The sequence below is a fragment of the Thiothrix litoralis genome, from assembly GCF_017901135.1.
In the GTDB taxonomy this organism is placed as follows: Bacteria; Pseudomonadota; Gammaproteobacteria; order Thiotrichales; family Thiotrichaceae; genus Thiothrix; species Thiothrix litoralis.
Genome location: NZ_CP072801.1, coordinates 2,877,285 through 2,991,485, shown reverse-complemented (window position 1 = coordinate 2,991,485; position 114,201 = coordinate 2,877,285). Strand labels below are relative to the sequence as shown.

Genomic DNA, 114,201 nt, shown 5'->3' with positions numbered 1-114,201 from the left:
TTTCTACGGCTTTTTCCGTTTTGGCAGCCGCCTTGTCTTTGTCGGATAATGGCGTTGGACGTTGTAACAGCCAGTCGTCGTAACCACCGGCGTATTCGCCAACGGTATCATTTTCAAACACGATGCTGCGGGTGACGACTGAGTTGAGGAAACTCCGGTCATGCGAGATCAGCAATAAGGTGCCTTGGTAGTCGATCAGCAGTTCTTCAAGCAGTTCCAGCGTTTCGGCATCGAGGTCGTTGGTCGGTTCGTCCAGTACCAGCAGGTTGGAAGGCTGGGCGAATAAGCGTGCCAGCAACAAGCGGTTGCGTTCGCCGCCGGATAGCACTTTCACTGGCTTCTGGATTTGCAGCGGGGTAAACAAGAAGTCTTGTAAATAGCTGATGATATGGCGTTTTTGGCCGTTAACTTCGACAAAATCCGAGCCGGAGGCGATATTATCGCGCAGGTTCTTTTCACCGTCGAATTGCGCCCGGTGTTGGTCGAAGTAGGCGATTTGCAGGCGGGTACCGAGGTTAACCTTGCCCGCTGTGGGTTGTAATTGCCCCAACAGTAGCTTGATCAGGGTGGTTTTACCGACACCGTTAGGGCCGATAATGCCGATTTTGTCGCCACGTAATACAGTGGTGTTGAAGTCTTGAATCAGCAGTGTGCCATCCCAGCCGTAATCGAGGTGTTCAGCTTCGACGACGACTTTGCCGGAACTGTCCGCTTGACCGATTTGGGCGGTGACTTTGCCTTGCAGGTTGCGGCGTTGCTTGAATTCTTCGCGCATGGCTTCGAGGCGGCGCACGCGGCCTTCGTTGCGGGTGCGGCGGGCTTTGACGCCTTGGCGGATCCAGACTTCTTCTTCTGCCATGCGTTTGTCGAAAAGTGCGGCTTGTTGGGCTTCAGCATCGAGCGCGGCTTGTTTGTTTTCCTGGTATTTCTGGAAATTGCCCGGCCAACTGGTGAGTTTGCCCCGGTCGAGTTCGATAATGCGGGTGGCCAGTTTTTGCACGAAAGAGCGGTCATGGCTGACAAACAGCAGGGTGCTTTTGAAACCCATCAGGAAGTTTTCCAACCATTCGATCGCGGGGATGTCGAGGTGGTTGGTTGGTTCGTCCAGCAGCAGCAGGTCGGGTTCGCCGACGAGGGCGCGGGCTAACAGGGCGCGGCGTTTCCAGCCACCGGAGAGGCTTTCAAACAGGGTGTCGGGGTCAAGCTGGATGCGTGAGAGTACCGTTTCGACTTTCCATTGAATTTGCCATTCGTCTTCGGGTTCTACCACGCCCAAGCCTTCGGCTACGATGTCGAAGATGCGGGCTTCTAGATCGTGGGGCACGTCTTGTTGCAGCCGGGCAATCTTGAGTTCGGGTTGATGGATCATTTCGCCATCGTCGGGTTGGATGTCGCGGCACAGCAGTTTCATCAGGGTGGATTTCCCCGTGCCGTTGCGCCCGACCAGACACAAGCGTTCGCCCGGTTCAATGGTGAGGTCGATGCCGTCAAACAGGCGATTGTCGCCGTTTTCCAGATGGATATTGCGTAAGTGAAGTAGAGCCATAATACCTGTCGAAATAGTAAGCCGCTAAAGCGACAGGTGTTTTCCCCTTGGTCTTAACGGGAGTTTGTACCTGTCTGCGCGAATGGATAGTGCATGGATTGTACTTCTTTATCCAGTTGCTTGACGTGTTTTTGGTATTTTTTGGTGCGGATTTGTAGTATTTGCAGGGAATTTTGGTAGCGTTTCAGGTGCGTCATCAGGTCGATCATGTTGTCGAGGTCGTGACGGGTCAGGGTTGGGGCGCTGGCCTCCGTGATGGTTTCGGCGACTGGTTCAGATTCAGGTATCACGTCGGTTGCCAGGTTGGCAATCATGGTGGTGATCATGGTTTCAGTCAACATGGTTGCGGTGATGGCTGGCTGAGCTTCCACGGATACCGGCTCGGCGACCTTGGCGACTTTGTGGGTGCTACTTAGCGGGGTGATCTTGCTCAGGTCTTCCACTGTTTTGGGCAGGGTGGCGTGGTATTGCATGAGTCGCTGGTTAGTTTCTTTCCAAGCGACTGGCCAGTCATAGCGGAGTTGGCGCTGGTAAGCCTCCCTGACCCATTGTGGCAGCCAGAAGCACCGCCCGGATAATTCCAGCAGCCCCAGCTCGCGTAATTGTAGGATTGTTTGGTAGCGTTTCTGTTGGTTCAGGCGTGCAAAGGAGCCGATCAGGCTGGCATAGGTGTCCTGATGCTTGTTGCTGAACAGTGACCAGTGGCGCTCTTTGCCCAGCAGGGCTTCCAAGGTTTCCCAGTGGGTGGGGCGATAGAGCATACTCAGCAGGTAGAGGATGGCTTCGCCGGGTTTGCCATACAGTTCGGTGGCGTTGGCGACCAGAATGCGCCGGGCTTGGCGACCGTCGGTTTGCTGGTCCATCAATACCGGGATTTTTTCCATTTGCCGCCAGTCGCCCTGATGCCAAACGCTCAGGTAGCTGCCGAGCAAACCCAGTGTCAGGGGATTTTGCCCGTAATCAAGGGCGATTTGGCATAGCCTGTCGGTGTCGGCTTGTACGCCTTTGTAGCTTAAGTATTCGGCACCGGCATCCACCGACAACTTACCTAGCTCGTGGCTTAGTACGTCTGCCTTGTTGAAATGGCCTTCCAGCGGGGTGCGGCTGATGGCAACACACAAACCGGGGTTACGTGTTGCCAGCCGTTCCAGCAGCACATTCAGGCGTGGGTCGCCGAGTTGGTTGGCGAGGCTGCCATTTTTGAATTGCAGGTTTTCCAGCCCGTCCAGAATGAGCAGGGTGCGGTGGGACTGCACCAGTTTTGCCAGATGTTCACCTTGTAACAGGTTGGGGCAGCGCAAGGCTTCTTCGCCGCCAAACCAGTACAGGGCATGATGGAAAAATTCGGCTACCGGGTCTTGGGGGGCATGGGCAAGGTCGGGCGGGTAAAACGTCCACAGGAATACGGCTTCGGCATCATGCCAGTGCTTTTTTTGCAGGCTGTGCAACCATTTGTGTATTAATGTGGTTTTGCCGATACCGGTAGCACCGTGTAGCAGACACAGCCGTGATTGGGGGGCAGTCCACACCTGGTTGAGCAAGCCGATTTCATGGGTGCGCCCGAACAATTGAGTGGCCTCAAATTGGCTGACGTATTCTTCGGCAGAGCTATGGTGCTGCCCGCAATGGTATTCATCCCGGATAAAGATCCTGGTCATCTGTTTTTCCCCAATACCCGTCAAATATTTTTATCAGTTACACGGTAGCAAATCACCTGAGCTTGTCAAGCTGCCAACTTCCCGGCGGTCGACGTTCCTTGGCTGCTTGCTTGTTAACCTTAAGCTGTCAGGCGTCTGGCTGACACGCCCTGATTGCAGGTTTGGCAGGCACGTTGTAACAGCAGCGAGGCTTCACGGGTTCCCCCGGTCACCCGCAATAAACGTGTTAACAGCTTCATGTTTTGTAACAGGCTGGGCTGGTCGTGGCTGAGTTCCGCATAGGCAACACCGCGCCGGGCGCAATACATGGCGGCGGACATATTGCCCAAAATCAAATGGTGTTCGCACAGGTGATTGGCAATGATCGAGGCGCGATACCAGTGCTTTTGCAGGGCTGATTTTTCCAGCTTGACACCCAATGTGCGGGTGGCTTTGACTGCCGACTGCATATCGGCGTGACCGATGCGCAGGTAGCGCTGGTCGTTGCTTGGCATTGCCGGGGTATCCGGTGGGAGGATGGCAGATAAGGTTTGGGTGCATTTTTCTAGCAGATCGTGCAGGCGTTTGGGGATGCCCGGAAACCGTGCCCTGACCCGTTCCCGGAAGTAGCTGCGTAACAGGCTGTGGACATCCAGCGCCCCGCTATCGGGTGCGGAAGTGATCAGGCGCATCTGGTACAGACGGCGTTGCAGCTTGGTAAAGTCGCGGATGCTCAGCTTGCTGAGGGGTTCGAGTGCTTTCAGGGTTTCATCAGGCTTTAACCAGCGTTGGAACCAGGCTTGGCGTTGGCTATGCAGTAGCAAGAACAGTTCTTTTGGCGTAACTGGGCGATCCAGCAGGGCAATCAGGTAGAGTAACAGCAATTCTGGGGTTTTCCACAGCCATTGCTCAACGAGGGTAAGTACCCGGCGGGTTTGCAAGCCTTCGCGTTCCTTATCACGCCAGGTGGGGATGGCATTGACTTCCTCTATCCGTCCGCCGTGGGTCAGGTGTGACGCTAGCAGATCCAGTGTCAGGGGATGACCGCAAAAGTTATGGGATATTTTACGTAGGGTTTCAGGCGGTAACATGACACCCCGCTGGCGCAATAAGTCCACGCCTTCGGCATCACTCAGCTCCGGCAAGGTGTGCTGGGTGATATTTTGCTGGAACAGTTCACTGGCAGGAATAGCTTGTCGGCGGGCAATTACGCATAAGCCAGAATTATAGGCGGCGAGGCAATTGATTAAAATACCTAGCGAAGGGGGCAACGTGGTGCTTGGTTCAGCGTCAACCTCAAACGTGAATGCGGGGAAATTATCCAGTACCAGCAGGGTACGTTGCCGTTGAATGAGTTTGGCCAGCAGGTTGACCCGTTCGAGCGGTTGGCTGGGTAATTTGAGGGGGTTGCCAAACCATTGCAGGGCATGTTCGACGAATTCATCAGCCAGTACCTGTACTTCAGCTTCGTCTGTCACGTCTGGAAATGACCAAGCGTATACATTGTCTGCCCCTAACCAGTTAACAGCTTCCAGCTTGCTTAGCCAGGCTTGTAACAGCGAGGTTTTGCCGGTTCCACCCAGTGCATTTAACAGGAATACGCCTGTGGCATCGTCGTGCCAGGCGTGATCCAATGCCAATAGTTCGCGTTCGCGTGCCACGAATCCTTTAGTGCTAATTTGCAGGCAAGCCAAGTCATTTTTTGCTTGCTGATGCCGCCAAAAGGTAATAAATACCCCAATCATATTGTTTGCCCGCTCGATAAGTTAATCGAATATTGTTATTTATTAGTTAATCACGTTATCAAGTAAAATAAATTTTTTTTATTAATTATTATTTATGGATCATAAGTGTTTTATTTTTCAGCAGTTAATTGTTCGGCGGCTGGGTCAGGGCTTTCAACCAGCTCATTTTGTACCAGCTTTTCAGGGCTACTATTGAGGTGTTCGGAAGCCGGGGTGGCTAGCACTTCGCCGGTTTCTGCGGAGGTGACGGGCAAGTCTTCCTGCATATTTTCGCTCAGGTCGGTCATGTTGCTCATGCACTCTTTCAGGTAGGCGGCTTTTTTGCTTTCGGTCAGACCGTCCTCTTCCGCATAGGTATTGCATAATTCAGTCAGTGCTGAATTATTGTTTTCCTCGGCAATGACCGAGGTAGTATTAGTGGTGGGTGCCGTATCAGCTTCACCCGCCAACAGGGTCGGGCTAATGCTGAGTGTGGCAAGAGTCAGCAGAGTGGGTAGGTATTTCATGATGCTTAACCTTTTTTTGACACAAACATTAAATATGGAGCCTGTTTCGTGGAAACACAAGTATTAGCCGATTTTCAGTCCGACGAAGAACCCGCCAACTGCGCTGACACCTTTGCTGGTGATGTGTGACAGGCGTTCCATCAGAAAGCCGCCGGATTGCTGGGCAATGCCTGTGGCCGCATGGGCAGCGCTTTGCAGCTTTTCGTCAGTCATTTCGGTAATGCCGTAATACTCGGTGACAAACAGCAGCACGATGGCAGCACCCCCTAGAAACAAGGCGAGCCGTAACATTTTCTTGGCGAAATAGCCGACAGCAAGGCCAATAACAAAAGGTGCACCGACATTGCCCATCAGGAAGCCGGATGACAGGAAGTCGATGGAGGAAGTTGTGTTAACAGGATAATCGTTCATTTTTTGCCCTTTAAGATACCGTTCAGTTAATTGGAGTTTTATTTGCGAATAGAGTTCTGATAAGTTTATCGCTAATCATAAAAAATAACATGGATAGCCGTAAAGAATGAAGCATTCCGTCCGCTTGGCGACCGCACTATTGTCTCTGGCAATGCCCGTCCATGCCACACAAATTATTACCCCTGCTAAAACCAGTCTCGCTGTCAGTAGTGGCGATGTTGTGGCGTTTGTGCCGGTGTACCGTGTGACAGCGCCTGAGAATGGTCTGGAAACAGGCTTGGGCTTGCGTGTTCATTTCAATGCCAGTGCTTTGCAGTTTAATGGTGTCAGCAGCCCCTTTGCCTATGGCGTCCAGCCAGTGAGTGAGGTGATGGTGGATACCGGAAATTTCGATGCTGACTCCACCACTGACCGTTATGTGATCCTTGCTTGGGTGGATATTACCGCGCAATGGCCGGGTACGGATGCATTGCCGCTGACGCTGGGCACGCTGTCATTCAGTGTGAAAAGCGGGTTTACAGGCACGACGTATGTGCGTACCAGCGCCACCGATACCGCTGCTGGCACGGCTTTCCAAAGTACCCCGATGCAACTGGCTAGTGCGGTTGCACCACCATCAGAACTCAAACTCCAGCTCAAGGGCTTGCTGCAAGGCGCTTACGTGTCAGCCACTGGGTTGATGCGGGATGACTTGCGGGCAGCCGGGTTGATTCCCACTGCGCAACCGTATGCCGCGTGGGGGTATGCAGGCAAGGAAACCACCACATCTGCTCAGCTTGCGACCACGGGTGCGAATGCACCTGTCGATTGGGTGCTAGTGGAATTGCGTGACACAGCTGATGCCAAAAAGCTTCTGGTCAGCAAGGTGGGGCTGTTGCAACGGGATGGTGATGTGGTGGATGCCGCCACCGACAGCAATACCTTGAGCTTTGCCGGGGTGACTGCGGGTAATTACTACGTGGCTTTGCGCCACCGTAATCATCTGGGCTTGTTGAGTGCTAAGTCATTAAGCCTGAGCGCTACGCCGACCGTGCTGGATTTTTCACAAGCAACGACTCAGATTTACGGGAAGGATGTGCGTATTGCGCAAGGTTCTGCGCGTTTGCTGCCGACCGGGGATGCCAATCACGATAACAAGCTGATTGCGGATGGCCCTGACAATGATAAAAACGCAGTGTTGGGTACGGTGCTGACCGCCCCTGACAATTCGGGGGCGTATACCAATTTCCAGTTGGAGGGCTATGACGCTTCCGACCTGAATCTGGATGGTAAAACCCTCTACGTTGGCCCCGATAACGATGTGAATGCCTTGTTGGGGAATATTCTGTTGGCTCCTGACAATACCACGACCAGCACCAATTACATCCTGCCCGGCAGCCTGCCAGAATCCGGTAACACCCCATGAAAAAAACACTGTTTGCTTGTTTATTGCTGCTGTCCAACGCGGTGCTGGCTAACTCGAATGACGCAGTGCAAGCCGAGCCGGAAACATTTCAGGAAAATGCTGCTGCTCCGGCAACGGCAGCCGTCACCCTACGCTTGCCCTTGGAGACAACCAAGCGCGGCATGGTTGTAAGCGCCACCAATACACTGACTTTGCCTGAGCTGGATGACAGTGAAATCCAGTTCCTGCAACAGACTACGGGGGCAAAGGCTTTCCGTGTCGGGGTGGGGCGTACTTTACCTGCGAATCTCAGCCAGCCGATTGATTTGGCGGCGTGGGAATGGACGGCAGTGAGTGGCGGTAAAGTGGCACATTTTACGCTGCGTTCCACCGGGGCGTTGCGGGTGCGGGCGCAGGTGCAACTGGGTAAGGTTCCGGCGGGTGTGGAGCTGCGCTTTTATTCGCCGACGGATACTGCCCATGTGTTTGGCCCTTACACGGAGGCTAACAGCCTGTTCTGGTCGCCGACGCTGGAAGGTGACACGTTGGGGCTGGAGCTGTTCTTACCTGATGGGGTGACGGCAGCACAAGTGGAGCTGGCAATTCCCCAGTTGTCGCATCTGGTGGTTGACCCAGCCAGCAACACCCTGAAAAGCAGTATTTTCAAGGAAGAATACACCAGTTGCCAACAGGATCTGGCTTGTGCCAGCCCGGCGTGGCAGGAAACGGGCAAGTCGGTGGCGCGTTATGTGTTCACTGATACGGATGGTTTGAGTTACATGTGTTCCGGCACAGTCTTGGCGGACAAGGATGTGTACACGCAAATCCCGTATTTTTTTACCGCTGCGCATTGCGTCAGCAATCAGCAGGCCGCCAGCAGCATGGATATGTTCTGGTTGTATGCCAATGCGACTTGCGGCGGAACGGATAGCAGCTTTACCCAGACCAGCGGCGGGGCGCAATTGCTAGTGTCCAAGCCTGCGCTGGACACGACTTTACTGCGTTTGAACAATAATCCGCCTACGGGTGTCACGATGTCAGGGTGGACGACCACGCCTTTGGTAGCGAATCAGGCGGTTGCGGGTATCCACCATGCCTTGGGGCAACCTAAAAAATACGCCCTCGGTAATTTCGAGAGCTATGCGCGGGTTGATACAGCAAGTGGCGGTTATACGGTGACAGCCGACGCTAACGGTGATTTTTCCCAAGTGGTGTGGCATACCGGAATTACCGCTCCCGGCAGTAGTGGTTCGGGCATATGGATTGAGCAAGGCGGGGTGCATTACCTAAATGGCTCGCTGTTGGGTGGCTCTTCCGAGTGTTCAAACATGGGGGCAGCGGATGAATACAGTCGCTTTGAGCGTATTTGGCCGTTTATCAGCACTTGGCTGGATACGTCTGGCACAGCGCCTTCGCTGCGCTTGCGTGGTGCTAGCAAACCAGCCACGGCTTTGGTGGAAGGTGTGATCATTGCCCGTTACCTGCAAGGGGTACGCGGGGCAGCGTTGCTGGAGGGGGTTACGACGCAGGCGCTGGATACGGCGGCACTGGAAACCCAGCTTGCAGCGGTGCAAACCGTGATGGATGTGGATAATGATGGCAATGAGGATGCAGGCAAGGATGCCTTGTTGCTGATGCGTTACTTGTTGGGATTGCGCAGTGCGCCGTTGGTACAGGGGGTGACGTTAAGCACGTCCAAGCGGAATACGAGCAGCGCCATTAGCACTTACCTTGAATCCATCCTGAACCCCGCCCTCTAAAAAAAAGCCCGGTTGATGTAACCGGGCATCCCGCTCAGGCCATGTACAACCTAGCAATACTGTACATGGCAACTACCCTCACTAGCGGTTCATAAACATTAAAGGGGTAAATGCATTTGATATTTATCAATGTGCAGAAAAACGCAAAGGATGTCAATAAGCAGTTGATTATGCAAATATTCTTAAACACTAACGTTGCAATGCAGCAACGCCCACGGATTTTGTATAGAAATGGATTAATTCCCAGTTTACCGTACAATCATGGGTGTCCTTGTTAAGTGCACCACGATTATTATGTTTGATTATATTGATAACACCGAAAAGCTCACCGCTTTGCTTGCCCGTCTGGATAAGGCTGAGTGGATTACCCTCGATACAGAATTCATTCGCGAAAAAACCTATTACCCGCGTTTGTGCCTGATCCAGATTGCCAGCGAAGACACGCTGGCTTGCATCGACCCGCTGGCAATTTCTGACCTGAAACCGTTTCTGGATTGGCTCAAGCAGCCGCACCGCCTGAAAGTGCTGCATGCTGCTTGGCAGGATATGGAGATCTTCCATCATCTCGGTAACGGCACTGTACCCACCCCGTTGTTTGACACCCAAGTGGCAGCAGCCGTCTTGGGGATGGGCGACCAAATGGGTTACGCACGTTTGGTGGAAGCCTTACTGGGTTTGTCGCTGGATAAATCCCAATCACGCACCGACTGGTCACGCCGCCCGCTGACTCGCGCCCAGCTTGAATACGCCATTGACGATGTGCGCCACTTACGCGATGCCTATAAGCTGTTACGCGAACAACTGGAAACTTTAGGGCGCACCAAATGGCTGGAAAAGCCTTTCCAGAAACTCGCCGATCCGGCAACGTATACGGTTGACCCACAAACCGTGTGGGAGCGGGTGAAAGGCTTGCAAGTCCTCAAGCCGCAGCAACTGGCTATCCTGCGTGAACTGGCGGCGTGGCGCGAACAGCGTGCGTTGCTGAAAGACATTCCGCGCCGCTGGATTTTGTCGGATGAAATCCTGCTGGACATGGCGCGGATGCAGCCAGATAGCCCAGCCGGTTTGCGCCAAATCCGGGGTTTGAGCGACGAGCAAATTGAACGTGGCGCAAGCGAATGGCTGGCCTGTATTGCACGTGGTTTAGCCGTACCGAAAAGCGAATGTCCGCAATTGCCACGCCGACGCAAGCTGGATGCGAATATGAGCGTGATTGCCGATGTGTTGACCGCCTTGTTGAATCAGGTCGCCAACGAACATGGCATTTCCGCGCAGATGATTGCCACCCGCCAGCAGCTTGAAAAGATGCTGGAAGAAGGCCGCACCACGTTGTCAGACGACTGGCGTGGCGCTTTGGTGAATGATGTGTTCACCGCCGTGTTAACGGGTAAAGCCGCTATCCGGGTACGGGATCAACAGGTGGTCGTCGAGGGGTGAAGTTCACCCCGCCGCGCTAATACTATTGCGCAGCACCCCAACGCTTTCCACCTCGCATTCCACCACATCGCCCGGTAACAGGAATTCGGGCGGTTCGCGCACAAAGCCCACCCCGCTGGGCGTGCCGGTGGCGATCACATCGCCTGCTTCCAGCGTCATGCCGCGTGACAGCCATTCAATAATGCTGGCGACGTTGAAAATCATATTGCGGGTGTTGGAAGCCTGTTTGGTGACACCGTTCACCCGGCAGGCAATGGCGAGGTTTTGCGGGTCAGCAATGTCATCAGCCGTCACAATCCAGGGTCCCATTGGGCAGCCACCGTCCAGACTTTTGCCGAGAAAATACTGCTTGTGGCTCAACTGGATGTCACGGGCACTCAAATCGTTGATGACCGTATAGCCGAACACGTGATCCAGCGCGTTGGCGGCGGCAATCTTTTTACCGCCTTTGCCCAGCACTACGCCGAGTTCTGCTTCCCAGTCGAGTTGGGAACAGGTATCCGGGTCAAACGGCACGGTCGCATCTTGCCCAATCACGCTGGTCGGGCATTTGGTGAACACGATGGGGTATTGGGGGGCTTTGCCGGTACGCCCGATTTGGTTGGCGGTTTCTTCGGCGTGTTCCAGATAATTCAGCCCTAAACACATCACGTTTTTGCGCGGGCGCGGGATCGGCGCTAGCAGGGTAATGTCTGCGAACTTTACCCGCATGGCGTCAGTGGCGTTGGCAAGCATGGCTGACAGGTCGGTTCCGCTCTCAATTAGCGAAATCATGTCGCGCCATGCTGCTTGGTCAAAGGCTGGGTCAAGGGCGGGGAGCAGCACGCCTTCTGTTTGGGCAATGCAGACGAACGTTTGGTTGTTATACAGGCAGGTTCCAAGTTTCATTTAAAAGCATCCTTGTGTGCTTGGTCGTCAGCGGTGAGGGACAGGGTTTCAGTGTATGTTGGCATTCGCACCGGGGCGGACAGGGTGTTACGCAAATGTTCTGCCAAGGTGGTTTTAGCCTCCTGTTCCCCATGCACCAGCACCACCGGCGGGCGGTTTTCAAACTGGCTGTACCAGTGGCTTAGCCCGGCCTGATCTGCGTGGGCAGACAGCCCGCCAATGGTGTGGACTTGCGCCGCCACCCGAATGGTTTCACCCCATAAGCGGATGTGCTTTGCCCCATCCACCAGCGTCCGGCCTAAGGTGCCGCGAGCCTGAAAGCCGGAGATGAGAATGTGGCAATCGCGCCGCCAAGCATTGTGTTTGAGGTGATGACGGATGCGCCCGCCGTTACACATGCCGCTGCCTGCAATGATGATCGCGCCGCTGTGTATCTGGTTGATACTCATCGACTCCTCTGGGGTGCGGGTAAAGCGTAAGTTGGGCAACATCGGCGTGACGCGGTTTTCGCGCCACAATTGCGAGGATTCGTCATCAAACAGTTCGCAGTTGCGGGCATACACATCGGTGGCCTCAATCGCCATGGGGCTGTCGAGAAAAATGTGCCAGCGCGACAGACCCCATTCGTCATAGTATTTGGCAAACAGGTAGAGAATTTCCTGCGTGCGCCCCACCGCAAAGGCGGGAATCAGGATATTGCCCTGCCGTCGGGTCATTTCCTGAAACAGATCAGCCAGTTCCTGACGGGTGGCTTCCCAGTCACGGTGCAGGCGGTCGCCGTAGGTGCTTTCCAACAAGACCATATCCGCTTGTTTGATGATGGCGGGGTCTTCCAGCACCGGCATTCCTGAACGCCCCAGATCGCCGCTGAAGACCAGTTTGCGGTCTTGCTTGCCACTGTGCAGCCACAATTCGACGATGGCAGAACCGAGGATATGCCCGGCATCTTGCAGCCTAAGCGCTACCAGCGGCAGGATCTCAATCCGCTCATTGTAGGAGAGTGGTTGGAATAGTTCAAAAACGGCTTCCACATCCTCAAGGGTGTAGAGCGGTTCGACCAGTTTCAAGCCCTTGCGCTCACGCTTGCGGTTTTCCCAACGGGCATCCTTTTCTTGCAGGAAAGCGGAATCCCGCAGCATGATTTTGCACAGGTCGGTGGTTGCTTTGTGGGTATAAATCGGGCCATTGAAACCCTGCTTTACCAATAAGGGCAAGCGCCCGGAATGGTCAATGTGGGCGTGGCTGAGAATAACCGCATCAATCGCCGCCGGGTCGAACGGGAACGGGGCGCTATTACGGGCTTCATCCTTGCGTGAACCTTGTATCAGGCCGCAATCCAGCAAGACCTTGTACTCCCCAACCGTTAGCAGGTGGCAAGAGCCGGTCACTTCGTCAGCCGCGCCAAGAATTTGTAGTTCGATACTCATGCTTCCTCCATCAGGCCGATAATCGGGGTTAACGTGGTGGTGTGTATTCAGTGTAGGGGGGGGCATGGTGGCTGGCAAGCGTTGTGACCGTACAAGTTGACCTCACGTAGTACAATAGCGGCATGTTCTTCAATAACAGGATTTTTCAAACATGGACATTGCCATTTTGTTTGGCCTGATTTTATTGAACGGCTTTTTTGCCATGTCGGAAATAGCCTTGGTGGCTGCCCGTAAAGCACGGCTGCAAAACCTTGCCCAAGAGGGGGATCGTGCCGCTGTCATGGCTTTGAAGCTGGGGGAAGACCCGACCTTTTTCATGTCAGCGGTACAGATTGGCATTACGTCTATCAGCATCCTCAATGGCATCGTGGGGGCGGCGGCATTTAGCACACCCTTCAGTGTCTGCTTACAAGGGTGGGGAGTGGCGGATCAACTGGCTGATTATCTGGCAACTGGTTTGGTGGTGGTGAGCATCACTTATTTTTCCATCGTGCTGGGGGAACTCGTTCCCAAGCGCATGGGGCAAATGTACCCGGAAACCATTGCCCGCCTGACGGCTCGCCCGATGTTGTGGCTGGCGATTGTCGCCAAACCGTTTGTGTTGCTGCTTTCCGGTTCCACTCGCCTATTGCTGCGGCTGGTGGGGATGGACAATGACGGCAATGCTGGTGTGACGGAAGAAGACATTCACCTGCTCTTGAGTGAAGGTTCCAGCACAGGTGTGATTGAAGCGCAGGAACATCAGATGGTGCGCAATGTATTCCGCCTTGATGACCGCCAGATTACATCCCTGATGGTACCGCGTAACGACGTGGTGTATCTGGATGTGGAAAAGTCGCTGCAAGACAACCTCAGCCGGATTGAACACCACCGCCATGCGCGTTTCCCGGTGGTGCGCGGTAACTGGAAGGAAGTTCTCGGCATTGTCAGCACCAGTCACCTGCTCAACCAAGTGTTGCGTGGCGAAGAACCTAGCCTGACCCAGCATCTCAAGCCTGCGGTATTCGTGCCCGAATCACTGACTGGCATGGCGTTGCTGGAAAACTTCAAGGACTCTGGTGGGCAAATGGTCTTCATTATCGACGAATACGGCGAGGTGCAAGGCATCGTTACCCTGCATCAAATGCTGGAGGCGATTACCGGCGAGTTCAAACCCCAACATCAGGACGACGCTTGGGCCGTGCCCCGTGCTGATGGTAGTTGGTTGCTGGATGGTTTTATCCCTGTCCCGGAATTGAAGGATCGGCTGGGCTTACGCACAGTTCCCGAGGAAGATAAAGGCCGTTACCAGACCTTGAGCGGCCTGTTCATGCTGCTGTTGGGGCGTTTGCCCCAAACCGCTGACACCTGTGAATGGGAAGGTTGGCGGCTGGAAGTGATGGATATGGATGGCACGCGCCTTGAAAAAGTCTTGGCTACCCCGCTGGCCTCTGTGAAAAGCGAGCCAGTTTCAGACCCATAAACCTGCCACACCGTCGTACAGCAGCTTACTGCCGGTAATAAACAACAGCACATAAGCCACCTGAAAAAACTGCTTTTCCGGCACGCGGTGATGCAGCTTGTAGCCCAGCCAAATCCCGAATGCAGCCACGGGCAACAACAAGACTGACGTACCCAAATTGGTGCTATTGAATTGCCCCAGTGCCGCATAAGGGATCAGTTTCACGTAATTGACGGTGGTGAAAAACAGCACTGTGGTCGCCTGATACACGGTCTTATCCAGCTTTTGCGGCAACAGGTAAATATTCACCGGTGGCCCCCCGGCATGGGCGACGAAACTGGTAAAGCCCGCGATACTTCCCCAAAACAGCCCCGATTTCACGCCCGGCTTGCGTCCGGCTAAATGCTGGAAGGGCTTGAACCAATAATTCAGCGCAAACCCCACCGCAATCAACCCGACCAGCAAGCGCACATCACTGGCACGAAAATAGTTGAAGGTGAACGCGCCAATCACGATGCCGATAATGGCTGCCGGAATCAGTTGCTTGAGGTGTTGCAGCGACCAACGTTGCCAGAAGGCTTTCAGCGCCATCAAATCCATCACGCACAGGATAGGCAACAAAATAGCAGCCGCTTGCGCAGGTGGCATGGTCAAGGCCATCAAGGGCACGCCCAACACGCCCAAGCCGCCGCCCATGCCACCTTTCGAGATGCCGACGATCAGCAGCGCCAGCACCGTCATTAGCAAGGCCAGCCCGTCAAACGGGAACGCATTCCAAACAGTTAACGGCAAGGGTGGAACGCTCCATTAGGCCAGCACGGTGACGACAACGATTCGCCCAGATTGGCGGCTTGCAAGCGTTCGCGCACTTCCAGCAAACGGCTCACCAACCCTTCTTCGACGGCGGCGTAAGCTTCAGAATCGACCTTGCGTTTGACCACAATCCCCAGCAATTCGGTGATGGCATTGCCGACAGAATTCTGCGAAATCGTTACCACCAGCCGCCCTTTGTCGTCGCGGAACAGGATTTGCTTGTAAGCCGGACGCCAGCGGATGTCATTGGCAAACTGTGGGTCTTGAATGACTTTTTCGCGCAAATCCCGCGCTACCCGCACAAAGCGCTGGTTGCCCAGCAGCACGTCATCAATCTGGTTGGCGAAATTGGTATTGTCCGGCACGCGGACTTCCCCGGTGGCGACCATCGAGAAAAAGGTGCGGTAGAAATCCAGAAAGCCGCGTAATACCTGCTCGTATTCGTACCAGAAATACTGGTCTTTCAGGCGTTCTGCCCCGCCGACCACTTCCCAGCACGGTAAGCCCTGCGGGTAGCCGGTCAGTTTCAGGGAGGCGTCTTCGGTAGGCAGCAGCTTGAGGATTTGCAAATCCAGCACTTCCAGAAACTTGCCGTAAGCATCGCTTAACTGACGTAAAAACAGGGTGTTATGCCCGCTGTCGGTCAGGTTGGGGTTATTGGCATCCGCTTCCCCGGCCTCACGCAATTGCGCCATCGGGAATACCATGAAATGGTTGTGAATCATGCGGATACTGGGCACGCCAGGTTTGTTCAGCGGCCAAGTGGAATCGAGGCTGGCTTCCCCGCAGAGGATCAGGTGTTCCGCCGGATCGGGGTATTTTTCAAACATGTAATCGCAGATGATTTGCGTCATCTTCGACCAGACCTTTTTTTCCTGACGCTTCATCTGGTCACGGCGTACCGGGCGACCCAGCGGGTCAAGGATACGGCGGGAAGAATCCAGAATGATCGAGGTGTCAAATTCGACGCTGTGCCCGACCAGTTTGCGGTACAGCAGCAAATCTTCGGGGGTACGGAACAGGCCATTTTCTTCCGCCAGATTTTTCAGGTTGGCGGGGCTGTTGAAGAATTCGACCTGCGTCATGCCTTCCGGCACTTTCAGGGACATTTGCGGGCAAGGGGTGGCTATTTCACGGGGTGCTGTTTTCATGGGTGCGGCATCACTTTGTTATAGGGAGGGAAAGTTCAGTGCTTTTTTTACCCTGATTGAAACAGGTATACAAGCAGCAAAATAAACAGGCCGATCAGTAGCCAGCCGCCGAACTCCTCCCACAGCATGTTGAGCACACTGTGCTTAGGAGGGTGCGTTTTTTTTTGTTCGGGTTTGGCGGTAATGGCTTTGAGCAATTCATCCTTGACCTGCTGATGCAAGTCTTCATGCATACCGGGGATGGGTTTGGCGTCCACCAGCGTGGTTAGCATGTGTTCTTTGATGCCTGCTTTCAGGCCAACTTTCATCCCTTCTTCCTTGCCCTGCTTGATGCCATCGCCGATGCCAGCGCGATACCCTTCCACCTGTCCACGTTTGCGCCCTCCGGTATAGGCTAGCCCGGCGACCACGACGATCAATACGGCAAACACAATAACACTCATGACAACACGGATTCCTCTGTATGCTACGGATAACGGGGTTTATTCCCCCAGAATTTTAGCAAAATCCTTTGGTATTCCAGACCTTTTTGCTTACCAGCGTAGCATTGCTCAAGATAACGTATCATCAGTCAAAAAAGGTAACTAACAAATGAAAACGTGGATGTGTGTGGTGTGCGGTTGGATTTACGATGAAGCGTCTGGCGTGCCTGATGAAGGTATCCCGCCCGGTACGCGCTGGGAAGACATCTCCGATGATTGGCGTTGCCCCGATTGTGGTGTTGGCAAAGCGGATTTTGAGATGATCGAAGTCTGAAACTTTTGATGACTGTGTTAAACTTCAACGCACTTTTTTGAGACTGAAAACGAGAGTTCGACATGGCCGGTCATAGTAAATGGGCAAACATCAAACATCAGAAAGCTTCCGTTGATAAGAAACGTGGCAAAATCTGGACAAAAATCATCCGTGAAATTACCGTCGCAGCGCGTGAAGGCAAAACGTCCGACCCTAGCGCCAATCCGCGCTTGCGTCTCGCTGTGGATAAGGGCTTGAGTGCTAATATGACACGCGACACCATCGAAAAAGCCTGCAAACGCGGTGCAGGTGAAACCAATACCGACAATTACGTGGAAGTGCGTTACGAAGGTTACGGCCCCGGCGGCATTGCGGTGATCGTCGAAACCATGACCGATAACGTCAACCGCACGGTTGGTGAAGTGCGCCACGCACTTACCAAGCACGGCGGCAATTTGGGCACGAACGGTTCGGTCGCGTTCCAGTTCAAGAAAATTGGTGTGATGAACTTTGCCCCCGGCCTTGACGAGGAAAAGCTGATGGAAGCAGCCCTCGAAGCAGGCGCTGATGATATCCAGATGGACGACGATGGTTCTGCTGAAATCGTGACTACCCCGGAAGATTTCGCTGCGGTGAAAGTTGCGCTGATCGCCGCCGGTTTTACCCCGGATCACGATGAAGTTACCATGCGTGCCGACAATCTCACGTTGGTGGAAGGCGATACTGCCGCCAAATTGTTGAAAATGATCGACATGCTGGAAGATCTGGATGATGTGCAGGAAGTCTTCACCAATGCCGATTTCAACGATGACGACCTTGCGGCGCATGGTTAAGTGACACTACGTCGCATCCTTGGCATTGACCCCGGTTCCCGCCAGACGGGAATCGGCATTATCGACACTGACGGGCGGCATACCCAGCATGTTTTCAGCACTTGCCTGCGTTTGGGCGATGCTGCTTTCCCCGAACGGCTTGGCACGATTTTCACCGAACTCACCCGCATTATCCGCGAATACCAGCCGATTGAAATGGCGATTGAAAACGTTTTCGTCTCCAATAATGCCGCATCTGCACTAAAATTAGGGCAGGCGCGGGGTGCGGCGATTTGTGCGGGTGTCACCTCCGGCCTGCCGGTAGCGGAATACAGCCCCAAGGAAATCAAGCAAGCCACGGTCGGCAAAGGCGGGGCGGACAAGGCGCAAGTGCAGCATATGGTTAAATTGTTGCTGGGTCTGCAAGGGCGTTTGCAGGCGGATACTGCGGATGCACTGGCGGTGGCTTTGTGCCATGCTCATGCCAGCCACTTGAAAAGTCGGATTGAACGGGCAGGATTAGCGAGGTGACAGCATGATTGGCTTATTACGCGGTAAATTACTGATCAAACAACCCCCGGATTTGATGCTGGATGTCAACGGCGTCGGTTACGAAGTGCAGGCGTCGATGACAACGTTTTACGATTTGCCAGAATTGCACGCGGAAGTCACCCTCTATACCCATTTCGTGGTGCGTGAAGATGCGCAATTGTTGTATGGCTTCAGTTCCCAAACCGAGCGCGAACTGTTTCGCCACTTGCTGAAAGTGAATGGCGTTGGCCCCAAAATGGCACTGGCGATTGTGTCGGGGATGAATCCCATCGAGTTCAATCAAGTCATTCACGCGGCGGACATTGCCCGTTTAAGCCGCATTCCCGGTGTCGGCAAAAAAACGGCGGAGCGCTTGATCATCGAATTACGTGACCGTTTGCCGAAGTCGGATGCCAGTGGCAGCAATGTTGATACTTCTATCGCTGTGCAAGCCCCCCGTGTTTCTGCCAGCGATGAGGCCGTGAATGCACTGCTGGCACTGGGTTATAAACCTGCGCAAGCCAGCCAGATGATTGCCGCTTACGAAGATCAGGGCTTGAGTGTGGAAGACATGATCCGCCAAGCGCTCCGCGCCAGCCTGAAATAACCCGCTCCTTACATCATATTGTCACCTGACACCCGGTGTGTCATGCCTAACAGTGTCAATCCTGTCACATTCTGACAGGATTGCAGCTTGCCAAGCCCTGCCGTCACTTCTGATAACTCTATTAAAATATCAATAAAATTAATAATATGGGTGCTTTTTGCCTGCATTGGCACGGGGGTTGCAGTAATTCTTGCACAGACTGAGACGGCGAAGACTAGAAGGTCTAGAAGGGACGACAACAATAATAAGAAAGGGTTAAGGAAAGCATTTACCAGCAAGCCCCAAGAGATAGCGAGTAGGCATAAACATGAATAACAATAAAACGCCTGACCATATCTCGACTCCTCTAACCCCTGCCGATAAGGCGGGGGCTTTTAACCGGGAGACTCGGTGTGTGAGAACAACAATAATAATAAGCTAATAATAATAATATTTGCCCGTGTTGACTGCCCCCGTTCGTCGGGGGCTTCGTTTTTTATCCGGTTTTAACTACCGTTCATCGCTTTCTCTTCTTGCTTGGCAATAGACCAAGCATTTTCCATCTGTTCCAGACTGGCTTGTTCCAGTGAAATACCCTCAGCCGCCAACAAAGCTTCTATTCGCAAGAAGCGCCGTTCAAACTTCTGGTTGGACAAACGCAGGGCATTTTCGGCATTCACCCCCAGCAAGCGTGCCATATTGGTAGCGCCCATCAGCACATCACCCACTTCTTCTTCAATACGCGCGGCAGATTCCTGCTGGGCAACGGCGTCGATGACTTCATTCAGCTCTTCGTGGATTTTGGGGATGACGTGTTGCCAATGATCCCAATCAAACCCGACTCTTGCTGCCCGTTGTTGTATTTTTTGGCTACGCCGTAAGGCTGGCATGGCTGCCGGAATGCCTGCGAAAAAACTTGCCGGGGCAGCGGGCGTGGCTTGGGTGTCGCGTTCAGCCTGTTTGAGGGTTTCCCATGCCTGTTTTTGCGCCTGTTCATCGGCATACACGGTATCGCCGAACACATGCGGATGCCGTCGGATCATCTTAGCAGCAATACCGGCCGCCACATCTTGAAAATCAAACAAGCCTTGTTCACTGGCAATTTGTGCCATAAACACAATCTGGAACAGCAAGTCGCCCAATTCATCGCACAGTGCGGGAGCATCTTGCCGATCGACGGCATCGGCTACCTCGTACACTTCCTCCAGTGTATGCGGCAAAATAGTTTGCCAGGTTTGCTTGATGTCCCATGGGCAACCCTGCTTGGGGTCACGCAAGCGCATCATAATATTGAGTAATTCTTGAATAGGTGGGTGACTTAATCCGTTTTTGCCTTGCATAGCATTTCCCTGTGGCGTATTGTGCGTTTGTCGTGCAATATACACAATTGTGGTATGAATGCTACGCTCAAACATAAAGCAAAATCCAATTTTACGAACTCAAAATCCAGACTTGAAGGAGATCACCATGACTCTGAAACAAATCGCAGGCATTAGCTTTGCCGCACTGATGATCACCGCTGCCGGTGTTCACGCTGAAGACATGAAAGTCGTCAAAAATGGCGATGGTGTCGTTGTTAAAAACAGCTTCGGCGAGTGTGTACAAGCGCAGTACGGTTTCGAGCCAGAAGGCTGTGGAGCAGCGCCCGTGCCAGTAGTTGCACCGGCTCCAGCGCCCGTGCCACGCGCTGCGCCACGCTATGTTGCGCCACGTGTTGTTGTACCGAAAGTAAAAGCCAAAGGCAATTACAAAGGCCCAGTCCAGATGGATCCGGCTGCCCGCTCCAGCATGAAGCGTTACCAGAAATAAACCCGTTCACGAGTCAAAGGGATTGATTCATGAGGGTTTGATAGGCCTCCTTGCCGCAGGGTAAGGGGGCTTTTCTTTTAAATATCCACAAAGATAATTCGCCTTAACTATAGGAACTTAACCTCAAAGTAACCTATAATCCTAGCCGTTGTTGTATATTTAAGACACTATAGTCGTAACTGCGCCTCTTGCCGACAGAATCAGTATTTCAGGAATGCGGTGGCGGGGTTCAACAATCCAAACTCAAAACCAGGCTTAAGGAGATCACAATGACTCTGAAGAAAATGACCAGTATCAGCATCGCTGCCATGATGGCAGCTACGATGGCTACCTCAGCGTATGCAGAAGACGGCAAATACGTCCAGAACGGCTCAGGCGAACCTGTCAAAAACAGCGTTGAAGGCACTTGCGTCCGCGCCCAGTATGGCAGTATGCCAGAAGGCTGTGAAGCGCCACCACCACCACCACCGCCACCACCACCGCCAGCACCGGCTCCAGCGCCTAGACCTGCACCGGCTCCAGCGCCTATTCAGCGAATGACGCTGAGTTCTGATGCCAACTTCGACTTCGACAAGGCAATTCTGAAACCGGCTGGCAAAGCTAATCTGAATCAGTTCTTGTCAAGTCTGGCAGGTGCAAAAGTTTCAGGTATCAGCGTTGTGGGTCACACCGACAGCATCGGTTCTGACGCTTATAACCAAACACTGTCTGAGAAGCGTGCAGTTGCAGTTGCTGACTATCTGGTGGGTAAAGGCGTTCCGGCTGCGGCTATCAAGGCTTCCGGCAAAGGCGAATCCCAGCCAGTTGCAGACAACGGCACCAAAGCAGGCCGTGCAGCTAACCGCCGCACTGAAGTAACCGCTAGCGGTACTCGCTAAGTTGGCCTGATCATCGGGTATCCTTTATGGGTAGTTTGATGGAATTAAGAGGAAAGCCGGGTTCGCCCGGCTTTTCTTTTGGAAGTATCCGCCTTGGAATATTTCATTCATTGTTAATATTCGGCTAGTATGACTCCCCTTGTATGATTCGGATCGCGCTAACCTCCGGCTGATACACCTTCATTTTTTACCATAATCCTTCTGGAGACAGAGAATATGTCAATCAAAGTGGCTGTGCCCAAGGAAATGGCCGAAGGCGAACGCCGGGTTGCCATGGAATCCAGCGTTATTGCCAAACTCGGCAAACTGGGCGCTGAAGTCCTGCTGGAAACCGGGGCAGGCAGTGCCGCACACCTTCCTGATAGTGCGTTTAATGGCGCAAGTATTGTGGCCTCTGCCGCCGAACTTTACCAACAAGCCGACATTGTACTGAAGGTACAAGCCCCTTCACTGGCTGAAATTGAGCAGTTGAAAGAGGGGAGTGTGTTGATCGGCAGCTTGCAGCCTTACCAGCACCCAGAACGCATTGCAGCGCTCAAAGCCAAAAACATCACCAGCTTTGCAATGGAACTGATCCCGCGTATTTCCCGCGCCCAGTCGATGGATGTGCTGTCTTCACAGGCGGCGATTGCCGGTTACAAAGCGGCTATTATGGGCGCTGACCTTGCGCCGCGCTTTTTCCCGATGCTGACCACGGCGGCAGGCACGATTCGCCCCTCCAAAGTCATTATCATTGGCGTTGGGGTCGCAGGCTTGCAGGCCATTGCGACTGCCCGGCGTTTGGGTGCGGTGGTGGAAGCCTATGATGTGCGTTCCGCGACCAAAGAACAGGTGCAATCCCTCGGTGCCAAATTCATTGAACTCGGTATTACGGCAGAAGGTGCAGGTGGTTACGCCCGTGAACTGACGGATGCAGAAAAGCAGCAGCAGCAAGCCGAGCTGGCGAAACACATTGCCACGGCGGATGTGCTGATTACCACCGCTGCGGTTCCCGGTCGGCCTTCACCCAAAATCATTCCTGAAACCACCGTGGATGGGATGAAATCCGGCGCGGTCATTATCGACCTCGCCGCAGAAGGCGGCGGCAACTGCACCCTGACACAACCGGGTAAAACCATTGTGCACAACGGTGTAATCATTCACGCGCCATTGAATGTACCTAGCCAAGTGGCGGTACATGCGTCCGAAATGTACGCCAAGAACCTGCTCAACTTCCTGACCCCCATGCTCAAAGACGGCGCGTATGCCCCGGATTTTAGTGATGAAGTGATTGCAGGTGCGTTACTCACACACGAAGGCAAGATCATGAACGAATCCATTCGCCAACTGGTTGAAGGAGCTGAATAATGGACGGTTTTATTGCAATCTACATCTTCATTCTCGCCGGTTTTGTCGGCTATGAAGTGATTTCCAAAGTGCCGGTTATCCTGCACACCCCACTGATGTCAGGCTCCAACTTCGTTCACGGTATCGTGCTGGTCGGTGCGATGGTCGTGCTGGGTCAGGCGGAAGGTGTCATGGAACAACTGGTCGGTTTCATCGCCGTCGTGTTGGCCGCCGGTAACGCCGTCGGCGGCTATGTCGTGACCGAGCGGATGCTGGAAATGTTCAAAAGCAGCAAGGGGGGCAAGTAAGCCATGAACCTTTTTGTTGAGATTTTCTATCTGGCAGCCGCAGTGCTGTTCATCCTTGGCCTCAAGCAAATGGCCTCGCCGGTCACGGCGCGGCGCGGTATTGTCTGGGCAGGTATCGGTATGGTGCTGGCAACAGCGATTACCTTTGTACACCCGCACGTCAACAGCAATTACTTGTTGATTGTCATCGGGATTGCGCTCGGTGGTGGCATTGCTTGGAAAACGGGCAAAGAAGTGGCGATGACCGACATGCCGCAAATGATTGCGCTCTACAACGGTATGGGCGGCGGCGCGGCAGCAGCGATTGCGGCGGTGGAACTGATTAAGCAACACGAGATGGATCCTACCGTGCAATTGCTGGCGGTGTTTGGTGCGCTGATTGGCACGATAGCCTTCTCTGGCTCACTGATTGCCTTTGGCAAACTGCAAGGCATCAAGCAATTGCGTGGCGCTTTCCGCTTTAAGAATCAGCAGCGTATCAATGCGGGTCTGTTTATCGTGGTTGCGTGGATGGGTTTAGGCATTGCCACTAGTGGTACGGATTACGGCATGGTTGTGCTGTTCCTGTTCTTTGCACTGGCACTGGTATTCGGGGTGATGATGACCCTGCCGATTGGTGGCGCGGATATGCCGGTGGTGATTTCCCTCTACAACGCCTTCACGGGTCTCGCGGTAGGTCTGGAAGGTTATGTGCTGGATAACCCGGCGATGATGATTGCCGGTATCGTGGTCGGCTCGGCGGGTACGCTGTTGACGCAGTTGATGGCCAAGGCAATGAATCGCCCAATCACCAACGTACTGTTCAGTAACTTCGGCGAAACCAGCGGTGAAGCGCAGGAAGTTACCGGTTCAATGAAAGCGATCGAAGCGCCTGACGCTGCCATCATGATGGCGTTTGCAGAAAAGGTCATTATCATCCCCGGTTACGGCATGGCCGTTGCGCAAGCCCAGCACAAGATCTGGGAAATGACCAAGCAGTTGCAGGAACGCGGCGTGACCGTCAAATTCGCGATTCATCCGGTTGCCGGGCGGATGCCGGGGCACATGAACGTGTTGCTGGCGGAAGCAGGCGTGCCGTATGACATTATCTACGACCTTGACGAGATCAATGAAGAGTTCCGCACGGCGGATGTAGCACTGGTGATTGGTGCTAACGACGTGGTGAACCCAGTGGCGCGTATTGACCCCAGCAGCCCCATTTACGGGATGCCCATCTTGAACGCGGATTACGCCAAGAACGTGATTGTGGTCAAGCGTGGTCAGGGTGCAGGTTTCTCCGGGATCGAGAACCACTTGTTCTTCGCTGACAACTGCCGGATGCTGTACGGTGATGGTCAAGCAGTTGCTAACGAATTGATCACAAATATGAAGGAACTCTGATCGTCAAGTCTTGACAATCGTAAAAAAAGCCCGGTTTGTCCGGGCTTTTTTACGAGTTGTCCACATCGTCACCTTACTTTCATATTACGCTTGTGGCTGTCAAGAAAAACTATTAGAAATTATTCAAGTCATTGATTTTAAAAAAATAAAATGATATGATTATTTTTTACGCAATGTGTATAAGTGCTTAAAAGGCAAGGCTTAGGGAGTGTAGTTAACCGTTCATCCACAGAGTTATCCACAGGTTCTGTGTATAACCGCAATTTCTGCTTACATAGCAAGGAGTTGTTAAGGGAAGAGCAAGTTTCAGCCAACTTCCATCCTTAAAACGCACACATCCTGCGACGCTAATTCCGCTAAACTGGCAGGCATGACTCAAGACCACTCCCGTTACATCCTCCACGTTGCTGTGCCGCGCCCGCTGCGCACCTTGCTCAGTTATACCTGTGCTGATGAGTCAGCACCTAAACCGGGAAGCCGCGTGCTTATACCACTGGGAAAGCAACACGCGGTTGGCCTGGTGATCCGCGTCGAAACTGCTCCGCCGGAAGATGCCGACAGTCGCTTCACCCTGAAGCCGGTGGAAGCCATCCTCGACACCACGCCCTTGCCGGATGCGCACCTGTTGGAACTACTGCAATGGGGGGCACGCTATTATCACCACCCGGTCGGTGAAGTGATTTTTTCCGCTCTGCCGGTCGCCTTGCGCAAACCCAAACCATTGTCCAGCCGCCTGCAAAAACTGTTGGGTCGTTATGAAGCACCCAGCCTCGCGCCTGTTGAGCGTAATCACCTGCAACTCACGGATGAACAGCAGCAGTGCCTGCACAGCATCGAACAATGGAACCTGCAAGCGCCACTCCGCCCCATTTTGTTGCATGGTATTACCGGCAGTGGCAAAACCGAAATCTACTTGCGCCTGATTGCCCCGCTGTTCGCTGCTGGTAAGCAAGTGCTGGTGATTGTGCCCGAAATCGGCCTGACCCCGCAGTTGCTGCTACGCTTTGCGCATTTTTTCGGTGATACGCCGATGGCTTGCCTGCATTCTGCCCTGAGTGATGGGGAACGCATGAAAGCATGGTTGCAAGCCCGCAGCGGTGAAGCCCGTATTATTATTGGAACCCGTTCCGCGATTTTCACGCCCGCACCCAACCTTGCGCTGATCGTGATTGATGAGGAGCACGATGCTTCCCTCAAACAGCAGGAAGGCTTCCGCTACCATGCCCGCGATCTCGCCATCAAACGGGCGCAGATGCTCAATATTCCCATTATCATGGGTACGGCTACCCCGTCGCTGGAATCGCTCTACAATGCGGATACGGCACGTTTTCACTACGTGCGTCTCAACCAGCGCCCGGGTACGACCCGTAAACCCGATTTGCAAATTCAGGATACCCGCCCGTTTGAATTACAGGCAGGTTTGACGCCGCATAGCCTGCAAGCCATCCGCACCACCTTGGCGCGTGGTGAACAAGTCATGGTCTTTCTCAACCGGCGCGGCTTTGCCCCGGCCTTGTATTGCCCCTCCTGCGGTTGGCAGGCCAGTTGTCAGCATTGCAGCGTCAAGATGACTTGGCACGCCCGCCGTAACAAACTGGTTTGCCACCATTGCGGGGCAGAACAGGCCACGCCCTTACGTTGCCCGCAGTGCCAGAACCCTCAGCTCACCACGCAAGGGCAAGGTACGGAACGGCTGGAGCTCGCGCTGCAAACCCACTTTCCCGCAGCGGTGGTGGTGCGGATCGACCGCGACAGCACCAGCCGCAAGGGTGAACTCGAAGCCAAGCTCGCCACGGTACGCAGCAACGACCCGCTGATTCTGGTCGGTACGCAAATGCTCGCCAAAGGCCACGACTTCCCCAACCTGACGTTAGTCATTATTCTCGACATCGACCAGTCGCTACTTAGTACCGATTACCGGGCGCTGGAACGGCTGGGGCAATTGCTGATACAAGTGGCGGGGCGTGCCGGGCGTGCTGACAAGGCGGGCAAGGTTATCCTGCAAACCAGCCAGCCCGACCACCCGATGCTGCATCAACTGGTGGGGCATGGTTACACCCCTTTCGCTCGGCAATTGCTGGAAGACCGTAAACGCTGGCATTTTCCACCGTTCGGCTATCAGGCGCTGATCCGTGCCAGCAGCACTGCGAGCATGGAAAAAGCCCTGCAATTTCTGGAACAGATCAGCCAACTACTGATCGTTACTGACGGTGCAGATATTCAGCGGCTAGGGCCTATTCCTGCGTTACTGGAAAAACGCGCCAACCGCTACCGCGCCCAATTATTGCTCGGAAGCCAACACCGCGCCGCGCTCCATGCTGCCTTGCTGCAACTGCTGAATCCCTCAGTAAAGCTGCCGGGGCGCTCGGGAATACGTTGGTCTGTTGATGTAGACCCAATTGACTTCAGCTAGATGTCACGGAACATCAAAAGGGCAGGCCGTACCTACGCCTGCAAATGCTTGCCGAAAAACGCTACCGTCCGCGACCAGGCCAGTTCCGCTGCTTCCTTGTTATAGCGTGCGGTTGAATCATTGTGGAAGCCGTGATTCACGCCGGGGTACACAAACGCCTGATAATCTACCTTGCTGGCTTTCAGCGCCGCTTCGTATTCTGGCCAAGTCGCGTTAACCCGTTCATCCAGCTCACCAAACTGTAGCATCAGTGGAGCCTTGATGTTCTCGATACCGCTTTTGGGCGGCGTGCCGTAAAACGGGACACCCGCATTCACCACTTCCGGCAAACTGGCTGCCAGCATATTGGTGATATAACCACCGAAGCAGAAACCCACTACGCCCAGCTTGCCGTTGCTCGACTCATGCGTTTTCAGGAATCCGGCGGCGGCGATGAAATCCGCTTCGATTTTGGCCGGGTCGAGCGACTTTTGCATCTCGCGTCCGGCATCGTCATTGCCGGGGTAGCCGCCGAGGGAATACAGCGCATCCGGCGCAAAGGCTACGTAACCCAGCTTGGCTAGCCGCCGCGCCACGTCTTCGATATAAGGGTTGAGGCCACGGTTTTCATGCACCACCAAAACTACTGGCGCTTTACCCTCCAGCAGTTTGGGTGTCACCAGATAGCCACGTCCCTTGCCATAGCCTTTGGGGGAGGCGAATTCCACGTAACTGGCCTTGATGGTTTCATCGTTAAAGGAAACCTGTTCCGCCAGCGCATAATTCGGCAACAGGGCACTGCTGATGGTGCCGATAGTCAGCCCGGTAATCGCCAAGCTACCCAAGCGTGCCAAAAAGGTGCGCCGGTCGATGCCACCGTGGGCGTATTCGTCATACCAGTCGAATGCTTCTTGGGGGATCTGTATTTGGGTTTGTTTATCCATAACTCATCTCCTGATGTGTGGGGTTTCTGTTTGATAGCCCAGTTTCGCCCGTTTGTATAGTATCCCCGTGCGATGAATTGTTTTCCAGGGCAAGCTCTACAATTAATCCCATTGACGTTGAACCGATTGACTTCAGTTAGATTTCACTTTAAAACATGACGCATAAGTGATTCATTCCTTGAGTTTTCGCTATAATGATTGTTACACCCTAAATATCGAGGCTACCACTATGACCAAAGATTTCAAAAAACAATCAACCGCCGATAGTGCCTTTGGGCAATACGGTTTGGGTTGGATGGTGGGTGGTGTTGCCATCGGGTTGCTGATTGGCGCGGGTATGTATGCACTTGCCAATAAAGGCAATGCCCCTGATGCGAGCGCGACCACCCAAGCCAGTCTCAGTACGTCCGAAGCTGCCACTGCCGATATGGATACCGTCTTGGTGGGCAACAATGCAGCGATTTCTTTGCAGGATAGTCCCCCAGCTGGCAACGAACCTTTGGAAGAATCGCCCGGTTTCAGTTACCACGCGGTATTGCCACAACTGGAAGTCGATGTGCCGCTGGCTCCGCAGGTTGAACAAGCACCTGCTACCAAAACGAGCAAAGCTACTGATAAAAAGCTGGAAGTCACTGCCGCTCAGGATAAGGTGTCTGACAAAAAAGCCGCTGCATCCGTCATGCCTACCGGCTTTAATGGTTACCAGATTGGCTCTTATAAAACCCCGGATCAGGCTGCCAATATGCAAGGTCGTCTGAAGAAAAAAGGCCTCAGCAGCCGGGTAGAACAGGCCAGCGTGCAAGGCGCAACGTGGTATCGGGTCAGGATCGGACCAGCCACCTCCTTGGAAATGTTGCAAAAGTGGCAACAAACCTTGTCTGGAATGGGAATTAGCCCGATGGCTGTGCGTATGTAATGATTATTACCATTTCGTACATTCCAACCAAACAAGGGAGGCACACACATGGCCTATTTAGATAGTCATTCCGGGGTGCTGGCTGTTAATGCTAGCGAAACTGAACGCGCAGGTTTTATCCGCCGCACTTATTTGCATCTGGGCGGGGCTATCCTCGCTTTCATCGGGGTTGAAACAGCCCTGATTCAGTCCGGCATTGCCGAGTCTTTCGTCCACCTGCTGCAAGGTGGTATGTGGATGTGGCTGGTGGTGATGGGACTGTTCATGGTTACGTCATACGTCGCCAATAACTGGGCGCATTCTGCGATTTCCAAGGAAATGCAATACGCGGGTCTGGGGTTGTTTGTGGTGGCAGAAGCCATTGTGTTCATGCCGCTGATTTATATCGCGCTCAGCAAAGCGCCGGATATCCTGAGCCATGCGGCATTGCTGACCTTGGTATTGGTCGCAGGTATTACCTTTACCGCGTTCACCACTCGTAAGAACTTTTCGTTCTTGGGGCCAGTGCTTAATATCGGTGGCCTGATTGCACTGGGCGTGATTGCTGCCAGCATCCTGTTTGGCTTTACGCTGGGTCTGGTGTTTTCCGGCATCATGATTGTGTTTGCGGCAGCTTCCGTGCTGTATAGCACCTCCAATATTATCCATGAATACAATACTGACCAGCATGTTGCCGCGTCGCTGTCGCTGTTCTCCAGCGTTGGCCTGATGTTCTGGTATATTGTGCAATTTCTGATGAGCCTGACGGGTCAAGACTGATACTCACCCGCCGCTTTCTGTGCTTTGATTAAGGCGTCCTTCGGGACGCCTTATTACGTTGGGAGATTGGTTTGCATGGCTATTTACGCAATTGGCGATGTACAAGGCTGCTATGACCCTTTGATGCGCCTGCTGGATAAAATCCGTTTCGACCCGCGCCAGGACACCCTGTGGTTTGCGGGTGACCTGATTAACCGAGGGAAGCAGTCCCTTGAAACCTTGCGGTTCGTGCGTTCCCTGCGGGATGCAGCAGTCTGTGTGCTCGGTAATCACGACATCAGCTTGCTGGCAGCTTTCCACGGTTTGCGCAAGTCGCATAAAAGCCTGAAAACCCTCACCGAAGCCCACGATTACCCGGAATTAATCGCGTGGCTGACACTGCGCCCATTGCTACACGTCGATACCAGCCTAGGGTATGCCATGAGTCATGCTGGGATTCCCCCGCAGTGGAATTTGGCCACTGCGCAAGCCTGTGCCCATGAAGTTGAACAGCAATTGGGCAGTCCGACCCTGCCGCTGTGGCTGGCACACGTTTATGGCGACCAACCCGATCGCTGGAACCCCACCGCTGGTCTTTACGATCGCCACCGTTACATCCTCAACGCCTTCACACGGATGCGCTATTGCCGCGCTGACGGCAGTCTCGATTTCGACGAAAAAGGCAAGCCCAAGGAAAAAATTGCACAAATTTCTGACATATCCTCGGAACTTATTCCTTGGTTTGAATATCCAACAAAGCAATCTCTGGGGGTGACTGTATTGTTTGGTCATTGGTCTACCTTGGGATACTATAATGAGAATAATGTCATTGCGCTGGACACAGGCTGTGTATGGGGTGGTCAGCTCAGCGCTTTTAGAATAGACAAGAATCAACAATTAATCTGCATTCAATGTGATGACTATGGCTGACGAAAAGAAAGACACCGAACCCAGTAATTACACCGGAACCGTAAAAGTTAATATACGGGGGCGGGATTATTATGTGCATATTTCGGCACCAATGCCGATGATGTCCCTGGAAGATCTGCAAAAAGGGCTGGAGCGTAACCGCGCCATTATCAAGGCGAGTCAGGAAAAAATGCGCGACACGTTCATCATGGAAGCCTTTGAATACGCCGCCCCATGGCTGCTGAATTACGATAGCCCGACCCAAGACGCGCTTCAGGCACACCTCAATATTAACATGCTGATTCCCTTGATCAATCTCAAGGGCGGTAGTGCCAGCTTTGAAAAGCCTGAAACCTTTCCGGTCAAACAACGCCTCGAAATGATGCGTAACGTTGCCGAAAAAAGTGTGTTCATGGACCGTCTCATGACCCACAACACCATGAATGCGGCTGTCACCATGACCTTCGTGCTGGTGGTATTGCTGTCATTGGTACTAATCTGAGACTTCTGGCTCTTGTTGTTCTGCTGTTAATTGCAGCACTTCCGCCACCGCCGCTTCAATCGCAGGCAAGTCTGGAATAAAGCACAGCAAGTGGGAAGCACGCACCTGCCGGGCCACATAAGGGCAACGTTGTATATTGCCGCTGTGATCATCCCGCAAGGTATCCGGCAAAATTTCCAGCGTATTCAAGCCACCCTGTACCCGCAGGGCAATGAAGGGCAGACCGGGTAAAGCCGATACTGTATGCAAAATCAGGCATTTACCCTCGTCAGATTCCCCGGCATCTTCTTCCATGCACAGCGATTCCAGTGATACCACGGGGATTTGGCGGTTACGCCAATGCAACCAGCCTTCCACCCCCGGATGTTCAGAAGGCAATAATTCACCCCCTGTCACCAGCTCCGCCATCAGGTTTACGGGTAAAATCAGGCTGCCTTTATTGAGCCGCACAATCAGGCTTTTAATCGGTGGTTGTTGGCCTAGGTTCATGCTGGAAGATCCTCCCACTCGTGGGTATTGTTGGTTTCATGACCGCTGGCGAGTACTTCCTGCAAGGCATCCAGCAGCACTTCATTCTGGTAAGGCTTGCCAAGGAAGCCGGTGGCTCCCAATGCGCCTGCGTGTTCGCGGTGCTTCTGGGCAGTGCGTGAACTGATCATGATGATCGGCAGCTTGGCCCATTGCGGGTCACGGCGCAGGTGTCCCAGTAATTCAAAGCCATCCATGCGCGGCATTTCAATATCCAGCAGCACCACATCGGGCTGGAATTCGCTCATACGTTCCAGCGCTTCCATGCCATCTTTGGCGGTGAACACGGTGTAGTCGCGGGTACTAAGGAATTTTTCCGTCACCCGTCGTACCGTGATGGAATCATCCACCACCAATACCCGAGGCGGGCCAGCAGGCTCTTCTGGCTGTGCCGTGCTGGCTTCCGGGGCGGGCGGCAGCTTGTGGCGGGCAGCGGCCTGCCGTGCCAGCTCGGCCATATCCGGTACCAGGAACACGCTGCCATCGGGGGATACCGTCGCCGCCGAATACAGCCGACAGTTTTTGAACAGCGTGCCCAAGGGTTGCAAGACCACTTCGCGCCGCCCGCGAATGCTGTCGATGATCCACGCCACCGTTTGCCCCTGTAACTCGATGAAGACTACCGGGAAACGTTCTTCCGCCTCGAAGAGCATTTCGCCACGCGGCATCCCCAGCACTTCCGCCAGATGGTGCAGCGCGTAAGGCTGCCCGGCAAATTCCAGCAGGGCAGCATCCTCAGCCAGGGCTTCCTGAAGTTGCCGCCCAGCAATCCGTGCCAGACCTTGTACCCCGGTAATCGGCAAGGCGTAGGTTTGCCCTTGCACATCCACCAGCAACACCGGATTCACCACCAGCGTAAACGGCAAGTGCATGGCAAATTCCATCCCCTCATTTGGTTGGGAAGTGATTTGCAAACTGCCCCCCAAGGCTTTGAGTTCGGAATACACCACATCCATGCCGATACCGCGCCCGGCAATCTGGCTGATGCTGCTGGCGGTGGAAAAGCCGGGGCGTAGGATCAGGCGATCCAGCTCCGCTTCCGGCAATGCCTGTCCCTTGGTGATGATCCCCATTTCAAGGGCGCGTTCGTGCAAGCGGTCACGGTTCAAGCCGCGCCCGTCATCGCTGAAACGGATGACAATTTCCGCATCATCACGGCTGATGCTCAGGGTGATTTTGCCGGTCGGGGGCTTGTCTTGCTGGGCGCGTTCTTCCGGGGTTTCCAAACCATGCGAAATGGCATTGCGGATCAGGTGTTCCAACGGGGCAGTCATGTTCTGGAGCAGGTTGCGGTCAATCTCACATTCCTCGCCCTGAATGTCCAGCACCACTTGTTTGCCGAGTTCACTCGCGACCTGACGGGTCAAACGCCGCAGGCGCGGCACTAGCATGGTGACGGCCACCAGTCGGGTATCCAGCAAGTCTCGCTGAAGTTTGCGGGTGGAACGCATATCGGCCTGCAATAATTGTTCGCCTTTGCGCACCTGTGCCGCCAGATCAACTTCCAGGTTTACCAGGTCATTGAGGCTTTCCGCCAGTGAACGGGAAATGCGCTGGATTTCAGCGTACTGATCCATTTCCAGCGGGTCGAAACCATCGTTGCTGCTGACGGTTTGGAGTTTTTTGCTGCGTCCGTCATGGATGCGGGCTTCGCTCTCCACTTCCAGCGTGCGGATTTGTTGGCGTAAACGTGCCACGGTGCGCACCAGTTCATCCACATCCATGCCCATGCTGCTGAGGTGTTCGGACATGTGTACTTGTTGTACATTGAGTTCGACTACCCGGTCAATCAGGCCATCCATAAATTGGGCAGGCAGGCGGATGGTTTCGTGCGGGTTCGTATTGTTAGCTGCGACGGCTTCGCTGGCGTCAGCAACAGGGTTGGCGGTACGGGCCGCGCTGTCGAGCAGGGCAATGTCGGGCAAGCTGTCGGCCTGTTCCAGCAACATCCGTTCCAGCAAACTGCCGGATTCGCGGGGTAAGCTACGTGGCTGTCGTGCCCAGGTATCGGTTGGTGCTGGCGGTACGGCAACAGCTTCTGCCGCAGGTGCTGGTTCTGCCAGTGCTGCTGTTTGGGTTACCGGGTCTGGAGACTGGCTGAGTGCATCGGCCAGATCGTGCAAACGGTCAACCGCCCGTTGCAGGCGCTCAATGTCGGTATCGCTGACCCGCGCAACACCGTGCAAACCACATAGCAGGCTTTCGGCCTCGTGGCTGACATCGGCGAGTGCGGTCAGTTGCGCCATGCGTGCGCCGCCTTTCAGGGTGTGGAATTCGCGTTCTAGTTCGTGAATGGTTTCCTGTTCTTCCGGGGCATCCCGCAGATTTTGCAGGTTGCGGTCGAGTGCCTGAAGTTGTTCGGGTGCTTCTTCCCAGAACAATTGCCAGATTAGGCGTGAATCCGCTGCTTCTTCGGCGGCCTCTGCGGCGGGATCAACGGGTTCTGGCTCTGGTGCTGGTTCCGGTTCTGGCGTAGAGAAGTCCAGCATTTCCATCGGAGTCGGTTCTGGTTCCGGGGTTGGCTCTGGTTCTGGTTCCGGTTCTGGCGCAGAGAAGTCCAGCATTTCCAGCGGAGTCGATTCTGGTTCCGGGATTGGCTCTGGTTTCTGTTCCGGTTCTGGCGTAGAGACGTTCGGCCTTTCCTGTGGAGTAGGTGCTGGTGAAGAAAAGTCGAACATTTCCAGCGGAGCAGCTTCCGGCGGCAACAACACGGCTTCTGCCTCGGCAATCATGGCGGTAACACGGGTGTCTTTCTGCTGTGCATTTAGGAAAAAGGGTAAACGTTCCTGCAATTCCCCGATGGCTTTGCCTAATTGTGAGACTACCCGGTCATCGGCTTTGATCTGCCCACTGAGTAAATGGTTGGCGATGTCTTCGTGAATCCAGCCAAAATCCCCCAGTGCAAATGCACCCGCCATACGCCCGCTACCCTTCAGGGTATGGAATGCCCGGCGGATTTCCGCCAGCAGCGCACGGTCGGAACGCGCTTGTTGCCATTGTGGGTAAAGCGTTAGCAGATTTTGGGAAATTTCGGTAACTTCTTCGCTGAAAATCTCGAAGATTTCTTCCCCCAGCGCATCGCGCAAGCCAGAGGGTTGGGTAACGGCAGGGGCGGCAACCTCGGGTTCAGGTTCGGCTGCCGCGCTGGTTTCTAGACTGGGGTCAATGTTGGCTGGATCGGCATCCGCAAGCGTTGTAGTAACGTCGCTGGCGTGCTCTGGCGTGCTTTTTTTTTTGCTTCGACATTGGCTTCCAGCGCGTTCAGATCCATGTTTTCCAACAGGTTCAGGTCGCTGGAATGGTCGAGTTCGCGTAGCTTGGCAAAGCCGGTAGGCAACAACGTCAGGTAGTCTTCGTTATGCAACTGTGCAGATACAGACGCCTCAAACAAGGTCAGGACATCTGCAAATGTGGATAATTCTTCCGGTGAAGGTTCGCGCTTGTGTACCAGTAAATCATCGCGTACATAACGCAAAGCGGTATCCACCAACGGCAGCAGGTCGGTGGAATCAGCGACCGTCAAGGCTCCACTGATATTTTCTAGCGAGCTGACAACCTCTTCCAGACACACGAATGCCCAGCCTTCCTTGTAAAACGCCACCATGCGTGATTGCGCTTTGCTCAATTCGGTCAGGGTGGTGCGCAACAGGCTGCGTTCGCTGGAGGGGTCCTGATTGTCGCCATCAGCATCCTGGCTGAACAGGCTGTCGGTCAGGTCTTGCCCGGTTTCGGCATATTCTGCCAGCACTCTTTCCAGACGCACGTAGTGGGTGCTGATGTGTAACATCGCTTCCCGATCCTGCACCTCCCCCGTTGCCAGAAGGGCTTTGAGTTCTTCACCCAAGTTTGTCGTCAGTCCGGCAGCACGCCCGAGACCCAGCATCGCCAGTGTGCTGGCGAGACCGTTGGTGCGGTCAACCAGTTTGCCCAGTAATTCCGGTTGGCGTTCCTGATCTTGCATCGCATCGAGAATACCTTGCAGGCTGCGTAATTCTTCTGTGACTGAAGTCGCGACTGCCCGCCACATATCACGTCCCGGTGTGGTGTAGTAGTGGCGTAAGTCGTCAAGGGTCTCGCCTTGTGGCAAGTACAAATCAAGGTGATACGCAGCCTTGACCTGATCAGTAATCGGTGCACCGTTTTCGGCCAGACCCACGTAGTACAGCAGGTTTTTGATCAATTCATCCGGCAAGCCCTGATCGTAAGCGGTTTCACCCAGCTCTCCAAAGTGGCGGATTTCACGTTCCAGCCGCCCCATCAGCATCTTGACGGCGACACCGTGTTCCAGCCGCGCGTGTGCCAACGCATCTGCCAGCGCGGAGGCAATCCACCACAGGGAACGCAGCCGTCGCGACTGGTTGAGCTTGATCATATTATCGGTGACTTTGCCCGCCGCCTGTAACATGCGCTGCGGTTGCTCGTTGCGAAACCAGCCCAGCAAGGCTTTTTGCAGGAAAAAGCGCAGTTTGGTGCTCACCTGTTGCAAGCGCTCCAGCGGCAGTGCCACGTATTCATCTGTGCCGATCAGCTCATTACTGGCATGGGCGTCTTCGGGTAAAAAGACCAGATGTTCGGAGAGCAATTCCGCGTCACGGGCAGCCCGCAGGTTGTTCAGGGTCGGCAGCACGATCATGGGTAAATCGGCGTAACCATCCTGCAAATGTTTGAGGTATTCGGATAATTGCAGCAAACCTTCTGCCACCGCCTCTTGGGCGGCACGCAAGTTTTCCACCTTCCCTTGAATCAGGGCATCCAGCAAGCTGACAATTTCCCGGCTGAGCATACTGACACCACTGGCATCCAGCATCTCCAGTGTCCCGTTCAGTTGACGGCACGTCTCGCGGCTGACACTCAATTCACCCTTGTCAGCGGTTTCAATGTGGCGTCCAAAGGCTTGCCGTGCCTGCTCAATGGCCTGCTCGGTATCCTTGGCGATCCACCCGATCCGGCTAGCCAGACTTGATTTATCCGAAATCATATTGCACCTGTCGTTATTGTTTTTCTTCGGCTACATTGAAGTCCGCGATAGCACCGCGCAAATCAGCAGCCGTAGCATTCAGATCTGTTACCAGTTCTCTGGTTTCTTCACTGTAGCGGGCTGTTTGCTGGGTAATCTCCTGAATCGCGCTCATGGTGTTCACCACTTGCCCGGCCATATTGGCCTGCTTACCCGCCGCCTCGGAGATATTACCAATCAAACGTGCCAGACCTACGGTCACGTCTTCCACTTCATCCAGCGCGGCACCTGCCGATTCGGCATTCCGCGCCCCGTCTACCACCTTGGCGGTGGTTTCTTCCATCGAGGCCATCACTTCGCTGGTGTCCGCCTGCATGGTGCGGATCAGCACGTCAATCTTGCGTGAGGCTTCCGCTGCCTGTTGAGCCAATTGTTGCATTTCATCCGCCAAGCGCCGGAAGCCCTTGTTGGTATTGCCGTTGCCACTGCTGGCTTGGGTAGCACTGGTCTGAATCGAGGCATTCAGCGCCAGGATATTGGTTTGCTCGGCAATGTCATTCATCAAGCGCACAATGTCACCGACTTCCTGTGAACTTTCACCCAAACGCTTGAGACGCTTGGAGGTGGCTTGAATCTTTTCGCGGATAGCACCCATGTCGGCAATCGTCGCCCGCACGGTTTGTGCGCCCGCTTGGGAAATATCCAGTGATTTGCGGGCAACTTCCGCCGAACTGGAGGCATTGCGCGACACTTTCTGGATGGATTTGGTCATGGTGGCAATCGCAGAAGTCACCACCGCAATTTCCTTTGCCTGCTTCGAGGTGGAACCTGCTAGGCTGTTCACCCGCGTTTCGGCATCCTGCGCAAAACCTGTCAGGCGCTGTGATGTCATCCCCATGCGTACTACCAGGGCTTGCAAGGCATCCACTGCGTAGTTGACGGCATCAGCAATCGCGCCAGTCACGTCTTCCGTGACGGTGGCTCGCATGGTCAGGTCGCCATCTGCTAGCGAACTCATTTCATCCAGCAAGCGCAACACGGCCTGCTGTTGCTGGCGGGCATCCCCGGCGGTCTGGGTGTTGGTCTGACGTTTCATGTACAGTAGCAGCACGCCCATTCCCACCACGATCAGCAGCAATACACCGATGATAATTTGGTAAACCAGCACGCTCATCACCGTATCTCCCCGCTTTCCAGCGCAGTGATCAAGCGTGTGGCATCCAGTACCGCCACAGGTTGGTCATCCAGTAACAACCACTGGCGGGTATAGCGTAACCAGTCGCCCGTCAGTCGGGGTGGAGCCTCGCAGCTTGGCGTATCTGACCAGATATGCCGTACACCTTCAAAATTGCCCGCCTGTAAGCCAAACCATTCCCGCGTGCCGCGCACCACAAAAGCCCGCCCGGAGGTGGCTATCCGCCCATGACCCAATAACAATGCGGTCAGATCCACCAGCGTCACCAGTTGCGCCCGGCAATAAACCACACCATTGACCCAAGCAGGTACGCCGCGTGCGCTAGCGATACTGGTTGGTGTGACCACTTCTTCCACCTGATCACAGGGAATCAGGCAAGCTATGTCACCCACGTTTATCTGGAAGCCTGACCATTCTTGTAAGTCTTGGGCATGGTGTTGCTGGGAACGGCGCTTTTTTTCACGCAGTAAAGCCAACCCTGCCAATAGCTCATAAGGGCTAGCCATTATCCACCGCCTTAGGCAAGAACTGGGCAAGGGTTGTCAGCAATACCTTGGGGTCTACCGGCTTCACCAGATAGGCTTTTGCCCCTTGGCGAGTAGCCCAAAGCTGATCGGTTTCAGCCGATTTGGAACTACACACAATAATGGGGATGTGGGCGGTTTCCGGGGTGCGGGTGAGTTCGCGGGTTGCCTGAAAACCATTCAGTAACGGCATGACCACATCCATTAGGATAACGTCAGGCTGACGTGCCTTGGCGACCTGAATACCTTCCTGACCATTGCAGGCGACACTCACCTGATAGCCCTTTTTTTCCAGCAGCGCGGTAAAAATACGGGTTTCAGCCAAGGAGTCGTCAATGATCAGTACATGTGGCGCAGCCATGCTACATCCCCTTTAATCGTCAATCAGGTCAATGAAGGGGGTAGATTCAGCAGGAGTAGGCGCATCGAGCACATTGGCATCCACTGTTCCAGCTCTCTTTGGCAATTTCACGTGGGTGTAGATCGCAGTCAGCAGGTCTTCTTTGGTGAACGGCTTGGTGAGGTATTTGTCGGAACCTGCTAGCCGTCCGCGTGCCATGTCGAAAATGCTATCCTTGCTCGACAACAGGATGACGGGGGTGTCGCGGTATTGACGGTTGGCCTTGATCAGCGCACAGGTTTGATAACCATCCAAGCGCGGCATCATAATGTCCACGAAAATGACATCCGGCTTAAAGGAGGAAATTTTAGCGAGCGACTCAAAACCATCACCTGCCGTCACCACCCAGCAGCCTTGCTCACTCAGCAAAACCTCAGCGGTTCGCAGGATGGTCTTGCTGTCGTCCACTACCACGACTTTCAGGCCGGTCAGATCGCGTTCAAGCGTATTGTTCAGGTTATCAGGCATATTCACACTTTGACCTAGTTCGTTGTTTTTTTAATTATTACAGACTAACTGACTCACCTGACAAGCCTGGGCTTACAGAAGGTCTTTATGTTGTGACGGGCAACCCCGACACCTTTTATATACAACACAGTTTACCCAACAGGCCGTGCGATTACCCAAGGCTTTCAGATAAAGCGTTATGCCGCTTGTGCATAGTAATCCCCTGATACCAAGGTAACATGGGTAATTTCTGGCGAGCAATTGCGGCGGATCGGTAGCCCCGTCGAGCCAATGCCCCGGCTGGTATACACCCAGGATTCATTCACCCGGTACAGCCCTTGCACGTATTTGCGCCCTAAATACGGTCGGATAAACGGCTTGCCCGGTTTTAGCTGCACTTGCCCACCGTGAGTATGCCCGGACAATTGCAGGGAAATCCGTTCATCATTCGCATACCAGTCGATCATGTCCGGTTCGTGTGCTAGCAAGACCACCGGCTTGTCACCGCGTAATTTGTCCAGTGTTGCCTTGATGTCCGGTTTGCCGAGCCAGCCATCGTCAATGCCTGCCAGATGGAAAACACCACCGTTATGCTGGAGGTCGAGTCCATCGTTACGCAAGACTGGAATGCCGTGCTTGGCGAAGGTTTCCTCAATCAACACCGGATCGGTCTTAATGTCATGGTTGCCCATCACCGCGAAAACCCCGTAGCGGGCATTCAAGCCGGCCAGCACTGGCACGAGGTCGAGGATGTCTTCGCCATCGTGCCACACGTAATCACCGGTCAGCACCACCAGATCGGGCTTGAGGGCATTGGTTTTTTCCACTGCCCGCTGGATGTGTTCCACCTGAGTGTAAGGCCGCAAATGCATGTCAGTAAGCTGCACAATGGTGAAACCTTCCAGTGCCAATGGCAGGTTTTTCACCGGGATTTCGACGAACTCTTCCACCAGCCAACGGATTTCGTTGGTACGCTCCGCGTGGCGATCGTCGTGGAAATAGTTCATGCGCCCGATGCGGTTCAGTACCCGCTGGGGTGTCATCGCCGCTGATTTCAACATGGTTGCTGCCTCGTCAATAAAGTATTACATACCATTACGGAAAGTATCCGTCGCGGTAATGCCAGACTCGCGCACACCTTTGAGAGCCGTTGCGTAAGCACTGAGGATTTCCCCGGCATACACGATACGCTCACGGAAATAACGGTCTGCGTCCGAGTTGTTTTTACTATTATCCGCATTGAGGACAGATTCCACATTGCGAACAATTAATTGTTCAGGGATGTAACAGATACGGTTATTTTTGTAACTGCTCATACGCAATTCGGCTACCGGGTAAGCACCACCATCCGAGGATGACACACCCACGATTAATGCAGGCTTATGTGCCAGTTCCCCCGCTCCCCACAGCAGGAAGAAATTTTTCAAACCCGACGGTACTTGCCCATGCCATTCCGGTGCAATGATGACAAAACCATCACTGGATGCCAATTTTTCCGATAAAGGGTTAAGTATGGTCTGCCATTTGGCCTCACCATTCCAGATACCTTCATCCCATAGGGGCAAAGGATTGCCTGCCAAGGAAAAGACTTCGGTTTCGGTTGCTTGTTGGTTATCCAACAGTGACTGGGCGATACATCGCGTGACTTTCTCGCTTTGGGAGTGTTCGCGGTGGCTGCCACTGATAAGCATGATTTTCATGGTGCAGTTCCTTAAAGTAAAAAGCCGGGGTATACCCGGCTTCTTGGTGACTGTCTAATAACCTTTGCGGATTAGATGAACAGGCAGATGTCAGATTCGCCCGCGAATTCGAAGAACATCGCAGCACCTGCGTATTCCACACCGTCGATAAACTCTTTGGGATCCATCTCGAACAGGTCAACAGTCATTTGGCAAGCGATGAATTTAACATCAGCTTCCTGACACAGTTCACGCAGTTCGCCCAGATCAGCAACGCCCTTGTCCGCCATTTTCTTTTTCATCATGGAGGTCATCATGCCTTGCATACCCGGCAGTGTCTGCAACAGGACTGGCATAGGCATAGGCATGGGCATACCGGGGTTGCCCAATGAGGTAACTTGCAGGTCAAGTTTCTTCTTCAACAACTGTAAGCCGTAGAAGGTAAAGAAAACCTGCACGTCATAACCAAGCGCAGCCGCTGTGGATGCCAGAATGAACGGAGGGTAGCCCCAATCCAACGTACCTTTAGTTGCGATGATCGCTAGCTTTTTGCTCATGTTCGATGTCTCATGATAAATTGTAACTCACAGGTCAGTAATGACCCACCTCTCTCGCCTACCAGTATAACAGAGTTCTCTTATTTAGGCAGCGTTCGGTAATACGACCTTCATACCTGCTTGATACCACGAGATAATCCCGCCACGTAGGTTGACCGCTTCGATGCCGGTGTTTTGTGACAGAAACATACATGCCTGAGCGGAACGCGCCCCGCTGCGGCAATAAAAAACGATGGTTTCATCTTTCGGTAGGTCATTCATGCGTAATGGCAGGGTATGCAAGGGCATGAACTCGGAATTTTCAATAATTCCCTGAGCCACTTCCGAAGCGGAACGCACATCAATCAGGCGGACTTTTTCGCCAGAATCCAACATTTTTTGCAAACCAGCGGCGTCAACTTCACGAATTCCAAACATAAACGACCTTGCATCCCAATAAATATTAAAGCTTACTTATATTCTAATGGAGAGGGGGGCAGTGTCAAGTTTTGCACAAAAATTAATACTACCAATCCTCACTCATCAGCTTTTCACCCAGTGTTTCAATAACACAGTTGCTTCACCCGCAAGAGGGCTGGAAACAGGTTTTAAGGCATCCTCTCCGGGAGGGCGGATGTCAATTGGGCAACTTTTCTAGTATTCTGCACAGCTTGAAACCATGCCATTCACGCCAGCAGGAATACCATGTACACCGATAAGACCTGGAATCTTGAAACCGCCCGCCATCTGTACAGCATCCAGCATTGGGGTGATGGCTATTTTGACGTGAATGCGGCGGGGAGTGTTGCCATGTGCGTCCCCGGCAATCCGGCGCAACAGGTCGATTTGCACGCGCTGGCAATGCGCGTCCATCAGGAAGACGGAATGCGTTTTCCGTTACTGGTGCGTTTCGTCAATGTGTTGCATGACCGGGTACAGCGTTTGCAAGGTGCATTCAACCAGGCGATTGCCGATTGCGGGCAAAGTAGCCATTACACCGCGATTTACCCCATCAAGGTTAACCAGCAGCGCAGTGTGGTGCAGGAAATCCTCAAAGGCGGCGGCGAACAGGTCGGCCTCGAAGCAGGCAGCAAGCCCGAACTCATGGCGGTGCTGGGTTCTGCCCCGGCGGGCAGTACCATCATTTGCAACGGCTACAAAGACCGCGAATACCTGCGCCTCGCCTTGATCGGGCGGCAAATGGGGCATCGCATTTTCATCGTCATTGAAAAGCCTTCTGAATTGCCGGAAACGCTGGAAGAGGCCGCTAAACTCGGCATCGAACCGCTGCTCGGCATCCGCGTGCGCTTGTATTCCCTTGGCAAAGGCAAGTGGCAAAATACCGGCGGTGAAAAGTCCAAATTCGGCCTGTCTGCCGCGCAATCCCTGCACATGATTGAGCAATTGCAAGCGTCGGGGAAACTCGATTGCCTGCAATTGCTGCATTTCCACATGGGGTCGCAGATCGCCAATATTCAGGACATCCAGCGCGGAATGCGTGAAGCCAGCCGCTATTTCGCCGAACTGCACCGCTTGGGCGCAAATATCCGCGTGGTCGACGTGGGTGGTGGTTTAGGGGTCGATTATGACGGTTCGCGTTCGCGCAATGATTGTTCCATCAATTACAGCTTGCAGGAATACGCCAATACCATCGTGCGTAGCGTGCAGGATGTGTGTGAGGAATATGCGTTGCCGTTCCCCGATTTCATTTCAGAATCCGGGCGTGGCCTGACGGCGCATCACGCGGTGCTAATCACCAATGTCATCGACACCGACCCGGAACAGCCGGAAACCTTGCCGGAACTGCGCGAACCGGAGGATGCTGATCCGATGATCCTGCACAACCTGTTCCGCCTGTACCATAACCGCAAGCAGTTGCCGCCCTCGGAAATCTACCACGATGCCGCGTATTGGTTGGACGATGCCCACGGCATGTACGCCCACGGCTCCATCGACCTGAATCAGCGGGCGCGGGCGGAAGAGTTTCACCGTGCGATTTGCCGCAAACTCCTCAGCCAGCCGGAGCTGTTTGAGGCGCTGGAAGCTGAAATCCAGAGCGGCTTGCAGGAAAAACTGGCGGACAAGTATTTCTGCAATTTCTCGCTGTTCCAGTCGATGCCGGATGCGTGGGCGATTGAGCAGATTTTCCCGATCATGCCCTTGCACCGCTTACAGGAATGCCCAGATCGGCGCGTGACCTTGCAGGATTTGACTTGTGATTCGGATGGCACCGTCTCGCATTATGTGGAAAGCGGGCGGCTGGAAAGCACTTTGCCGCTGCATTCGCTGCAAAAAGGTCAGCCGTATTTGCTGGGTATTTTCATGGTGGGGGCATATCAGGAAATCCTCGGCGACTTGCACAACCTGTTCGGTGACACCGATTCGATCAACGTGGAATTGTTGCCGGATGGCAATTACCGCTTGTCAGAACCGGAACGTGGCGACACTATTGATGAGTTGTTACGCTATGTGCATTTTGAGCCGAAAGACTTGCTGGCGCAGTGCCGCCGTAAATTGGCTGCGGCTGTTACTAATCCCGAACGTCAAAAAATGTTATTGCGTGAAATAGAAGCGGGCTTGATCGGTTATACTTACTTAGAAGATTAATTCGAATTAAAATGGGGACTACATGGAATACTTATTATTGGGCGTTTTGTTATTAGGCGTGGTGCTGTTTGTGCTGGGCTGGTTGGTTATGGCAGGCATTTGTTTTCAGCGCCACCCAGTGACGGGCTTTATTGCGTTAATACCGGGGGTTAATATGCTGACATTGCCTGCGATGTGGCATCGGGTTTCCGCTTGGGTGATCACCAGTGTGATGGGTTTGTTACTGGCGAGTGTGGCGTGGTTTGCGGGTGCGAATACGCAAGTGTATAGCCGGGCGCACGCGATAGGCTTAAATGTTGCCGCACCCCCCGCCTCTTTGGCAGATGCCGCCACCCAACAGCCACCCGTGGCGACGCATACCATTGATATTCCCTCAGAGGCACGTACTGCTGCACCGCCACCGACTCCGGTCGATGTGTTGGCAGGTGCTAAAACACTGCCTACTGCTGCCCTGTATCATGTGGTGTTCAAACCCATTGAAGTGAGTGAGCTGACTGACAAGACAGGCCAATACGTGCGCATTACCCAGAAAGACGGGCGCGAACATGAGGGTAAACTCATGAGTGTATCGGGCAGTGACATAGGCTTGGAGGAACGTCAGGGTGGCGGTTCCACCATCCGTACCATCAGGCTGTCTGAGATTCACGCTGCTGCGCTCATGACTCACGAGCAAGCTAAGGAGTAGCCTATGCAATGCTATGTTTACCGCAGTCGGCGCAAGCCCGGTTCGTTTCTGTTCCTGCCGGAAAAGGACCATTTCGAGCGTGTGCCTGAGGTGTTGATGACGATTTTTGGCGTACCAGAGTTCTCGTTCGATTTCGAGCTGACAGAGCAACGCAAACTGGTGTTGAAGCTGGAAGCACACGAAATCCGCCGGGTGATACAGGAAAATGGCTTTTTCTTGCAACTTCCCCCCAACGAAGAGCAACACTGCTGATTGAGGGTCACGGGAGGTCACGGGAGGTGACGGATGGGTCAGGAGATAACAAGCGACCATTTCAGTCCTGAAGACTGGCACGAATACGCCCAGCGGCTGGAGGCAGAAACCCGCTTGCTGCGCGAGAGCCTGGAGGCCGGGAAATTTTCCAGCCAAGCTGCCGTCGGCGGTTTTGAGCTGGAAGGTTGGCTGGTTGACCCGACGTTTCGCCCCATGCCCTGCAATGCTGCCTTCCTGCACGCCTTGAATAATCCGCTGGCCACTACCGAGCTGGCGCAATTTAATATTGAGCTGAATACCCCGCCGCGCCCACTGAACACCACTGCCCTTGGCGATTTTGACAGCGCCTTGCAGCGTTTGCTGGAACAGGCTTACGCCGCCGCTGGCAGGGTCGGGGCGCAACTGGTGCTGATCGGCACATTGCCGAGCACGCTGCAAAGCGATTTCTGTCTGGAAACCATGACCGCTTCCAACCGCTACCGTGTGTTGAATGCTGAAGTTCTCAAGGCGCGTCAGGGGCGTCCGCTGCGTCTGGAAATTGACGGCGAAGAGTCGCTGCATATCCAGCATGACAGCGTCATGCTGGAAGCGGCGGCGACTTCGTTTCAGGTGCACCTGCAAGTGCCAGCCAGTACTGCGCACCATTTCTACAATGCCGCCATCATTGCCTCTGCACCCATTATGGCAGTGACGGGCAATTCACCGTTTCTGTTCGGGAAAACCTTGTGGCAGGAAACCCGCATCCCGGTGTTTGAGCAGGCGGTGAATACAGGGCGTGATTCTCCGGCGCGAGTCAGCTTTGGTTCCGGGTTTGTCGATAAGAGCATCGCCGAATGTTTCGAGGAAAACCGCGACATTTACCCGCTGCTGTTGCCCGCCTTGCAAACCTCGCCGCCGGAACGCTTTGCCCACTTGCGGCTGCATAATGGCGTGACTTGGCGCTGGAATCGCCCGCTGGTTGGGTTTGATGCCGATGGTACGCCGCATATCCGCATCGAACACCGCATCTTACCCGCAGGCCCTAGCGTGCCCGATATGCTGGCGAATGCTGCGCTGTTTTACGGCCTGACCCAGTATCTGGGGGCGCTGTTGTGTGCGGGCGAACCCCTGCCGATGGCGTTTGCCACTGCCCGCGAAAACTTCTACACCGCCGCCCGGCTGGGTTTGGCAGCACCCTTGCGTTGGCAACGCCAGGAATGGGAGGTGCCAGCGCTGCTGCTGGATGGATTATTACCGCAAGCCGCCGCCGGGTTGGAACAACTGGGGATAGCCGAGGCTGACATCCGCCATTACCTCGGCATTATTGCGGCGCGTATTGAAGGCGGTCAAACCGGCGCAGTGTGGCAGCAACGTTATCAGCAACGTTGCCAAGGCGGCTTTTACGAATTGTTGCAGGCTTACACTGGCTGGCAACGCACCCATACCCCTGTGCATACCTGGACACTGGACTGTTGAGAACCCTAAACCATGTTGAAACTGACTGAACTGACGACCCTTCCGGCAGGATTTTTCGCGCTGCAAAGCCCGCGTGAACTGCACACCCTGATGCCGAACCCGACCCTGTTACATCTGGAAGGCAGGCGGGAACCGCGCCTGTTCGTGTCCGTGCTGTTGCATGGCAATGAGGACACCGGCTTTTTCGCCATCCAGCAATTACTGCGCAAGTATCAGGAGCAGCCCTTGCCGCGTGGGCTGTCGGTGTTTTTCGGCAATATTGACGCCGCCAAGGCAGGGATGCGACGGCTGGACGGTCAGCCCGATTACAACCGGGTATGGCCGGGTGAAGAGGTGGCAGATTGCGCGGAAAGCCGTCTGATGGCGCAAGTCACCGACATTATGGCTAGCCGGAGCCTGTTTGCCAGCATCGACGTACACAATAATACCGGCAAAAACCCGCATTACGGCTGCATCAATGTGCTGGATAACCGTGCCCTGCAACTGGCGCGGCTGTTTTCCAATATTGTGGTATTTTTTGAAACCCCGCGTGGGGTGCAGTCGATGGCAATGGCAAAGTATTGCCCGGCAGTGACGGTGGAATGCGGCAAGCCGGGCGTGGCGCACGGGGTCGAGCATGTGCTGGAGTTTCTGGATGCCGCGCTGCATTTACAGGAAATTCCCGACCATCCCTTACCCGCGCACGATGTGAATATTTACCAGACCGTGGCGCAAGTGACAGTGCCTGCGGAATACCGTTTCAGTTTCAGCGATATTAGCGCAGATATTCTGCTGCTGCCTGCGCTTGACCGTTACAACTTCTCGGAATTGCCCGCCGGAACGGCATTCGCCACCAGTGACCACCCTGATGCCAACCTGCAAGCGTGGGATGATGAGGGCATGGCGGTGAGTGAACATTTCTTCTTCCGCTATGAGGATGAAATCCGCCTGAAACAGCCGCTCATGCCCGCCATGCTGACGCTGGATGAAACTGTGATCCGTCAGGATTGCTTGTGTTATTTGATGAAACGTCTGCTTCTGGAGGGACAACAACCATAACGGTTAAGCCGCATCTCCCCTCAGCCGTTGATCAGGTTGCGCGGCAAACCCCGTCCTTCAGGTCGGGGAGGATAGCGCGGGTGGCGAAGCCGCCCTATGTTCGGTAGTTTTGTCGGATAATCCGCGCAGTTTAACGCAGAATACCCACTCAAGCCGCTCTTGTTTAGCTACACTCCGAAGATGCAACGACTACAAGCCTTCAAATACGAACTTATGCCCAATGGTGAGACGCAGCGTCATCTGCGCCGTTACGCGGGATCGTGTCGCTTCGTGTACAACAGGGCGTTAGCGTTGCAGCAAGCCAATCATGAAGCGGGTGAACAATTCATCGGTTACGTCGCAATGGCCAAGCACCTGACCGCATGGCGCAACGGTGTGGAAACCCCGTGGCTGAAAGATTCCCCTGTCCATCCCCTGCAACACGCGCTCAAAGATCTCGACAAGGCTTACCAAAACTTTTTCGCCAAACGTGCCGACTTCCCCCGTTTCAAGCGCAAAGGCAGCGGTGACAGTTTCCGTTACCCCGACCCCAAACAAATCAAGCTCGACCCAGGCAATAGCCGAATTTTTCTGCCAAAACTCGGCTGGATACGCTACCGCAATAGCCGCGATGTGTTGGGAGAACTACGCAATGTCACGGTTTCCAGCAAAGGCGGCAAATGGTTTGTCAGCATCCAAACTCAGCGGGAAGTGGAATTGCCAGCCACACCCGCGACCACTGCTATCGGTATCGACCTTGGCATAGCCCGTTTTGCGACGCTCTCCGATGGCACATGGATGGAATCGCGTAACAGCTTCAAGAGCAAACAAGCCACACTCGCCAAATACCAACGGCGCATGGCGCACAAACAAAAGTTCAGCAACAACTGGAAAAAAGCCCAAGTTAAAGTTCAAAAAATTCACACGCAAATCGCCAACGCCCGCCGCGATTTCCTGCACAAGGCGACGACCACGCTCAGCCAAAACCACGCGCTCGTGTTCATCGAAGATTTGCAGGTACGGAATATGTCCAAGTCAGCGGCAGGCACAGCGGAAAACCCCGGTAACAACGTTGCCCAGAAATCTGGCTTAAACAAAGCCATTCTCGACCAAGGCTGGGGTGAATTTCGACGGCAACTCGACTACAAGATGGCATGGAAAGGCGGCATGTTGTTCACTGTGCCACCGCATTACACCAGTCAGGAATGCCCCGAATGTCACCATGTAGCGGCGGACAATCGTCAGACGCAAGCGCGGTTTGTGTGCGTGAAATGCCACTATGAAAATCATGCCGATCATCAGTCGTGCGCGAGATACCCCTGCCTTTAGGCATGGGGAGGGATAGCGCGTCGGCGACAGCCGACCCTCTTCTCGCTCCTCCGTTTGGTTTGCTATCTTCGGTTGTTGACTCTTCACGAAATATACGATATTTTGTGAATAATGAAAACTAAACGCGCCTACCAATTCCGATTCTACCCAGACCCACAACAAGAAACGTTGCTGGCTCAGACGTTCGGTTGTGTGCGCTACGTTTACAACAGCATCTTGCGTTACCGCACGGATGCCTACTATCAGGCTCAGGAAAAAGTTGGGTACACGAAAGCGAGTTCCCAACTGACTGCCATCAAAAAACTGCCTGAAGCTACTTTCCTGAACGACGTTTCCAGTGTTCCGCTGCAACAATGCTTGAGGAATCAGCAAACGGCGTTCAAAAACTTCTTTGAAGGTCGGGCAAAATACCCTGTCTTCAAATCTAAAAAGCACCGCCAATCGGCTGAATTCACGTACCGCGCGTTCAGCTACCGTGACGGTGAATTGAAACTGGCGAAGTGCGATAAACCGCTGAATATCAAGTGGAGTCAGGCACTTCCGGCTGACCCCACCACGGTTACTGTTTCCAAAGATCAGGCCGGACGCTATTTTGTGTCTTGCTTGTGTGAATTTGAACCCACGCTGTTGCCCGTCACCGATAAAAAGGCAGGCATTGACGTGGGCATCAAGGATTTGTTCGTTACCTCTGACGGTTTTAAATCCGGTAATCCCCGCCACACCGCACAACACGCGGCTAAACTCGCGAAGTACCAACGCCGTCTTGCCAAGAAGACACTCGGCAGCAAGAACCGGTTGAAAGCTAAACGCAAGGTCGCCCGTGTTCACGCGAAAATTTCCGATGACCGTTCGGACAACTTGCACAAGTTGTCCCGCAAACTGATTAACGAGAACCAAGTGGTTTGTGCTGAAAACCTCGCCGTGAAGAACATGATTAAGAACCCAACGTTAGCCAAGCACATTGCGGATGCAAGTTGGGGTGAGTTCACTCGCCAGCTTGCGTACAAAGCTGGCTGGTACGGGAGGACATACGTTGAGATAGGGAGATTCTTCCCGTCCACTAAACGCTGTTCCTGCTGTGGGTTCGTGAAAGAAAACATGCCGCTGGACGTGCGATCGTGGGAGTGCCCCGAATGCGGCACAACCCACGACCGTGACGTGAATGCAGCACGTAACATTTTAGCCGCCGGGCTGGCGGTGTTAGCCTTTGGAGAGAATGTTAGTGGCGATGGCATTTCGGTGTCGTCGTCCTGTTCTCGGTGAATTAGGAATCCCCCGGCTTTAGCCGTGGGGAGTAGTCAACCAGTATGTTCTCAGTCAGTCCGCTTTGCTCTGCTTCGCTGCGTAGAGCCTCTAGTGAAGCCAATAATTGATGGCGTTCTTGCTGCATAGCCTCTGCCCGTTTGCGTAGAAGAAATGCCTCCCCCCCCAGCATCTCAAAATCTCGAATGGATAACAGCACGGCTGTTTCACGGTTGTTACGGGTGATTTTAACTGCTTCACCCTGCCAAACTCGGTCAAGTACAGAACCCAACTGATTGCTGGCTTGGCGTGCGCCAATGGATTGCATGGCAAATCTCCTGTTACATAGTCGCTGACCGAAAAAGCCTTCCTGCCGCCACGAGTGCCCAATTTTAGAAAAAATTTTCCGTATTTCTACAAGGGTTTGTTGTAGTTGAGAATGTTCTGCACTAAATTAAGCTCAATCCCTAGTAAAATACTAGGGTATTATAAAGTCAAGCGTTCTCAAAGGAGGTTTATCATGACACAGATCGCCAGTAAATCGGCTAGCGTTTCTACCGCTCCTCATGCCGAACAATTATTCACAAGTTACCCCGTCCAACACGTTGAACCTGCTGCGATTATGCGTTGGTTGCGGCAAGGCTGGGCAGATATTAAAGCGAACCCCTCCGCCAGTTTAACTTACGGGATTATCTTTGCCTTAGTCGGCATCCTCATGAGCATGGTTTCAGCCGCTAATCCAGCGTTTTTTGTGGCGGCCAGCACCGGCTTTTTGCTGGTAGGCCCTTTCCTTGCCTTAGGCTTGTATGGCTTGAGTCGTCAACTGGAGCAAGGGCAAACCCCGCGTTTCTGGTCATCCCTCAGCAGTATCCAGGAAAACGCTATCAGCCTTGGGCTATATGCCGTGATACTGGGGATGATAATGGTCTTTTGGGTACGCTTATCCGCCGTCATCACGGGTATTTTCTTTAATCAAATGTCCGTCGATATAGAAGGTTACGCCGGTTTATGGAATGCCTTAGTCACCATGGAACAGGGCTGGATGTTTATTCTGGCTTTCTTCAGCATCGGGCTATTGTTTGCGTTATTTGCGTTCATGACAGGTGTGGTGACAGCCCCCATGTTACTGGAACGTAAAGTTGATATTGTGACAGCGGCGGCTACCAGTATCCGTGCCGTACAGAAAAACCCCTTAACCATGCTGTTGTGGGCGCTCACCATTACGGTTGTGATTGGCTTGGGGATTGCGACCTTTGATCTCGGCTTGATCATTGCGATGCCTTTGATTGCCCATGCGAGTTGGCACGCTTACCGCGATATGGTGAAGGATGCATAAACGACCGCACTGACTCCCCCCTTGTATCACACACGCCCCCTACCATGAAATACGACTTAATGCGGTATTTTCGGTAGGGGGTTCTTCTCTGGATTGGCAGGAAACATAACATGCTAAACGTCTTGGATAGCCATATATTGACTATTTTCAACGGTTTGCGCACCCCCTACCTTGATCATTTTTTCGCATCGGTTACTTGGCTGGGGTCGCTGTGGTTGTTAGTGCCGCTGAGTGTGTTGAGTGTTATCGTGATCTGGCGTTTAGGATACGCCCCGGCGCTCATGTATTTGCCTGCGGCCTTACTGCTGGCAAGTGCGTTGGCTTTTGCGCTCAAAGCGTGGTTTCAGCGTCCACGCCCGGCGTTGTTTGATCCCTTGACCGCTCTACCAATGGATTCGGCATTTCCCAGTGCACATTCAGCGCAGGCCGCTGCCTTTTTTGTGGCACTGTGGCTGTTGTTACCGCCGACGCTGCGAATCGGTGGCGGCATTATCTTAGCGGGTGTTGTGATCACAGTGATGATGTCCAGGCTGTATTTACAAGTGCATTGGCCGAGTGATGTGCTGGTCGGCGCACTGCTGGGGATTGCTTCTGCGTTGTTATTACGTGTTATGTTTTTGCCAAAGGTTTAGCCATGAAAAATAAGTTCCTCGGTACTGGAGATGCGGGTTATCACCCCTTGCGAAAATTCCGCACCGTGCTATCCGGTTTGAGTTACGCGGTCAAATACGATTTCAGTGTCACCTACAAACTCGTGCTGTCGATCATTGTACTCATCGTGGCATTTGCCTTCAGGGGTTGGGTGGATTTCCTCATGGTATTGGTAGCCACCACCTTGGTGCTCATGGCGGAACTGTTCAACAGTGCAATTGAAGCAATCTGCGACTTTGTCGAAGATAAGCACAATGAAAAAATCAAAGTCATTAAAGACATCGCTGCGGCGGCGGTCGGCGTATCTATATTGTTATGGGTAATCGTGATCGGGATGGAACTCTGGAGCATGATTAATTGATGAATGCACCTGAGTTCGAGATACCTGACACGCTCACCCAGAATATCCGCCACTTTCTATTCGGACGCTCCAGATTAGTATAAGGCTTATCAGGAAAAGCCATCAGCAGCTCCAGTCTTCGACAGTAAGACCGGGGACACGCTCGAATTCCCGTAGGTTATTTGTTAGTCGCACCGAAACGCATTTCTGCATAGGTAATCGCGGAAATGACCACCTGATCATGCTGATCACGGGCTTGTTGTAAACGCTGTAATACCTGCAAAGGCTGTTCGCGCTGGATAAAACTGCAAATACAGGTATCCAGCATGTAAGTTTTCAGAGCCATTCAAAGCGCCCTTCATCGCTCATCACATCGGGGCGTTCCACGAGAAAATCATCATCCGCCTTATCCAGTTCGGCGAATGAAAGCCAATCCGGGCGGGTCGGGCGCAAAATCAGCGAATCCCCTTCACGAAAAATTTCCAGCTCTTTGAGGTTGGAAAATTCCATATCTTTAGGGATACGCACGGCTTGATTGTTGCCGTTGGCAAAGATGGATACAGTTCGCATGGGCAGTACTCCTAAACGAATAACATATGCTTAGCATAGGTTCACTCCGCAAGGATTTCAAGGGGATTCTTTAAGAGGTGTCCTGCTCCCAAACGCTGCTTTCAAATCACCCCTTGCGCCAACATGGCATCGGCTACTTTCAGAAAACCCGCAATATTCGCGCCCGCCTCGTAATTGCCTTGCTGACCATACGCGGCGGCGGTGTTGTAACAATCCTGATGGATCTTGATCATAATACCATGCAATCTAGCATCCACTTCTTCCCGCGACCAGTTCATGCGCAGCGCATTCTGGCTCATTTCTAGACCAGAGGTTGCCACGCCCCCGGCATTGGCGGCCTTGCCCGGCGCGAACAGGATATTGGCCGCCTGAAACTGTTGAATCGCCGTCGGGGTACTCGGCATATTGGCACCTTCAGCGACTAAGATGCAGCCGTTTGCCAACAAGGTGGCAGCATCCTCTGCATTGATTTCGTTCTGGGTGGCACAGGGAAACGCACAATCACACGGAATCATCCACGGGCGTTGCCCCGCGTAATACTCAACCTTGAACGCAGCCGCGTATTCACTGATGCGCCCACGTCGTACATTCTTAAGCGTCATCACCCATGCCAGTTTTTCGGCATCAATCCCCGCAGGGTCATGAATCACCCCAGATGAATCGGACAAGGTGACCACTCTGCCGCCGAGTTCGTTGATTTTTTCCACCGTATGTTGGGCGACATTGCCTGAGCCGGAGACAGCGCAGATTTTACCTTCCAAACTGACATGACGGGTATTGAGCATTTCCTGTGCGAAATAAGCCAAGCCATACCCAGTCGCTTGCGGACGAATCAGTGAGCCACCCCAGCCCACGCCCTTGCCCGTCAATACACCGCCAAATTCGTTGCGAATGCGGCGGTATTGCCCAAACAAAAAGCCAATTTCACGCAAACCCACCCCAATATCACCCGCAGGCACATCCGTATCCGCACCGATATGGCGTTGTAACTCGGTCATGAAGGACTGGCAAAAACGCATCACTTCCGCATCCGATTTGCCCTTGGGGTCGAAATCCGCGCCGCCTTTCCCTCCGCCCAATGGCAAGGTTGTCAGCGCATTCTTGAACACTTGTTCAAAACCCAGGAATTTCAAAATACCGGCATTGACGCTAGGGTGAAAACGCAAGCCGCCTTTGTAAGGGCCAATCGCGCTATTGAACTGGATGCGGAAACCGCGATTCACCTGCACCAGCCCGGCATCATCCACCCACGGCACCCGAAACAGAATTTGCCGCTCCGGCTCCACCAAGCGATGCAAAATACGTGCATCCCGCAAATCTTTACGCTGTTCCAGCACTGACTCCAATGATGCCAGCACTTCGCTAACCGCTTGATGAAACTCCGGTTCGCCAGCATTACGGCGCACCACCCCCTCGATCACATCCTGAATACTACTCATACTTCCCCCTAAGCCTATGACAATTTTTCCATCACGCTGACAGCAAAATCCACCGTCAACTCCAGCGTTTGCAAGCGTTGACAATGTGCCTGTTTTTCTGCACTCGCCGACCAATAATACGGCGTCATTTTGAGTAATGCCGCCACACTCGCCTGATCCGGCAAGCTCACAGCGTAACGCACAGGGATGAGCGTACCTTCGCGCATTCCGACAATCGGCGGCAAATCTTCCACCGTGTGCGGCTTGGGGTCATCGTAAATCAGGCGGCGTAATTCAAACAAATGCTGTGCCGCCGGGTAAGCCCATAAATACAGCCCGCCCGGTTTCAACACCCGCACAATCTCAGCCTCTGACGCTGGCGCAAACACGCGCACCAACACATCCACCGAGGCATCCGCCAAGGGCAAGTCAAAGCTGGACGCCACCGCAAACTGCATCGTCGGGTATTGTTTCGCTGCCAAGCGCATGGCCGCGCGTGAAATATCCGTGCCGAGAAACTGCGTCGTGTCACCGAGGTGCTGCGCCAGTTGGCTGAGGTAATAACCCTCCCCACAGCCCGCATCCAGCAGCGTCAGCGGCTGGGTGGTGTCAGGGAAATACCCGCGTATTGCTTGTGCCAAGCCTTGCGCCAACGGTGCATAAAAACCCTGTTGCAAGAAATGGCGGCGGCTTTCCAGCATTGCCTTGTTATCACCGGGATCGGCGGAGTGCTTGCGGTTGACCGGCAGCAGATTGACATAACCTTCCTTGGCCTGATCGAAACTGTGGCGATTGCTACAGGCAAAGCTGCGCCGCACCAAACTGAGGGGTGCGTGACACAGCGGGCAACGCCAAAAACCAGGATTCATGAGCTAGATCACCTCGTAATAGAACGGTCGGCCTATAATATGGTCATAGACAAGGTAAAAAGCAAACGAGGGAGTCATCATGAAAATAACAGCACTCACTACATTTTTGCCCATGCTACTGATGCCATGGCTGGTTTCTTGCGCTTCGCTGGAAGCACCTCCTGTGGATGTGGGAGAGGGTGGCCTGAAAAAAACCAACGCTACTGAGCTGCGCGAATACTTGCTGAAAGCCGCCAACCATCAGCCGATTTATCCGGTAGCAGCCGCTGCTGCCCCGACGGCAGCGCCAGCCCCTGTCAGAGCGCCCACCTTTTCCAGCACCAACCTGCAAGAGCGCGGCGTGGATGAAGCTGACCTGATCAAAACCGACGGCAACTATGTCTACGCCATCGGCGCACCCAACAACCAGAACTATCAGGACAACACCTTGCGCATCATGCAAGTCAAGGAAAGCGGCAAGCGTTTGCAGGAAGTCAAACGCCTTACCCTGCCCCAAGACAGCAGCCTGCAAAACCTTTACCTCGCAGGCAAGCGGCTGGTGACGCTGGGCAGCAATTACCAAACCATGCCAGTGCCCATGCCTGCACCGGGTGTTGCCGGAGGCGTGCCGATGATGATGCCGCCGATGCCACGTTCACTGCCCACCGAATTGCGTTACATCGACGTGCGCCAGCCGGAGCAAGCCGCTTCCACCCTGCAAGTGCGGTTGGACGGTAATATCAATGCCAGCCGCCGCGTGGGGGATACCCTGTATCTAGTGCTGCAAAGTTACCCGCAAATAAATCTGGGCAGTGGCACAGACAAACTCAGCGCACAGGACTTCTTGCCCACCTACCGCACGGCGGATGGAAAAACCGCGCCGCTGGTCATGGCTGACAATTGCTACATCAATCGCCCGGTCAAAACCGACGAGACCGATGGCAACTATGTCAGCAACAACATTATCAGCATCGTCGCGGTTGACCTGAAGGCTGCCCAGTTCAGCTTCAAAAGCCGCTGTTACGTGGGCAACCCGGAAACGCTGTATGCATCGCCCTCGGCCTTGTACCTCGCCACCACCGAATACCATTACAATCCGGCGCAAGGTTCACGCAGCAGTACCGGCATCCACAAATTTGCATTCACGGGGACAGATATTGCTTACCGGGGCAGCAGCCATGTGCCGGGGCATCTGAGCGGGCAGGAATCCTCCTTCCGTTTCAGCGAACAAGATGGTTACTTGCGCGTCATCACCGAAAACGACCAGTTCAGTGACCCGTCGATGGCGATTACCGCGCCTTACGGTAAGTCACCCGGCATCCTCAGTATCCTCAAGGAAGGCGGCAAGGATGGCTTGCAACTGGTCTCGCAATTGCCCAACCGCAAACGCCCACAACACTTGGGCAAGCCGGAAGAGCGGCTTTACGCCTCGCGCTTCGTCGGTGATCAGGCGTATCTGGTGACGTTCCAAAGCACTGACCCGCTGTACGTGCTGGATCTGAGCAACCCGCGTGACCCGTACATCGCGGGCGAATTGAAACTGCCGGGCTTTTCTGACTACCTGCACCCGGTTGGCAAACATTTGTTGCTCGGCATTGGCAAAGACGCGATCCCCGACCCCAACGGCGATTTCCGGGGCGCATGGTATCAAGGCATGAAACTCTCCCTGATCGACACCAGCCAAGCGGGGCAACTGAAGGAAGTGGACAAGCTGATCCTCGGCAAACGCGGCACCGATTCAGCCGCATTGCACGACCACCATGCTGTCACCGCCCTGCCTGTGGGCAACACCTTGCGTGTGGCTTTGCCAATCAAGCTGAATGACACGCCACAACCGGGAATGCAGGGAAGGCCGTCGGATTATTACGCCCACACCCAAACCGGGCTGTACCGTTTCGAGGTCGATACAACGGCGAAGAAAATCCGCCAGCTAGCGCCGCTGATTACCGAGCGCGGGCGCGAAGAATACTGGTCATACCCGCAAAATGACCGCAGTGTGCTGATCGGCAATTATGTGCATTATTTCCACAACGGGAATTTCTGGTCACAGGGGTGGTAAAGCAGGCTAGGTATTGCCGCATGAAACGGATTAGCCCCTATATTTCCCTTGGTGAAAACCACTCATTGTAGCTGCAATAGCGACTATCTAGTGTCTGACCGGAAACCCTAAAACCCTTTTCCCATCAAGATGCTACGCCCGTTTTCCTTGCCCTAAGATTTCCCGGAAGCAGGCCAGAAAGCTGCAAAAGCGCCCAAAATAGGGCAAAATAGGGCAAAATAGGGCAAAATAGGGCATCCATCCGCCAAACTTCGCAGGAGACACACGATGCGTGAAGTGATCGCCCGCCAACTTCGCCTGGGTCACGCTGACATCGGCAGGCTGACCTTCAACCCACGTTCGCGGGACGCCCACCACACCTACCTGGGCCTGTGCGCCGCGCTGTTGTCGAAAGTGGAGGAAACGGTGGCTGACCTGCCCCTCAGCCTGCTGGACAGCCGGTCGGGCAACGACCTCCAGCGCTGGCTGGGGTACGGGTGGCATCAGGTTGACCTGGTGCGGCGGCGGGTGCTGGACGGGGAAACCATCCCCCACGGCGACAAGATCTTCTCCCTCTTCGAGGATTACAGCGAATGGCTCAGCAAGGGCAAAGCCGGTGTGCCGGTGGAGCTGGGCCTGAACGTGTGCGTGATGGAATCGGCTGACGGCTTCATCCTCCACCACCAAGTGATGCAACACTGCCCCGACAGTGAGATTGCCGTGACCATGGTTAAGCAAGCCAAAGCGCTGTTCCCCTCCCTGAGCGCGTGCAGCTTTGACAAGGGGTTCCACTCACCGGCCAACCAGCGCGAACTGGCCGAACTGCTCGACCGGGTGGTGTTGCCGAAAAAGGGCCGCTGGAGCCAGGCGGACACTGCCCGTGAAACCGACCCGGCGTTTGTCCAGGCCAGACGCCAGCACTCAGCGGTGGAATCCGGCATCAACGCACTGGAAGTCCATGGGCTGGACTATTGCCCCGACCGGGGGCTGGAACGCTTCAAGCGCTATGTGGCACTGGCGGTGGTGGGCAGGAACCTGCAAAAGGTCGGGGCCATTTTACAGGCCAGGGCGTTGGAGGCCTTGCAGAAGGATGAACGCCGACGACAGCGCCAAGCCGCCTGAACCACCCCACAACGCCGACCGATGAGGGAAAATGCCGGGAAGGCAGGGCAGCCCCTGCACCGAAGGCAAGCCTGCGCTGCCAGCCATGCCTTGAAACCCAGCGTTTTACCCTCGTGCTTGCCAGAAGGTGGCGGGGAAAACGGCTGCATGGACTAAAATTGGGCACTCGTGGCGGCAGGAAGGCTTTTTCGGTCAGACACTAGCTAGCTATAGGTAGATTTGGTAGGTTTGATATAACGGTTAGCCATGAATACTAATGGATACCTATCCACTCAGCAATTCCCTGTTTCCAGACTACCTGCCTTGCTCTTAACAGTATATGCATGACATATAGTGCATAGTTTAAATATTGTAAACTCTATCGTCTGATGAACCTTTCTGCTAAATTGATGCTAGTCAGTTGAATTGAGGAAAAATAACTATGTCTGCATTAGATTTGGCAGAATACTTGCGTTTGCGCCTCCGCGCATTGCGCATGACGACGACCGAAGCCGCTAAGCGTTCTGGTATTTCACGCCAGACGTGGCACAAAATGTTGCGTGCTGAAATTGGTGAAGCCCGCCTGTCTACCGTGATTCAGATCGCGGACACGCTGGAAACCCATCCGCTCAGTATGTTACGTATTTTTTTCAATGGGCGGGAAGTGTCGCAAGCGGCACATCGCGACGGGGATACCCGGTTCGTCTCAGGTTTTGTGGGTGATGTAACCTTCCCGGATAACAGTCCGGTGGTGGTGGGTAAAACCTTCGAGAAAACCTGGGAGATAGCGAATCTGGGTACAGAAGCATGGGTAGGTTGGCATTTGCAGTGCCAAAGTGAGCCGCCTTCCACCTTGCAGCCAGTGAGTGACGGCATTCCTATTCCTGCTACTCAGCCGGGGGAGCAGGTGCGCTTGAGTGTGCAGTTGCGGGCGCCAAATGTGCAGGGCGTCGCGATTTCGCACTGGAAATGCGTCAATGCAGCCGGTGAGATCATGTTCCCTCGCCAAGCTGGACTGTACTGCATGGTGAACGTGGTTAAAGCGTGAAAGCGCTGCCCCCAAGTGAGGGATTGGGGAGGCATCATTTGGTCTGATCAGTATTCTATTCATGTGCCTCCTTCAATGTAGTGTTGAGGGAGGCACAACAAGCAAACGTCTAGGGCTTTTCGTCGTGTTTGAGGAAGTGATCCAGTTGTGCGTAGGTATTGTCTAACCATACGCGCATACGTTGCCGCTCAGGTGTGTTCATGAGGTCACGGTTGTTGGCGGCTGCCCAGAAGCTCAAGTCATTGAAGTCGACCTTCTGCACCAATTTAGGGTGTAACTTGCCCAATGTCATGCAGTAAGCATTACGCCGTTGCGCTTTTTGGAAAACAGGCGATTGCTCGAACATCTCGAAGTGTTCCCCGCGCCCCATGTTTTGTACCACAATGAAATGCAGGTCTTGTTGTGGGTAGCTTTCCAGCGTTTTATCCAACAGGCTCATCGCATCTGCACCATCATCCATCACATGCCAGATGAAAATCTGATGCCCCATTTCGGTGAACATGCCAAACACATCACTTTCGTTGATCCACTGTCCTAAACGTGCGGCCGTTTGCGCGGCAAGGTCGATAATCAGGTCGTGATCGGGATACGTTTCCGCTGTGGTGATAATGTTATCCAGACTATCGTAGTCACCGACCTGTAGCGGCGCGGAGAAGTCCTTGTAAAAGCGCGAAAACGTTCCGTGTGACTCATCGGCATCGAAGCCCATGAAGGGCGTGGCATTGTCGATGAAATACTGTGCCAGTAGTCTGGCGGTCAGTGATTTGCCGACGCCGCCTTTTTCGCCGCCGATGAAATGTACTCTACCCATTATTGTCTCCATGATCGCTGGTGGTTGAATGATTTAGTATGCAAGACTTGAGCCACAATGTGTATGTTGAATGGTATCGAAAGTGCTGAGAAAGTGAATAGCTCAAAAACAAAAAAGGCCGCACTCTGATGAATGCGGCCTTTCACTTTGTATGGTGGGACATGAGCGACTCGAACGCTCGACCATCCAATTAAAAGTCGGGTGCTCTACCAACTGAGCTAATGTCCCTTGAGAGAGCGCCATTATACGGAAAGACTTGCGCTGTTCAAGTCTTTTTTCAGCTTAGGTTAAACTTTTTCAAGTTTGCGCAAAGATTCCGGCAACAGCTTCAAATCTACCAAGCCAGTGATTAACGATTTCCCAAAACTAGCCTCTTCCTCGTACATCATTTGGTAGAACTGCACCTTCATGGTCAGGGCGCTACCCAGTACGATGCCTGCAAACGCGATGAAGGAGCCGATGGCAAGCGTGGATACGCCCGTGATGGCTTGCCCAACGGTGCAGCCCATGGCCAATACCCCGCCTATACCCATCAGGGTTGCACCCAATACGTGATTGATCACATCCCCTTTGGAGGAGAACCATTCAATGCGGAAGCTGCGGCTCAGCAGTGCCCATGCCAGTGAACCTGCCATAACGCCAAAGAAGGCCATGATGCCAAACGTTAGCAAACTGCTGTTGAAACCGCCGCCTGCATACCCAACCGCTTGTGCCATTGGGTTGATGAAGGTGAAAGATTGCGCCCCCAAAGCGGCCCCGATGGCGGGTTTGCCTGAGTCGGACTCTGCCAGCATGTCCCATTCGCCGTAGTATTGGGTTAACGGATAGGGCTGCTCATCGGCTATCACGGTAATATTACTGGTGACGTACCAAGCAGCCAGCACGCACAGGCCAACGACAATGCCGCCAATGGCAAAGTCCGGGCTGCTGCGGAAGTCTTTGGATTTGAAGGCCAGCCATACCAGCCACAAGCCGAGGATCAGGCCAATCACCAGCCGTGCCAGCAGTGCATGGCTTTCGCCTGCCAGTACGCTGCCCAGATCCTGCGAACTGCCCATATTCACCGCCAGTGGGTTGAGCCACGGGTAGAACAGGACGGAGTACAAGGTTTTATCCGAGCCGGGGAAAGGGTTGAGCATGAAATAGGCCACCACACCGATAATCAGGAACACGAAAATGGATTTCAGGTTGCCCGCGCCAATCCGCACCAGGCACTTGTTACCGCAGCCGCCCGCGATGGTCATGCCAATACCGAACAGGATGCCACCCAGCAGGTTTTCTGCCCATATCAGTTGTCCGTTACGGTAAGGGGGATAGGAGCTGTTCAGGTTGACCAACCCCAGCATTTCCAGAATCACCACGCCCAACAGGGCGACGCCTATCGCCAAACCCCAGGCGCGGAACCGCCCGGTGTGACCCATATTGATCCAGTCGGACACGGCTCCCATGGTGCAGAAATGTGTTTTGTTGACGACTGCCCCCATAATGAAGGCAATCACAAAACCCGCGATCAGCAGAAACGACTGCGCGGATACAAAATTATCAAACGTCATAACCTCTCCTCTAAAGTAGTGCAGAGGGGATTATAGTTTGAGAAATTGCAAGGAACCAAGTCCCTATACTTTCAGGGTGTTGCTTCTTTGCTGGCAGTTAATCACTTGTACCAATTTGATACCTTCCGGCTTGGTTTGTGCCGTCAGCCAGATTTGGCTGATCACCCCTTTGCTGGTTTCTGCCAGACTGTGCAGAGTGTTGTTGGTGCGCTCCGGGTCAAAAAAGGCGAAAGGCTCATCCAGAAACAGCATTTGCTTATCGGTTTTGGTGGCATCTGCCAAGGCATTCGCCAGCGCAATGCGCATCGCCAAGGCCACTTGCCGTTGAGTGCCGGTGGAGATTTCGTTGAAATCGAGGAAATCGCCTTTTTCTTCCGACAGCAGTTTTAGGTTGAAATCGGGGGAGATTTCCAGCGATTTGTAATGCTCTTGGGTGAAACGTTGCAGCAATTCCGGGCAGCGGGTTTTGACCAACTGGTTGAAACGCCCGATGGAATGGCTGGCATCCCGTTTTAACAGATCGACGGCGGTGGTCGTGACGACTTGCTGACGGCGTTCCTGCTCTAGTGCGTTTTCTTGTTGCGCAACCAATACTTGCAAGTGGGCTTGGTGATCCAGTTGCTGTTGGATGGCGTGGATGTCAGCCTTGAGCACTTCAAGGTACTCCGTCATTTCCTCGTTGCGGTTGCTCAGACCGACGTTCAGGGTGTCGGTGGCGCTGTGTACGTACAGGGCTTTGGCTTTGTATTGGCTGGCTGCTTTAGTCCATTCAGGAACGGCTATCATGTCGGGGTGCGTGGTGCTGGCTTCCGGCAGGTCAAGGTGCTTTTCCAGCAAATAATCCGTGCTGTCCGTGGCTAATTGGCGGCTGACCGGCTGGGTGCAGGCTTGATAGCTTTCTTCTAGGGCGCGGGTGAGGTTTTTGGCCTGAGTTTGCAAGGGGCGCAGGCGGCGCACTTCCACATACCAGCCGTACATCAGCAACACCGCGCCGATCAGCGCAGCGATGGAGGCAAGGCGGATAGTCGTTTTGCTCAGCCCGTCGAGGGTGGCGACGGATATGTCACTCAGTAATTGGTTACCCCAATCCGGCATCAACATCAGGAACAAGCCAACCAGCAGAGCCAGCAAAAAAACGCTCAGGGTGATGAGTGTCCAGCGCCCGATTTTACGGCTGTGGGCGTCGACCCCGTGGAATTTTTCCAGATTATTCGGGTAAGCCACCGATGCCTTGCCGAGCCGTTGCCCCAGCAAGGCTAGGTGTTGCTGGCGGTCTTCCACATCGCTCACAATACGGTTCAGGCGCGGAAGCTGTTCTTCATCAATGTGCAAGGTGTCGATGGATTGGGCGGTATGTCGGCGTCTGGCTTCCAGCTCTTTCAGGGTGTCAAGGCGTTCTTGTTGCTCGCGTTCCAATTGCCCACTGATCGTGGCATGTTCCTTCAACCCCGCCATGGCACGCAGGTTGTCGCTGTCGCTATCCTTGCTGTGTCCCCAGTAAAAGGCTTTGGAAAACGCCGTGTAATAGTAGCCAAACAAGGCTTCGAGCTGGCGCTCCACGGTTTCTGGGGTATCGGCAAGGGTGATTTCCTCTTCGGTGGAAAATAGCGTGGTAGCCACATTGCCGTCGCTGTCGACCGAGCGTACCAGTCGGTATTCGTGCCCCCGGTGTTGCAGGCGCAGCGCTACGCTGGCCTGACTTACACCCCAGTGGATCAGTTTGGCGGCTTCTTCAGGCTTTACTTGATCGGTGCGCCCGAACAGGCCGAACTGGATGGCGTCACCGATGCTGCTTTTGCCCGATTCATTGCCACCTACCAGAGCGATCAAGCCACGCTCAGGCAAGTTATCGAGTTGCAGGTGGGCGTACTTGCGGAAATTATCAGCGATAATGGAGGTAATAATCATGTTGCTTACTCCATGTGTCGGGTGGCTTCAAGACGGCTGATGACCAGTTTGACTGCATCCATATAAACTTTCGGGTCGAAACCGTCTGCCTTGTGATGGGTGGGGAGGTCTTGCTGGCAAAATTCCATGAAGCGGCGGGCTGCTGCTGTTTTCAGCGGTGCCGGTGCGATTTCCTGCATCAAATCAAGGTTTTGGGCTGGCTTGGGGCTTCTTTTGCCGAACATGCGCATCTCCGTTGTTATTTAATCGTCATCCATACCAAATAACTATATGCAAAGAAGCACAATTTTGCTGGAGAAGCTGTAATCCTTGGTAAAAAAGAGGAGCTAGTGCCCCTCAGTGTTCATTCTGTCGAGTCGTTCCCTCGCCAACCTGCTGGTTTCGGCATTATTCGGGAAGAAGCTGATCACATCCTCCAGGGTTTTGCGGGCTTTTTCCCACTCTTTCAGCTCATAGAAACTGTAGCCGAGTTTGAGCGCGGCATCCGGTGCTTTGTCGCTGCCTTTGTGCTCCTTGAGCACGACCAGAAACTCTTCAATCGCGGCCTTGAAATCCTTTTCGGCATACAGCGCTTCGCCTACCCAATATTGCGCACTGGGAGCCAGCGGGCTTCTGGGGTAGTCCTTGAGGAAGGTGCGAAACGCGGGGATGGAGGCTTTCGGGTCTTTCAACAGGGTCTGGAAAGCCTCGTCATAAACCGCCCGCTCTTCTTTTTCCAGCAGGGCTTTGGTGTCGCCTGTGCCAGTGGTAGCAGCAGAGGTGGTTTCTGTGGGCTTGTCTTCAGGTTTATCTTCCGGCTTGCTGACAGGAGTCGCCGTATTTTTGTCGTCTGATTTGCCCGTGCCGTAGCTGTAAAAACCGTCAGGGTCGGCCTTGGCTGGTTTTTCAGCGGTAGTGTCTGTGCTGCTATCCGCTTTGTGCTCAATCACCGGGTTGGCTGGCTCGGCTGATGTGTTGGCTTCAGCCGTTTTATCAGTACTGTTATCCCGCAACTTTTCTAGACGTTCGTCGACTTGCTGGAAGTTGTCGGTTTGGTTTTTACGGACTGTATCCAGTTCGTGTTGCAGCCTTTCATTATTGCCCCTGATATTGCGTAGTTCTTGCTCCAGTTCGTTGACCCGTTGCAGTAACTGGAGCGCAGCTTCATCAGGCATTGGCTCTGCCCAAGCGGGCACAGCCAGAATAGCAGCGACCAAAACGCTCAAAGCGCTACGGTTTAGCTTGTTTTGCATTGCATTATTCTCCGGCGTATTTGATTTCAACGCGTCGGTTCTTTCCCCACGCCGCTTCATTATGCCCGAAAACAGCGGGGACTTCTTCCCCATAACCGATGACTTCCATCTGGTTGCTGCTGGCACCTTTGACTTGCATGTAGTCCAGCACCGAGTAACCACGGCGTTCTGACAGAGCAACGTTGTATTCCCGTGAACCACGTTCATCGGCGTGGCCTTCCAGACGGATCCGCAAGTTGGGGTAAGCACGCAGCAAGGCAGCATGGGCATTGAGGACATTCATGTATTCCGGCTTGATGTCCGCGCGGTCAAGGTCGAAGTAAATGACCCGTTGCGCCAGAATGCTGGTGGGGTTTTGTAATTCAGCCGGGGTGTATTGCCCGCCGCCGCCATTGGCGTAACCACCGTTGTTGTAACCGATGCTGCCGCTGCCAGCGCCACCCGTTCCGTTCGTGCCATAGCCGTTACCACCCACGCCGCCGACGCCGCCGACACCGACACCGCCCACTCCACCTGCGCTAGGTGCGGGAACTTGTTGACAGCCGGTAACGCCAAGGGCAATAACCAGTACGGATAATGCTAATACTTTCATGTTCATGACACTCTTCTCGCTATTCATTAATCAAGGTAGGGGGACCAAGCCGGGTCGCGTACATCGCCCGCCTGTGAGTACAGGCTCTGGTGGGCTTTGCCATTGTCACTGGCAACGGCCAATGAGTTGCGCCCACCCGCATCGGTGGCGTACAGCACCATCATGCCATTCGGGGAAATGGCGGGTGAATCATCCTGCGTGCCGCGTGAAATGGTGTGTTCCTGTTTGCTGGCCGCATCCATAATGGTGATGCTGGAATTGCTGCCATTTTGGCGTACCATCGCCACGGTATTGCCCGCAATACTGGCTCCGGCGTTATAACCACCGCTGAAGGACATACGGCTTTCCGTGCCGCCATTCGGGGTGGTTTTGTAAAGCTGCGGCTGCCCGCTGCGATCAGAAGTAAACACCAACGTGCCGCTGTCTGCCCATTGTGGTTCGGCATTGATACCGCGTGTATTGGTGATCTGGCGTGCGCCACCGCCCGTTGCACCCGCGACGACGATATTATAATTGCCACGGTCGGCGACGCTGTAGGCAATCGAGCGCCCATCCGGCGACCAGGAGGGGGAAATGCTGGAGCGGTTCGGGTCGGAGATGGTGCGTTTGCTACCAGAGGCCAAGTCTTGCGCGTACACCACCGGACGACCCGTTTCATACGAAACGTAAGCGACTTGCCGGGCATCCGGTGACCAGCTTGGTGACATCACTGGCTTGCGGGAAGAAACGATGGTGCGCGGGTTATAGCCATCCGCATCCGACACGATCAATTGGTAGGTCTGGTTTTTTGCAGGGCCACTGGCGGAAACGTAGGCGATACGGGTATCGAATGCGCCTTTTACCCCGGTTAGCTTTTCAAATATCAAGTCGGCTGCTTTATGTGCCATGCGCCGCTGGTTGGGGTGGGACGGAATGCGGAACGAGCCGACGACCTGCCCGCTGTTGACGTTGATCAGTTGGAAGTCCAACCCGCCGGTTTGGCTGCCAATGACGGCGTATTCTGCCCCGGCTGCGCGGAGTGCATCAGGTGTTAGGCCGCCCCCGGCGCGTGTCGGATCAATCAGGGCAAAGCGCCCACTGCGTTGCAAGTCGGCTTCGATCACTTTTGCCAGCGGCCCAAACGGTGCAACCAGCAGGCGTGTGCCGTCAGTGGAGGCGTCGCTGTCAATGTGGATGTGTAATTCTTCGGCCTGTGTCATGACCGGAAACAACACGCTGGCTGATAACAGGAGGGAGGTGAGAATTTTCGTGTTCATGGCTGTTACTCAGTTACTCAATCAGTTATGTAATGACTTGTTCAGAAGGTAATGACAAGGGTATCACCGTACAGTTCACTGTATTCCGGTTTAGGAAATGGGTCGGAACCGTGAATGGCGGCTTTCAGGGAGTCGCAATACGCTGGGCTACCATCACAGTTCAGCGAGAAACGCCCAATACTGCCACCGTTGCGGACGCTGACGCGCGCGGTCGCAGACATGCCGAAGCTTTGGGAGGGTTTGTTCCAGTTGCCTTTGACTTTGCGTTTGATGGCACTCGTCCAGGCGGCACGGGCATTGCCTAGGTCGCGGCTGCTAGGGCCAGCGGCGGCGGCCGCAGCCGCTGCGGCGGCAGCACGGCGGGCGTCATCTTCAGCCGCTTTGCGTTTGGCTTCGGCAGCTTTCCAGCGTTCGCGATCAGCGGCGAGTTGTGCTTCTTCTTCGGCAGCTTTTTTGCGGGCTAGTGCTTCCGATTTGGCTTTGGCGTCGGCTTCGGCCTTGGCGTTAGCAGCAGCCCTAGCTTTGGCTTCTGCTTTTGCGGCGGCGGCGGCTTCTGCTTTGGCCTGTGCCTTTGCTGCTGCGGCAGCTTCTGCCTTGGCTTCTGCTTTTGCGGCGGCAGCGGCTTCTGCTTTAGCATCTGCCGCCGCTTTAGCTTTGGCCTGTGCTTTTGCGGCGGCAGCGGCTTCCGCTGCTCGGTCTGCTTTTTCGCGGGCTTTTTTATCGGCGAGTGCTTTGGCGGCTGCCTCTGCTTTAGCTTTGCTGGCGGCTGCTTGCTTGCGTTCGGTGGCTTTTTCAGCTTCCAGCGCTTGGCGGCGCTCTTCGGCTCTGGCTTCGGCTCGACGGCGGGCTTCGGCTTTGGCGCGTTCTTCAGCCGCTGTTTCTTTGTACTCGGCGGCTTTTTCACGGGCAGCTTGCTGTGCTTTTGCTGCTGCGGCGGCTTCCGCTGCTCGGTCTGCTTTTTCGCGGGCTTTTTTATCAGCGAGTGCTTTGGCTTCCGTATCTGCTTTGCGTTGTGCATCTGCCTTGGCTTGTGCGGCGGCAGCTTCTGCTTTGGTGGCTGCCTCTGCTTTGGCGGCTGCCTCTGCTTTGGCGGTTTCGTTGGCTACGGAGGGGGATGCATCCTCACTGGCTTTGATAGCTGTCCGTGCGGGTTTTTTGTCCGTTGGTTCCTCCGTTGGGGTGGCATCGGGGGGAACCATGACTTCGATGGCGGTGTTTTCAGCGACATCCGGGCGGTCAGTCCATTTGAAACTGAGTAAGAGCACTACCACAATGAGAATGTGCAGTACGACTGCCCAAAACAGTGCTTGTGGTTTGTTGAGTATTTCCTTGAACATGATCTTGTTTAGCCCTTCATCAGATCATTACTGTTGGTCAGGTGGCGCTGGGTCAGCCATCAGGCCGATTTTTTTAGCACCTGCTTTTTGTACGGCAACCATCGCGTTCATGAGGTAGCGGTATTCCACGGTGCTGTCGGCTCTGACATAAACGGGGCGCTCGGCTTTGGCATCCATTTGACTGGTCACATAGGCGGTTACGCCGTCGGCTGGCATTTCAGTGCCGTCGTCCAAAAATAGTTTGCCGCTGGCATCCACCGAAAGGGTAAGCGGTTCCAGTTGGTTGTTGGCGTCCAGCGGTTCGGCTTGTACATCGGGTGCGTCGACCTTTACCCCGGTTTGCATGATGGGCGCTGTGACCATGAAAATGACCAGCAACACCAGCATCACGTCTATATAAGGAACCACGTTCATTTCTGCCATGATTTTACGGCGGCGGCGTGGTGCGCTCATGCGGGTTTCCTTTGGGTGCTGGCATGGCGTTCCAGCAGTGCGGTGAATTCTTCGCGGAAGTTGTCGTAACTCACTACCAAACGGTCAATTTTGTCACTGAAACGGTTGTAGGCAATGACTGCCGGAATCGCGGCAAACAAGCCGATGGCGGTGGCAATCAGGGCTTCGGCAATGCCGGGCGCGACGACGCCGAGGGTGGCTTGTTGCATTTGTCCGAGTGAAATGAATGAGTTCATGATTCCCCACACGGTTCCAAACAGGCCAACATAGGGGCTGGTGGAGCCGACAGTTGCCAAAAACGCCAGATTTTGTTCCAGATCGTCCACCTCTTTGGAGGAGGCAACCCGCATCGAGCGTTGCACAGAGTCGGTGACGGAAAGCCGTGAGTTAGGGTCTACGTTGAGCGCCCGCTTGTATTCGTGGAAGCCGTCGTAAAAAATGCGTTCCAGCCCGTGCCGATTCACTTTCTGAGACAGGTCTTCGTACAGGGAGTTCAATGAAACTCCGCTCCAGAAGCGTTCTTCAAATTTGGTGACGCTGCTTTGGGTGCTGCTGATGGTGCTGGATTTGACGATGATCAGCGTCCAAGAGAGCAAGGATGCGATGATCAGTAAAGCCATGACGATTTTCACGACGAGGCTAGCATCCATAATCAATTTTAGGATGGAAAGATCTGTTGTCACTGAAGGAGTTCCCTTATCTGTTTTGGAATAGTTATTGCCCGAAATGTGCCCATAGAAACACAGACTACTTTGACGCTAGCCGTTGTCAATAGTTCAGGTGAATTATTCGAGCTGTCACGCCAGATACTTTGCTTGAAAACCATGCTCGCTCGCCCTAGGTCGCTAATACTAGCGGTGATGTTCAGGGTATCATTGAAGCGGGCAGGCTTGCGGTACTGAATGTCGAGGCTGCCGACGACAAACACGATGTTCAGCTCTTGTGCTAGCGTGTCTTGCTCAAAACCGAGGGTGCGTAACCATTCGGTGCGGGCTCGCTCCATAAATTTCAGGTAGTTGGCGTGGTACACCACGCCGCCCGCGTCGGTGTCTTCGTAGTACACCCGCACAGGCAGTACAAAGGCATTGCTATCATTCAAACAGGTCAAGGCTTGTGCCCTCCTGATCAGTGTTGTTACCTGCAAGGTTAAGGTGTGCCGGAATATTCAGCCCGAAGTGTTGCCAAGCGCGGCGGGTGGCCACCCTGCCGCGTGGGGTGCGCATCAGGAAACCTTGCTGAATCAGGAAGGGTTCCAGCACATCTTCAATGGTGCCGCGTTCTTCACCGATGGCAGCGGCGAGACTGTCTACCCCCACTGGGCCGCCGTCAAATTTTTCCATGACAGCTAATAGCAGGCGTCTGTCCATGTGGTCGAAGCCTTGGTGGTCGACGTTGAGCATATTGAGGGCTTTGTCAGCCATGTCGCGGTCAATCAGGCCGTTACCTTTTACTTGCACGTAATCACGCACTCGCCGCAGCAAGCGGTTGGCAATGCGTGGTGTGCCGCGTGAGCGCCGGGCGATTTCCTGTGCGCCCTCTGTGTCAATGCTTGCCCCGATAATGGTTGAGGCGCGTTGTACGATGTAGGCAAGGTCGTCGACGTTGTAAAATTCCAGACGCTGCACAATGCCGAAGCGGTCGCGCAGTGGTGAGGTCAGCAAGCCAGCACGAGTAGTTGCCCCGACGAGGGTGAAGGGAGGGAGGTCGAGCTTGATGGAGCGTGCTGCCGGGCCATCACCGATCATGATGTCGAGCTGGAAATCTTCCAGGGCGGGGTAGAGGATTTCTTCTACTACAGGGCTGAGACGGTGGATTTCGTCTATAAAGAGTACATCATGTGGTTCAAGGTTGGTCAGCAGGGCGGCGAGATCCCCAGCTTTTTCCAGTACTGGCCCTGAGGTTTGACGCAGGTTAGCGCCCATTTCATGCGCTATTATATGTGATAGCGTTGTTTTACCTAGGCCGGGTGGTCCAAAGATCAGGACGTGATCGAGTGCATCCCCCCGGTGGCGGGCAGCATGAATAAAAATTTCCATCTGCTCACGCACGACCGGTTGACCGATGTAATCTTGCAGGCGGCGTGGGCGTATGTGCTCATCCGCATAAGCTTCTTCGCGACGCAGGTGCGGTGACAGGAGGTGAGATGCTTGTTTTTCCATAAGATCAGTATTTTATATATCCATTCAGTGAGTGCATTTTAACGGCTTTAACTTAAGCCGCGCCAGCACCTGCTGGAGATTTCCTTTCAGGTTCTTGAGCGTATGGAATCCGCTTCACGAATTTGATGATTTTATACACTAATGAAGGCATTAAGAAATCTCAATAAGCATTCGCAATAGCAACGACTAGTTCTGCTTCTTGTCGGTATCGCTTGGGCATTAGGTCAGCGCTATTTTTGGGGTCATCAATCAGTTGACTGAATTTCTTGGCGGTGGTCTGTAATTGTGGTGAATATGCAACTTGGGCGATTGTTTTCTGGTAGGGGGGTATGTACGGAGTAGCTTGTCAAGGTGGTGTTGATGCCTGTGACCTGATCGTGTTTTGAACTATCTGCATGTTTTATGAGCAAAGCATACCCAAGCAATGAGTGAAGAGATCATTTCTTTAGTTACGATCAAAAAAATGCATTAAAAACAACAAAAATAAGTAAAAATCGCTGGGAAACGAACTATAGTTTGAACCTGATGCATTAAGATTGTTTATTTTTATATTTTTTGCTTATGTGCTGATAAGGTATTTAAATCAATAAATTTGGCAATGATTGGGTTCCTGACTTTTTAATAAGTAAACGTGAATACGATTTTTTGATGAAATAGTGTTCTTTCAGGGATTAGTAGCGTTGCTATATTTCTATAAAGCACTATACTATATTTATATGCCAATTAAATGGTATATTTTATGAAAGGTCAGAAGTGTTATAAATTAACTCTATATGGCGGGATCAGTTCTTGGCGCAAGCAGAGTGAATAATGATAAAATTTAATAATGGCAATTGTTGTATTGCATGAAATAATTATATCATTGATTTACTTTGTGATTCTTGTAAATCGTCAAACACAGCGCATTGGTATTTATTGATGGGTTGTATAGGGTGATTTTCAGTGTCTTTTCGCCGGTTCAGCGAGTCTTTGGGCATTGGCAAGTTGGTAGTAAGCAAGGTTTCTCGCCCGATATTACTCCGCTGAAAGTGACCCAGATGGGCGGTAGCGTGCTGGCGATCAGACTTTTCAAGTGCCATTAGGAATAGTAATGTGGTCGCTTTTGTGAACAGGAGGTTCCGGTGAGTTTTGCGGGCATTTTTTTATTAGTTTCTTTTATATCTGCGTTATCCATTCTGCTCCTGACGCCCTTAGCGGTTAGGCTTAGACTGGTTGATGTGCCTAATGAGGCACGTAAGTGTCACGAGGGAAGTATCCCCTTGATAGGCGGCGTTTCTATTTATGCAGGGTTGGTGATGGGGATTTCGTTATTCATTACCCCTAATATCAACTCACTGACTTACTTGTTGTGCAGCAGCATCATTGTGGCGCTGGGAGTGGCGGACGACATCAGAAATTTGTCGCCGAAGCTGCGTTTGGTTGTTCAGAGCATGGTCGCGGTGCTGATGATGTTTACAGTCAGTGGGATGTATATCCACAGTCTGGGCACAATGTTTGGGTTTGCTAGCATTGATCTCGGGGTGGCGGGCTACTTTGTGACGGTGCTTGCTGTCATCGCTGCCATCAATGCATTTAACATGATAGATGGAATTGATGGGCTTCTGGGTATTTCTTCGCTGGTCACCTTTTCGGGCATGGGAATCCTATTCTCCTTGAATCATGACACGACCAACATGAAGCTGACCTTAATCCTGTCTGTGGCTCTCATCCCTTATCTGATTGCTAATCTTGCCGGTGGTGTCCATGAGAAAGAGAAGAGAATCTCGAAGATTTTCATGGGTGACACAGGTTCCATGCTGATTGGCTTTACTGTGGTCTGGCTGTTGATTCAGGGTACGCAACAACCGTCAGAGGGTAGTGGTGGCAATAGCTTTTCTGCGGCAACGGCGCTGTGGTTGATTGCTTTTCCATTGATGGACATGGTGCGGGTTATCGTTGACAGGGTGCTACGTGGTCAGTCACCACTGAATGCTGACCGTACACATCTTCACCATATTTTGTTGAATTGTGGGGACAGCAAGCAACTGGCACTTTTGAAAATCAGCACTTTGTCGGCATTTTTTGCAGTCGTGGGCATTGCAATGCATGTTAGCGAGGTAAGGGAAGCAATCATCTTCCTGGCTTTCTTGATGGGCTTCGTTTTGTACACTTACAGAGTGAGTCGCTTGAAGAAAAAGTTTGTTCAGTAGTAGCTTATTCAGCATAGGGAAATAATATAAATGACTCAATTACAACAGAATAATGGTTTTTTGCCTGTTTCTAGGCCGACCATTACTAAAAAAGAAATCGAGTATGTGACGGCCGCCATTGCATCGGGATGGGTTTCCTCCCTTGGCGAGTACATCACCGCATTTGAAGAAAAGTTTGCCGAGTTTTGTGGCACAAAGTACGCGCTGACGTGTAGTAATGGCACGACATCCCTGCATTTGGCGCTGGTGACGATGGGGGTTGAGGCGGGTGATGAGATTATCATGCCTGATTTGACCTTCATTGCTACCGCTAACGCGGCTAAATATGTGGGGGCAGTGCCAGTGTTGGTGGATATTGATCCTGAAACACTGTGTATTGACCCGACTGCTATCGAGGCTGCGATCACCGCCAAAACCAAAGCAATCATTCCTGTCCATCTTTATGGGCATCCGGCGAACATGCCTGCGATTATGGCGATTGCGGAGAAGCACAATTTACTGGTCATTGAGGATGCAGCAGAGGCGCATGGTGCTGAGGTCAATGGCAAGAAAGTTGGCGCTTGGGGGCATTGCGGTTCGTTCAGTTTTTACGGGAACAAAGTCATTACCTCGGGCGAGGGCGGTATGATCACCACGGATGACGAGGCACTGTATACCCGTGCCAAGTATTTGCGTGACCATGCGATGAGTCCAACCAAGCGTTATTGGCATACCGAGGTAGGCTATAATTACCGCATGACCAATTTGCAAGCAGCCTTGGGTTTGGCTCAGCTTGAACGTATTCAGGAAATTCTCGATAAAAAGCAAGAAGCCTTCGCTTGGTATCAAGCAGCTTTGGAGGGCGTGCCAGGTATCTCCCTGAACCGTACCGCACCTTGGGCGAAAAATGTGTACTGGATGGTCACGATGGAAATCGCGGGCATTAATGAGACACAGCGTGATGAATTCATGAAAAGATTGCGTGAACTCGACATTGATAGTCGGCCTTATTTTTATCCATTGTCTGAGATGGCTGATTACCCGGGAACCCATACACCCGTGACTTATCAGGTCTATCCGACGGGCATTAATCTGCCATCTTATTTCGACATGGAGAGGCGTGATGTCGAACGGGTATGCGCGGCTGTCAGGAAATGCATGGAAATGTTTCAATAAGCAGTTAGAATGCTGGCATCAGGCTTGTTGCCGAGCCTGATTCGCCAAACCCCAGAGCTATTCAATAATGAAAAACATACATAGAAACATTGCGTTCAGCGGCCTTGGCTATATTTTACCGCTGTTGGCATCATTGGCGACTATCCCGCTGATGATCAAGTACATGGGCGAGGATGTCTATGGCTTGTACATCATCTGCATTTCACTCATTGGTTTTATGACATTTGTTGACCTCGGTGTAGGGCAGGCGATCGTTAAGTATGTTTCTCAATATGAGGTGACGGGGGAGAATACCAAAATCAAGCCGATTTTGGATATTGCCTTGATGATGTATGTCGTCTTGGGTATTTCCATTGCTGCGTTGGTAGCGTTGTTTTCATTGCCACTGGGCAAGTTGATCTATAACGCTGATACTGTAAAAGCGGTGATGGCGGGCAAGGCTTTGTCCATCACGGCTTTGGCATTTCTGCTGAGTTATATCAATCAGTTTTTTCTGAATGTATTCAAGGCGTATCACCGTTTCGATATTCCTGCGGTGATTCAAAATTCAGCGAATATTGCCGGAATTGTATCGGCTACCGTGCTGGTGTTGCTGGGCTATGATTTGCTCGTCATTCTGTGGGGGTACGTCATTATTCAGGTGGTGGCGCTGACAGCAGGGTATATTCTGGGCAAGCGAGTGTTGCCGGTAGGCGTGGTGTTGGGCTTGTCATTTGATCGGCATATTTTTGCTGAAATGCTGAGCTTTAGCATTTACACGTTTGTCAGTAATTTTCTGGGTGGGATTGTCTCCCGGTTGGACAAATTCATTATTGGTGCAATTCTGGGTACAGAGGCCGTGACCTATTACCAGATTCCCCATACGATTGCGCAAATGGCTAATGGTATTATCCAGGTGCTGAGCCAGATTACCTTCCCACGCTTCAGTGAGTTGTCCAGCTTGAACGATACGGTCGGGCGTTTGGCTTTGTATAAACGCTCGATGTTGCTGGTTTTTCTTGCTAGCATGGGCATTGCTGTCGCGTTGATTTCGGCGGGTGGAGCATTCCTTGAATTGTGGATTTCCGCAGAGTTTGCGCTCAAAAGTACGTTGACCTTGCAGATCATCGCGTTGTATTTCTTCTTCCAGTCCAACACGGTGGTGGCTTATTGGGCACTGCAAGGTTCTGGTAATGCCAAGGTGACGGCATTGAGTTCTTTCTTGGGCACGGTTGCTTATTTGGTGGGCATTTATTTCCTGACGCAATACTATGGTTACAATGGTGCGGCAATGTCACTATTCTTGTTGTTGACGCCCATGCCCTATTTCTATTCGTGGGTAGAGCGTAATGTTGGACATAAGTTTAGTGAGTACTTGTTGCTAACTGGTCTGTTTGTGGTGTTCGGCTTGCTGATTGTCCTAGGGTTGTCGCAATTGCATCGTTTTATGCCGAGCAATGCGTTATTCATTCTCGTCGACGGCATTGTTTTGACTGGTGTGATTGGTGCAGCGCTGTCATACCTGTTCAGGGAAGAGCTGCGCCTTAGATTTAGATCATCTGTTAACTATAAATAAAGATCTGGTTGCTTAGTATGAAGAAAAAAATAGGTATACTGACATTCTACCCTATGCATGGCGGCGGAATTTTTCAATATATCCAGTCAATGGTTGATGCGTTGGCTGCTGATAAAAGCAGTACGTACATCATTTTCGCTGACGAAAATGACCGCCGTTTTGATGGTTATGGTTTGGAGGTCAGAAAGCTGACCCCCTCAAACCGTTCTGGCCTCAATCAAGTGATCATCTTTTCCCAGCTTTTCCTGGGGATGCGTCAGCCCTTCTTCCTCAGGGATGATGAGCGGCGGGCGTATGCTGACATTGATCTGTTTATGTCGCCTGCCACATCGGTTTATCCACATTTATTTCTCAAGAAGCCGTTCATTTTTACCTTGCATGACATGCAGGAAAAATATTATCCCCATGCCTTTACGCGGACAGAGCGTTTCAAGCGGGCGTTGCGTAATCAGGCACTCACCAAGGCCGCGAAGGCAGTCATTTGTGAGTCTAATTACGTCAAGGAGGATATTATGAATTTTCTGGGGGGGAATGCTAACAAGATTGCTGTTATTCAGTCGCCTCCGCCAGATTTCTTGCTCAGGTATGAGGCCAAGCCGGAAAATTTTGCGGCAGTAAAACGCAAATATGGTTTGCCAGAACGCTACATTTTTTATCCGGCACAGTGCTGGTTTCACAAGAACCATATCAAACTGGTTGAGGCGTTCAATATCATTGCCAAGGAGACGGATGAGGATGTTTCCCTGATCCTTTCTGGCTCGCAGAAGGATAATTACCCCAAGCTGGTGGCAAAAATACAGGAGCTTGGGCTTGAGGGCCGCATCAAGCACTTGGGCTATATTGATTATGAGGATATTCCTTATCTTTACAAAATGGCGCGGATGTTGGTGATGCCAACGTTATTTGAAAGCGTGAGCATACCCATTTATGAGGCGTTCGCCTTGGGCGTTCCAGTGTGTTGCTCCAATGTGGTGGCATTGCCGGAACAGGTAGGTGATGCTGCGCTGATTTTCAACCCGAATGATCCTGCGGATATGGCGGACAAGATGGTGCAACTGTTACGTGACAAGCCATTGGCGACAGAGCTTGCCGCCAGAGGCAGGCAGCGTGTCAGGAGCTTTGATCATAAAGAGTACGCCACCAAAATTCTGAGTGTCATTGATAGGTAAATGGATTGTTTATGCAATACAACGCTACATTGCTGAAAGCGCCACCGACGATGGGGATAGTCGCTTCGACTTATGACCGGCTGTTGATGGTGGCAGTGCTGGCTTTGGTATCAGGTCTGTTTTTCCTGAGTGATGACCATCGCTTTGGTTTGGCTTTTTTACGTGAAGTAACCATCGGCCTGTCGTTAATGGCGGTTGCTTACGTGCTGATCCTGAAAAAGGATGAAATGGATTCCGTCGACTGGTATCTGTTGGTGATGGTCGGGCTGCTGTTTGTGATGCCCCCGATTTTTGCTTACCTGAATTTTCACCAGCCGTTGCAGTATGGTTTCCTTGAAGAGCGGCGTACCCTGCTTTATCTCTTGTATTTTCTGGTGATGGCGACTATTGGTGGCCGCAAGGGGTATGGGGATGGCGATCTGGAAGTGATCCTGAAATACCTGTTCTTTCTCACGCTGGCATGGTCGGTGGCTAATGCTTTTGAGTGGATACCACGCAATTCCGGTTTCTCATTTTCAGTCCGTGCAGAGCAGTTTGCTGAGGGCTTTGTGGCCACGGATGAGCGCTTCGCTACCCGTTTTATGGAAGCTGGTTTCCTGGTTACGTTGTACCCTTATTTTCTCGTCGCCCGGGGGCAATTCCTCAAAGCAGTATTGCCGATCTTGTTGCTGATCGCTTATATGCTTTACATTAATCAGACGCGTGGTTTTGGCTTGCTCATTGTCCTGATATTTTTCTGGATAACGGTTCTGCGGCGTCGGGTTGATACCTTCAATGTCAGTGCTATGGCGGTTGTTCCGGCCATTTTTGTTTTGGGTTACATGGCTTACTTACTTTATGCCCATGCTTTTGGCAAGCCAGTTATTTTTTATGACTATCATCGCAATCGTGAGCTACATATCTTGTTAGGAGAGACGTTGAGCGATTTCTTTATGCCGCATGGCGCTTTATCACTTCAGTTTAATGAAGGGTTTCTGTCAGTATACGGTATTAATATCTACGTCTCGGATATTGGTTTGGCAGGCTTGCTGTTCAAATTTGGCATCTTGTTTTTTCCTTTGGCGTTCTTGATGATTATGATCGTTTATCTTTTGTTCGCCAAGTACCGGAATGACTTCTCAATAATTTTGATGGCATTGTTGCTTGCCAGTTTTATGGTAGCCCCGTTTGGGGACTTTTTGGGACGCGGCACTGAAGGGTTTGCGTTGTTGATGGTATTGGTCAGATTGCAAGGAGTGGACCATGAACATAAGTATATTGCTTGTGTACGGCGAGGGCGGGCATCATGATCAGGCAATGCGCCTGATGAAACAGATGCAGTCACTTGACCCCAAGATTGAGTTCATTCATGTGACCGACACGGTGACGATGAAGGCTGAATCTATTGAAAAAATCTATACAGTTCCGCCCATTCGCCACAAAAATGAGTCCTTCAATCCCCTCAACTTTGTGAATGCATATTTGAAGGCGGTAACCTTGACGGTAAAGCTGGTACGGCAATATCAACCCCGTGCGGTGATTGGTTTTGGTCCTGGTATTTGTATTCCGGTTTTCATGGTTTGTAAGGTGCTTAACGTTAAAAAGCGGATCTTTTTTGAAGACTGGTGCCGATTTACCAGTAAGAGTCTTTCAGGAAAAGCCTGTTCTCCATTCAGCACCAAGTTTTTTGTGCAGAATGAATCATTGAAGGAGTTGTATCGTGACGCTGAATTTGCAGGACGCCTCTAAAAAAACGCGTGTTCTGGTGATAACCGGGACAACAGGTTTTGATTCCTTGGTGCGGAAAATTGACGAGAGTCGGGAGCTGGAAAAGAGGTATGACATTACCTTGCAAACCGGTGAGGGGGCTTATAAACCCCAGTACAAAGCCTCGTTTGATTTTGACAAAGGTCTGAAAGATCGCCTGGCTGAGTATGACTTTTTTATTACCCATGCAGGTGCAGGCACCATTTTTATGTTGCTGGAGCAAAAAAAGCGTGTCTTGGTTGTGCCTAATACCGAGCGGGCTGACAAGCATCAAACTGAACTGGCTCAGTACGTAAAGTCGCAAAATTTGTGTGCGGTCTGCCCGGATGTACAAGGTGTTGCGGAGGCGATCAGTGTTATCGACAACAGTACGCAAAACTTGCAGCCTTACGAAAAAGTGGAATTTAATGCAGTACGGGAAGTTCTGAGATATATTTATGAGTAATAAATTTTTCTTTATAACGATTTGTTATAATAACCTGTCTGGTTTGATGCGTACTGTGAACTCCATGCTGGAGCAGTCGTACCCGCACTGGGAATGCATCATTATTGATGGCAACTCACAAGATGGCACGAAGGCATACCTTGAGCAACTGTCTCATGAACAAGCCAATATTCGTGTGGTATCAGAGCCAGACCGGGGCATTTACGATGCAATGAACAAGGGCATTACCCAGATTCCGGCGTGCGACTATTTCTGCTTCCTGAACTCCGGGGACTCCCTATTTGCACCGGAAACCTTGGTGCAATTGGATGCTAAAATCAAGGCATTAGCTGAGAATCAGCCAGCGATTGTTTACGGTCATGCCTGTGAAGAGTTTGCTAACGACCAGCAGGTTATCAAACCGGCGAGCAGCACGATAAGCTTGGAAAAAGGGATGTTTTGTAACCATCAGTCCATGTTTTTCCATCATCGTTATGCCCAATTACGCTATGATCTTGAGTACAAACTCTCGGCAGATTATGACTATATCGTCAGGGCAGTTAAAGTACTCCAGCATCCGTCTGATATTCAGATGGTCGATATGGTCATTTCGCGCTTTGACATGACGGGTGTTTCCAATAGTCAGCGTATGTCTGGCATTAAGGAAGACTTTAAGTTAAGGGTGAAAAACGAGCTTTGCTCATCTGTACCTTCGGCATTGTATGCCGTGCGTTCCATTGGTCTGATGAGTTTGAAGCGTGTTTCATACCCGTTGTATTTGCTGATGCGCAGCAAACCGACCTCTAACAATCAAGTTATCTAAATAAGGAATAATCATGAGCAAAACGGCTTTAATTACGGGTATCACGGGTCAAGACGGTGCTTACCTGGCTGAGTTTTTGTTGAAAAAGGGCTATACCGTACACGGGATCAAACGTCGGTCTTCATCGCTGAATACTGACCGTATCGACCATCTGTACCAAGATCCGCATACCTCCGATGGTAAATTTGTGCTGCATTACGGCGACATGACCGACAGTATGAACCTGACCCGGATTATCGGTCAGGTACAACCGGATGAAATTTACAACCTCGCGGCGATGAGCCACGTTCACGTCTCGTTTGATATGCCTGAATACACCGCCAATGCGGATGGTATCGGCACACTGCGTATCCTTGAAGCGGTACGTTTCCTGAACCTGACCAAAAAAACCCGTATTTATCAGGCATCCACGTCCGAGCTGTACGGCTTGGTACAAGAAGTGCCGCAAAAGGAAACCACGCCCTTCTACCCGCGCTCACCTTACGCCGTTGCCAAGTTATACGCTTACTGGATCACCGTTAACTACCGCGAAGCCTATGGCATGTTTGCGTGTAACGGCATCCTGTTCAACCATGAATCACCCTTGCGTGGTGAAACCTTCGTAACCCGTAAAATTACCCGTGCGGCGTCCCGTATTGCGTTGGGTTTACAGCAAGATTTGCATTTGGGCAACCTGTCCGCGAAACGTGACTGGGGTCATGCGCAAGATTACGTGGAAATGATGTGGTTGATTCTGCAAGCTGATGAGCCAGAAGACTTTGCCATTGCAACCGGCGTTACCACTGAAGTACGTGAGTTTGTGCGCATGGCGTTTGCCCGCACCGGTATTTTGGTGGAATTTAACGGTGAAGGTGTCGATGAAAAAGGCGTGATCGCCGGTTTTGACCGTGCTGTTTACGAGACTGCCACCGGTGCGCAACCCGAGCAGCATGGCTTGGCAGTAGGCCGTGAAATTGTATCGGTTGACCCCCGTTATTTCCGTCCAACCGAAGTGGAGTTGCTGATTGGCGACCCAACCAAGGCCAAGGAAAAACTGGGCTGGGTTCCTAAACATGATCTGAATTCACTGGTGAATGACATGATGGAATCTGACCTGAAGCTGATGTTGAAAGAAAAGCATCTGAAAGACCACGGTCACCGCATTATGTCTTATCACGAGTAATTCACATGAAAAAGACCCGTATTTATGTCGCTGGCCATCGTGGCATGGTTGGCTCCGCCCTGATTCGCCAACTGGCGCAACGGCCTAACGTTGAGTTAGTGCTGCGTTCGCGGCAGGAGGTGAACCTGAGCCGTCAACAGGAAGTTGAGCAGTTTTTCCAGGCGGAATCTATTGATCAGGTCTATCTGGCGGCGGCAAAAGTCGGGGGGATTCATGCCAATAACACGTATCCGGCGGATTTCATTTATGAAAACCTGATGATTGAAAGCAATATCATTCATTCAGCTTGGCAAGCAGGTGTTCAGCACCTGCTGTTCCTTGGGTCATCCTGCATTTACCCCAAGTTTGCCCAGCAGCCAATGGCGGAGTCTGAATTGTTGCAAGGTGAGTTAGAAGCCACTAACGAGCCTTATGCTATTGCCAAAATCGCCGGTATCAAATTATGTGAATCCTACAACCGTCAACATGGCACGCAATACCGCAGTGTCATGCCGACCAATTTGTACGGTTTCAACGATAATTTTCACCCGGAAAACTCCCATGTGATTCCTGCGTTGATGCGGCGTTTCCATGAGGCGAAACGGGCAAAAGACCCACAAGTGACGGTGTGGGGTTCGGGGACGCCCCTGCGTGAGTTCCTGCATGTGGATGATATGGCGGCTGCCAGCATTCATGTCATGGAAATGGATGATGCAGCGTACCAAGCACTGGTTCCGCAAACTTTGTCGCATATCAATGTCGGTACCGGGGCAGATTGCAGTATCGCCCAACTGGCGCAATTGATGGCGGAAGTGGTCGGTTTCCAAGGCAAGATTGTCTTTGATGCCAGCAAGCCAGACGGTACGCCCCGCAAGTTGCTGGATGTTTCCCGCCTCAAGGGCTTGGGGTGGCAACCGCAGATTGCCTTACCCGCAGGGCTTAAATCAACGTATGAATGGTTCGTCGATCACCAGCGTGATTTTCGGCAATCCTAATAGAAAGGAAGGTGTAGCGATGGCAACTCCGATAACCCCCGTCATCCTGTCGGGTGGCTCTGGCTCACGTTTGTGGCCTGTTTCCCGTAAATTGCGTCCCAAGCAGTTTTTGCCGCTGATTTCTGAAGACCGTACCTTGTTCCAGTCGACACTGGAGCGTCTTGACGGGCTTGTGGACAAACAGCCAGCCATTGTGGTGTGTAACGAAGAACACCGTTTCATGGTGGCTGAACAATTGCAAGGCATTGATCAGGCCAATCAGGGCATCCTGCTGGAACCTGTCGGGCGCAATACCGCTCCGGCAGTTGCCGTGGCGGCCTTGTGTCTGTTGGACAAAACCGGGCAAGATCCGGTGATGTTGGTGCTGCCTGCTGACCACGTGATTTCTGATGTGACCGCTTTTCAGCAAGCCATTGTTCAAGCGTGCTCGCTGGCAGAAGACGGCTATCTGGTGACGTTTGGCATTACGCCGCTGTCGCCAGAAACCGGGTATGGTTACATTGAACAAGGTGCGCCGATTACCGGTTTTGACAATGCTTGGCAGGTGGCTACCTTTGCCGAAAAGCCCACTGTTGAAACGGCGAGCGCGTATCTGGCGGGTGGCAAGCATTTATGGAACTCCGGCATTTTCATGTTCAAGGCCAGCACCTTCCTGCATGAACTCGAAACCCACAGACCTGAGATTCTGGAAGCCTGCAAAAAGTCCTTCAAGCAAGCCCAGCATGATATGGATTTTATCCGGCTGGATGCAGCGTCTTTCCATGCCTGTCCTTCTGATTCGATTGACTATGCGGTGATGGAACATACCCGCCATGCCGCTACCGTACCGCTCAATGCCGGTTGGAATGACGTGGGCGCATGGTCTGCGGTGTGGGAAGTCAGCGAGCGGGATGCTGCCAACAATGTGTTGCGTGGCAATGTCATGACCCATGATGCGGGCAATAACCTAGTCTTTACCGAAGACCGTCTGGTGACGTTGGTAGGGGTGGATGATTTGATTGTCATCGAAACCAAAGATGCTACCTTGGTCGCGCATAAAAGCAAGGCTCAGGATGTGAAACGTATCGTGACAGCGTTGGAAGCAGAAGGCCGTAGCGAGGCGATTATTCACCGTTTGGTCAATCGCCCATGGGGTTGCTACGACTCGGTGGATGCGGGTGAGCGTTTCCAAGTGAAGCGGATTACAGTTAAGCCCGGTGCAAAATTGTCCCTGCAAAAACACCATCATCGTGCTGAGCACTGGATTGTGGTGAAGGGTACGGCTGAAGTGACCTGTGATGACAAAATCTTTCTGTTGACCGAGAACCAGTCAACTTACATACCGCTGGGTAGCGTCCACCGTCTCGCTAATCCGGGAAAAGTGCCGCTTGAGTTGGTTGAAGTTCAGTCAGGTAGTTATCTTGGGGAAGATGACATCGTTCGTCTGGAAGATCAGTATGGGCGCAATGAAGCCTAGTAGAATCGTAGGGCTGTTTTCGGGTGCATGTTTTTTGCATCATGTACTATTCTTGATTGGATTTTATAAATTTATATCAGCAACAAAAGATAGCCAGTAGCGGCAATGCTCAAGGAGCAGTGATGGAAAATTACTATACAAATCAGTCGAAAAATCTCGAAGTAAGAGCCCAAGGTAATGCTCAGGTCGTCGAGTATATTCCCGTGGAGGAGATTGCCTCAAAAACACAGGTTGAGGAATTCGGCTTTGGTGAGCTGTGGCGGCGGCTCATGCAGCGTAAGTGGTTGTTGTTGGGTATTGCCTTGACTACTTTCCTGGCTGCTATCGTGTTAACCATGACTTCTCCCAATGTTTATCGTGCGACAACGACTTTGCAGGTGACACCGGAAGATGGCCCAGCTCTAAATTTAGGGGAGGGTACAGGGGCTGCCCGTGCTCCTATGAGCGAGCGGGAGTTCTACCAGACTCAGACCGAACTGCTACGCAGTGAGCGTTTGACCAAAAATACTTTGGACAAGCTGGGGATCTCCTCCCGTTTTGAGGCTGATGATTCCTTGAAATCACGGGCTTATGATTGGTTGGCTTCCGTCAAGCGTGACCTGACGGGTGATGTTGTGGTAGACGATAAGACTCATGTGATGGAAGAAAACTTCAAGCGTTCATTGTCGATTTATCCAGTAGAAAACTCGCAAATTTTCAAGATTAGCTATGACCACCGTGACCCCAAATTGGCAGCGGACGTTGTGAATACGCTGGCGGACAGTTACAAGCAGATGAATTTTGATTTGCGTAACGAGAGGGTTGCCCATACCAAAGAAATTCTGAGTGATAAGCTGGCAGCAGCAAAAAGTGAGTTGGAGGCTTCGGAGAACAAGCTGGTTGCCTATGCCAAGAAACAAGGCATTATTACGTTGGACGGGGATCGTTCTTCTGCCTCGGGAGTAATGGATGGGTTCAATGCGGCGTTAACGGAAGCAACCGGGGCAAGAATTGCTGCGGAGGCCGCTTTTAACCGCTCCAAGAATGTTGCAGGTGCTGATCGTACTTTGGAAAATCCAGCGATTCAGGCATTGAAAGAAGAGTTGGCACGCTCACAGGCGGAATACCGTGACAAGTCCCGTTTGTTCAAGCCGGGCTTCCCGGAAATGCAGCAACTTCAAGGCCGCATTAGCGAATTGCGCAGTGAAATTTCTAAAGAGTCGGCAAGCATCGACAGCACGGCTCGCGGCAAGCTGCAAGCTGAGTTTGAAGCTGCCAAGCAGCGCGAAGCCAAGCTGAAAGCTGAAGTCAAAAAGCAGGAAGGCGTATTGATTGGGCAGCGTGATAAGTCTCCTGAATATAATACACTGGAACGCAAAGTAGAAGCTGACCGCCGTAACTACGATAGCCTATTGACTAGCTTGGGCGAAGTGCGTCGTGCGGAAGACAGTGGTGCTAGCAACGTTGCAGTAGTTGACGTAGCCAGTGTGCCCTCCAAGCCTTATTCGCCCAATATCCCGTTGAATCTGGCAATGGGTGCCGCCATCGGTTTGTTGTTGGGGCTGTTGGCTGCGGTGCTGGCAGAAATCATGGATGACCGCATCAGAAGTGTTGAGGATATGAGGCGTGCATTGGGTTCCATTCCTTTGTTGGGCGTGGTTCCCTACATTTCCGGGCGTAAGAACAAGAATGTGCTGGCACTGCGTGGTCAGGTTGGCAGCTCTTTCATGCTGGAAGCTTTCCGCTCCTTACGTGAAAACATTCTCATGATGAAAGCGCCGTCGCATCAGGGGTTGGCTTTACTCATGAATGTCACCAGCCCTGCGCCAAGTGAAGGTAAAACCACTACTGCCGTGAACCTAGCAACGGTATTTGCTTACACGGGTAAACGAGTCCTGTTGATTGATTGCGATATGCGTCACCCGGAAGCCCATAACAAACTGGGTCTGGAAAATCGCGTGGGTGTGAGTGATTTCCTGTTGGGCGAAAAGGACGTGAGCGACCTGATTCAGGAAACCACCGTGCAAAACCTTTCCGCGATTTCAGCAGGTTCCGCTGTGCCTAACCCGACTGAATTGTTGGCAAGTGATCGCTTTACTGAATTGTTGAGCGAAGTGGAAGGTATGTTTGACCACATTATCCTTGATGGGCCACCAGTGATGGGCTTGGCGGATGCCTTGATTATTTCTAACCGTACCGGCAATACTGTGTTTGTGAGTGCTTACGGCCAAACCGGTAAGCGCAATTTGAAAGATGCAATGGGACGTTTGCATCAAGCACAGTGCAATATCATCGGTTCTGTGCTGACCAAGATGAAGTCGCCGGAAGTGTCCAACAAGTATTATGGCTATCCAAACCGCTATCCACGTAGCAGTCAGACGGCGATGGTGGCTACTCAGTAAGCGCTTTCTTCCATAGTTCATCCAGCCGCTTGGCCGATACCGGCCTTGCGGTTCCCAGCTCCTGCGCAAATAGCGATACCCGGAATTCTTCCAGCATCCAGCGATACTCGCTGGCATGTTCGCTACTCTCCCTGTGTTTTTTTGCTTTCCATTGATCCCAGTACGGTTGCACTTGTACCCGTAATGCCCTGTCTTTGGTCGGATTCTCCGCCAATTTTTGCAATCGCCTTTGAATGCCTTTGAGGTAACGCGGAAAGTGCCGTAATTCCTCGGGCGATACTGTGTCCAGAAAACCCACATACACCAGATGATTCAATTGATCACTGATGTCATTCAGGGCTTCCAGCCAGCTTGGTTGCATTTTACCTTTCAGTTGCTTGCGCAGTTCGTGGTACAGGGCAAGGATGGGAGCGAGTAGCCGGGCTGTTTCCTGCGTTTGTGGGAAAATTTGGCGACGGCCTTCACCCAAGGCATGTTCAAAACTAGCTTGTTTACGGATATTCAGGTAATCCGCAAAGACCTGACGGAAGACGTAACGGGTAATGCTTTCCTTCAATTCATCGCATTTGCCAGTGGCGGCGTAGTGCAGGCACAAGGTCTGCATGGACGGAACGTATTTGGGTACATCTTTCACTTCACCCGGCAAAGTGAGCAGGAATAGGCGCAAGACGCCTTGCCAGTGTGCTTGAGTAGCGTCGGCTTCATTGTCAAATAGGCGGATGGTGACGCTGTTGTTGGCATCGACCAAGGCAGGCCAAGTGCGTAATTTTGTTCCGCCTGCTTCTAACCAATAAAGTTCGGGCAAATCGCCGAAATCCCACGCGGTGATGCCAACCCGTTCGATGGACTGCACGGGTTTGGAGGCCAGTTCCTGACGGGTTTGCTGGCGAACCTTACCGCGCAGGGTTTCCAGATCCCGCCCGCTGCGGATGACTTTGCCGGTTTCATCCGCCACTTCAAAGCGCATTTGTAAATGGTTGGGCAATGCCACGTCTACCCAAGCTTCGGGGGGAATCTGGCTGCCGGTCATACGCAACAGGTGTTTCTCAACAGCAGCTTGCAAGGGAACGGTGTCGCTGGGCTGGATAGATTCGAGGCAGGCTCGTGCGTAATCGGGTGCGGGCACAAACTGTTTGCGTATGGGCTTGGGGAGGGCGCGAATTAATGCAGTGATTTTTTCTTCCAGCATTCCCGGCACTAAATAATCGAAGCGTATCACGGCAAGTTGGTTCAAACCGAGCAAGGGTACGCGCACAGTGACGCCATCATCTTCGGCCTTGGGGTCAAAGTGATAACGGAGCGGCAGAATCATGCCTTGTACGGACAGGGTATCGGGGTATTGCCCGCTCTTTTCATGCCCGGCTTCGCGCTGCATCAGGTAATCGCGGCTGAGGTGCAGTAACTGACTGTCTTTTTGCTCGGCTTTTTTGCGCCAGCGCTCGAAGGTAGGCCCGTTGACGACATGGGCGGGAATGCGTTGCTCATAAAATTCGTACAGCCGGTGCTCATCGGCGAGGATGTCGCGGCGGCGGCCTTTGGCTTCCAGCGTTTCGATGTCGGCGATCAGTTCGGCGTTGTACTGGAAGAAGGGGGCAGGGGTGCGGTATTCACCGTAGACCAGTGCGTGGCGGATGAAAATTTCACGGCAAACTTCCGGGTCAATGCGCCCATAGTTGACCTTGCGGCGCGGGGTAATGGTAATGCCGTACAGCGAGGTGCGTTCAAACGCGGCTACTTGTGCCTGTTTTTGTTCCCAGTGTGGCTCGGTGTAATGGTGGCGTAATAGGTGAGCGGCGAGTTTTTCGATCCATTCTGGCTGGATTCTGGCGATGGTGCGCCCGAACAGGCGTGAGGTTTCCACCAACTCGGCAGCCATGACCCATTGCGGGGGCTTTTTACGCAAGCTGGAGGCGGGGAATAAGTGGAATTTACGTCCGCCCGCGCCCATGTACTCGCGGTCTTCATCCTTCATGCCGATATTGCCGAGTAAGCCGGTCAGCAGGCTGAGGTGGATGGCGTCGTAGCTGGCTTCGCTCGCGTTTTCCTTGCAACCCATTTCGGCGAGCATTTGATGGAGTTGTTGGTGAATGTCATGCCATTCACGCAGGCGCATAAACGACAGGAATTCTTTCTTGCACAATTCGCGGAACTTGCGTTGGGTCAAGTGTTTGCGTTGTTCGTGGTAGTAATCCCAGAGTTTTAGGAAACCGAGGAAATCGGAGTGCTCGTCCTTGAAGCGGCTGTGTTTTTCGTCGGAGGCTTGTTGTTTGTCTAAAGGGCGTTCACGCGGGTCTTGCAATGTCAGGGCGCTGACGATGATTAGTGCTTCGCGTAATGCGCCGTTTTCCTGCGCTGCCAGTAACATGCGCCCGTAGCGTGGATCGAGCGGCAGTTTGGCGAGTTGGTGTCCGCTGGGGGTGACGTTGTAATCGGCATCCACTGCGCCGATTTCAAACAGCAGTTTATAACCGTCGCGGATTAGCCGGGTATCGGGTGGTTCGACGAACGGGAAATTTTCCACATCCGCTGTCCACATGGTGGCAAGTTGCAGGATGACGGCAGCGAGGTTGGTGCGCAGGATTTCCGGCTCGGTAAACACCGGACGTTTGTTGAAATCGTCTTCGCTGTAGAGGCGGATGGTGATGCCGTTGCTGACCCGTCCGCAGCGCCCGGAACGCTGGTTGGCAGAGGCTTGCGAGACTTTTTCAATCGGCAAGCGTTGCACACCCGCGCGCCACGAATAGCGTGAGATGCGAGCGTAACCACTGTCCACCACGTATTTGATGCCGGGCACGGTGAGGGAGGTTTCCGCGACGTTGGTGGAAAGCACGATGCGGCGGCGTCCGTGTGGCTCAAAAATACGGTGCTGTTCCTCATTGGAGAGGCGGGCATACAGCGGCAGAATTTCGGTGGCGGGTGGGTGATGCTTACGCAAGGCTTCGGCGGTTTCGCGGATTTCGCGTTCGCCCGGCAGGAATATCAGGATGTCGCCGGGGGCTTCGCGCCCCAGTTCATCCACCGCATCCAGAATGGCTTGGGTTTGGTCACGCTCGAATTCTTCTTCGGCATCCACATCCACCAAGGGGCGGTAGCGGATGTCTACCGGGTAGGTACGCCCGGATACATTAATAATAGGTGCATTATCAAAGTGTTGTGAAAAGCGTTCCGGGTCGATGGTGGCCGAGGTGATGATTACCTTCAGGTCGCGACGTTTGGGAAGCAGCCATTTCAGGTAGCCGAGCAGGAAGTCGATATTGAGGCTGCGTTCGTGCGCTTCATCAATGATCAGGGTGTCGTATTGTTTGAGGTAACGGTCTTGCTGGATTTCTGCCAGCAGGATGCCATCCGTCATCAGTTTCACGTAACTGTCGGGTGAACAGCGGTCGTGGAAACGGACTTTGTAGCCGACCTGTTGCCCTAGTTGCACCTTGAGTTCTTCGGCAATGCGGGCGGCGACGCTACGTGCGGCAATGCGGCGTGGTTGGGTGTGGCCGATGAAGCCGTTGACCCCGCGTTCCAGTTCCAGACACATTTTGGGGATTTGGGTGGTTTTGCCGGAGCCGGTTTCGCCGCAAATGATGACGACTTGATGTGCTGCAATGGCCTTGATGATTTCGGCACGCCGCGCCGCTACCGGAAGTTCTTCCGGGTATTCGGGCTTGGGGAGGTTTTGCAGGCGCAGGGCGCGTTTTTGAATAAGGTTGCTCACGATCAGGTAGGAATCCAGCGTTATACATTAAAAAGCAAGGCGGGCATTGTAACGCGCCGCCTTGCTGGATTCACCTACCGATGTGGGGGCGTGCTTACGGTAATTCCTTGACGGCTGTGATCAGGTCAAAAACATCTTGGGAAATACGGGTTCCGGCATTGGTGTTGGGTAACAATATACTTTCCCCATTGGTATGAATACCGAAAGACCAGGCCGTTCCATTGGCGTTTTGAACCCAGATGGGCGAGCCACTCATGCCGCCCGTGGTGTCATTGTCGTAGTACAGTTTGGCTGCTGTGGCGTGTGAAATTGTGCCTGTGCTGGCCCATTGCTGGTGTCCCTCGGCTTTGTCACCCGGGTAGCCGTTGATAGTGATGGCAACGTTTTCTACGGGATCGGCAACGAAATAACTGAAGTAGCCAGTTGAGTTGCCTACTTCACAGTCCAGCTTGATGATGCCAATGTCTGAGTCAGTGTCTGCTACTGTGATCCAGCCCGAAGAGGAATAGATTTCTTTAGGGGTGCAAGAGCCGTAAGGTGCGTAGTCGTCGGAGAATCCTGGATAGATTTTGAAGGCACTGAGCGTCCCCCAGCGACCGGTACTTCCGCCGCCGTGGACACAGTGACCAGCGGTGACCAAGGTATCTTTGCTGACCAGCCAGCCGGTGCAGTGGGTAGCACCGTTATAGGTAATCAGGGCAACAGCACGTTGTGGGTAAGTGTAAGGGTTTACCTGAAAACGGCTGTCGAAGCCCAGCACTGATTCCTGAATAATACGTGCTGCCGGGGTGGTAGTGGTTTTCATGGCTTCCAGTTCGGCAGTGCTCAGTGGTGTCATGTCTGCACCATCGGCTTCTGGACGACCTGCTGCGCCCGTTGAGCCGAAAGACAGTGAGCTGTTCTGGTTGATGTCACTGGCATCAACCACTTGACCACTGCTGGATACCAGACTGTAGCGTCTGCTGGTGGTGACCGACGTCGTACTGTTGGTACTGGCGGGGGCAGCGGAAGGTGGGGCGTTGTCTGTGGTGCTGCTGATGGCGGCTGCGGTGCTGGGGGTTGCTGCTGCGGTGCTGATGGCGGCTGCGGTGCTGATGGCGGCTGCGGTGCTGATGGCGGCTGCGGTGCTGGTAGTTGCCGCAGCTACGGTGGTCGCCGGACTGTCCTGTAGTGCGCTAGCATCGCTACTATTACAGCCGGTAAGATAAGGCGTTAGCGCTACGATTACTGCCATTGCCCGTACCCACCGCAGATGGGTTTGTGAAATCATGTTCATAAGAAAAAGTCCCTGCCATTCAGCGTTTAGATAAGCTACGTTGATTTATAGGCTGGTTGAGACAATTAATTAAATCAATTTTTTTAAATTAATATAGAAATAACTAATGTGTTTTGCTTCAATAATTATTGATTGTATTTTAAGCTGGCCATTAAATTTTAATATTACTATCGAACGATAAGTTTCTTGATTTCTTGCAAGCTGGATAACACTTTTTTTAATGCCTCATGGGAAAAAATAGACCGATTATCAGGATTTTGGGTGTTTAAGAGCTTTGAATTATAGTGTAATAATTCTTTAAGCTCTTGCAAGCTGCGTTCTTGTTGGCCTAGATGAAAATAACTGACGCAACGTGCCATTTCTCCCCAGAAGCCAAAACGCTGGATGCGTTCCGCCCGTGCGAGGGCTACCTGATAGTCACCTTGGTTGAAGGCGTGCAGGAAAGGTAGCACGTGATACCAGTCCGGTTGTGGGAAAGGAATGGCCATGAGGGAGTAGATGGCTTGTATCCCGGTTTCCTGATCGCCAAGCATGTATAGCCCGAAGCCGTAGAGGTACTCAATGGAGGTATCGAAAGGGTTAGTTTGCCGTGCGATTTCCAGTTCTGCCCGGCACAGTTTGTCATCACCCAGAAAATAGCGGTTATGGGCAAAAATGGAATGCGCTTCTGCATTGCCAGGATCAAGTCTCATGGCGGTGCGGGCTGCGTGTGTCCAGGTTGCTTCCAGGTTTTCAATAAGATGGTATTGCAATACATGATCATAACCACATAAACGCGCCAAGATGACCAAGGCTTTGCTGTCATTCGGGAAGTGTTTCAGGCGTTGCCGACAAGCATTCAGCGCAATGCTGAAACTGTCAGGGGTAATGTTGCGCAGGAAGGCGAGGTAATGTACCAACGCTTCGTGCTGGGGGGGGAGGGGCATCGTCAGGCTTAGCTGGTATTGCGCCCAGTGGTACATGATTTTGCCGGAATGTAGGGCAACGGTATTGGCGGCGACTTGTAAACACAGCGCATCCAGATCGGCTTGACTGGGGTTGGTTGGCAGGCGCAGGGTATTGGCACACACTAACGCATCGCTGAGCGTATGGGTCAGCACGAAAAATAGTTCAATCTCAGCCGCTGTTGATTGGATGTCACAGGTGATAGTGTAATCGCTGCTGTGCTGTTGCGTTACCAGACGGATATTGCGGAAACGGCTCAGTATCAGTAATAGCTCACCCCGTAGCCGGTTACACATCGGGACGGTTGTGGGGCTATGCGGATCAAGTAACTGGCATGATAAAAATAATTTGGGACCTTCGGTGAGAGAGAGCACCAGATCGTCGGCCACTGGTGGTGTTATGGTCAATGGGGGGGTGCCCGGCCGGAAACTGACTTGATACCTACCTTTGGGCATGGTGATTATCACCGCGCTGGTGTTACTGGCATCTGCATAATGTTCTTGCAACAATTTGCGTAATCGCCCAGCCTCGATACGTACCAAGGGGTTGTAAGTGGGGGAAAAATCAGAGGGTTTGCCCAGTGCTTCGATGGCAATGCTCTGCTGGTTCAGACTGCTGCCTCGACCAGCGAGCGTTTCTTGCACAGCATATCGTAAAAAGGTTTTAATGACCTTCCGGGCGCGGAAGCGCGGACTGGCAAGGATGGCATCCAGTTCAGCAATAACCAATTTTTTATCTATATCCATACGAGCTTGTGCTTCCCCCCATTTTTATGTTTCTTTTAAAAAGCAGACTAACACCTTATAGCATGTTATTCGTGGATAGAAATGCTATTTGGATAAACACGGCGTAAATTTTTTGTCACAAACTGTAACAGCAACGGTCACATTCAGCAGACTTGGCCTACTGCTTAGGCTGCATGGGTGCTAATGGCGGGTGGCATTGCCAGTTGGATCATGCCCTCGCCACAGTTTTCCTTGGCGATCTGGTTACGTCCGTTACGCTTGGCGCGGTACAAAGCGCGATCGGCTGCATTGAGTAACATGGCAGGATAAATCACTTCCGCTTCGTGCAATGCCTGCGGGTCGTGCGGTGGATTCGGTGTGCAACTCGATACCCCAATGCTGACGGTGACAATGCGTGGGATAGCCCCGTCGGAGTGCGGCACGCGTTGATCTTCCACACTTTTACGCACCCGTTCTGCCAGTAATGCGGCATCTTCCGGGTGAGTGTCGGGTAGCAGGATAACGAACTCTTCACCGCCGTGGCGAGCGACTACGTCAGAAGCCCGTCGTGCTACCGCTTTGATGCACTGGGCAATAATTTGTAGGCATTGGTCGCCTGCCTGATGCCCATGACGGTCGTTGTAACGTTTGAAATGATCCACATCAATCATCAGTAGTGACAAGGGCTTGCCTTCACGGGCGGCGCGTCGCCATTCGGTTTTGAAGGTGCTGTCGAAATAGCGCCGATTGGAGATTTGTGTTACCGGGTCGGTATGTGCCTGTTCCTGCACCTGTATTTGTACGGCGTGTAAGTCATTCAGCAGACTGGTAATGGAACGTGAAGCCATCGCTAGCAACACACCCAGCAACACAGTTGCCAACGCTAATGATTGTTGCGCCGTTTCCCCCAGCAATAGCAGGTTCAGGGTAATGGGCAACAGGATGGCACCGATTTGCACATATAAAGCGAAACTGGACAGCGCCAATACCGGCATGGCGGCAACAATTGCCCCCGCCAGCAGCAGTACGTGTACGGCTTGGATAGTCGTGTCCTGCGAAAATAAAATAAAGCCGGAGACGCCCCATAATGCGCTGATTAGGGTGGAATAAATCAGGTAACGATGCCCGAATGCCTGCAACTCTTCGGGTGAATAATGCTGTGATGGCAAGAAGCCTTGCCCGAATAACCAGCGGGTGACGTTCATGGTGAGGATCGCACCAAACCAAACCAGCAGTAACGGCATGTTATGATCCTGTTCAGTCCAGCGCAGCAGGATAAACAGGCTGGCAGCAAACAAATTCCCCCAGAACCAAGTAGAGCCGTGGCGAGATAAAAAAGTAATCTGCCCATGCAGGACCATTGGTGAAGTGTATAAGGATGAGTTGGTCTTTTTCTTATTCATTGCGTCTTTATCTTGGTTGCAACCATCAAATTACTGTGCCTTGGCGTGACGCCCCTGTCGAGGCCAAGTCTAAATATAGTGCATCCTGTTGAGGATTGCGCTAGCTAGGTTGATTTTATATCGGGCAATAATAGATTTTATTTATAATAAATAGCAAGCTCAAAAAACAGCCTTATGATTCCAGTACCCGCAAAACCTTGTCCAGATGCGTAAATGGTGTGTAAAAATGCGGTGACAGCCGCACGCCACCGCCACGTGATGCGCAGAATACCCCGTGATCTTGTAAGTGTTTGAATAGTGCTTCATTCGTCAGGGTACGTGAACGGAAGGTCAGCATCCCTGAGCGCCTTTCCGGGCGGGTATCACTGAGGATTTCAATGTCGGGTAGCGTCGCCAGCCCATCCAGCAGGTACTGTATGCGTGCGGAAAGTTGCGCCCACACTTCATCCATTCCTGCTTCCAACAAGACCCCAAGGCTGGCGTGCAGGGCGTGAATCCCTAGCATGTTCGGGCTGCCGCACTCAAAGCGCCGCGCATCAACCGCTGGTTGGAAGGTTTCCATGCTGTAATCACTGAGCCCTTCGGCCATGTGCCAGCCATATTGGGTCAGGTTGAGTTGCGCTTGCACCTCGCGGCGCACGTAGAACAGCGCCAAGCCTTCCGCCCCCAGCATCCATTTATGCCCGTCTGCGACGACGAAATCGGCTTGCACGTGTTGCGCATCAAACGGGATGGCACCGAGTTGCTGGATCGCATCCACGCAAAACAGGATGCCATTGGCGCGGCAAAATTCACCGACTTTCTGCAAATCCATGCGCAAGCCGTTGGTGTATTGCACCGCGCTAATGCTGAGCAAACGGGTGCGTGAGTCGCACAGTGCTAGCAAGGCTTGTTCAGGGTCAGCGGCGTGTTCGGTCAAATCCAGTTGGCGAAATTCCACGCCTTTACTGGCCAGCGATTGCCACACAAAACGGTTGGAGGGGAATTCCTGACGAATGCCGACCACATTATCCCCGGCTTGCCAGTCCAGCCCGTAGGCGACGAACGACAAGCCTTCCGAGGTGTTTTTTACCAAGGCAATGTCGCCTGCTGCGGGGGCGTTGAGCAATTGGCGGGCTTGTTCGCGCAGGGCTTGTTCCACCGTCAGCCAGTGTGGGTAATTGAGCGTACCCTGGCGGGCATTTTCTGCGGCAAAGGCTTGCACTGCATCCGCCGTTACTTGCGGCCAAGGGGCGACTGCCGCGTGGTTGAAGTACAGGCAATCATGTAGGGCTGGGAATTGGCTGAAGAGGCTGTCAGGGCTTGGCATAGGTTCAGGCTCGCACGGTGCAGTAGTAAAGTCCGAACAGATTAGCAGGATCTGTCCAATGTTGCTCGCACGTAAACCCGGCGGCGCTTGCTAGCGCGATGAATTCTGCTGGATGGTATTTGTAGGAGTTTTCGGTGTGGATGCGCTCGCCTTCACGAAAAGAGAAGGTTTTGCCAGCGATTTGCACCCGTTGCGCGGTCAGGCTGGTGAGGTGCATTTCAATCCGACCCATGGCTTCGTTATAGCAGGCGTAATGTGCAAACTGGGCTAGGTCAAAGTTGCCGCCCAGCTCGTTATTGATGCGTACCAACAGGTTGAGGTTGAAGTCAGCGGTGACGCCAGCCGCATCGTTGTAAGCCGTTTCCAGCACGGCCTTGTCCTTTTTGCGGTCAACACCGATCAGCAAGCCGCCGCCTTTGCCAACCAGTTGCGCAATGTGGAACAGGAAATGTTGCGCTTCCGGCAGATCAAAATTGCCCAGACTGGAACCAGGAATGAACACCACCCGGCGGCCTTGCGGCACGTGCTGCGGCAACTTGAGTTCACGGGTAAAGTCGAGGCAAGCGGCATGGATATGTAACCACGGAAACGTTTCACCCAGCGCTGCGCTTGACTGGCGCAAGAAATCGCCGGAAATATCCATCGGTACATAGGCTGCCGGGCGCAGTGCATCCAGCAGCAATTGCACTTTTTCACAACTGCCGCTGCCCGGCTCGATCAACACGGACTCTGCGCCGATCAGGGTGGCAATTTCGGGCGCATAGTCGCGGTATAACTGCTTTTCTACGTGTGGCACGTAATATTCGGGTTGTTCCAGAATGGCTTCAAACAACTGCGAACCGCGTTCGTCGTAGAAGAATTTAGGCGGAATCTGCTTGTGTTCATGAGCCAGCCCGTGCAACACGGCGTGGCGGAAACTTTCCAGTTCCGGCTGATAATCGTGAAAACTCACGTTGGTGGTGTTGGGGCAAGTAGCGTTCATGCGTCCTCCGCAAGACGAATGCCGCTGAACTGCCAGCGGTCATGGGGGTAAAAAAAGTTTCGGTAGGTGGGGCGAATATGGTCGGGCGGGGTAATGCACGCGCCGCCGCGCAGCACCCATTGGTTGCACATGAATTTGCCGTTGTATTCGCCCATGCTGCCTTCCAGCGGCTGGAAACGTGGGTAGGCGGTGTAGGGCGAGGCTGTCCATTCCCACAGTGAGCCGTAGTGTTGCCCGCTGCCTGCTTGGGGGTGGAAGGTGTTGCTGTCGGTGAAATGCCCCTGAGGGGGCAATTCACGCAGTTTGTGTTCGAGTTCCGCTTCCAGTGGCAAACGTTTGCCCGCCCAGCGTGCGAAGGCATCGGCTTCGTAATAGCTGGTGTGCGCGACGGGTGCGTTGGGGTTGAGTGGCGCGAAACCGTGTAGGGTAAATTCGTGCCACACGCCATCGCGTTTTTCCCAATACAGCGGTGCTTGCCAGCCGTGCTGCTTGATGTAATACCAGCCATCTGCGAGCCATAAATCAGCACGTTGGTAGCCACCGTCTTCGATGAAGGCGCGGTATTCGGCATTGGTGCTTAGGCGTGAGGCAAGGCGGTGCGCTTCCAGCCAGACTTTGTGCTGGGGGCGTTCGTTGTCGTAGGCGAAACTGGCGGCGTCGAAGCCGCTGTCGATTAAGCCGCCTTCGCGTGTTTCCCATGTCAGCGGGATAGCGTCTTGTTCGGGTAAGGGTTTGGGCAGGTAAATCGGGCGTAGTGGGTTACGCCAGAAATTGTGCTTAATGTCCATGTACAGCAATTCTTGATGTTGCTGTTCGTGGTGCAAGCCTAGCGTGATCCGTGCGGCAATCTCAGGCCACTGGCTGGCATCGGCGTGGGTGATTAGATCGGCGATGCGTTCATCAATGGCGGTGCGGTAGGCGTAGACTTCTTCCACGGTGGGGCGTGACATCAAGCCACGTTCGCCACGAGGCTGCATCGAGCCAACCGTTTGATAATACGAGTTGAACAGGTAGTTGTAATCCGGGTGGAAGGTTTGGTAATCCTTCACAAAGGCTTGCAACAGGAAGGTTTCAAAAAACCATGTCACATGCCCCAGATGCCATTTCGGTGGGCTGGTTTCGACAATGCTTTGCAGTTGGTAATCGTCACGCGCCAGCGGTGCACAAATGGCGGCACTGGTGTGGCGGATGCGTTGGTATTCTTGCAGTAATGCAGCAGTCATTCGATATTCCTTGATCGTTTGGTGCTTTGTAATACGTTTCGGGCTTGAAGGCAGTTGTACGCCATGATTGTGGGGTATTTATGTGATGGTCTGGTTACGGGTGGCGCAGGATTGCGGCGACGTGTTGCGCGGCTGCGAGGGTATCGGCGTAGAGGATGGCGCGGCGGTCAAAGGTTGCCGTATCCGGCACAACCGTCACGCCTTGCGTTGCTGCCCGTTCGGCGTAGTTGGCTGGCAAGGGGGCCGTGCCAAACAAGGAGTAAACGTAGCCTGTGCGTATCCGTTCCAGCGCTTGCCAGAGGCGTTTATCCGCCAGTGCTACCCATGCGGGGACGAAGTGCTTGCCGTAAAAATCGAAAAAGCCGTTCGAGCCGCGTAAGTGCATTTCGATGACTTTACCGCCGATCATTTCTACATTGCATAGGCCAGTGTAGCCGGGGAGTTGGGTGTGGATAATGTCGCTAATCGTGGGTTCTAGATGCGGCAAGTCTACGCCGATATGCCAATATATCGGGCGTTGCTGGTCTTTTTCGGCAGCACCTTGGGTATGCGCAAACCATAGCGCCTTGCCTGCCAAGACCAAGCAATCGGTGCTGGTGTGGTCGCCTACTAAATATTCACCCCAGAAACAGCCGGGGGCGCACTGAGTCTGTCCCGTTGATAAATCACCTGCGGTGGTGGCTTGCGCCTCCAGCGACATACCCAGCAAGTTGGTCATGGGTTTGACGAGTAGTGGCGTGGCGGCGTTTATTCCCATGCTGAGTGGATCAATGCCACACGGTGCAGCCAGCAAGCCTTGGGTGAGTGCCAGTTGCAATTTGTCGTAAACGTGGCGATGTTGGGGGTTAAGCCGCCACGCATGGGTATCATTAACGCCAATATCATGCAGCGGTTCCGGCTGAAACAGGTGGTGGCGGTGGGGTAAAACGCCGTGGAAGGGCATCGGGTATCCTTGTCATAGTCTGTGTCCCTGCTTTGTAATACGTTTTGCAGCGGATAGCAGATGGTCGTCATGATTGTGGGGTTTTTGTTTTCTGGCTATGCTGGGGCAGTAATGAGGTGTTTTGGACTATCTGGAGTTGAACTCCAGATGGTCGTCGAATATTCTCTAATAATATGATTATACGTGATATTATCAGAAATTTTTTAACCTTCCGCCACCTTGCGCACCTCACACAACAACGATTTAAACGGCGGAAATCCACTAATCGGGTCAAGGTGTTGATCGTCGGTCAGCTCATTCACATTCGCCTCATTCCAGCCGTGGAAGCAATGCGCCACGCCCGGTTTCATAATGTCGGTCACATCGGCGCGAAATTGCACCATCCCCCGCGCGGAACGTACTTCCACTGCATCGCCCGTACTTATGCCGCGTGCAGCCGCATCATCCGGGTGAAGCTGTACCCGTGGATGCGGGTCATACGCCAGCATCGCCGCGACATTGTGCTGCTGCGAATGGGTGAAAAACTTTTGCCGCCCACCAGACGTCAGCACTAACGGATAATCCGCCAGCAATTCTGGGGTCGACAGCGGGCTTTCCATCGGTTCGCGATACGTCGGCAAGCCATCGTAGCCGTGCGCTTTCAACTCTACCGAATCGAATTCGATTTTGCCGGTCGCGGTGCGGAAGCCGTTGATGCGCCATTGGCGGTCAGCATCCAGAAAGCCCATGTCCACCAACTCCTCGATGACCGGGCTGTAAACGGTCACACCCGCCGGGTTTTCCCACGCTTCTTTACGGATGTCGTCGGGTAAACCTTCGCCCATTTCTTCCCACGACGCGGCGAGATTGCCGTGCCAGAACTGTTCCGCCATGCCGAGTTTGACGCCGAGTTCGAGGAAGATTTGTCCATCCGGTTTGGCTTCACCGCGTGGCGGCAGGGCTTGGTGGCGGTATTTGACCTCCCCTTGATACGCACAGCCGGGGTAAGCAATCAGCGCGGTGCGTTCCAGACTGGTGGCGGCAGGCAGCACAATATCGGCTTGCAAGGTGGCCGGGTTGTGGAAAAAATCAGAGACGGCGAAAAAGTCGAGTGCGCCGAGTGCCTGTTCCATGCGTTTGGAGTTTGCCCACATCGCAGTATTAATGCCCATTGCCAGCAAGGTTTTGAGCGGCTGCGGCTTGCCTTCGAGGATGCAATCCGGCATCAACATGCTTTGCGCGGCAGGCCAGTATTTTGTCCAGATCGGGAACACTTCGTCGCCAATGCGTGGTGGCAGTTCGTTTTTGCACACGTCGAACAGCTCAATTGGCTTGGGCAATACTTTGTCGTTGAAGAAGCGGTTGCCGCCTTCCCGGTCGATATTGCCCGTGACTGCCGACAGCAAAATCATCGCGCGGTGGTTCTGGAAACCGTTGCTGTGCTGCACGGTGGAGGTCGGCGACATGGCAATTTGCGCCGGGTGGGTGGTGGCAAACAGTTCAACCGCTGCACATAAATCCGCCTCACTAATCCCACAAATCGCCGCAACCCGTTCCGGCGGGAATGCTTGAATATAATCACGGAAAGCATCCAGCCCATTCGCCCATTCATCCAGAAACGCCTGATCTTGCCAGCCGTTTTTGAATATCAGGTGGTGGAAACCGAGCGCGAGTGCGCCATCCGTGCCGGGGCGGATTTGCAGGTGAATGTCGGCCAGTTCAGCGGTTTCGGTGCGGCGCGGGTCGACCACGATCATCTTGCGGCCTTTTTTGCGGCTGGCAAGGTGGTGGTTTTCAAACGGTGGAATCGAGCCGGAAGCGTTGGTTGACCACACCAACACACAACGGGTTTTGGGCGATTCAACCGTGGAGGTGGTTTTGAGCTTGTAACCGTAAGTGAGTTTTTCCGCCACCATCGTTGCCGAAAAACAGCAGCCGGATTCGGTGAGGTAATTGGGGCTGCCGAAAGCGTGCGCGAGGCGCTGCAATTGCGGGCGGGCTTCCTTGGTGTATCCGGCGAAGAAACCGACAGCGGGTGCGCCGTGTGCGGCTTTGGTTTGCTGCAAGTGGGCGGCGATGGTGTCGAGCGCTTCCTCCCAACTGATGCGCTCGAATTCGCCAGAGCCTTTCGCGCCGACCCGTTTCAACGGGTAGAGCAGGCGATCGGGGTGGTATTGGCGTTCCAGTTGTAGCTGTCCGCGTGGACAGTTGGGTAAGCCTTCCACCTTGATGGCGCGTCCGCTCGCGTCGATGGTGACATCGAACAGGCAATTGGCATCGCATTCGTAGCAAGTGGTGCTTTTAACAAGCGTATCAGTGTGGGCAACAGCAGTCATGGATACTCTCAGGGTAGTCGAATCGCGCGAGTGTAGCTCAGCTTGTGCAATGCCATAATCTCCTGCAAGACTACTGGGGGAAATAGGCGTAATATTCCCCGCATGAAAGAACGCATCCAAAAACTCCTCTCCCGCGCTGGTTATGGCTCACGCCGTGAAATCGAGCGCATGGTCAACGCTGGCGAAATTCTGGTGAACGGTAATCGTGCCGAATCCGGGCAGGCGATTGACGAAAACGATCAAGTCACCTTGCGCGGTCAGCGCCTGCACTTGAGTTCGCGCATCCATGCCACCCATAAAGTGCTGATGTACCACAAGCCTGCGGGCGAAATGTGTACCCTCAGTGACCCGGAAGGCCGCCCCACGGTGTTTGATAACTTGCCGAAAATCCGCGCCGGGCGCTGGATTATGATCGGGCGTCTCGACATCAATACCGACGGTTTGCTGCTGTTCACTACCGACGGCGAACTGGCCAACAAACTGATGCATCCTTCCTCGGAAATTGAGCGCGAATACGCTTGCCGGGTCATGGGTCAGGTTGACAATGAAATGCTGATCCGCTTGCAGGAAGGCGTGGAGTTGGAAGACGGCAAAGCCAACTTCATCCGCATCAAGGATGCTGGCGGCGAAGGCTTGAACCATTGGTATCACGTGGTGCTGGCAGAAGGCCGCAACCGCGAAGTGCGCCGTTTGTGGGAATCCCAAGGCGTGAAAATCAGTCGCCTGATTCGGGTGCGTTACGGCAACCTGATGCTGCCGCGTTACTTACGCAGCGGGCATTACAAAGAGCTGGAAGTGCGCGAATTACGCAAGCTCTACGGTTTGGTCGATATGCAGTTTGAAGATGGTTCTGATTTCAATGCAGAGCGTCCAGAACGTTCCTCGCGTCCATCACGCTCATCCGGCGGGCCAAGACCGGGAGCTGCGGCGAAACCGGCTGAATCTGGTCGTCGTGGCGTGATTGGCGGAAGCCATCCTTCCTCACGGCGAGCGAGTTTGGCGCGTCCAGCCAGCCCTGCGGGTGCGGGTGGTGGTAAACGTCCACCCTCACCCCGTGGTCGCTCACGCTAGTCCTGCACCATTACGCGGCTGAGCCGATTTGCGCCAGATACCCTGCTGGGCGGATGGCGACTACACACACAACCTTGGTGCATAGCCGCCCTTGGTTGTCGTATAAGCCATATTCAAAGCTCGGTGTGCTACGCCCACGCCTTTCCAGTTCTGCCCGAATAGCCACTTCGGTGTCGGGCGGAAAATCAAAGCGCAATTCCATATCGGTAATGCCGGGGCGCACGAAATCCACACTCAAATGCCGTGTCCACACATGGTATTCCGGGAAGACTTTCGAGCACGCCAGCGGTGCAATCGGGTCAGCCAACGATGCCTGAAAGCCACCAAACATGCTGCCGCCCATATTGCGCGAAATCCACGTCAGCGGTAGGCGAATGCGGATGTGTCGCCAGTCATTGTCCAGCTTCAACACCTTGATACGCATCATCCACCAAGGTGGGTAGAGTTCCAGCCGCCGACTATCCGGCAGAAAAGCCAGCCAGCGCCGCGAGAATTTAACAACGTTGAAAGCCATCAGCCGACCAAATCAGTCAGCAATGCCTGATGCTGTTGGATTTGCGAGGTGAGTTTCAGGCGTTCGCTCTGGAAGATGCAGGCCAGTTGCGCCAGTGCCGTTTCAAAATCGTCGTTGATGATCAGGTAATCGTATTCGGGGTAGTGCGACATTTCAGCTTGTGCATCACGCATCCGCCGTTGGATGGTTTCGGCACTGTCTTGCCCGCGCCCGTGCAGGCGTTCGCTCAAGGCCGCAATGCTAGGGGGCAGGATGAAAATGCTGGTGACATCCGCGCGTTCGCGGACTTGCTGTGCTCCTTGCCAGTCAATTTCGAGGATCACATCCTTGCCGGTTTCGCGTAAGGCATCCACCGACAGGCGTGAAGTGCCGTAGTAGTTATCAAACACTTGCGCGTATTCGAGGAAATTGCCGTCTGCCACTTGTTGGCGGAATACGTCTACTGGGGTGAAATGGTAGTGTATGCCATCTTGTTCGCCGGGGCGCGGCTGGCGGGTGGTGTGTGAAACCGATACCGCCAGATGGTCGACGCGCTCGCGCAAAGCGTTGAGCAGACTGGATTTGCCTGCGCCGGAAGGTGCTGAAACAATGTAAAGCTGGCCTGTGCGTGTATTCATCTGAAAATCCGCCCGATGTGCTGGTAAATATGCGATTATAAGGCAGTGAGCATTATAGTCTAACTGCTGAAACCCTGAATAAGGTGTCTTTTTATGATGCAAGTAACCCCAATACCCGCTTTTACTGATAATTACATCTGGCTGATCAGCAATGAGGCCGCCCAGCAAGCCGCGATTGTCGACCCCGGTGATGCTGCTCCGGTGCTTGAGGCACTTCAGCGCTTGAACATGCAGCCGGTCGCTATCCTGATCACACATCATCATCGCGATCATGTGGGTGGCATTGAAAAATTGCTGCAAGCCTACCCCGGCTTACCCGTGTATGGCCCGGTGAATGAACGTATTCCGCTCGTCAGTCATCCATTGGCGGAAGGCGAGCAGCTTAACCTTGAGTCGTTGGGGCTGAGTTTCAGCGTGATGGAATTGCCGGGGCATACCGCCGGACACATTGTGTATTACGGGGAAGGTAGCCTGTTCTGTGGCGATACCCTGTTTGCCAACGGTTGCGGGCGGGTGTTCGATGGCACGCTGGATGACTTGTTCCATTCGCTGCAACGCATTGCCACGCTGCCAGCCGATACGCAGGTGTATTGCACCCACGAATACACCGTGGACAATATCGGTTTCGCCAAATGGGTCGAGCCTGATAATGCCGCGCTGGATGTCCGTATGGAAGAATGTTGGGCGCTATTGGATGCAGGCTACCCAACCGTGCCGTTTGAGCTGGGGCGCGAGTTTGAAACCAACCCGTTTTTGCGTACCCACATTCCCGAAGTCATTGCCCAAGCCGAAGAAATCGCGGGGCGTGAAACCCATACCCCGGAAGACGTATTCGCGGTGTTACGTATTTGGAAAGATACCGAGTACGATTAAAATCTGCTTAGCGTAACGATTCGTGGTCGGTGATTTCCCGGAGCAGCTTGAATAATTCACGGCTGCTTTTCGGTGGCTTTTTCAGCTCGCTTTCCTTCTGTGCGTTGCGGATCAGGCTGCGCATCCGTTGCACGTCGGTGTCTGGATACTCTTGTAGCCAAGTATTCAGCATCTTGTCATCGCTAATCAAGCGATCACGCCAGCGTTCCAAGCGGTGCAAGCGGGCAATTTCGGCTTTGCTACCGCGATCCCATTCCGCCAGTTTGGCTTCGATGGGTTCGAGAATTTCAGTACGCATCAACTTGCCGATGAACTGGCGCTGGCGGCGGATGGCTCCGTTAGCGGTCAGGCGTTGTGCCAGCAAAATCGAATCATAGAGCTTTTCGGATAAATCCAGTTGGTCAAGCTGCTCTTTGCGCAGGGTAATCAGGCGCTCGCCCAAGGCTTGCATCGCTTCGGCTTCGCGCTTGAAGTGGCTGCGGCTGATGTAATCGTCTTCTTCGTCGTCGTTTGCGTAATCAATCATGGTTCTATCCTTTCAACATGCCCAGACCAGCGGTCAGGGACGGGTACTTTAACGGGATACCTAATTCAGTCAACAGTTTATCGTTACGAATACGCCGTGATTCCTGCAAATACGAGAGCATTCCGGCGCTCATGGCAGCTTGCGCTTCTGCCATGCGGATTTGCGGGGGGCGCGACAACCCGGCGTAATCCGCCACTTGGTTGAAATAATCGGTCATGGTGGAAGGGTGGCCGTCGGTGGCGTTGTAAATCGCTCCGGCGGGGGCAGTTTCCATTGCCCATTTACACACCATTGCCAAGTCATCGGCGTGGATGCGGTTGGTCCACGGCGCTTCGGCCTCATGCAGCACGGGTTCGCCGCGTTTAAGGCGCTCCAGCGGTAAGCGGTCGGGGGCGTAAATACCGGGGACGCGCAAAATCACGATGTCACCGCCAAAACGTGCTGCCCATTCCTGCACGGTGTTTTCAGCATCGACACGGCGTTTGGCGCGGTCAGCCACGGGTTTCAGCGGTTCGGTTTCGTCGATCCAGCGGCCTGCGCAATCACCGTAGACGCCGGTAGTGCTGATTAATACCACCCGTTTGGGGGCTGCATCGACCGCTTTGAGGAAACGCCGTATCCGGTCATCGGTTTCCCCACGGGGTTGTGGCGGCATGAACCAGTAGACTGGCGCTTCATCCAACGCGAAAATTGGGAAGAAGCTGCCGCGATCCACATCGCCCTGACGCATGGCTAAACCTTGTTCCAGACCCAGCCGCAAGGATTCCTCACCGCGCACCCAGCCTATAGCCTTGGTTCCCTCGTTTTGGTATAACCGTCCGACACGGCGACCAATGTCACCACACCCCATAATCCACACATTTTGGTTAGATGCACTCATGAACAACTCCCGACTCGATGCTGGCAGTATAAACGAAATCAAACCCGGAAAGATGAAACGGGTCGACGTAGGCAATGGCAAACGCATCCTCGTCTGCCATGTGGATGGTGAATTTTACGCGGTAGACGATATGTGTACCCACGAAGATGCTTCGCTGTACCTCGGTTGCTTGCACGGTGATCGGGTGCAATGTTCCCTGCATGGCGCAGAATTCAGCGTTAAAACCGGCGCACCCATGGCCGAACCTGCCGAAATTCCCCTGAAAACTTACCCGGTCAGTGTCGAAGACGGTCACATTTTCGTGACGGTATAAACAGGTGCGGCGTTTTATGCGGTATTTCGTCTGGTTGTTTTTGCTGCTGTTGATCCTGTATCTGGGCTGGGATGCGTATCGGCGCTTTATGTTGCCGCCCGTCGTGCCGCCGCAGATTATTATACCGCCACCCGTTATCAAGCCGCCGGAACCGCCGCCTGTGCTGGAGCCGAAGCCGCCTGAGCCGGTGAGAAAATTGCTGGAGTCGGTGTACCAACAAGTAGAGGTAACTCGTGGGTATGACCCCGCTTACGTTAATCTCAAATACCCCGGTGGCGATGTGCCGGAATCAACCGGGGTATGCGCGGATGTGATTGTGCGGGCATTCCGTGCTCAAGGCGTTGACTTGCAGCAGGCATTGCACGAAGACATGCGCCGGAATTTTGGTGCGTATCCGAGCAAGTGGGGTTTGAAAAACCCCGATACGAATATCGACCATCGCCGGGTATACAACCTGATGCGGTTTTTCGAGCGCCAAGGCAAGTCGTTGCCGATTACCCAAAATCCGGCAGATTACCAGCCGGGCGATGTGGTGGCGTGGGATTTGGGTAAAGGGCAGGCGCATATTGGTCTGGTCACGCATTACGTCACCTCAGATGGACGTCCGCTAATGGGGCACAATATCGCTTACGGCACGAATGTCGAGGATGCTTTGTTTTTTTGGCCGATCATCGGACACTATCGCTACTTTAGCCAGTAATCCCCGCCGCTAAACGGGCAGCCGTACTACTGTGTGATGTCAGGTAACTCACACAGTTTCAGGATGGCTTGCTTCATGAAAATTCGTATTTTAGTACTTTCCTTATTGGCGGCTCTGGGTGTTTCCGCTTGTGGTGGCGGCGGAAGTGGCTCAACGCTGAGCGGTTCCACTGCCAGCAATAGCTTGACACCCTATGTTGTTAGCACGACCAGTACTACCAACAGCGCTAACACGTCTGGCATCACCAATGCTGGTAGTACCGCTACGGTGCTGACAGGTGCTGGCGCTGGTAGCAGTACGGCCACGGCTAATAGCGTACTGAATGCCGAGGGTTTGTGGCAGGGGAGCACGGATAACGGCAGGTCGGTGACTGTTCTGCTTCTGAGTAGTGGTTTTTACTGGATGTTGTATTCACCCGCAGGTAGTAATGCCAGCGTGGCGGGTGTAGTGGTGGGGAATAGCCTGTCAAGCAACGGGAAAATCACCTCCAGCAATGGCAAGGATTTCAACTTTGAAACAAGCGCATTAATGCCCCTCACCTGGACTGGCAGTTATACCGCCCAGTCCAGCTTGCAGGCTTCGTTGACGTATACCGATATTCCCAGTGGCATCATTGCCCTGAATACGACGCATGACGGCCGTTATAATTTGACGCCCAGCCTTGCCGCCATCCGTGGAACATACAGCGGGACAAGCACCAGTCTGGCAAATGGTAGTCGGGATACAACATTGGTTATTTACGAAGCTGGGCAACTGAGCGGCAGCCGCACTGATGGGTGTACTTTTACCGGCAATGTTTCGCCGACAGTACGGGGCAATGCTTATAACGTTTCCATTGATTATGGCGTTAATTGCAGTGAAAGAAATAGTGGCAGAAGTACCAATAGTAAAGGCTCGGCTTATTTAAACCCAGCTAATAATCGACTGTTCAGTGTTACCTTGAATAGTTCAGTTAATGATGTGTTGTTTTTTATTGGCAACAAGCAATAAGCCATCATGGAAACGACTGTCCGTTATTTAATCGAACAGTCGTTTTCTTTTATAACGTTTTAATGCACAGGTAGGCGGGCACGTAATGCATCCCGGTCGTACCACCATTGACCTTCCGTAATGGCATCAATCACTTGCCCCAGACGCGGCAGGAATACTTTGGGGTTGAGCAGATCCAGCTTGTTCAGCCACAAATTCATGGCTTCCTGTGAATTGACGTTGCTGTGGCGTTCTGCCACTTTGGCCAGCATGGCGCTGGTGAGGAACATGACACTGTCGCGTTGTTCACCTTCCAGCCGTAAATCGGCGATGTAGTGCGCGACGGTAGCGGCTACGGCTGCGCCATCGGCTTGCGGTGGAGTCGCGTCAATCAGGTTATTGAGCATCATAATGGTTACTTGAGGGTCAATCGGGTAAGTGACCGCCAACCACAAACCGTTACCCAAAGCGGGGATAGACGCTGGCAGGTCGCAGCGGAACAGCACATCACAGCAACGCACTGCATCTTCCCATTGTTCATGGTCACGGAATATTTCAAACGATTCGCGGGTCATGCCCCACGCGGCTTCGCGCATTCCCGGCTCTTCCAGTTCCAGCATGACTTCGGCAATGGCGTATTGCACACTGGCGCGTTCCAGCGGGTTGCTGGCGGGGGTCAGTTGCATTAACTGTGCCTGGCGTTGTGCCAATTCATTTTTGAGGAGTTGACGCGAATCGTCGCTCGCGGTGAATTCAACCGGGGTGTTCTCGCTCATGGGTCATGCCTGTCTAGCTAAAATGCCTTAAGCATAATCACCTAATGGGGGGTATACAATAATTCATTGAAACATTAAGGTAAGGTTAAAGCATCGTTGGGTAGTCTGGTTATAGTTTATACTATCATGGATATTTTATTAGCACGGAGATGCTAGAGGGAGTTCAACAATGATTAACGATTTTTATAAAATAATACAGTCAACACGCGAAAACTGGATTGATGCATTAGCGTTTGTAATGGTCGCTTTTTTTTATGGCTTAAGTGTTTTGCAGTTACCTGTGCCTGAAATTGTTCAAATGTTCGGCATTTTGGCGATATTTTCGCTGGGTATGAATACTATTTTGTCTTCCAGCCAGCATTCGCCAGTCCAACCTCAAGCTTTGGTGCAGAAGTTTTAGGGTTGTACCATCAATAGAATGTTTCCATTGGCTGCATCATTGCTGGTTTGCAGCTTTAACTCAAACTTATAAGGCTCTTGTACCGTCACGGTGGTCTTGATTGGGGCAAACAGTTCTGTTTTGCCTGAGCCTTGTTGCAGGATACCGCCTGATACTGGCTCCTGATTTTCCCCCAGTGCATCATATAACCACAACTGATAAAACGTGCCTGCCTTGGGCTTGGGCAAGTCCAGCAGCCGCATGACGCCTTGCTGTTGTGTACTATTCCAGACCAAATCACCTTGCACATTTTTGACAGTGGGGTTGAGCGTGCGCAGCCAGCTACCCCCCACACTGCCAGGGTCGGTCAATAAGCTGGCACGTAATTCCCGCAGACCGTCGGGGGGGGTATCGGCCTGTGCCCCGCGTAACTGATGGGCAAATAGTGCCAAACCTGCGATGAGTAACATTACCAGTAGTATAATAATTAACCAATTTTTGATGGAATAGTCATTCCGTGACATACAAACTCCCTTTCCGCCTATTTTTATATCGGGGCTGCAACAAGTTGCCATAACAATATCCTCTGATTATAACGAATAACAAGACGCCTGTTTGTGCAGTGCGCTAAAATAGTTCACCTAAAGTTTCATGACCCACTACCAACCGAGTTCCCCCATGCAAGCACAAACCTTTATTCCGGGAAAAGACGCCGCTCTGGAAACTTCGACAGCACTGATGCAGGAAAAGTTACAAAAGCTGGGCTTTACTATCGAAGAAGCCTCGTGGCTGAACCCCGTTGCCAATGTCTGGTCGGTGCATATCCGTGACCGTGACTGCCCGATGTTGTTCACCAATGGCAAAGGCTCGTCAGCCAAGGCTGCCTTGGCGAGTGCTTTGGGCGAATACTTCGAGCGCCTCAGCACCAACTATTTCTGGGCTGATTTTTATCTGGGCAAAACCATCGCCGCCAGCAATTTTGTGCACCACCCCCAGGAAAAATGGTTTGCATTGGATGACAGCGGTAACCTGCCGGAAGGCTTGCTGGACGACGATACCTTGAGTTTTTACGACCCCGAAACCGCGCTGGATGCCAGTAAGTTGGTGGATCTAAATTCTGGTAACGAAGAGCGTGGCATTTGCACATTACCTTTCGTGCGTCAACAGGATGGCAAAACCGTGTGGTTCCCGGTCAATGTCATCGGCAACCTGTACGTCAGCAACGGTATGTCGGCGGGCAATACCAAAACGGAAGCGCGTACTCAAGCATTGTCAGAAATTTTCGAGCGCCACATCAAGTTCCGTATTATTGCTGAGGGAATCTGTCTGCCGGATGTACCGGAGGACGTTATTGCCCGTTATTCCTCGATTCAGGCAGGTATTCAGGCATTGCGCGAGGCTGGTTTTGGCATTCTGGTGAAAGATGCATCACTGGGTGGGGCATACCCGGTCATGTGTGTGACTTTGCTGAACCCGGATGATCAAGGTTGTTACGCCAGTTTCGGGGCGCATCCGCGTTTTGAAGTGGCGCTGGAGCGTGCCTTGACCGAGTTATTGCAGGGCAGGGCGCTGGATCGTTTGGCAGGTTTTTCCGAACCCAGTTTCGAGCTGGAAGATGTGGCCAGCCCGCAAAATCTGGAAACCCATTTCATTGATTCCAGCGGGCCGATCCATTGGGATTTTCTGTGGAGTGAGCCTGACCATGAATTCGTCGACTGGGATTTCAGCGGCACGACCGAAGCGGAATGCCAGTACTTGCTGGAGCGTCTCCATGCTGAAGATTTCGACGTTTACATCATGGATTACGAACATCTGGGGGTGTACGCCTGCCGGATTATTGTGCCGGAAATGTCCGAGATTTATCAGATTGAAGATCTGGAGTGGGATAACAACAGCACGGGCAATGCGGTGCGTGAAGCGATTCTGCACTTGCCAGATCTGGACGATGAGGAATGCACCGAGCTGTACGATACCATCGAGGAACTGGGGCTGGATGACCATCAGCCGGTGGCGGCATTGATCGGGCTGGCACCGGATGCGGGTTCCTTGTGGGCTGATTTGCGGGTAGGCGAGTTGAAAACCCTGTTGGCGCTGGCGATGCATGATGAAGATGCTATCCGTGAAGGTTGCCAATGGATTCGCCATTTCGAGCAGATCAGCGACGAGCGCCGCCGGGCTTACCGTTGCATCGAAGCCTTGCTGGATATGGATGATGTGGAAGGATATTCGCCCAATATCGGCTTGCTGTATGGTGCAACCGCGCTGCAACAGGCACAGGGTTTGCTGGATGGCAGCTTGCGCTTCTGGGGTATTGCTGCGCCAACGCTGGAGTTGCAGGGTTGTGAGACGCACCAAAGCCTGCTGGCGGCATACCGCAAGGTACACCCCGGTTTGACCTTGGCAAACGACTGAATTCAGGCGGCTTTCACCCCTGAATGTAGTTTTCCAGTTGGGCGATAATAAACTGTTGCTCGGAAATTACTTCCTTGACCAGATCGCCAATGGAAATCAGCCCGACCAGTTCGCCATCCTGCATCACCGGCAGGTGGCGGATGCGGCGGTCGGTCATGATGGCCATGACTTCCTGAATCGGCTGGTCAGGCTTGGTGACGATGATTTGCGTGGTCATAATGTCCCCGACGCACATTTGATCGGCATCAAGACAGGTCAGGATCACTTTGCGGGTGTAATCCTGCTCTGAAATAATGCCTTTGAGCTTGCCACCTTCCAATACCAGTAACGCGCCGACTTTTTTCTCAGCCATTACCTTGACCGCATCAATGACTGACACACTGGGGTCGGTGCTGTAAATGTCATGGCCTTTCTTGACCAGTACCTGTTTTATGGTTTTCATGGTGTTCCTCCTCAGTTTGCTTGTTCTTATTAATGTTAGTCCCTAGGTGTGTTTTTAACCTGAAATACCTTGCTAATTAGCGTAGTATGGCTCCTCATTTTATGTGCTCTGGGGAGGGACCATGCCAAATACAACCAAATCGTCGAGAACCAAAACGCTTGCAGCCTTACTGTTTCCGCTGGCGGCGGTGTTGCTTGCTTATATTGCACCGTCAGCCGGGGTTGCCTGGGTGGTTACCATCCTGATGCTGACGGTTTACCTGTTTGCGTTTGAAGTCGTCAGTGTGGATGTGGCTGCGATCGTCATCATGGTGCTGCTAGGGTTGACCACACTGCTGGCACCGATTATGGGGTTGAGTAAAGCGTTGGTTCCCTATGATCACCTGTTTGCGGGCTTTTCCAGTAATGCGGTCATGTCGATCATTGCGGTCATGATCATTGGCGCAGGGCTGGATAAAACTGGCCTGATGACCAAGGTTGCTGCTTTCATCCTGCGGATTGGCGGAACCAGAGAAAAAAGCATTATCCCGATTATTTCCGGGACGGTGGCGTTCATTTCATCCTTCATGCAGAACGTGGGGGCGGCAGCGCTGTTTTTGCCGGTGGTGAACCGTATTTCTAACCGTTCCGGCATCCCGATGTCGCGTTTGCTGATGCCGATGGGCTTCTGTGCGATTTTGGGCGGTACTGTTACCATGATTGGCTCCAGCCCGTTGATTTTGCTGAATGATTTGATTCTGACTTCCAACAAGCATTTGCCGGAAGCCTCACAATTACATACTTGGCAAATTTTTGATGTGACACCTATCGGCCTGACGCTGGTGGTGGTGGGTATCCTGTATTTCGTGGTGGCGGGGCGCTTTGTATTGCCCAATGTCGCGGCACGCACCACTGAGAAAGAAAGCACGCTGGACTACCTCAAGCGCAATTACGGTATTTCCCTCACGCTCTCGGAAATGGAATTGAAAAACAACAGCCCACTGCTGGGGCGCAAACTACTGGATGTCGAAAAAGAATTCCATGTCCGGGTTATTGCCCTGAAAGACGGCACGCAAATCCGTACTGGCGTGGATGCGCTGGATCGTGACATTGAGTTTCGTAAAGGCCAGACCCTTGGCTTGCTGACCTTGCCACAACGGGAAGAGACTTTTGTCGAAAAGGCCGGGTTGCAAAAACACTCCCGTACCCGGACTTTTGGTGATCTGCTTTCCGATAAAAGTGGCGGTATTGCCGAAGTCGTGATTCCTGCCAGCTCCAACCTGATTGGCAAATCCGCGATTGATGTGTGGCTGCGTAAGCGCTATGGCATTTCCCTGATGGGTATTTTGCGTAATGGCGAAGTGCTGAATGCAGAAGATGAAAAGGTCGAGGAAATTCGCGCAATTCCTTTTCAGGCGGGCGACATGCTGCTGGTGTATACCACTTGGCCTGCGCTGGAACGTTTGGAAAAAGACCGTGATTTTATCGTTGTGACCAATGATTTTCCGCGTGCCGAAGAAATGCGTCCTTCCAAAGTGGGTTGGGCACTGACCTTTTTTACGATTGCCCTGACGTTGGTGCTGTTTACTGATCTGAAACTGTCGGTTGCCCTGATGACGGGCGCGATTGGCATGGTGCTCGCAGGGGTGTTGAACATTGATGAAGCCTATAAAGCGGTATCGTGGAAAACGGTTTTCCTGTTGGCTAGCCTGATCCCGCTGGGTTATGCGGTGGAATCGACCGGCACAGCCAAATGGATTGCGGAAAGCGTCCTGATGGTGGTCGGGCACATGCCCATCTGGGTGATACAGGCGGCAGTCGCTGTCCTCGCTACCCTGTTTTCGCTGGTAATGTCGAATGTGGGCGCAACCGTATTGCTGGTGCCGCTGGCGGTGAACATTGCGCTTGGGGTAGGGGCGAACCCTTCGGTATTTGCGCTGATTGTGGCGCTGGCGACTTCCAACTCCTTCATTATCCCTACCCATCAGGTGAATGCCTTGATCATGGGGCCTGCGGGGTATCGCGTGCCGGACTTCATCCGGGCGGGCGGGATTATGACCTTGTTGTTCCTAGTGGTGCTGATTGTTGCCATTAACTTGTTTGGTTATGCCTAAGGTTTCAGGTGGTGTGGCAATATGGATATTTTAGAAATCCTCTACCGTGACGAATACCTTGTTGCCATTAACAAACCGTCCGGGCTGCTGGTTCACCGCAGCCTGATTGACCGCCACGAAACCCGGTTTGCCATTCAGCTTACCCGTGACCAGATCGGGCAGAAAGTTTACCCGGTACATCGTCTCGATAAGCCCACCTCCGGGGTGTTGCTGTTTGCACTCGACAGCAACACCGCCCGTTTGTTGAATGCACAATTCATTGCCGGGTTGGTGCAAAAAACTTACCTTGCGGTGGTGCGCGGGCATACTGATGCCAGTGGCATCATTGATTACCCGCTGAAAGAAGAGTTGGATAAGCTTTCTGATGCCCATGCGAATCAGGACAAGCTCGCGCAGGAAGCTATTACCCATTACCGACGGCTAGCAACGACGGAACTGCCTTATCCTGTAGGGCGTTATGCTAGCGCCCGCTATTCATTGCTGGAATTACAACCCAAAACCGGGCGTAAGCACCAGTTGCGCCGCCACATGAAGCATATTTTTCACCCGATTGTTGGTGATACTACCCACGGTGATGGCAAGCACAATAGCTTGTTCCGTGAGCAATTTGCCTGCCAGCGCCTGTTGTTGCACGCGTCCAGCCTGCACTTGACTCACCCTCATACCCATGAAGCTTTGATGCTTGAAGCAATTCCGCCAGAAGATTTTGGTGATGTGGTACGGTTATTGCTACCTCTCCAGTAACCACCAATAATTAGCGGATTACTACGAGAGAGTTCTATGGAAAGGCATTCACCACTCACCTTGGATCAGATCCTGACCCAGTTGGCTAGCGTGCTTGGGCACAAACAAACCGGCACGTTTTATATCGCCACGGATAATAATACGTCCTGCCGCTTTGCGGTTAATGCTGGCAAACTTACCCATTGCACCCATCATCGAGATCAGGGGGAAGCTGCCCTGCGTAGCTTGCTGGAGACGCAGGGCGGTTCTTGTTCGTTTTCAGAAAATCAGTTGATTCGGTTTCGTGCCGAAGCAGCGATTGAGCATCAGGCGAGTCTGGGACGTTTGGGTATTCAGCCAATCATGCCTGTTAGACCAAAAGTGTTACGTTTGCCTGTGAATACGCCCCGCCCCCAAGCGGTCGCCGCCGCACCCGTTGTGACAGGAGTTAATAACCACTTTTACCGGGGGGGGAGCTAGCACCTAGCCAAGCTGCACCACGCACGCCGCTCGAATCCCCAAACTGGGGCGCAACCAGCCGGGTGCTCACCTGATCAGAAAACACGTATTTCCCCCAGCGTTGCGGTACATTGGTATATAGCCGCTGGATATTCGACATGCCCCCGCCCAGCAC

General features: G+C 53.1%; 110 protein-coding genes and 1 tRNA gene (2 of these 111 running past the window's edge). 53 read left to right on the top strand and 58 right to left on the bottom strand.

Annotated elements, in window-relative coordinates; genetic code table 11:
• The 5 genes from J9253_RS14445 to J9253_RS14425 form a co-directional block, all read right to left on the bottom strand.
• On the bottom strand, nt 1–1,546 hold the 5' portion of the coding sequence (locus tag J9253_RS14445) for an ATP-binding cassette domain-containing protein (protein WP_210221619.1). The gene continues 257 nt to the left of window position 1, outside the view; the window shows 1,546 of its 1,803 coding nt (coding positions 1–1,546); its start codon is at nt 1,544–1,546; its stop codon lies off the left edge, out of view.
• Nucleotides 1,547–1,599: 53 nt separating this feature from the next.
• Nucleotides 1,600–3,204 (bottom strand): ATP-binding protein, encoded by a 1,605-nt coding sequence (locus J9253_RS14440; protein ID WP_210221618.1) that lies wholly within the window; start codon nt 3,202–3,204, stop codon nt 1,600–1,602.
• Between the two features lie 119 nt (nt 3,205–3,323).
• Nucleotides 3,324–4,928, bottom strand: coding sequence for an ATP-binding protein (locus J9253_RS14435; protein WP_210221617.1), 1,605 nt, complete (start codon nt 4,926–4,928; stop codon nt 3,324–3,326).
• 110 nt (nt 4,929–5,038) lie between these two features.
• Nucleotides 5,039–5,434, bottom strand: a complete 396-nt coding sequence (locus J9253_RS14430; protein ID WP_210221616.1) for a hypothetical protein — start codon at nt 5,432–5,434, stop codon at nt 5,039–5,041.
• 63 nt (nt 5,435–5,497) lie between these two features.
• On the bottom strand, nt 5,498–5,845 hold the full coding sequence (locus J9253_RS14425; RefSeq protein WP_210221615.1) for an FUN14 domain-containing protein: 348 nt from the start codon (nt 5,843–5,845) through the stop codon (nt 5,498–5,500).
• 106 nt (nt 5,846–5,951) lie between these two features.
• Between J9253_RS14425 and J9253_RS14420 the strand changes: the two genes are divergently transcribed.
• The 3 genes from J9253_RS14420 (at nt 5,952) to rnd (ending at nt 10,426) form a co-directional block, all read left to right on the top strand.
• Nucleotides 5,952–7,250, top strand: coding sequence for a hypothetical protein (locus tag J9253_RS14420; protein ID WP_210221614.1), 1,299 nt, complete (start codon nt 5,952–5,954; stop codon nt 7,248–7,250).
• Nucleotides 7,247–8,989, top strand: coding sequence for a trypsin-like serine peptidase (locus J9253_RS14415; RefSeq protein WP_210221613.1), 1,743 nt, complete (start codon nt 7,247–7,249; stop codon nt 8,987–8,989). Before J9253_RS14420 ends, J9253_RS14415 begins: the two co-directional genes overlap by 4 nt.
• A 294-nt stretch (nt 8,990–9,283) precedes the next feature.
• Nucleotides 9,284–10,426: a ribonuclease D gene (gene rnd, locus J9253_RS14410; RefSeq protein WP_038140754.1), complete on the top strand. Its 1,143-nt coding sequence runs from the start codon at nt 9,284–9,286 to the stop codon at nt 10,424–10,426.
• 3 nt (nt 10,427–10,429) lie between these two features.
• Here rnd and J9253_RS14405 read toward each other — a convergent pair whose 3' ends face one another.
• The gene (locus tag J9253_RS14405) at nt 10,430–11,314 is read right to left on the bottom strand and encodes a fumarylacetoacetate hydrolase family protein (protein WP_210221612.1); all 885 of its coding nucleotides are present in this window, start codon (nt 11,312–11,314) and stop codon (nt 10,430–10,432) included.
• Nucleotides 11,311–12,741 carry an MBL fold metallo-hydrolase RNA specificity domain-containing protein gene (locus J9253_RS14400; RefSeq protein ID WP_210221611.1) on the bottom strand — a complete coding sequence of 477 codons (1,431 nt, stop codon included), beginning with the start codon at nt 12,739–12,741 and terminating at the stop codon, nt 11,311–11,313. The genes J9253_RS14405 and J9253_RS14400 overlap by 4 nt, the downstream gene beginning before the upstream one ends.
• Nucleotides 12,742–12,892: 151 nt before the next feature.
• On the opposite strand from J9253_RS14400, the gene J9253_RS14395 reads away from it, so the two are divergent.
• A complete protein-coding gene (locus tag J9253_RS14395; RefSeq protein ID WP_210221610.1) occupies nt 12,893–14,203 on the top strand; it encodes a hemolysin family protein in 1,311 nt (436 codons plus the stop codon).
• On the opposite strand, the gene J9253_RS14390 is transcribed toward J9253_RS14395, so the two are convergent.
• The 3 genes from J9253_RS14390 to J9253_RS14380 are packed head-to-tail and all read right to left on the bottom strand — an operon-like array spanning nt 14,192 to nt 16,589.
• The gene (locus tag J9253_RS14390) at nt 14,192–14,974 is read right to left on the bottom strand and encodes a sulfite exporter TauE/SafE family protein (protein WP_228291393.1); all 783 of its coding nucleotides are present in this window, start codon (nt 14,972–14,974) and stop codon (nt 14,192–14,194) included. The genes J9253_RS14395 and J9253_RS14390 overlap by 12 nt on opposite strands.
• On the bottom strand, nt 14,965–16,146 hold the full coding sequence (locus J9253_RS14385) for a hypothetical protein (RefSeq protein ID WP_210221609.1): 1,182 nt from the start codon (nt 16,144–16,146) through the stop codon (nt 14,965–14,967). The genes J9253_RS14390 and J9253_RS14385 overlap by 10 nt, the downstream gene beginning before the upstream one ends.
• Nucleotides 16,147–16,193: 47 nt before the next feature.
• Nucleotides 16,194–16,589, bottom strand: a complete 396-nt coding sequence (locus tag J9253_RS14380) for a FliH/SctL family protein (RefSeq protein WP_210221608.1) — start codon at nt 16,587–16,589, stop codon at nt 16,194–16,196.
• 148 nt (nt 16,590–16,737) lie between these two features.
• Here J9253_RS14380 and J9253_RS14375 point away from each other — a divergent pair, with 148 nt between their 5' ends.
• The 4 genes from J9253_RS14375 (at nt 16,738) to ruvA (ending at nt 18,831) form a co-directional block, all read left to right on the top strand.
• The gene (locus tag J9253_RS14375) at nt 16,738–16,902 is read left to right on the top strand and encodes a rubredoxin (RefSeq protein ID WP_210221607.1); all 165 of its coding nucleotides are present in this window, start codon (nt 16,738–16,740) and stop codon (nt 16,900–16,902) included.
• Nucleotides 16,903–16,964: 62 nt separating this feature from the next.
• Nucleotides 16,965–17,714, top strand: a complete 750-nt coding sequence (locus J9253_RS14370; RefSeq protein WP_028488929.1) for a YebC/PmpR family DNA-binding transcriptional regulator — start codon at nt 16,965–16,967, stop codon at nt 17,712–17,714.
• Nucleotides 17,715–18,224, top strand: coding sequence for a crossover junction endodeoxyribonuclease RuvC (ruvC, locus tag J9253_RS14365; RefSeq protein WP_210221606.1), 510 nt, complete (start codon nt 17,715–17,717; stop codon nt 18,222–18,224). It begins immediately after the preceding gene.
• Between the two features lie 4 nt (nt 18,225–18,228).
• The gene (gene ruvA / locus J9253_RS14360) at nt 18,229–18,831 is read left to right on the top strand and encodes a Holliday junction branch migration protein RuvA (protein ID WP_210221605.1); all 603 of its coding nucleotides are present in this window, start codon (nt 18,229–18,231) and stop codon (nt 18,829–18,831) included.
• A 485-nt stretch (nt 18,832–19,316) separates the two neighbouring features.
• On the opposite strand, the gene mazG is transcribed toward ruvA, so the two are convergent.
• Complete coding sequence (gene mazG, locus J9253_RS14355; protein WP_210221604.1) at nt 19,317–20,150, bottom strand: nucleoside triphosphate pyrophosphohydrolase; 834 nt, start codon at nt 20,148–20,150, stop codon at nt 19,317–19,319.
• Between the two features lie 127 nt (nt 20,151–20,277).
• Between mazG and J9253_RS14350 the strand changes: the two genes are divergently transcribed.
• The 6 genes from J9253_RS14350 to J9253_RS14325 all read left to right on the top strand — a co-directional run bounded on the left by J9253_RS14350 (nt 20,278) and on the right by J9253_RS14325 (nt 26,924).
• Nucleotides 20,278–20,619, top strand: a complete 342-nt coding sequence (locus J9253_RS14350) for a hypothetical protein (RefSeq protein WP_210221603.1) — start codon at nt 20,278–20,280, stop codon at nt 20,617–20,619.
• A 269-nt stretch (nt 20,620–20,888) separates the two neighbouring features.
• Nucleotides 20,889–21,497, top strand: coding sequence for an OmpA family protein (locus J9253_RS14345; RefSeq protein WP_210221602.1), 609 nt, complete (start codon nt 20,889–20,891; stop codon nt 21,495–21,497).
• 216 nt (nt 21,498–21,713) lie between these two features.
• Entirely contained in the window at nt 21,714–22,844 is a 1,131-nt protein-coding gene (locus J9253_RS14340) for an NAD(P) transhydrogenase subunit alpha (RefSeq protein ID WP_210221601.1), read from the top strand.
• Nucleotides 22,844–23,131: an NAD(P) transhydrogenase subunit alpha gene (locus tag J9253_RS14335; protein ID WP_228291392.1), complete on the top strand. Its 288-nt coding sequence runs from the start codon at nt 22,844–22,846 to the stop codon at nt 23,129–23,131. The genes J9253_RS14340 and J9253_RS14335 overlap by 1 nt, the downstream gene beginning before the upstream one ends.
• A 3-nt stretch (nt 23,132–23,134) precedes the next feature.
• Nucleotides 23,135–24,511, top strand: coding sequence for an NAD(P)(+) transhydrogenase (Re/Si-specific) subunit beta (locus J9253_RS14330; protein WP_210221600.1), 1,377 nt, complete (start codon nt 23,135–23,137; stop codon nt 24,509–24,511).
• Nucleotides 24,512–24,881: 370 nt separating this feature from the next.
• The gene (locus J9253_RS14325; RefSeq protein WP_210221599.1) at nt 24,882–26,924 is read left to right on the top strand and encodes a primosomal protein N'; all 2,043 of its coding nucleotides are present in this window, start codon (nt 24,882–24,884) and stop codon (nt 26,922–26,924) included.
• A 32-nt stretch (nt 26,925–26,956) separates the two neighbouring features.
• Here J9253_RS14325 and J9253_RS14320 read toward each other — a convergent pair whose 3' ends face one another.
• A complete protein-coding gene (locus tag J9253_RS14320; RefSeq protein WP_210221598.1) occupies nt 26,957–27,847 on the bottom strand; it encodes a dienelactone hydrolase family protein in 891 nt (296 codons plus the stop codon).
• Between the two features lie 229 nt (nt 27,848–28,076).
• Between J9253_RS14320 and J9253_RS14315 the strand changes: the two genes are divergently transcribed.
• The 4 genes from J9253_RS14315 to J9253_RS14300 all read left to right on the top strand — a co-directional run bounded on the left by J9253_RS14315 (nt 28,077) and on the right by J9253_RS14300 (nt 30,912).
• The gene (locus tag J9253_RS14315) at nt 28,077–28,763 is read left to right on the top strand and encodes an SPOR domain-containing protein (protein ID WP_210221597.1); all 687 of its coding nucleotides are present in this window, start codon (nt 28,077–28,079) and stop codon (nt 28,761–28,763) included.
• 48 nt (nt 28,764–28,811) lie between these two features.
• Entirely contained in the window at nt 28,812–29,522 is a 711-nt protein-coding gene (locus J9253_RS14310) for a Bax inhibitor-1/YccA family protein (RefSeq protein ID WP_210221596.1), read from the top strand.
• 75 nt (nt 29,523–29,597) lie between these two features.
• On the top strand, nt 29,598–30,431 hold the full coding sequence (locus J9253_RS14305; RefSeq protein WP_210221595.1) for a symmetrical bis(5'-nucleosyl)-tetraphosphatase: 834 nt from the start codon (nt 29,598–29,600) through the stop codon (nt 30,429–30,431).
• Nucleotides 30,424–30,912 (top strand): hypothetical protein, encoded by a 489-nt coding sequence (locus J9253_RS14300; RefSeq protein WP_210221594.1) that lies wholly within the window; start codon nt 30,424–30,426, stop codon nt 30,910–30,912. The genes J9253_RS14305 and J9253_RS14300 overlap by 8 nt, the downstream gene beginning before the upstream one ends.
• Here J9253_RS14300 and J9253_RS14295 read toward each other — a convergent pair.
• The 11 genes from J9253_RS14295 to J9253_RS14245 form a co-directional block, all read right to left on the bottom strand.
• Complete coding sequence (locus J9253_RS14295) at nt 30,904–31,401, bottom strand: chemotaxis protein CheW (RefSeq protein WP_210221593.1); 498 nt, start codon at nt 31,399–31,401, stop codon at nt 30,904–30,906. The genes J9253_RS14300 and J9253_RS14295 overlap by 9 nt on opposite strands.
• The gene (locus tag J9253_RS14290; protein ID WP_210221592.1) at nt 31,398–34,526 is read right to left on the bottom strand and encodes a hybrid sensor histidine kinase/response regulator; all 3,129 of its coding nucleotides are present in this window, start codon (nt 34,524–34,526) and stop codon (nt 31,398–31,400) included. The genes J9253_RS14295 and J9253_RS14290 overlap by 4 nt, the downstream gene beginning before the upstream one ends.
• 65 nt (nt 34,527–34,591) lie before the next feature.
• A complete protein-coding gene (locus J9253_RS14285; protein WP_210221591.1) occupies nt 34,592–36,418 on the bottom strand; it encodes a hypothetical protein in 1,827 nt (608 codons plus the stop codon).
• Between the two features lie 13 nt (nt 36,419–36,431).
• A complete protein-coding gene (locus J9253_RS14280; protein ID WP_210221590.1) occupies nt 36,432–37,571 on the bottom strand; it encodes a methyl-accepting chemotaxis protein in 1,140 nt (379 codons plus the stop codon).
• Complete coding sequence (locus tag J9253_RS14275; protein ID WP_210221589.1) at nt 37,571–38,098, bottom strand: chemotaxis protein CheW; 528 nt, start codon at nt 38,096–38,098, stop codon at nt 37,571–37,573. Before J9253_RS14275 ends, J9253_RS14280 begins: the two co-directional genes overlap by 1 nt.
• On the bottom strand, nt 38,091–38,477 hold the full coding sequence (locus J9253_RS14270) for a response regulator (RefSeq protein WP_210221588.1): 387 nt from the start codon (nt 38,475–38,477) through the stop codon (nt 38,091–38,093). Before J9253_RS14270 ends, J9253_RS14275 begins: the two co-directional genes overlap by 8 nt.
• A gap of 12 nt (nt 38,478–38,489) precedes the next feature.
• On the bottom strand, nt 38,490–38,984 hold the full coding sequence (locus J9253_RS14265) for a response regulator (RefSeq protein ID WP_210221587.1): 495 nt from the start codon (nt 38,982–38,984) through the stop codon (nt 38,490–38,492).
• A 176-nt stretch (nt 38,985–39,160) separates the two neighbouring features.
• Nucleotides 39,161–40,024, bottom strand: coding sequence for a metallophosphoesterase (locus J9253_RS14260; protein ID WP_210221586.1), 864 nt, complete (start codon nt 40,022–40,024; stop codon nt 39,161–39,163).
• Nucleotides 40,025–40,048: 24 nt separating this feature from the next.
• Nucleotides 40,049–40,663 (bottom strand): NAD(P)H-dependent oxidoreductase, encoded by a 615-nt coding sequence (locus J9253_RS14255; RefSeq protein WP_210221585.1) that lies wholly within the window; start codon nt 40,661–40,663, stop codon nt 40,049–40,051.
• A 71-nt stretch (nt 40,664–40,734) separates the two neighbouring features.
• Nucleotides 40,735–41,199, bottom strand: coding sequence for a sulfur carrier protein DsrE2 (gene dsrE2 / locus J9253_RS14250; RefSeq protein ID WP_210221584.1), 465 nt, complete (start codon nt 41,197–41,199; stop codon nt 40,735–40,737).
• An 84-nt stretch (nt 41,200–41,283) separates the two neighbouring features.
• Nucleotides 41,284–41,616: a rhodanese-like domain-containing protein gene (locus J9253_RS14245; RefSeq protein ID WP_028488804.1), complete on the bottom strand. Its 333-nt coding sequence runs from the start codon at nt 41,614–41,616 to the stop codon at nt 41,284–41,286.
• Nucleotides 41,617–41,883: 267 nt separating this feature from the next.
• On the opposite strand from J9253_RS14245, the gene speA reads away from it, so the two are divergent.
• The 7 genes from speA to J9253_RS14210 all read left to right on the top strand — a co-directional run bounded on the left by speA (nt 41,884) and on the right by J9253_RS14210 (nt 49,786).
• Nucleotides 41,884–43,785: a biosynthetic arginine decarboxylase gene (speA, locus tag J9253_RS14240; protein ID WP_210221583.1), complete on the top strand. Its 1,902-nt coding sequence runs from the start codon at nt 41,884–41,886 to the stop codon at nt 43,783–43,785.
• Nucleotides 43,786–43,807: 22 nt separating this feature from the next.
• Nucleotides 43,808–44,470: a hypothetical protein gene (locus J9253_RS14235; RefSeq protein ID WP_210221582.1), complete on the top strand. Its 663-nt coding sequence runs from the start codon at nt 43,808–43,810 to the stop codon at nt 44,468–44,470.
• Nucleotides 44,471–44,473: 3 nt separating this feature from the next.
• Nucleotides 44,474–44,722 (top strand): YcgL domain-containing protein, encoded by a 249-nt coding sequence (locus tag J9253_RS14230; protein ID WP_210221581.1) that lies wholly within the window; start codon nt 44,474–44,476, stop codon nt 44,720–44,722.
• Nucleotides 44,723–44,755: 33 nt separating this feature from the next.
• Nucleotides 44,756–46,177 (top strand): glutamate--cysteine ligase family protein, encoded by a 1,422-nt coding sequence (locus J9253_RS14225; protein ID WP_210221580.1) that lies wholly within the window; start codon nt 44,756–44,758, stop codon nt 46,175–46,177.
• A gap of 12 nt (nt 46,178–46,189) precedes the next feature.
• Nucleotides 46,190–47,215 carry a M14 family metallopeptidase gene (locus J9253_RS14220; RefSeq protein WP_210221579.1) on the top strand — a complete coding sequence of 342 codons (1,026 nt, stop codon included), beginning with the start codon at nt 46,190–46,192 and terminating at the stop codon, nt 47,213–47,215.
• Between the two features lie 180 nt (nt 47,216–47,395).
• Entirely contained in the window at nt 47,396–48,523 is a 1,128-nt protein-coding gene (locus J9253_RS14215) for an RNA-guided endonuclease InsQ/TnpB family protein (RefSeq protein WP_210221578.1), read from the top strand.
• A gap of 111 nt (nt 48,524–48,634) precedes the next feature.
• Nucleotides 48,635–49,786 (top strand): RNA-guided endonuclease InsQ/TnpB family protein, encoded by a 1,152-nt coding sequence (locus J9253_RS14210; RefSeq protein ID WP_210221241.1) that lies wholly within the window; start codon nt 48,635–48,637, stop codon nt 49,784–49,786.
• Between the two features lies 1 nt (nt 49,787).
• Here the strand turns inward: J9253_RS14210 and J9253_RS14205 are convergent, their stop codons facing one another.
• Nucleotides 49,788–50,093, bottom strand: coding sequence for a type II toxin-antitoxin system Phd/YefM family antitoxin (locus J9253_RS14205; protein ID WP_210221577.1), 306 nt, complete (start codon nt 50,091–50,093; stop codon nt 49,788–49,790).
• Between the two features lie 192 nt (nt 50,094–50,285).
• Between J9253_RS14205 and J9253_RS14200 the strand changes: the two genes are divergently transcribed.
• From J9253_RS14200 to J9253_RS14190, 3 genes are all read left to right on the top strand, one after another.
• Nucleotides 50,286–51,101, top strand: coding sequence for a DUF2189 domain-containing protein (locus J9253_RS14200; protein WP_210221576.1), 816 nt, complete (start codon nt 50,286–50,288; stop codon nt 51,099–51,101).
• A 110-nt stretch (nt 51,102–51,211) separates the two neighbouring features.
• Nucleotides 51,212–51,733 (top strand): phosphatase PAP2 family protein, encoded by a 522-nt coding sequence (locus J9253_RS14195; protein WP_210221575.1) that lies wholly within the window; start codon nt 51,212–51,214, stop codon nt 51,731–51,733.
• Between the two features lie 2 nt (nt 51,734–51,735).
• Nucleotides 51,736–52,113 carry a diacylglycerol kinase gene (locus J9253_RS14190; RefSeq protein WP_210221574.1) on the top strand — a complete coding sequence of 126 codons (378 nt, stop codon included), beginning with the start codon at nt 51,736–51,738 and terminating at the stop codon, nt 52,111–52,113.
• 157 nt (nt 52,114–52,270) lie between these two features.
• Here J9253_RS14190 and J9253_RS14185 read toward each other — a convergent pair whose 3' ends face one another.
• From J9253_RS14185 to J9253_RS14170, 4 genes are all read right to left on the bottom strand, one after another.
• On the bottom strand, nt 52,271–52,438 hold the full coding sequence (locus J9253_RS14185; RefSeq protein WP_210221573.1) for a PIN domain-containing protein: 168 nt from the start codon (nt 52,436–52,438) through the stop codon (nt 52,271–52,273).
• Nucleotides 52,429–52,662 carry a type II toxin-antitoxin system VapB family antitoxin gene (gene vapB, locus J9253_RS14180; protein ID WP_210221572.1) on the bottom strand — a complete coding sequence of 78 codons (234 nt, stop codon included), beginning with the start codon at nt 52,660–52,662 and terminating at the stop codon, nt 52,429–52,431. The genes J9253_RS14185 and vapB overlap by 10 nt, the downstream gene beginning before the upstream one ends.
• A gap of 101 nt (nt 52,663–52,763) precedes the next feature.
• Nucleotides 52,764–54,101, bottom strand: coding sequence for an NADP-specific glutamate dehydrogenase (gdhA, locus tag J9253_RS14175; RefSeq protein WP_210221571.1), 1,338 nt, complete (start codon nt 54,099–54,101; stop codon nt 52,764–52,766).
• A gap of 14 nt (nt 54,102–54,115) precedes the next feature.
• Nucleotides 54,116–54,949, bottom strand: coding sequence for a putative RNA methyltransferase (locus J9253_RS14170; RefSeq protein ID WP_210221570.1), 834 nt, complete (start codon nt 54,947–54,949; stop codon nt 54,116–54,118).
• Nucleotides 54,950–55,028: 79 nt separating this feature from the next.
• Between J9253_RS14170 and J9253_RS14165 the strand changes: the two genes are divergently transcribed.
• The 3 genes from J9253_RS14165 (at nt 55,029) to J9253_RS14155 (ending at nt 59,115) form a co-directional block, all read left to right on the top strand.
• Nucleotides 55,029–56,987: a beta-propeller domain-containing protein gene (locus J9253_RS14165; RefSeq protein WP_210221569.1), complete on the top strand. Its 1,959-nt coding sequence runs from the start codon at nt 55,029–55,031 to the stop codon at nt 56,985–56,987.
• Between the two features lie 267 nt (nt 56,988–57,254).
• Nucleotides 57,255–58,088 carry a hypothetical protein gene (locus tag J9253_RS14160; protein WP_210221568.1) on the top strand — a complete coding sequence of 278 codons (834 nt, stop codon included), beginning with the start codon at nt 57,255–57,257 and terminating at the stop codon, nt 58,086–58,088.
• A gap of 421 nt (nt 58,089–58,509) precedes the next feature.
• Nucleotides 58,510–59,115, top strand: a complete 606-nt coding sequence (locus tag J9253_RS14155) for an NBR1-Ig-like domain-containing protein (protein ID WP_210221567.1) — start codon at nt 58,510–58,512, stop codon at nt 59,113–59,115.
• A gap of 109 nt (nt 59,116–59,224) precedes the next feature.
• Here the strand turns inward: J9253_RS14155 and J9253_RS14150 are convergent, their stop codons facing one another.
• The 13 genes from J9253_RS14150 to ruvB all read right to left on the bottom strand — a co-directional run bounded on the left by J9253_RS14150 (nt 59,225) and on the right by ruvB (nt 70,416).
• Entirely contained in the window at nt 59,225–59,926 is a 702-nt protein-coding gene (locus tag J9253_RS14150) for a P-loop NTPase family protein (RefSeq protein ID WP_210221566.1), read from the bottom strand.
• A gap of 152 nt (nt 59,927–60,078) precedes the next feature.
• Nucleotides 60,079–60,154 (bottom strand) — tRNA-Lys (locus J9253_RS14145).
• A gap of 59 nt (nt 60,155–60,213) precedes the next feature.
• On the bottom strand, nt 60,214–61,479 hold the full coding sequence (locus J9253_RS14140) for a YeeE/YedE family protein (RefSeq protein WP_210221565.1): 1,266 nt from the start codon (nt 61,477–61,479) through the stop codon (nt 60,214–60,216).
• Nucleotides 61,480–61,542: 63 nt separating this feature from the next.
• The gene (locus J9253_RS14135) at nt 61,543–63,387 is read right to left on the bottom strand and encodes an AAA family ATPase (protein WP_210221564.1); all 1,845 of its coding nucleotides are present in this window, start codon (nt 63,385–63,387) and stop codon (nt 61,543–61,545) included.
• Between the two features lie 5 nt (nt 63,388–63,392).
• The gene (locus J9253_RS14130) at nt 63,393–63,611 is read right to left on the bottom strand and encodes a hypothetical protein (RefSeq protein ID WP_210221563.1); all 219 of its coding nucleotides are present in this window, start codon (nt 63,609–63,611) and stop codon (nt 63,393–63,395) included.
• Between the two features lie 102 nt (nt 63,612–63,713).
• Nucleotides 63,714–64,619, bottom strand: a complete 906-nt coding sequence (gene ybgF / locus J9253_RS14125) for a tol-pal system protein YbgF (RefSeq protein WP_210221562.1) — start codon at nt 64,617–64,619, stop codon at nt 63,714–63,716.
• Between the two features lie 4 nt (nt 64,620–64,623).
• A complete protein-coding gene (gene pal / locus J9253_RS14120; protein WP_210221561.1) occupies nt 64,624–65,211 on the bottom strand; it encodes a peptidoglycan-associated lipoprotein Pal in 588 nt (195 codons plus the stop codon).
• Nucleotides 65,212–65,237: 26 nt separating this feature from the next.
• Entirely contained in the window at nt 65,238–66,467 is a 1,230-nt protein-coding gene (gene tolB, locus J9253_RS14115; RefSeq protein WP_210221560.1) for a Tol-Pal system beta propeller repeat protein TolB, read from the bottom strand.
• A gap of 41 nt (nt 66,468–66,508) precedes the next feature.
• On the bottom strand, nt 66,509–67,804 hold the full coding sequence (tolA, locus tag J9253_RS14110) for a cell envelope integrity protein TolA (RefSeq protein WP_210221559.1): 1,296 nt from the start codon (nt 67,802–67,804) through the stop codon (nt 66,509–66,511).
• A 27-nt stretch (nt 67,805–67,831) separates the two neighbouring features.
• Nucleotides 67,832–68,257 (bottom strand): protein TolR, encoded by a 426-nt coding sequence (gene tolR / locus J9253_RS14105; RefSeq protein WP_210221558.1) that lies wholly within the window; start codon nt 68,255–68,257, stop codon nt 67,832–67,834.
• Nucleotides 68,254–68,940 carry a protein TolQ gene (tolQ, locus tag J9253_RS14100; protein WP_210221557.1) on the bottom strand — a complete coding sequence of 229 codons (687 nt, stop codon included), beginning with the start codon at nt 68,938–68,940 and terminating at the stop codon, nt 68,254–68,256. Before tolQ ends, tolR begins: the two co-directional genes overlap by 4 nt.
• Entirely contained in the window at nt 68,937–69,365 is a 429-nt protein-coding gene (gene ybgC / locus J9253_RS14095) for a tol-pal system-associated acyl-CoA thioesterase (RefSeq protein ID WP_210221556.1), read from the bottom strand. Before ybgC ends, tolQ begins: the two co-directional genes overlap by 4 nt.
• Nucleotides 69,349–70,416, bottom strand: a complete 1,068-nt coding sequence (gene ruvB, locus J9253_RS14090) for a Holliday junction branch migration DNA helicase RuvB (protein ID WP_210221555.1) — start codon at nt 70,414–70,416, stop codon at nt 69,349–69,351. The genes ybgC and ruvB overlap by 17 nt, the downstream gene beginning before the upstream one ends.
• Before the next feature lie 1,121 nt (nt 70,417–71,537).
• Here ruvB and wecA point away from each other — a divergent pair.
• From wecA to J9253_RS14030, 12 genes are all read left to right on the top strand, one after another.
• Complete coding sequence (gene wecA / locus J9253_RS14085) at nt 71,538–72,605, top strand: UDP-N-acetylglucosamine--undecaprenyl-phosphate N-acetylglucosaminephosphotransferase (protein ID WP_210221554.1); 1,068 nt, start codon at nt 71,538–71,540, stop codon at nt 72,603–72,605.
• A 30-nt stretch (nt 72,606–72,635) separates the two neighbouring features.
• Complete coding sequence (locus J9253_RS14080) at nt 72,636–73,760, top strand: DegT/DnrJ/EryC1/StrS family aminotransferase (protein WP_210221553.1); 1,125 nt, start codon at nt 72,636–72,638, stop codon at nt 73,758–73,760.
• Between the two features lie 67 nt (nt 73,761–73,827).
• Nucleotides 73,828–75,315: an oligosaccharide flippase family protein gene (locus J9253_RS14075; RefSeq protein WP_210221552.1), complete on the top strand. Its 1,488-nt coding sequence runs from the start codon at nt 73,828–73,830 to the stop codon at nt 75,313–75,315.
• 17 nt (nt 75,316–75,332) lie between these two features.
• The gene (locus tag J9253_RS14070) at nt 75,333–76,484 is read left to right on the top strand and encodes a glycosyltransferase family 4 protein (protein WP_210221551.1); all 1,152 of its coding nucleotides are present in this window, start codon (nt 75,333–75,335) and stop codon (nt 76,482–76,484) included.
• A gap of 11 nt (nt 76,485–76,495) precedes the next feature.
• The gene (locus tag J9253_RS14065; protein ID WP_210221550.1) at nt 76,496–77,773 is read left to right on the top strand and encodes a hypothetical protein; all 1,278 of its coding nucleotides are present in this window, start codon (nt 76,496–76,498) and stop codon (nt 77,771–77,773) included.
• Nucleotides 77,727–78,212 carry a PssD/Cps14F family polysaccharide biosynthesis glycosyltransferase gene (gene pssD, locus J9253_RS14060; RefSeq protein ID WP_210221549.1) on the top strand — a complete coding sequence of 162 codons (486 nt, stop codon included), beginning with the start codon at nt 77,727–77,729 and terminating at the stop codon, nt 78,210–78,212. Before J9253_RS14065 ends, pssD begins: the two co-directional genes overlap by 47 nt.
• The gene (gene pssE / locus J9253_RS14055; RefSeq protein WP_210221548.1) at nt 78,184–78,675 is read left to right on the top strand and encodes a PssE/Cps14G family polysaccharide biosynthesis glycosyltransferase; all 492 of its coding nucleotides are present in this window, start codon (nt 78,184–78,186) and stop codon (nt 78,673–78,675) included. The genes pssD and pssE overlap by 29 nt, the downstream gene beginning before the upstream one ends.
• Complete coding sequence (locus tag J9253_RS14050) at nt 78,668–79,477, top strand: glycosyltransferase family 2 protein (RefSeq protein ID WP_228291391.1); 810 nt, start codon at nt 78,668–78,670, stop codon at nt 79,475–79,477. Before pssE ends, J9253_RS14050 begins: the two co-directional genes overlap by 8 nt.
• Before the next feature lie 13 nt (nt 79,478–79,490).
• A complete protein-coding gene (gmd, locus tag J9253_RS14045) occupies nt 79,491–80,639 on the top strand; it encodes a GDP-mannose 4,6-dehydratase (protein WP_210221546.1) in 1,149 nt (382 codons plus the stop codon).
• A gap of 5 nt (nt 80,640–80,644) precedes the next feature.
• Nucleotides 80,645–81,613: a GDP-L-fucose synthase gene (gene fcl, locus J9253_RS14040; RefSeq protein WP_210221545.1), complete on the top strand. Its 969-nt coding sequence runs from the start codon at nt 80,645–80,647 to the stop codon at nt 81,611–81,613.
• A 19-nt stretch (nt 81,614–81,632) separates the two neighbouring features.
• Complete coding sequence (locus J9253_RS14035) at nt 81,633–83,069, top strand: mannose-1-phosphate guanylyltransferase/mannose-6-phosphate isomerase (protein WP_210221544.1); 1,437 nt, start codon at nt 81,633–81,635, stop codon at nt 83,067–83,069.
• 122 nt (nt 83,070–83,191) lie between these two features.
• Nucleotides 83,192–85,450, top strand: a complete 2,259-nt coding sequence (locus tag J9253_RS14030) for a GumC family protein (protein ID WP_210221543.1) — start codon at nt 83,192–83,194, stop codon at nt 85,448–85,450.
• Here the strand turns inward: J9253_RS14030 and hrpA are convergent.
• The 9 genes from hrpA to J9253_RS13985 form a co-directional block, all read right to left on the bottom strand.
• Nucleotides 85,440–89,159 carry an ATP-dependent RNA helicase HrpA gene (hrpA, locus tag J9253_RS14025; RefSeq protein ID WP_228291390.1) on the bottom strand — a complete coding sequence of 1,240 codons (3,720 nt, stop codon included), beginning with the start codon at nt 89,157–89,159 and terminating at the stop codon, nt 85,440–85,442. The genes J9253_RS14030 and hrpA overlap by 11 nt on opposite strands.
• Nucleotides 89,160–89,253: 94 nt before the next feature.
• Nucleotides 89,254–90,435, bottom strand: coding sequence for a trypsin-like serine peptidase (locus J9253_RS14020; protein ID WP_210221542.1), 1,182 nt, complete (start codon nt 90,433–90,435; stop codon nt 89,254–89,256).
• A gap of 167 nt (nt 90,436–90,602) precedes the next feature.
• A complete protein-coding gene (locus J9253_RS14015) occupies nt 90,603–92,126 on the bottom strand; it encodes a tetratricopeptide repeat protein (protein WP_210221541.1) in 1,524 nt (507 codons plus the stop codon).
• A 164-nt stretch (nt 92,127–92,290) separates the two neighbouring features.
• The gene (locus tag J9253_RS14010) at nt 92,291–93,349 is read right to left on the bottom strand and encodes a GGDEF domain-containing protein (protein WP_210221540.1); all 1,059 of its coding nucleotides are present in this window, start codon (nt 93,347–93,349) and stop codon (nt 92,291–92,293) included.
• 331 nt (nt 93,350–93,680) lie between these two features.
• Nucleotides 93,681–94,817, bottom strand: a complete 1,137-nt coding sequence (locus J9253_RS14005; protein WP_210221539.1) for an aminotransferase class V-fold PLP-dependent enzyme — start codon at nt 94,815–94,817, stop codon at nt 93,681–93,683.
• A 4-nt stretch (nt 94,818–94,821) separates the two neighbouring features.
• A complete protein-coding gene (egtD, locus tag J9253_RS14000) occupies nt 94,822–95,799 on the bottom strand; it encodes an L-histidine N(alpha)-methyltransferase (protein WP_210221538.1) in 978 nt (325 codons plus the stop codon).
• On the bottom strand, nt 95,796–97,022 hold the full coding sequence (gene egtB, locus J9253_RS13995; RefSeq protein WP_210221537.1) for an ergothioneine biosynthesis protein EgtB: 1,227 nt from the start codon (nt 97,020–97,022) through the stop codon (nt 95,796–95,798). The genes egtD and egtB overlap by 4 nt, the downstream gene beginning before the upstream one ends.
• 94 nt (nt 97,023–97,116) lie before the next feature.
• Nucleotides 97,117–97,965: a hypothetical protein gene (locus tag J9253_RS13990; RefSeq protein WP_210221536.1), complete on the bottom strand. Its 849-nt coding sequence runs from the start codon at nt 97,963–97,965 to the stop codon at nt 97,117–97,119.
• A 203-nt stretch (nt 97,966–98,168) separates the two neighbouring features.
• Nucleotides 98,169–100,280 carry a molybdopterin-containing oxidoreductase family protein gene (locus J9253_RS13985; RefSeq protein ID WP_210221535.1) on the bottom strand — a complete coding sequence of 704 codons (2,112 nt, stop codon included), beginning with the start codon at nt 100,278–100,280 and terminating at the stop codon, nt 98,169–98,171.
• 102 nt (nt 100,281–100,382) lie between these two features.
• Between J9253_RS13985 and rluB the strand changes: the two genes are divergently transcribed.
• Complete coding sequence (gene rluB / locus J9253_RS13980; RefSeq protein ID WP_051543418.1) at nt 100,383–101,351, top strand: 23S rRNA pseudouridine(2605) synthase RluB; 969 nt, start codon at nt 100,383–100,385, stop codon at nt 101,349–101,351.
• A gap of 10 nt (nt 101,352–101,361) precedes the next feature.
• Here the strand turns inward: rluB and J9253_RS13975 are convergent, their stop codons facing one another.
• Entirely contained in the window at nt 101,362–101,865 is a 504-nt protein-coding gene (locus J9253_RS13975; protein ID WP_210221534.1) for a PaaI family thioesterase, read from the bottom strand.
• Complete coding sequence (gene gmk / locus J9253_RS13970) at nt 101,865–102,482, bottom strand: guanylate kinase (protein WP_210221533.1); 618 nt, start codon at nt 102,480–102,482, stop codon at nt 101,865–101,867. The genes J9253_RS13975 and gmk overlap by 1 nt, the downstream gene beginning before the upstream one ends.
• A gap of 93 nt (nt 102,483–102,575) precedes the next feature.
• On the opposite strand from gmk, the gene gloB reads away from it, so the two are divergent.
• On the top strand, nt 102,576–103,355 hold the full coding sequence (gene gloB / locus J9253_RS13965; protein WP_210221532.1) for a hydroxyacylglutathione hydrolase: 780 nt from the start codon (nt 102,576–102,578) through the stop codon (nt 103,353–103,355).
• Nucleotides 103,356–103,362: 7 nt separating this feature from the next.
• Here gloB and yjgA read toward each other — a convergent pair whose 3' ends face one another.
• Together yjgA and J9253_RS13955 are read right to left on the bottom strand one after the other, a co-directional pair.
• Nucleotides 103,363–103,881, bottom strand: coding sequence for a ribosome biogenesis factor YjgA (gene yjgA, locus J9253_RS13960; protein WP_210221531.1), 519 nt, complete (start codon nt 103,879–103,881; stop codon nt 103,363–103,365).
• 4 nt (nt 103,882–103,885) lie between these two features.
• The gene (locus J9253_RS13955; RefSeq protein ID WP_228291389.1) at nt 103,886–104,761 is read right to left on the bottom strand and encodes an SDR family oxidoreductase; all 876 of its coding nucleotides are present in this window, start codon (nt 104,759–104,761) and stop codon (nt 103,886–103,888) included.
• Here J9253_RS13955 and J9253_RS13950 point away from each other — a divergent pair.
• The 3 genes from J9253_RS13950 to J9253_RS13940 all read left to right on the top strand — a co-directional run bounded on the left by J9253_RS13950 (nt 104,715) and on the right by J9253_RS13940 (nt 106,764).
• Nucleotides 104,715–105,074, top strand: coding sequence for a non-heme iron oxygenase ferredoxin subunit (locus J9253_RS13950; protein ID WP_323128847.1), 360 nt, complete (start codon nt 104,715–104,717; stop codon nt 105,072–105,074). The two genes, J9253_RS13955 and J9253_RS13950, sit on opposite strands and share 47 nt — an antisense overlap.
• Before the next feature lie 16 nt (nt 105,075–105,090).
• Nucleotides 105,091–105,774, top strand: a complete 684-nt coding sequence (locus J9253_RS13945) for a DUF1287 domain-containing protein (protein WP_210221530.1) — start codon at nt 105,091–105,093, stop codon at nt 105,772–105,774.
• Between the two features lie 75 nt (nt 105,775–105,849).
• Complete coding sequence (locus J9253_RS13940) at nt 105,850–106,764, top strand: hypothetical protein (RefSeq protein WP_210221529.1); 915 nt, start codon at nt 105,850–105,852, stop codon at nt 106,762–106,764.
• 59 nt (nt 106,765–106,823) lie between these two features.
• On the opposite strand, the gene J9253_RS13935 is transcribed toward J9253_RS13940, so the two are convergent.
• Nucleotides 106,824–107,519 carry a hypothetical protein gene (locus J9253_RS13935; protein ID WP_210221528.1) on the bottom strand — a complete coding sequence of 232 codons (696 nt, stop codon included), beginning with the start codon at nt 107,517–107,519 and terminating at the stop codon, nt 106,824–106,826.
• 169 nt (nt 107,520–107,688) lie between these two features.
• On the opposite strand from J9253_RS13935, the gene J9253_RS13930 reads away from it, so the two are divergent.
• The gene (locus tag J9253_RS13930) at nt 107,689–107,919 is read left to right on the top strand and encodes a hypothetical protein (RefSeq protein WP_210221527.1); all 231 of its coding nucleotides are present in this window, start codon (nt 107,689–107,691) and stop codon (nt 107,917–107,919) included.
• Here J9253_RS13930 and J9253_RS13925 read toward each other — a convergent pair.
• Nucleotides 107,916–108,422 carry an anti-sigma factor gene (locus tag J9253_RS13925; protein WP_210221526.1) on the bottom strand — a complete coding sequence of 169 codons (507 nt, stop codon included), beginning with the start codon at nt 108,420–108,422 and terminating at the stop codon, nt 107,916–107,918. The two genes, J9253_RS13930 and J9253_RS13925, sit on opposite strands and share 4 nt — an antisense overlap.
• A gap of 154 nt (nt 108,423–108,576) precedes the next feature.
• Between J9253_RS13925 and ycaO the strand changes: the two genes are divergently transcribed.
• On the top strand, nt 108,577–110,310 hold the full coding sequence (gene ycaO, locus J9253_RS13920; protein ID WP_210221525.1) for a 30S ribosomal protein S12 methylthiotransferase accessory factor YcaO: 1,734 nt from the start codon (nt 108,577–108,579) through the stop codon (nt 110,308–110,310).
• Nucleotides 110,311–110,323: 13 nt separating this feature from the next.
• Here ycaO and J9253_RS13915 read toward each other — a convergent pair whose 3' ends face one another.
• A complete protein-coding gene (locus J9253_RS13915) occupies nt 110,324–110,752 on the bottom strand; it encodes a CBS domain-containing protein (RefSeq protein WP_210221524.1) in 429 nt (142 codons plus the stop codon).
• 121 nt (nt 110,753–110,873) lie between these two features.
• Here J9253_RS13915 and J9253_RS13910 point away from each other — a divergent pair, with 121 nt between their 5' ends.
• Genes J9253_RS13910 through J9253_RS13900 form a run of 3 tightly spaced genes read left to right on the top strand, consistent with a single transcriptional unit; the run spans nt 110,874 to nt 114,047 of the window.
• On the top strand, nt 110,874–112,844 hold the full coding sequence (locus J9253_RS13910) for an SLC13 family permease (RefSeq protein ID WP_210221523.1): 1,971 nt from the start codon (nt 110,874–110,876) through the stop codon (nt 112,842–112,844).
• 21 nt (nt 112,845–112,865) lie between these two features.
• Nucleotides 112,866–113,588 carry a tRNA pseudouridine(65) synthase TruC gene (truC, locus tag J9253_RS13905; RefSeq protein WP_228291388.1) on the top strand — a complete coding sequence of 241 codons (723 nt, stop codon included), beginning with the start codon at nt 112,866–112,868 and terminating at the stop codon, nt 113,586–113,588.
• Nucleotides 113,589–113,624: 36 nt separating this feature from the next.
• Nucleotides 113,625–114,047, top strand: a complete 423-nt coding sequence (locus tag J9253_RS13900) for a hypothetical protein (protein WP_210221522.1) — start codon at nt 113,625–113,627, stop codon at nt 114,045–114,047.
• Here J9253_RS13900 and J9253_RS13895 read toward each other — a convergent pair.
• Nucleotides 114,016–114,201 carry the end of an ROK family protein gene (locus J9253_RS13895; RefSeq protein ID WP_210221521.1) on the bottom strand. It continues 735 nt past the right edge of the window, so only the last 186 of its 921 coding nucleotides appear in the window; its start codon lies off the right edge, out of view; the stop codon is at nt 114,016–114,018. The two genes, J9253_RS13900 and J9253_RS13895, sit on opposite strands and share 32 nt — an antisense overlap.

Bases quoted from the DNA above. Each gene is read 5' to 3' on its own strand.
- J9253_RS14440 (WP_210221618.1), bottom strand. From the start codon at position 3,204: ATGACCAGGATCTTTATCCGGGATGAATACCATTGCGGGCAGCACCAT.
- J9253_RS14435 (WP_210221617.1), bottom strand. From the start codon at position 4,928: ATGATTGGGGTATTTATTACCTTTTGGCGGCATCAGCAAGCAAAAAAT.
- J9253_RS14430 (WP_210221616.1), bottom strand. From the start codon at position 5,434: ATGAAATACCTACCCACTCTGCTGACTCTTGCCACACTCAGCATTAGC.
- J9253_RS14425 (WP_210221615.1), bottom strand. From the start codon at position 5,845: ATGAACGATTATCCTGTTAACACAACTTCCTCCATCGACTTCCTGTCA.
- J9253_RS14420 (WP_210221614.1), top strand. From the start codon at position 5,952: ATGAAGCATTCCGTCCGCTTGGCGACCGCACTATTGTCTCTGGCAATG.
- J9253_RS14415 (WP_210221613.1), top strand. From the start codon at position 7,247: ATGAAAAAAACACTGTTTGCTTGTTTATTGCTGCTGTCCAACGCGGTG.
- rnd (WP_038140754.1), top strand. From the start codon at position 9,284: ATGTTTGATTATATTGATAACACCGAAAAGCTCACCGCTTTGCTTGCC.
- J9253_RS14405 (WP_210221612.1), bottom strand. From the start codon at position 11,314: ATGAAACTTGGAACCTGCCTGTATAACAACCAAACGTTCGTCTGCATT.
- J9253_RS14400 (WP_210221611.1), bottom strand. From the start codon at position 12,741: ATGAGTATCGAACTACAAATTCTTGGCGCGGCTGACGAAGTGACCGGC.
- J9253_RS14395 (WP_210221610.1), top strand. From the start codon at position 12,893: ATGGACATTGCCATTTTGTTTGGCCTGATTTTATTGAACGGCTTTTTT.
- J9253_RS14385 (WP_210221609.1), bottom strand. From the start codon at position 16,146: ATGAAAACAGCACCCCGTGAAATAGCCACCCCTTGCCCGCAAATGTCC.
- J9253_RS14380 (WP_210221608.1), bottom strand. From the start codon at position 16,589: ATGAGTGTTATTGTGTTTGCCGTATTGATCGTCGTGGTCGCCGGGCTA.
- J9253_RS14375 (WP_210221607.1), top strand. From the start codon at position 16,738: ATGAAAACGTGGATGTGTGTGGTGTGCGGTTGGATTTACGATGAAGCG.
- J9253_RS14370 (WP_028488929.1), top strand. From the start codon at position 16,965: ATGGCCGGTCATAGTAAATGGGCAAACATCAAACATCAGAAAGCTTCC.
- ruvA (WP_210221605.1), top strand. From the start codon at position 18,229: ATGATTGGCTTATTACGCGGTAAATTACTGATCAAACAACCCCCGGAT.
- mazG (WP_210221604.1), bottom strand. From the start codon at position 20,150: ATGCAAGGCAAAAACGGATTAAGTCACCCACCTATTCAAGAATTACTC.
- J9253_RS14350 (WP_210221603.1), top strand. From the start codon at position 20,278: ATGACTCTGAAACAAATCGCAGGCATTAGCTTTGCCGCACTGATGATC.
- J9253_RS14345 (WP_210221602.1), top strand. From the start codon at position 20,889: ATGACTCTGAAGAAAATGACCAGTATCAGCATCGCTGCCATGATGGCA.
- J9253_RS14340 (WP_210221601.1), top strand. From the start codon at position 21,714: ATGTCAATCAAAGTGGCTGTGCCCAAGGAAATGGCCGAAGGCGAACGC.
- J9253_RS14335 (WP_228291392.1), top strand. From the start codon at position 22,844: ATGGACGGTTTTATTGCAATCTACATCTTCATTCTCGCCGGTTTTGTC.
- J9253_RS14330 (WP_210221600.1), top strand. From the start codon at position 23,135: ATGAACCTTTTTGTTGAGATTTTCTATCTGGCAGCCGCAGTGCTGTTC.
- J9253_RS14325 (WP_210221599.1), top strand. From the start codon at position 24,882: ATGACTCAAGACCACTCCCGTTACATCCTCCACGTTGCTGTGCCGCGC.
- J9253_RS14320 (WP_210221598.1), bottom strand. From the start codon at position 27,847: ATGGATAAACAAACCCAAATACAGATCCCCCAAGAAGCATTCGACTGG.
- J9253_RS14315 (WP_210221597.1), top strand. From the start codon at position 28,077: ATGACCAAAGATTTCAAAAAACAATCAACCGCCGATAGTGCCTTTGGG.
- J9253_RS14310 (WP_210221596.1), top strand. From the start codon at position 28,812: ATGGCCTATTTAGATAGTCATTCCGGGGTGCTGGCTGTTAATGCTAGC.
- J9253_RS14305 (WP_210221595.1), top strand. From the start codon at position 29,598: ATGGCTATTTACGCAATTGGCGATGTACAAGGCTGCTATGACCCTTTG.
- J9253_RS14300 (WP_210221594.1), top strand. From the start codon at position 30,424: ATGGCTGACGAAAAGAAAGACACCGAACCCAGTAATTACACCGGAACC.
- J9253_RS14295 (WP_210221593.1), bottom strand. From the start codon at position 31,401: ATGAACCTAGGCCAACAACCACCGATTAAAAGCCTGATTGTGCGGCTC.
- J9253_RS14285 (WP_210221591.1), bottom strand. From the start codon at position 36,418: ATGATTTCGGATAAATCAAGTCTGGCTAGCCGGATCGGGTGGATCGCC.
- J9253_RS14280 (WP_210221590.1), bottom strand. From the start codon at position 37,571: ATGAGCGTGCTGGTTTACCAAATTATCATCGGTGTATTGCTGCTGATC.
- J9253_RS14275 (WP_210221589.1), bottom strand. From the start codon at position 38,098: ATGGCTAGCCCTTATGAGCTATTGGCAGGGTTGGCTTTACTGCGTGAA.
- J9253_RS14270 (WP_210221588.1), bottom strand. From the start codon at position 38,477: ATGGCTGCGCCACATGTACTGATCATTGACGACTCCTTGGCTGAAACC.
- J9253_RS14265 (WP_210221587.1), bottom strand. From the start codon at position 38,984: ATGCCTGATAACCTGAACAATACGCTTGAACGCGATCTGACCGGCCTG.
- J9253_RS14260 (WP_210221586.1), bottom strand. From the start codon at position 40,024: ATGTTGAAATCAGCGGCGATGACACCCCAGCGGGTACTGAACCGCATC.
- J9253_RS14255 (WP_210221585.1), bottom strand. From the start codon at position 40,663: ATGAAAATCATGCTTATCAGTGGCAGCCACCGCGAACACTCCCAAAGC.
- dsrE2 (WP_210221584.1), bottom strand. From the start codon at position 41,199: ATGAGCAAAAAGCTAGCGATCATCGCAACTAAAGGTACGTTGGATTGG.
- J9253_RS14245 (WP_028488804.1), bottom strand. From the start codon at position 41,616: ATGTTTGGAATTCGTGAAGTTGACGCCGCTGGTTTGCAAAAAATGTTG.
- speA (WP_210221583.1), top strand. From the start codon at position 41,884: ATGTACACCGATAAGACCTGGAATCTTGAAACCGCCCGCCATCTGTAC.
- J9253_RS14235 (WP_210221582.1), top strand. From the start codon at position 43,808: ATGGAATACTTATTATTGGGCGTTTTGTTATTAGGCGTGGTGCTGTTT.
- J9253_RS14230 (WP_210221581.1), top strand. From the start codon at position 44,474: ATGCAATGCTATGTTTACCGCAGTCGGCGCAAGCCCGGTTCGTTTCTG.
- J9253_RS14225 (WP_210221580.1), top strand. From the start codon at position 44,756: ATGGGTCAGGAGATAACAAGCGACCATTTCAGTCCTGAAGACTGGCAC.
- J9253_RS14220 (WP_210221579.1), top strand. From the start codon at position 46,190: ATGTTGAAACTGACTGAACTGACGACCCTTCCGGCAGGATTTTTCGCG.
- J9253_RS14215 (WP_210221578.1), top strand. From the start codon at position 47,396: ATGCAACGACTACAAGCCTTCAAATACGAACTTATGCCCAATGGTGAG.
- J9253_RS14210 (WP_210221241.1), top strand. From the start codon at position 48,635: ATGAAAACTAAACGCGCCTACCAATTCCGATTCTACCCAGACCCACAA.
- J9253_RS14205 (WP_210221577.1), bottom strand. From the start codon at position 50,093: ATGCAATCCATTGGCGCACGCCAAGCCAGCAATCAGTTGGGTTCTGTA.
- J9253_RS14200 (WP_210221576.1), top strand. From the start codon at position 50,286: ATGACACAGATCGCCAGTAAATCGGCTAGCGTTTCTACCGCTCCTCAT.
- J9253_RS14195 (WP_210221575.1), top strand. From the start codon at position 51,212: ATGCTAAACGTCTTGGATAGCCATATATTGACTATTTTCAACGGTTTG.
- J9253_RS14190 (WP_210221574.1), top strand. From the start codon at position 51,736: ATGAAAAATAAGTTCCTCGGTACTGGAGATGCGGGTTATCACCCCTTG.
- J9253_RS14185 (WP_210221573.1), bottom strand. From the start codon at position 52,438: ATGGCTCTGAAAACTTACATGCTGGATACCTGTATTTGCAGTTTTATC.
- vapB (WP_210221572.1), bottom strand. From the start codon at position 52,662: ATGCGAACTGTATCCATCTTTGCCAACGGCAACAATCAAGCCGTGCGT.
- gdhA (WP_210221571.1), bottom strand. From the start codon at position 54,101: ATGAGTAGTATTCAGGATGTGATCGAGGGGGTGGTGCGCCGTAATGCT.
- J9253_RS14170 (WP_210221570.1), bottom strand. From the start codon at position 54,949: ATGAATCCTGGTTTTTGGCGTTGCCCGCTGTGTCACGCACCCCTCAGT.
- J9253_RS14165 (WP_210221569.1), top strand. From the start codon at position 55,029: ATGAAAATAACAGCACTCACTACATTTTTGCCCATGCTACTGATGCCA.
- J9253_RS14160 (WP_210221568.1), top strand. From the start codon at position 57,255: ATGCGTGAAGTGATCGCCCGCCAACTTCGCCTGGGTCACGCTGACATC.
- J9253_RS14155 (WP_210221567.1), top strand. From the start codon at position 58,510: ATGTCTGCATTAGATTTGGCAGAATACTTGCGTTTGCGCCTCCGCGCA.
- J9253_RS14150 (WP_210221566.1), bottom strand. From the start codon at position 59,926: ATGGGTAGAGTACATTTCATCGGCGGCGAAAAAGGCGGCGTCGGCAAA.
- J9253_RS14140 (WP_210221565.1), bottom strand. From the start codon at position 61,479: ATGACGTTTGATAATTTTGTATCCGCGCAGTCGTTTCTGCTGATCGCG.
- J9253_RS14135 (WP_210221564.1), bottom strand. From the start codon at position 63,387: ATGATTATTACCTCCATTATCGCTGATAATTTCCGCAAGTACGCCCAC.
- J9253_RS14130 (WP_210221563.1), bottom strand. From the start codon at position 63,611: ATGTTCGGCAAAAGAAGCCCCAAGCCAGCCCAAAACCTTGATTTGATG.
- ybgF (WP_210221562.1), bottom strand. From the start codon at position 64,619: ATGCAAAACAAGCTAAACCGTAGCGCTTTGAGCGTTTTGGTCGCTGCT.
- pal (WP_210221561.1), bottom strand. From the start codon at position 65,211: ATGAAAGTATTAGCATTATCCGTACTGGTTATTGCCCTTGGCGTTACC.
- tolB (WP_210221560.1), bottom strand. From the start codon at position 66,467: ATGAACACGAAAATTCTCACCTCCCTCCTGTTATCAGCCAGCGTGTTG.
- tolA (WP_210221559.1), bottom strand. From the start codon at position 67,804: ATGTTCAAGGAAATACTCAACAAACCACAAGCACTGTTTTGGGCAGTC.
- tolR (WP_210221558.1), bottom strand. From the start codon at position 68,257: ATGAGCGCACCACGCCGCCGCCGTAAAATCATGGCAGAAATGAACGTG.
- ruvB (WP_210221555.1), bottom strand. From the start codon at position 70,416: ATGGAAAAACAAGCATCTCACCTCCTGTCACCGCACCTGCGTCGCGAA.
- J9253_RS14080 (WP_210221553.1), top strand. From the start codon at position 72,636: ATGACTCAATTACAACAGAATAATGGTTTTTTGCCTGTTTCTAGGCCG.
- J9253_RS14075 (WP_210221552.1), top strand. From the start codon at position 73,828: ATGAAAAACATACATAGAAACATTGCGTTCAGCGGCCTTGGCTATATT.
- J9253_RS14070 (WP_210221551.1), top strand. From the start codon at position 75,333: ATGAAGAAAAAAATAGGTATACTGACATTCTACCCTATGCATGGCGGC.
- J9253_RS14065 (WP_210221550.1), top strand. From the start codon at position 76,496: ATGCAATACAACGCTACATTGCTGAAAGCGCCACCGACGATGGGGATA.
- pssD (WP_210221549.1), top strand. From the start codon at position 77,727: ATGAACATAAGTATATTGCTTGTGTACGGCGAGGGCGGGCATCATGAT.
- J9253_RS14050 (WP_228291391.1), top strand. From the start codon at position 78,668: ATGAGTAATAAATTTTTCTTTATAACGATTTGTTATAATAACCTGTCT.
- gmd (WP_210221546.1), top strand. From the start codon at position 79,491: ATGAGCAAAACGGCTTTAATTACGGGTATCACGGGTCAAGACGGTGCT.
- fcl (WP_210221545.1), top strand. From the start codon at position 80,645: ATGAAAAAGACCCGTATTTATGTCGCTGGCCATCGTGGCATGGTTGGC.
- J9253_RS14035 (WP_210221544.1), top strand. From the start codon at position 81,633: ATGGCAACTCCGATAACCCCCGTCATCCTGTCGGGTGGCTCTGGCTCA.
- J9253_RS14030 (WP_210221543.1), top strand. From the start codon at position 83,192: ATGGAAAATTACTATACAAATCAGTCGAAAAATCTCGAAGTAAGAGCC.
- J9253_RS14020 (WP_210221542.1), bottom strand. From the start codon at position 90,435: ATGAACATGATTTCACAAACCCATCTGCGGTGGGTACGGGCAATGGCA.
- J9253_RS14015 (WP_210221541.1), bottom strand. From the start codon at position 92,126: ATGGATATAGATAAAAAATTGGTTATTGCTGAACTGGATGCCATCCTT.
- J9253_RS14010 (WP_210221540.1), bottom strand. From the start codon at position 93,349: ATGCCGTTACTGCTGGTTTGGTTTGGTGCGATCCTCACCATGAACGTC.
- J9253_RS14005 (WP_210221539.1), bottom strand. From the start codon at position 94,817: ATGCCAAGCCCTGACAGCCTCTTCAGCCAATTCCCAGCCCTACATGAT.
- egtD (WP_210221538.1), bottom strand. From the start codon at position 95,799: ATGAACGCTACTTGCCCCAACACCACCAACGTGAGTTTTCACGATTAT.
- egtB (WP_210221537.1), bottom strand. From the start codon at position 97,022: ATGACTGCTGCATTACTGCAAGAATACCAACGCATCCGCCACACCAGT.
- J9253_RS13990 (WP_210221536.1), bottom strand. From the start codon at position 97,965: ATGCCCTTCCACGGCGTTTTACCCCACCGCCACCACCTGTTTCAGCCG.
- J9253_RS13985 (WP_210221535.1), bottom strand. From the start codon at position 100,280: ATGACTGCTGTTGCCCACACTGATACGCTTGTTAAAAGCACCACTTGC.
- rluB (WP_051543418.1), top strand. From the start codon at position 100,383: ATGAAAGAACGCATCCAAAAACTCCTCTCCCGCGCTGGTTATGGCTCA.
- J9253_RS13975 (WP_210221534.1), bottom strand. From the start codon at position 101,865: ATGGCTTTCAACGTTGTTAAATTCTCGCGGCGCTGGCTGGCTTTTCTG.
- gmk (WP_210221533.1), bottom strand. From the start codon at position 102,482: ATGAATACACGCACAGGCCAGCTTTACATTGTTTCAGCACCTTCCGGC.
- gloB (WP_210221532.1), top strand. From the start codon at position 102,576: ATGATGCAAGTAACCCCAATACCCGCTTTTACTGATAATTACATCTGG.
- yjgA (WP_210221531.1), bottom strand. From the start codon at position 103,881: ATGATTGATTACGCAAACGACGACGAAGAAGACGATTACATCAGCCGC.
- J9253_RS13950 (WP_323128847.1), top strand. From the start codon at position 104,715: ATGTCACCACACCCCATAATCCACACATTTTGGTTAGATGCACTCATG.
- J9253_RS13955 (WP_228291389.1), bottom strand. From the start codon at position 104,761: ATGAGTGCATCTAACCAAAATGTGTGGATTATGGGGTGTGGTGACATT.
- J9253_RS13945 (WP_210221530.1), top strand. From the start codon at position 105,091: ATGCGGTATTTCGTCTGGTTGTTTTTGCTGCTGTTGATCCTGTATCTG.
- J9253_RS13940 (WP_210221529.1), top strand. From the start codon at position 105,850: ATGAAAATTCGTATTTTAGTACTTTCCTTATTGGCGGCTCTGGGTGTT.
- J9253_RS13935 (WP_210221528.1), bottom strand. From the start codon at position 107,519: ATGAGCGAGAACACCCCGGTTGAATTCACCGCGAGCGACGATTCGCGT.
- J9253_RS13930 (WP_210221527.1), top strand. From the start codon at position 107,689: ATGATTAACGATTTTTATAAAATAATACAGTCAACACGCGAAAACTGG.
- J9253_RS13925 (WP_210221526.1), bottom strand. From the start codon at position 108,422: ATGTCACGGAATGACTATTCCATCAAAAATTGGTTAATTATTATACTA.
- ycaO (WP_210221525.1), top strand. From the start codon at position 108,577: ATGCAAGCACAAACCTTTATTCCGGGAAAAGACGCCGCTCTGGAAACT.
- J9253_RS13915 (WP_210221524.1), bottom strand. From the start codon at position 110,752: ATGAAAACCATAAAACAGGTACTGGTCAAGAAAGGCCATGACATTTAC.
- J9253_RS13910 (WP_210221523.1), top strand. From the start codon at position 110,874: ATGCCAAATACAACCAAATCGTCGAGAACCAAAACGCTTGCAGCCTTA.
- truC (WP_228291388.1), top strand. From the start codon at position 112,866: ATGGATATTTTAGAAATCCTCTACCGTGACGAATACCTTGTTGCCATT.
- J9253_RS13900 (WP_210221522.1), top strand. From the start codon at position 113,625: ATGGAAAGGCATTCACCACTCACCTTGGATCAGATCCTGACCCAGTTG.